Origin of the sequence: Klebsiella sp. KP20-425-1, from assembly GCF_025813515.1 — a bacterium.
Lineage (GTDB): Bacteria > Pseudomonadota > Gammaproteobacteria > Enterobacterales > Enterobacteriaceae > Klebsiella > Klebsiella pneumoniae.
Genome location: NZ_CP109614.1, coordinates 5,152,191 through 5,242,102 on the forward strand (window position 1 = coordinate 5,152,191; position 89,912 = coordinate 5,242,102).

At 53.8% G+C, this 89,912-nt stretch carries 83 protein-coding genes, 1 tRNA gene and 3 rRNA genes (1 of these 87 only partly in view); 43 read left to right on the forward strand and 44 right to left on the reverse strand.

Translation table 11 applies throughout. The features are described 5' to 3' along the window. A protein-coding gene (fdhE, locus tag OHJ17_RS25095; protein WP_004150358.1) for a formate dehydrogenase accessory protein FdhE crosses the window boundary here: on the forward strand, window positions 1-737 show its 3' portion. It extends 193 nt beyond the left edge of the window; 737 of the gene's 930 nt are visible here — the last part of the coding sequence; its start codon lies off the left edge, out of view; the stop codon is at window positions 735-737. Between the two features lie 173 nt (window positions 738-910). On the opposite strand, the gene OHJ17_RS25100 is transcribed toward fdhE, so the two are convergent. Continuing rightward, window positions 911-1,294: a type II toxin-antitoxin system VapC family toxin gene (locus tag OHJ17_RS25100; RefSeq protein WP_002882817.1), complete on the reverse strand. Its 384-nt coding sequence runs from the start codon at window positions 1,292-1,294 to the stop codon at window positions 911-913. Continuing rightward, window positions 1,294-1,536: a ribbon-helix-helix domain-containing protein gene (locus OHJ17_RS25105; RefSeq protein ID WP_004150355.1), complete on the reverse strand. Its 243-nt coding sequence runs from the start codon at window positions 1,534-1,536 to the stop codon at window positions 1,294-1,296. The genes OHJ17_RS25100 and OHJ17_RS25105 overlap by 1 nt, the downstream gene beginning before the upstream one ends. Before the next feature lie 204 nt (window positions 1,537-1,740). Here OHJ17_RS25105 and OHJ17_RS25110 point away from each other — a divergent pair, with 204 nt between their 5' ends. After that, window positions 1,741-2,658 (forward strand): alpha/beta hydrolase, encoded by a 918-nt coding sequence (locus OHJ17_RS25110; protein ID WP_021466676.1) that lies wholly within the window; start codon window positions 1,741-1,743, stop codon window positions 2,656-2,658. Window positions 2,659-2,671: 13 nt separating this feature from the next. Here OHJ17_RS25110 and fabY read toward each other — a convergent pair whose 3' ends face one another. The 5 genes from fabY to typA all read right to left on the reverse strand — a co-directional run bounded on the left by fabY (window position 2,672) and on the right by typA (window position 7,504). Beyond that, a complete protein-coding gene (gene fabY / locus OHJ17_RS25115) occupies window positions 2,672-3,613 on the reverse strand; it encodes a fatty acid biosynthesis protein FabY (protein WP_004178031.1) in 942 nt (313 codons plus the stop codon). Window positions 3,614-3,657: 44 nt separating this feature from the next. Next, window positions 3,658-4,095, reverse strand: a complete 438-nt coding sequence (gene dtd, locus OHJ17_RS25120) for a D-aminoacyl-tRNA deacylase (RefSeq protein WP_002882809.1) — start codon at window positions 4,093-4,095, stop codon at window positions 3,658-3,660. After that, window positions 4,092-4,952 (reverse strand): virulence factor BrkB family protein, encoded by an 861-nt coding sequence (locus tag OHJ17_RS25125; RefSeq protein ID WP_004146232.1) that lies wholly within the window; start codon window positions 4,950-4,952, stop codon window positions 4,092-4,094. Before OHJ17_RS25125 ends, dtd begins: the two co-directional genes overlap by 4 nt. Continuing rightward, window positions 4,946-5,545 carry a glucose-1-phosphatase gene (gene yihX / locus OHJ17_RS25130; protein ID WP_004151865.1) on the reverse strand — a complete coding sequence of 200 codons (600 nt, stop codon included), beginning with the start codon at window positions 5,543-5,545 and terminating at the stop codon, window positions 4,946-4,948. Before yihX ends, OHJ17_RS25125 begins: the two co-directional genes overlap by 7 nt. Window positions 5,546-5,680: 135 nt before the next feature. Further along, a complete protein-coding gene (typA, locus tag OHJ17_RS25135; RefSeq protein WP_002882755.1) occupies window positions 5,681-7,504 on the reverse strand; it encodes a ribosome-dependent GTPase TypA in 1,824 nt (607 codons plus the stop codon). Window positions 7,505-7,882: 378 nt separating this feature from the next. Here typA and glnA point away from each other — a divergent pair, with 378 nt between their 5' ends. From glnA to OHJ17_RS25155, 4 genes are all read left to right on the forward strand, one after another. Further along, window positions 7,883-9,292, forward strand: coding sequence for a glutamate--ammonia ligase (glnA, locus tag OHJ17_RS25140; RefSeq protein ID WP_002882753.1), 1,410 nt, complete (start codon window positions 7,883-7,885; stop codon window positions 9,290-9,292). Window positions 9,293-9,480: 188 nt separating this feature from the next. Beyond that, a complete protein-coding gene (gene glnL / locus OHJ17_RS25145; RefSeq protein ID WP_004146229.1) occupies window positions 9,481-10,530 on the forward strand; it encodes a nitrogen regulation protein NR(II) in 1,050 nt (349 codons plus the stop codon). An 8-nt stretch (window positions 10,531-10,538) separates the two neighbouring features. Then, complete coding sequence (gene glnG, locus OHJ17_RS25150; protein WP_002882749.1) at window positions 10,539-11,948, forward strand: nitrogen regulation protein NR(I); 1,410 nt, start codon at window positions 10,539-10,541, stop codon at window positions 11,946-11,948. A 110-nt stretch (window positions 11,949-12,058) separates the two neighbouring features. Then, the gene (locus OHJ17_RS25155) at window positions 12,059-12,169 is read left to right on the forward strand and encodes a YshB family small membrane protein (RefSeq protein ID WP_004152951.1); all 111 of its coding nucleotides are present in this window, start codon (window positions 12,059-12,061) and stop codon (window positions 12,167-12,169) included. A gap of 35 nt (window positions 12,170-12,204) precedes the next feature. Here the strand turns inward: OHJ17_RS25155 and hemN are convergent, their stop codons facing one another. Beyond that, window positions 12,205-13,578: an oxygen-independent coproporphyrinogen III oxidase gene (gene hemN / locus OHJ17_RS25160; protein WP_267302741.1), complete on the reverse strand. Its 1,374-nt coding sequence runs from the start codon at window positions 13,576-13,578 to the stop codon at window positions 12,205-12,207. Between the two features lie 188 nt (window positions 13,579-13,766). Then, the gene (gene yihI / locus OHJ17_RS25165; RefSeq protein WP_002882743.1) at window positions 13,767-14,273 is read right to left on the reverse strand and encodes a Der GTPase-activating protein YihI; all 507 of its coding nucleotides are present in this window, start codon (window positions 14,271-14,273) and stop codon (window positions 13,767-13,769) included. A gap of 583 nt (window positions 14,274-14,856) precedes the next feature. Here yihI and yihA point away from each other — a divergent pair. Beyond that, entirely contained in the window at window positions 14,857-15,489 is a 633-nt protein-coding gene (yihA, locus tag OHJ17_RS25170; protein ID WP_002882734.1) for a ribosome biogenesis GTP-binding protein YihA/YsxC, read from the forward strand. 347 nt (window positions 15,490-15,836) lie between these two features. Here the strand turns inward: yihA and polA are convergent, their stop codons facing one another. Beyond that, window positions 15,837-18,629: a DNA polymerase I gene (gene polA / locus OHJ17_RS25175; RefSeq protein WP_009484251.1), complete on the reverse strand. Its 2,793-nt coding sequence runs from the start codon at window positions 18,627-18,629 to the stop codon at window positions 15,837-15,839. A 396-nt stretch (window positions 18,630-19,025) separates the two neighbouring features. Between polA and OHJ17_RS25180 the strand changes: the two genes are divergently transcribed. Further along, window positions 19,026-19,925 carry an acyltransferase gene (locus tag OHJ17_RS25180; protein ID WP_004150336.1) on the forward strand — a complete coding sequence of 300 codons (900 nt, stop codon included), beginning with the start codon at window positions 19,026-19,028 and terminating at the stop codon, window positions 19,923-19,925. 48 nt (window positions 19,926-19,973) lie between these two features. Here OHJ17_RS25180 and dsbA read toward each other — a convergent pair whose 3' ends face one another. The 3 genes from dsbA to OHJ17_RS25195 all read right to left on the reverse strand — a co-directional run bounded on the left by dsbA (window position 19,974) and on the right by OHJ17_RS25195 (window position 21,956). Beyond that, window positions 19,974-20,597, reverse strand: coding sequence for a thiol:disulfide interchange protein DsbA (gene dsbA, locus OHJ17_RS25185; protein ID WP_004146224.1), 624 nt, complete (start codon window positions 20,595-20,597; stop codon window positions 19,974-19,976). 27 nt (window positions 20,598-20,624) lie between these two features. Next, window positions 20,625-21,611, reverse strand: coding sequence for a serine/threonine protein kinase (locus OHJ17_RS25190; RefSeq protein WP_002882726.1), 987 nt, complete (start codon window positions 21,609-21,611; stop codon window positions 20,625-20,627). A 75-nt stretch (window positions 21,612-21,686) separates the two neighbouring features. Next, window positions 21,687-21,956: a YihD family protein gene (locus tag OHJ17_RS25195; protein ID WP_002882612.1), complete on the reverse strand. Its 270-nt coding sequence runs from the start codon at window positions 21,954-21,956 to the stop codon at window positions 21,687-21,689. Window positions 21,957-22,027: 71 nt separating this feature from the next. Between OHJ17_RS25195 and mobA the strand changes: the two genes are divergently transcribed. Continuing rightward, complete coding sequence (gene mobA, locus OHJ17_RS25200) at window positions 22,028-22,609, forward strand: molybdenum cofactor guanylyltransferase MobA (RefSeq protein ID WP_032433723.1); 582 nt, start codon at window positions 22,028-22,030, stop codon at window positions 22,607-22,609. Beyond that, a complete protein-coding gene (gene mobB, locus OHJ17_RS25205) occupies window positions 22,606-23,112 on the forward strand; it encodes a molybdopterin-guanine dinucleotide biosynthesis protein MobB (RefSeq protein WP_002882596.1) in 507 nt (168 codons plus the stop codon). The genes mobA and mobB overlap by 4 nt, the downstream gene beginning before the upstream one ends. 366 nt (window positions 23,113-23,478) lie before the next feature. On the opposite strand, the gene rrf is transcribed toward mobB, so the two are convergent. The 4 genes from rrf to OHJ17_RS25225 all read right to left on the reverse strand — a co-directional run bounded on the left by rrf (window position 23,479) and on the right by OHJ17_RS25225 (window position 28,483). Continuing rightward, window positions 23,479-23,594, reverse strand: a 5S ribosomal RNA gene (gene rrf / locus OHJ17_RS25210). A gap of 96 nt (window positions 23,595-23,690) precedes the next feature. Then, window positions 23,691-26,592 (reverse strand): 23S ribosomal RNA (locus tag OHJ17_RS25215). A 190-nt stretch (window positions 26,593-26,782) separates the two neighbouring features. Continuing rightward, window positions 26,783-26,858: transfer RNA gene (locus OHJ17_RS25220), tRNA-Glu, on the reverse strand. Window positions 26,859-26,943: 85 nt separating this feature from the next. Further along, a 16S ribosomal RNA gene (locus tag OHJ17_RS25225) occupies window positions 26,944-28,483 on the reverse strand. The 16S, 23S and 5S rRNA genes sit together here with 1 tRNA gene alongside, the layout of an rRNA operon. 476 nt (window positions 28,484-28,959) lie before the next feature. Between OHJ17_RS25225 and OHJ17_RS25230 the strand changes: the two genes are divergently transcribed. Beyond that, window positions 28,960-29,661, forward strand: a complete 702-nt coding sequence (locus tag OHJ17_RS25230; protein ID WP_002882540.1) for a FadR/GntR family transcriptional regulator — start codon at window positions 28,960-28,962, stop codon at window positions 29,659-29,661. Window positions 29,662-29,673: 12 nt separating this feature from the next. Then, entirely contained in the window at window positions 29,674-31,071 is a 1,398-nt protein-coding gene (gene mdtD, locus OHJ17_RS25235; RefSeq protein ID WP_002882539.1) for a multidrug transporter subunit MdtD, read from the forward strand. Here mdtD and rbsR read toward each other — a convergent pair. From rbsR to kup, 7 genes are all read right to left on the reverse strand, one after another. Then, window positions 31,068-32,060, reverse strand: coding sequence for a ribose operon transcriptional repressor RbsR (rbsR, locus tag OHJ17_RS25240; protein WP_016831327.1), 993 nt, complete (start codon window positions 32,058-32,060; stop codon window positions 31,068-31,070). The genes mdtD and rbsR overlap by 4 nt on opposite strands. 3 nt (window positions 32,061-32,063) lie before the next feature. After that, window positions 32,064-32,996, reverse strand: coding sequence for a ribokinase (gene rbsK / locus OHJ17_RS25245; RefSeq protein ID WP_019725396.1), 933 nt, complete (start codon window positions 32,994-32,996; stop codon window positions 32,064-32,066). A gap of 100 nt (window positions 32,997-33,096) precedes the next feature. Then, complete coding sequence (rbsB, locus tag OHJ17_RS25250; RefSeq protein WP_002882536.1) at window positions 33,097-33,987, reverse strand: ribose ABC transporter substrate-binding protein RbsB; 891 nt, start codon at window positions 33,985-33,987, stop codon at window positions 33,097-33,099. Between the two features lie 27 nt (window positions 33,988-34,014). Continuing rightward, window positions 34,015-34,980: a ribose ABC transporter permease gene (rbsC, locus tag OHJ17_RS25255; RefSeq protein WP_002882531.1), complete on the reverse strand. Its 966-nt coding sequence runs from the start codon at window positions 34,978-34,980 to the stop codon at window positions 34,015-34,017. 5 nt (window positions 34,981-34,985) lie between these two features. Continuing rightward, window positions 34,986-36,491 carry a ribose ABC transporter ATP-binding protein RbsA gene (rbsA, locus tag OHJ17_RS25260; RefSeq protein ID WP_002882529.1) on the reverse strand — a complete coding sequence of 502 codons (1,506 nt, stop codon included), beginning with the start codon at window positions 36,489-36,491 and terminating at the stop codon, window positions 34,986-34,988. Between the two features lie 10 nt (window positions 36,492-36,501). Next, window positions 36,502-36,921, reverse strand: a complete 420-nt coding sequence (rbsD, locus tag OHJ17_RS25265; RefSeq protein WP_002882527.1) for a D-ribose pyranase — start codon at window positions 36,919-36,921, stop codon at window positions 36,502-36,504. A gap of 185 nt (window positions 36,922-37,106) precedes the next feature. Then, window positions 37,107-38,975: a low affinity potassium transporter Kup gene (gene kup, locus OHJ17_RS25270; protein WP_002882520.1), complete on the reverse strand. Its 1,869-nt coding sequence runs from the start codon at window positions 38,973-38,975 to the stop codon at window positions 37,107-37,109. A gap of 217 nt (window positions 38,976-39,192) precedes the next feature. Here kup and ravA point away from each other — a divergent pair, with 217 nt between their 5' ends. Continuing rightward, window positions 39,193-40,692, forward strand: a complete 1,500-nt coding sequence (ravA, locus tag OHJ17_RS25275) for an ATPase RavA (RefSeq protein ID WP_004151555.1) — start codon at window positions 39,193-39,195, stop codon at window positions 40,690-40,692. Continuing rightward, on the forward strand, window positions 40,689-42,137 hold the full coding sequence (gene viaA / locus OHJ17_RS25280) for an ATPase RavA stimulator ViaA (protein ID WP_002882517.1): 1,449 nt from the start codon (window positions 40,689-40,691) through the stop codon (window positions 42,135-42,137). The genes ravA and viaA overlap by 4 nt, the downstream gene beginning before the upstream one ends. A 3-nt stretch (window positions 42,138-42,140) precedes the next feature. Here viaA and asnA read toward each other — a convergent pair whose 3' ends face one another. Then, window positions 42,141-43,133, reverse strand: coding sequence for an aspartate--ammonia ligase (asnA, locus tag OHJ17_RS25285; protein ID WP_002882514.1), 993 nt, complete (start codon window positions 43,131-43,133; stop codon window positions 42,141-42,143). Window positions 43,134-43,284: 151 nt separating this feature from the next. Here asnA and asnC point away from each other — a divergent pair, with 151 nt between their 5' ends. The 23 genes from asnC (at window position 43,285) to OHJ17_RS25400 (ending at window position 67,906) form a co-directional block, all read left to right on the forward strand. Further along, window positions 43,285-43,743 carry a transcriptional regulator AsnC gene (gene asnC / locus OHJ17_RS25290; RefSeq protein ID WP_002882510.1) on the forward strand — a complete coding sequence of 153 codons (459 nt, stop codon included), beginning with the start codon at window positions 43,285-43,287 and terminating at the stop codon, window positions 43,741-43,743. 99 nt (window positions 43,744-43,842) lie between these two features. Then, the gene (mioC, locus tag OHJ17_RS25295) at window positions 43,843-44,283 is read left to right on the forward strand and encodes an FMN-binding protein MioC (RefSeq protein WP_004144988.1); all 441 of its coding nucleotides are present in this window, start codon (window positions 43,843-43,845) and stop codon (window positions 44,281-44,283) included. Between the two features lie 381 nt (window positions 44,284-44,664). Next, window positions 44,665-46,554: a tRNA uridine-5-carboxymethylaminomethyl(34) synthesis enzyme MnmG gene (gene mnmG / locus OHJ17_RS25300; RefSeq protein ID WP_004144989.1), complete on the forward strand. Its 1,890-nt coding sequence runs from the start codon at window positions 44,665-44,667 to the stop codon at window positions 46,552-46,554. A 115-nt stretch (window positions 46,555-46,669) separates the two neighbouring features. Then, entirely contained in the window at window positions 46,670-47,293 is a 624-nt protein-coding gene (gene rsmG, locus OHJ17_RS25305; RefSeq protein WP_004151554.1) for a 16S rRNA (guanine(527)-N(7))-methyltransferase RsmG, read from the forward strand. Window positions 47,294-47,909: 616 nt separating this feature from the next. Then, window positions 47,910-48,290 (forward strand): F0F1 ATP synthase subunit I, encoded by a 381-nt coding sequence (gene atpI, locus OHJ17_RS25310; RefSeq protein ID WP_004144991.1) that lies wholly within the window; start codon window positions 47,910-47,912, stop codon window positions 48,288-48,290. A gap of 7 nt (window positions 48,291-48,297) precedes the next feature. After that, window positions 48,298-49,113 carry a F0F1 ATP synthase subunit A gene (gene atpB / locus OHJ17_RS25315; RefSeq protein ID WP_004151552.1) on the forward strand — a complete coding sequence of 272 codons (816 nt, stop codon included), beginning with the start codon at window positions 48,298-48,300 and terminating at the stop codon, window positions 49,111-49,113. Between the two features lie 49 nt (window positions 49,114-49,162). Then, window positions 49,163-49,402 (forward strand): F0F1 ATP synthase subunit C, encoded by a 240-nt coding sequence (gene atpE, locus OHJ17_RS25320; RefSeq protein ID WP_000429386.1) that lies wholly within the window; start codon window positions 49,163-49,165, stop codon window positions 49,400-49,402. Window positions 49,403-49,452: 50 nt separating this feature from the next. Beyond that, window positions 49,453-49,923 (forward strand): F0F1 ATP synthase subunit B, encoded by a 471-nt coding sequence (gene atpF, locus OHJ17_RS25325; protein ID WP_004107293.1) that lies wholly within the window; start codon window positions 49,453-49,455, stop codon window positions 49,921-49,923. Between the two features lie 14 nt (window positions 49,924-49,937). Further along, window positions 49,938-50,471, forward strand: a complete 534-nt coding sequence (gene atpH / locus OHJ17_RS25330; protein ID WP_004144994.1) for a F0F1 ATP synthase subunit delta — start codon at window positions 49,938-49,940, stop codon at window positions 50,469-50,471. A 12-nt stretch (window positions 50,472-50,483) separates the two neighbouring features. Then, window positions 50,484-52,025 carry a F0F1 ATP synthase subunit alpha gene (gene atpA, locus OHJ17_RS25335; protein WP_114505222.1) on the forward strand — a complete coding sequence of 514 codons (1,542 nt, stop codon included), beginning with the start codon at window positions 50,484-50,486 and terminating at the stop codon, window positions 52,023-52,025. A gap of 50 nt (window positions 52,026-52,075) precedes the next feature. After that, on the forward strand, window positions 52,076-52,939 hold the full coding sequence (gene atpG, locus OHJ17_RS25340; RefSeq protein ID WP_004144996.1) for a F0F1 ATP synthase subunit gamma: 864 nt from the start codon (window positions 52,076-52,078) through the stop codon (window positions 52,937-52,939). 26 nt (window positions 52,940-52,965) lie between these two features. Then, on the forward strand, window positions 52,966-54,348 hold the full coding sequence (gene atpD, locus OHJ17_RS25345) for a F0F1 ATP synthase subunit beta (RefSeq protein WP_004144997.1): 1,383 nt from the start codon (window positions 52,966-52,968) through the stop codon (window positions 54,346-54,348). 20 nt (window positions 54,349-54,368) lie between these two features. Beyond that, the gene (locus OHJ17_RS25350) at window positions 54,369-54,788 is read left to right on the forward strand and encodes a F0F1 ATP synthase subunit epsilon (protein WP_001251971.1); all 420 of its coding nucleotides are present in this window, start codon (window positions 54,369-54,371) and stop codon (window positions 54,786-54,788) included. Window positions 54,789-55,484: 696 nt separating this feature from the next. Beyond that, the gene (glmU, locus tag OHJ17_RS25355; protein WP_004151550.1) at window positions 55,485-56,855 is read left to right on the forward strand and encodes a bifunctional UDP-N-acetylglucosamine diphosphorylase/glucosamine-1-phosphate N-acetyltransferase GlmU; all 1,371 of its coding nucleotides are present in this window, start codon (window positions 55,485-55,487) and stop codon (window positions 56,853-56,855) included. A gap of 183 nt (window positions 56,856-57,038) precedes the next feature. After that, entirely contained in the window at window positions 57,039-58,868 is a 1,830-nt protein-coding gene (gene glmS / locus OHJ17_RS25360) for a glutamine--fructose-6-phosphate transaminase (isomerizing) (protein WP_032413141.1), read from the forward strand. Between the two features lie 336 nt (window positions 58,869-59,204). Next, window positions 59,205-60,245 (forward strand): phosphate ABC transporter substrate-binding protein PstS, encoded by a 1,041-nt coding sequence (gene pstS, locus OHJ17_RS25365; RefSeq protein ID WP_004150308.1) that lies wholly within the window; start codon window positions 59,205-59,207, stop codon window positions 60,243-60,245. A 128-nt stretch (window positions 60,246-60,373) separates the two neighbouring features. Next, window positions 60,374-61,333: a phosphate ABC transporter permease PstC gene (gene pstC, locus OHJ17_RS25370; protein WP_004145004.1), complete on the forward strand. Its 960-nt coding sequence runs from the start codon at window positions 60,374-60,376 to the stop codon at window positions 61,331-61,333. Next, a complete protein-coding gene (gene pstA / locus OHJ17_RS25375; RefSeq protein ID WP_004151547.1) occupies window positions 61,333-62,223 on the forward strand; it encodes a phosphate ABC transporter permease PstA in 891 nt (296 codons plus the stop codon). The genes pstC and pstA overlap by 1 nt, the downstream gene beginning before the upstream one ends. Window positions 62,224-62,270: 47 nt before the next feature. After that, window positions 62,271-63,044 carry a phosphate ABC transporter ATP-binding protein PstB gene (gene pstB / locus OHJ17_RS25380; RefSeq protein WP_004145006.1) on the forward strand — a complete coding sequence of 258 codons (774 nt, stop codon included), beginning with the start codon at window positions 62,271-62,273 and terminating at the stop codon, window positions 63,042-63,044. Window positions 63,045-63,094: 50 nt separating this feature from the next. After that, window positions 63,095-63,820, forward strand: a complete 726-nt coding sequence (gene phoU / locus OHJ17_RS25385) for a phosphate signaling complex protein PhoU (protein ID WP_004145007.1) — start codon at window positions 63,095-63,097, stop codon at window positions 63,818-63,820. 477 nt (window positions 63,821-64,297) lie between these two features. Next, window positions 64,298-65,932: a carbohydrate porin gene (locus OHJ17_RS25390; RefSeq protein ID WP_004150305.1), complete on the forward strand. Its 1,635-nt coding sequence runs from the start codon at window positions 64,298-64,300 to the stop codon at window positions 65,930-65,932. Between the two features lie 38 nt (window positions 65,933-65,970). Next, complete coding sequence (locus tag OHJ17_RS25395; protein WP_004145104.1) at window positions 65,971-67,137, forward strand: alpha/beta hydrolase-fold protein; 1,167 nt, start codon at window positions 65,971-65,973, stop codon at window positions 67,135-67,137. 49 nt (window positions 67,138-67,186) lie between these two features. Beyond that, on the forward strand, window positions 67,187-67,906 hold the full coding sequence (locus OHJ17_RS25400) for a glucosamine-6-phosphate deaminase (RefSeq protein WP_004901614.1): 720 nt from the start codon (window positions 67,187-67,189) through the stop codon (window positions 67,904-67,906). A gap of 79 nt (window positions 67,907-67,985) precedes the next feature. Here OHJ17_RS25400 and yieH read toward each other — a convergent pair whose 3' ends face one another. After that, window positions 67,986-68,651: a 6-phosphogluconate phosphatase gene (yieH, locus tag OHJ17_RS25405; RefSeq protein WP_032433722.1), complete on the reverse strand. Its 666-nt coding sequence runs from the start codon at window positions 68,649-68,651 to the stop codon at window positions 67,986-67,988. 169 nt (window positions 68,652-68,820) lie between these two features. Here yieH and OHJ17_RS25410 point away from each other — a divergent pair, with 169 nt between their 5' ends. After that, window positions 68,821-70,158 (forward strand): NCS2 family permease, encoded by a 1,338-nt coding sequence (locus OHJ17_RS25410; RefSeq protein WP_004145100.1) that lies wholly within the window; start codon window positions 68,821-68,823, stop codon window positions 70,156-70,158. A gap of 45 nt (window positions 70,159-70,203) precedes the next feature. Here OHJ17_RS25410 and OHJ17_RS25415 read toward each other — a convergent pair whose 3' ends face one another. The 6 genes from OHJ17_RS25415 to OHJ17_RS25440 form a co-directional block, all read right to left on the reverse strand. Further along, window positions 70,204-70,770, reverse strand: coding sequence for an NADPH-dependent FMN reductase (locus tag OHJ17_RS25415; protein ID WP_004151543.1), 567 nt, complete (start codon window positions 70,768-70,770; stop codon window positions 70,204-70,206). Between the two features lie 36 nt (window positions 70,771-70,806). Continuing rightward, window positions 70,807-71,382 (reverse strand): 4'-phosphopantetheinyl transferase family protein, encoded by a 576-nt coding sequence (locus tag OHJ17_RS25420; protein ID WP_004145098.1) that lies wholly within the window; start codon window positions 71,380-71,382, stop codon window positions 70,807-70,809. 309 nt (window positions 71,383-71,691) lie between these two features. After that, window positions 71,692-72,651, reverse strand: coding sequence for an HTH-type transcriptional regulator YidZ (yidZ, locus tag OHJ17_RS25425; protein WP_004150300.1), 960 nt, complete (start codon window positions 72,649-72,651; stop codon window positions 71,692-71,694). Next, a complete protein-coding gene (locus tag OHJ17_RS25430; RefSeq protein WP_004151540.1) occupies window positions 72,626-73,804 on the reverse strand; it encodes an MFS transporter in 1,179 nt (392 codons plus the stop codon). Before OHJ17_RS25430 ends, yidZ begins: the two co-directional genes overlap by 26 nt. Before the next feature lie 99 nt (window positions 73,805-73,903). Further along, window positions 73,904-74,323 (reverse strand): GNAT family N-acetyltransferase, encoded by a 420-nt coding sequence (locus OHJ17_RS25435; RefSeq protein WP_004151539.1) that lies wholly within the window; start codon window positions 74,321-74,323, stop codon window positions 73,904-73,906. Between the two features lie 242 nt (window positions 74,324-74,565). Beyond that, window positions 74,566-74,973 carry a GNAT family N-acetyltransferase gene (locus OHJ17_RS25440; protein WP_032433721.1) on the reverse strand — a complete coding sequence of 136 codons (408 nt, stop codon included), beginning with the start codon at window positions 74,971-74,973 and terminating at the stop codon, window positions 74,566-74,568. 282 nt (window positions 74,974-75,255) lie between these two features. Between OHJ17_RS25440 and OHJ17_RS25445 the strand changes: the two genes are divergently transcribed. The 5 genes from OHJ17_RS25445 (at window position 75,256) to OHJ17_RS25465 (ending at window position 77,707) form a co-directional block, all read left to right on the forward strand. Further along, entirely contained in the window at window positions 75,256-75,411 is a 156-nt protein-coding gene (locus OHJ17_RS25445; RefSeq protein ID WP_228958348.1) for an ash family protein, read from the forward strand. 35 nt (window positions 75,412-75,446) lie between these two features. Beyond that, window positions 75,447-75,650: a hypothetical protein gene (locus OHJ17_RS25450; protein ID WP_015959185.1), complete on the forward strand. Its 204-nt coding sequence runs from the start codon at window positions 75,447-75,449 to the stop codon at window positions 75,648-75,650. A 302-nt stretch (window positions 75,651-75,952) separates the two neighbouring features. Beyond that, window positions 75,953-76,162 carry a hypothetical protein gene (locus tag OHJ17_RS25455; protein ID WP_123677152.1) on the forward strand — a complete coding sequence of 70 codons (210 nt, stop codon included), beginning with the start codon at window positions 75,953-75,955 and terminating at the stop codon, window positions 76,160-76,162. Further along, on the forward strand, window positions 76,159-77,097 hold the full coding sequence (locus OHJ17_RS25460; RefSeq protein WP_032433719.1) for a hypothetical protein: 939 nt from the start codon (window positions 76,159-76,161) through the stop codon (window positions 77,095-77,097). Before OHJ17_RS25455 ends, OHJ17_RS25460 begins: the two co-directional genes overlap by 4 nt. Before the next feature lies 1 nt (window position 77,098). Then, entirely contained in the window at window positions 77,099-77,707 is a 609-nt protein-coding gene (locus OHJ17_RS25465) for a hypothetical protein (protein ID WP_032433717.1), read from the forward strand. A 15-nt stretch (window positions 77,708-77,722) separates the two neighbouring features. On the opposite strand, the gene OHJ17_RS25470 is transcribed toward OHJ17_RS25465, so the two are convergent. From OHJ17_RS25470 to rpmH, 12 genes are all read right to left on the reverse strand, one after another. Further along, window positions 77,723-78,766 (reverse strand): helicase RepA family protein, encoded by a 1,044-nt coding sequence (locus OHJ17_RS25470; RefSeq protein WP_032433716.1) that lies wholly within the window; start codon window positions 78,764-78,766, stop codon window positions 77,723-77,725. Continuing rightward, the gene (locus tag OHJ17_RS25475; protein WP_223174965.1) at window positions 78,702-79,754 is read right to left on the reverse strand and encodes a primase-helicase zinc-binding domain-containing protein; all 1,053 of its coding nucleotides are present in this window, start codon (window positions 79,752-79,754) and stop codon (window positions 78,702-78,704) included. The genes OHJ17_RS25470 and OHJ17_RS25475 overlap by 65 nt, the downstream gene beginning before the upstream one ends. Beyond that, on the reverse strand, window positions 79,751-80,626 hold the full coding sequence (locus OHJ17_RS25480) for an integrase domain-containing protein (RefSeq protein WP_032433712.1): 876 nt from the start codon (window positions 80,624-80,626) through the stop codon (window positions 79,751-79,753). Before OHJ17_RS25480 ends, OHJ17_RS25475 begins: the two co-directional genes overlap by 4 nt. 875 nt (window positions 80,627-81,501) lie before the next feature. Then, a complete protein-coding gene (gene dcd, locus OHJ17_RS25485; protein ID WP_077255460.1) occupies window positions 81,502-82,134 on the reverse strand; it encodes a dCTP deaminase in 633 nt (210 codons plus the stop codon). Next, a complete protein-coding gene (locus OHJ17_RS25490; RefSeq protein ID WP_071557796.1) occupies window positions 82,131-83,225 on the reverse strand; it encodes a hypothetical protein in 1,095 nt (364 codons plus the stop codon). The genes dcd and OHJ17_RS25490 overlap by 4 nt, the downstream gene beginning before the upstream one ends. After that, window positions 83,225-83,530 (reverse strand): hypothetical protein, encoded by a 306-nt coding sequence (locus tag OHJ17_RS25495; RefSeq protein WP_032433711.1) that lies wholly within the window; start codon window positions 83,528-83,530, stop codon window positions 83,225-83,227. Before OHJ17_RS25495 ends, OHJ17_RS25490 begins: the two co-directional genes overlap by 1 nt. A 341-nt stretch (window positions 83,531-83,871) precedes the next feature. Further along, window positions 83,872-85,098: a tyrosine-type recombinase/integrase gene (locus OHJ17_RS25500; protein ID WP_071557795.1), complete on the reverse strand. Its 1,227-nt coding sequence runs from the start codon at window positions 85,096-85,098 to the stop codon at window positions 83,872-83,874. 320 nt (window positions 85,099-85,418) lie between these two features. Then, on the reverse strand, window positions 85,419-86,783 hold the full coding sequence (gene mnmE, locus OHJ17_RS25505) for a tRNA uridine-5-carboxymethylaminomethyl(34) synthesis GTPase MnmE (RefSeq protein ID WP_032433710.1): 1,365 nt from the start codon (window positions 86,781-86,783) through the stop codon (window positions 85,419-85,421). 122 nt (window positions 86,784-86,905) lie between these two features. After that, a complete protein-coding gene (yidC, locus tag OHJ17_RS25510) occupies window positions 86,906-88,552 on the reverse strand; it encodes a membrane protein insertase YidC (RefSeq protein ID WP_004150295.1) in 1,647 nt (548 codons plus the stop codon). Window positions 88,553-88,554: 2 nt separating this feature from the next. Then, complete coding sequence (yidD, locus tag OHJ17_RS25515) at window positions 88,555-88,812, reverse strand: membrane protein insertion efficiency factor YidD (protein WP_004151536.1); 258 nt, start codon at window positions 88,810-88,812, stop codon at window positions 88,555-88,557. Then, window positions 88,776-89,135, reverse strand: a complete 360-nt coding sequence (rnpA, locus tag OHJ17_RS25520; protein ID WP_004151535.1) for a ribonuclease P protein component — start codon at window positions 89,133-89,135, stop codon at window positions 88,776-88,778. Before rnpA ends, yidD begins: the two co-directional genes overlap by 37 nt. 15 nt (window positions 89,136-89,150) lie before the next feature. Continuing rightward, window positions 89,151-89,291, reverse strand: coding sequence for a 50S ribosomal protein L34 (gene rpmH / locus OHJ17_RS25525; RefSeq protein WP_000831330.1), 141 nt, complete (start codon window positions 89,289-89,291; stop codon window positions 89,151-89,153). Between the last annotated feature and the right edge of the window lie 621 nt (window positions 89,292-89,912).

Consider the following 89,912-nt stretch of genomic DNA (forward strand, 5'->3'; position numbering starts at 1 on the left):
AAGTAGTGCTGTACGACCATCCGCTGCAGATGGATCTCACCGCCCGCATTAAAGCGGCCAGCGAACAGGGCAAGCCGCCGCTGGATATCCACGTCCTGCCGCGCGACAAGCACTGGCACAAGCTGTTGCACTCGCTGATTGCCGAGCTGAAGCCGGAGATGAGCGGCCCGGCGCTGGCGGTCATTGAGAATCTGGAAAAAGCCTCTGAGCAGGAGCTGGAGCAGATGGCCAGCGCGCTGTTTGTTTCCGATTTCGCCTCCGTCAGTAGCGACAAAGCGCCGTTCATCTGGGCTGCGCTGTCGCTCTACTGGGCGCAGATGGCCAGTCTGATCCCAGGAAAAGCGCGCGCCGAATACGGCGAACAGCGCCAGTTCTGCCCGGTGTGCGGCTCGATGCCGGTCTCCAGCATCGTGCAAATCGGCACCACTCAGGGGCTGCGCTATCTGCACTGCAACCTGTGCGAAACTGAGTGGCACGTAGTACGCGTCAAGTGCAGCAACTGCGAGCAGAGCCGCGACCTGCACTACTGGTCGCTGGACAACGAGCAGGCGGCGGTGAAAGCCGAAAGCTGCGGCGACTGCGGAACCTACCTGAAGATTATGTATCAGGAGAAGGATCCGAAAGTCGAAGCCGTCGCCGACGATTTGGCCTCCCTGGTGCTCGACGCCCGCATGGAACAGGAGGGCTTCGCCAGAAGCTCAATTAACCCGTTCATGTTCCCCGGCGAAGGGGAGTAAGTTCTGCAGTATGATTTCGGGCGGCTCTTGTCGCCCGTTTTCCTTCTTGTGACACGAACGTGCGCAGGGATTATTCACACGCGTCACTGACCGTTATCAGAGGCCAACCTTTGGCTGGAGATATTCGTTTCAGACGAGTTTATCGCTCACTTGTCGTCCTCCTGCCACTCGAATTATTCAGGGTGGATTTCGTACGGCGTGACTACGCCAGGAATACCGGCAAAATCCTTCGTATTCCGCGTAATTAGTTCCAGACGATGGAGTTGCGCCGTCGCCAGAATGATGGCATCCGGCAGCTTAAGCTTATACTCCTGCCGCAGCGCAACGCTTCGCTCTGCAATATCCTGTGAGATGTTAATGATATTAAAGGTGCTCAGCGCCATTCGCGTGCGCTGCTCCTGGTGATATTTTTTAGCGCCAACCATCACCTCCATCCAGGTAATCAGACTGATCGCATTCTGCGGTGGCCAGGCCTCCAGCGCCTGTTTGGCTTCGCGACGCCCGCTAAATAAATCAATAAGAATATTGGTATCAAAAAGCGCAGATCCGGAGGTCATTACCACTCCTTGCGTAGCTGACGTTGATATTCCATGCCGTCTTCTTCGCAGTCTTGCCACAGACCCAGCGCACTGGAGATGGTATCTTTAGCTCGATCTTGTTTCTCCAGATATTGTTCAACCGCTTCACGTAACAGTTCCGCTCGCGGAATGTTACGCTGCACTTTGAGGTCATCGAGACGTTGAATGACATCGTCTGATAAATCGAGAAGAATTCTGCCCATATCCCTTTCAGCCATCATGCTCATATATACCTCAAGTATATCACCAGTGATGAAGTTATGAGCAATCTATAGCTTTTGGAATCGGAAACAAACAGGATTTTGTCAGGTAAACTCTTTTTTGCGAGCCGCTTTCCATAATGCACAGGCGACCTCAACAGGCCTGTCTTTTCGCCATAATCCAGGCTATAACACTGGATATTAAAACAGTATAAGGAACTTCATATGGCGCTGGAAAAAGGGATTGCTTCGCTGGTTGAGGCATTTATTGCGGCAGGTCGTCCGTCATCACGCGATCAGCATATTGATGATCGGAGGGCCGGCTATATCGCCAGTGCGGTACTCGCCGGGGAGACGGAAACGCGAGTGCGGGTGGAGGATATCACCCTGGAGGGTATGCACTTCCGCGTCGTTTCACCGCCCACAGCCGACGGCCTGCTACCCACGCTTATCTACTACCACGGCGGCTGTTTTGTCAGCGGCGGCTTTACCACCCACGATAACCAACTCCGTCAGTTAGCCATGTTCAGCGGTTGCCGGGTGATCGCTGTACAGTACCGCCTGGCGCCGGAGCATACCTTTCCGGCGGCGCACGATGATGCAGAACGAGGTGCCACGATTATTCACCAGCACGCAAAACAGCTTGGCGTGGATGCTTCGCGCATCACCCTGGCCGGCGACAGCGCCGGCGGGCATCTCGCCCTGGTCACGGCTCTGCGCCTGAAAGCGGCGGGAACATGGCAGCCTGCACAGCTTATCCTGATTTACCCGATGCTCGACGCTACCGCCAGCATGGCAAGCTACGCCAGCAACGGCGAGGATTACATCATTACCCGGGACACGCTGCTTAGCGGCTACGAAATGTATTTAGCGGCCACACCCGCTACCCATCCGGATGCCAGTCCGCTGTGGCGCGAAGATTTTCACGGTCTGCCACCGGTCCACATTCTGACGGCGGAGTTCGATCCTTTACGTGATGAGGGCGAAGTGCTGTACCGAAGGCTGACGGAGCAAGGGGTGGAGAGTTCCTGTCAGCGCTATCTGGGGGTGATCCACGGCTTCTTTCAGCTGGGAGGCGTCAGCCACGCAGCGCGTGATGCCATGCGGGATATCGCCTGGCGTGTGGCATCGCCAGGACGATAACTGCCCCAGGCGCTTACTCTTCCTCGTTGCCGCCCTCTTCGTACGAGCCAAAGGGCTTCGCCGGCAACACGATGTAGATCCCCTCGAAAACGGCGCCCTGTTTATCGTCGCCAAAAAGCTCCACCTGCATTTGCACGCGGGCTTTACGCCCGCGCGCCAGTCGGTCGAGATCGCCGCTCAGAGAACCGAGGTCGGCGATGGCGCTGGGGCGGCCGCTAATAGGCTGGCTGTAGCGGATATGCGCATCCGCCAGAATAATGGTGCCTCCCAGGTGCCGCTCGCGCAGCATCAGCCAGATAAGCCCCCATCCGGTTAAGGTAGCGAGCGAAAACAGGCTGCCGGCGAACAGCGTATGGTGCGGATTCTGGTTCCCCGCCTCCGGCATGGTGGTAATAAATTTCTGCCCGGTGTACTGCTGAATACGTACGCCCATTTTTTCACTCAGCGGAATATGCTGATACCACGCCTGCTGGAGCTGTGCGCACCAGTCGCCGCGGTGCAAAATATCGTCCAGCGACGCGACCGGTTTGATCATCAGAAAATGACGGATCGGCGTGGTGGTCGGGGTGGTGATCTCACCCTGATTGACAAATCCGAGCTTGGCGAAAAATTCCACCGCATCTTCGCGCGCGCTGCAGGTAACCCGCTTAACCCCTTCCTGACGCGCGACGGACTCCAGGGTCATCGCCATCAGCGTACCCAGCCCTTTATCCTGCACCGAGGGATGCACAGCCATAAAGCGGATGGAGGCTTCATTCTCCGCATTGATATATAGCCGGCCGACGGCAACCAGGTTGCCCTCTTCATCCACCACCATCTGATGATGCGCCATCGCATCCCAGGCGTCACGTTCCGATCCCTTAGGCTGATGCAGCGGCTTACGCAGCATCTCCCAGCGGAACTGGTAGTAGCTCTCTAACTCTTCTGCTGTTTGCGGTACACGAAGGTGATACATAGTCGTACTCTCTTTTGTTACCCGCAGCCTGCCCGGAAGCTGGGTCATACCTGCAACCAAAAGGTCACGGGACCATCATTGACCAAAGAAACCTGCATATCCGCAGCGAATCTTCCGGTCTGGGTGTGCATTTCCTGCTGGCGACAGCGGGCGACGAAATACTCATACAGCGCCTCAGCGCGGTCAGGGGCAGCGCCTTTCGAGAAGCTCGGTCGCATCCCCCGCTCGGTATCGGCCGCCAGCGTAAATTGCGAAACCACCAGCACGCTGCCGCCCGCCTGCTGGACATTCAGATTCATTTTCCCTTCCGCATCGCTGAAGATGCGGTAGCCCAGCACGCGTTCACAAAGGCGATTCGCCTTTTGTTCATCATCGTCTTTCTCGACGCCCAGCAGCACCAGAAGCCCCGGGCCAATTTCGCCCGTCACCTCGTCCGCCACGGTAACGCTTGCACGGGATACGCGTTGAATTAATGCAATCATGGTTGTTCTGTTTCTTCTGTTTTAAGTTTGCGGTATTCACCGAGAGTGACAGTAATTTCAGCGCCAAGCAAGACGATACACCAGGTCCAGTACACCCAGACGAACAAAATCGGCACCACCGAAATCACGCCATAAATTAGCTGATAGGACGGAAAGGTGGTGATATAGAGGGCAAACGCCTTTTTACCTGCCTCAAACAGCAGCGCCGCCACCAGCGCCCCGATCACCGCGTCGCGGTTACGTACCTGGGTAGTCGGTACAATACTATAGAGCAGCCAGAACGCTGCCCAGGAGAGGATCAGCGGAAATAGGCGGAGCAGATTATCAATTACGCCGTCCAGGTCGCTTGCCCAGCGCAGCGACAGCAGATAGGAACTGATCGCCAGGCTGGCGCCCGCCAGCAGCGGGCCGAGGGTCAGGATCATCCAGTAAACGGCAAAGGAATAAACTTTGGGGCGGCTGCGCGTGCTGCGCCAGATGGTGTTTAGCGCGCTGTCGATCGAGTACATCAGCAGCAGCGAGGTGACGATCAGGCCAAAGGCGCCTACGGCGGTCATGCGGCTGGAGTTGGCCACGAACTGCTCGATATATCCCTGGATTACATCCCCGGTCGCCGGAATAAAATTGGCGAAGATAAAATGACGGATCTGCACGCTGACTTCGGAGAACATAGGAAAGGCCGCAAACAGCGCGAACACGACGGCAATCAGCGGCACCAGGGACAGTAATGACACATAGGCGAGGTTCCCCGCCAGAGTGGTCATATGGTCTTCATCAATGCGCCGCCACAGCAGCTTTAGCCACGCCAGCAGCGGCCGGGTATGGTGGAGTAATTTTTGATGAACGGTTTTTAGCATAGCTGTTTCGCGAAATAGTCAGGGATGGTCTCCTTACCAGTCACCAGGATACTGGTGATCCCCAACCGGTTGGCCCCTGCTATATTATCGACGTTATCATCAAAAAAGACCGTATCTGCGGCGGAAAACCCCTCTTCTTCCAGTACTCGCAGATAAATTTGCGCTTCAGGCTTACGCAATCCCATCTCCTGCGACAGATAAATGCGATCGGCGGCCGCGCGCACTTCCGGGTATTCATCGGGCCAGAACGTGGTGTGCAGACGATTGGTATTGGAGAGCACCACCACCCGATGCCCCTGGGCACGAAGTTTATGCATGATGGTAATCACCTCCGGGCGCAGCGCGACAAACACCGCCTGCCAGCCGTGAGCAAACTGTTCATAGCTGAGGGGCATATTCATTTCATGGCACATGGCGGCGGCAAAGTCTTCATCGCTGAGCTCGCCGCGCTCATGCTGATGGAAAGCCTCACCCATGGTGAAATGCTGCTTCAGCGTCGCCAGCGGGATGCGGGTTAAATCGCTCCAGGCTCCCAATACCCGGTTGAAGTCAATGTCGACAATCACATTACCTAAATCAAAGATATAGAGCATTTTTGTCTCCTTCCGCGCCGTGGAAAATTAACTTTAGCGGGAAAGGCTGGATTTGACTATTGGCGTGTGATGCAGGAATGAAAAAAAGAAACCCCGCCGGAGAGGCGGGGTTTAGCGAACAACAAGAAGAAAAAATTACTCTTCTTTTGCACCGCGCATCGCGCGTTTACGGTCGTTCTCGGTCAGGTGACGTTTACGGATACGGATAGAGGTCGGAGTAACTTCTACCAGTTCGTCGTCATCGATGAACTCCAGAGCCTGCTCCAGGGTCATCTTAACCGGCGGAACCAGAACCGTGGCTTCGTCAGTACCAGACGCACGCATGTTGGTCAGTTTCTTACCGGTCAGGCAGTTTACCGTCAGGTCGTTGGAACGGCTGTGAATACCGATGATCTGGCCTTCGTAAACTTCAGCGCCGTGGCCGAGGAACAGCTTACCGCGATCCTGCAGACCGAACAGCGCGAACGCTACCGCTTTACCCTGACCGTTGGAGATCAGTACGCCGTTGTTACGCTGGCCCACTTCGCCCGGACGAACGTCGTCGTAGTGGCTGAAGGTGGAGTACAGCAGACCGGTACCGGAGGTCATGGTCATGAACTCTGAACGGAAGCCGATCAGACCGCGGCTTGGGATCACGTAGTCGAGACGTACGCGGCCTTTACCGTCCGGATTCATGTTTTTCAGGTCGCCTTTACGCTCGCCCAGCGCCTGCATGACAGAACCCTGGTGCTGCTCTTCGACGTCCAGCGTCACGTTCTCGAACGGCTCTTGTTTACGGCCGTCGATTTCGCGGAAGATAACTTTCGGACGGGAAACCGCCATCTCGAAACCTTCACGACGCATGTTTTCAATCAGAACGGACAGGTGCAGTTCACCACGGCCGGAAACGCGGAACGCATCAGCGTCTTCGGTTTCTTCAACGCGCAGCGCCACGTTGTGCACCAGCTCTTTATTCAGACGGTCCAGGATCTGGCGAGAGGTAACGAACTTACCTTCTTTACCGCAGAACGGAGAGGTGTTGACGTTGAAGAACATGGAAACGGTCGGCTCATCAACGGACAGGGCCGGCAGCGCTTCGACATTCTGCGGGTCGCAGATGGTGTCGGAGATGTTCAGCTCGCCCAGACCGGTGATCGCGATAATGTCGCCAGCTTCAGCTACGTCGCTCTCAATTCGCTCCAGACCCAGGTGAGTCAGTACCTTACCGACTTTACCGTTACGGGTTTTGCCTTCGCTATCGATGATAGTGACCTGCTGGTTCGGCTTCACTTTACCGCGCTTGATGCGGCCGATGCCGATAACACCAACGTAGTTGTTGTAGTCCAGCTGGGAGATCTGCATCTGCAGCGGACCGTCAAGATCAACGTCCGGCGCCGGCACGCGATCGACAATCGCCTGGTACAGCGGGGTCATGTCGTCAGCCATGTCTTCGTGATCCAGACCCGCGATACCGTTCAGCGCGGACGCGTAAACGATCGGGAAGTCCAGCTGTTCGTCGGTCGCATCGAGGTTAACGAACAGGTCGAACACCTGATCGACAACCCAGTCCGGACGCGCGCCCGGGCGGTCAACTTTGTTGATGACCACGATCGGCTTCAGACCGTGGGCAAAAGCTTTTTTGGTCACGAAGCGCGTTTGCGGCATCGGGCCATCAAAGGCATCTACCACCAGCAGCACAGAGTCAACCATGGACATAACACGCTCAACTTCACCTCCGAAGTCGGCGTGCCCTGGGGTATCAACGATGTTGATACGGTAATCATTCCATTTGATTGCGGTGTTTTTCGCGAGGATGGTAATCCCACGCTCTTTCTCCAAATCGTTGGAGTCCATCACACGTTCTTGTGCTTCAGTACGTGCGTCGAACGTACCGGATTGCTGTAGCAGCTTGTCAACCAGGGTAGTTTTACCATGGTCAACGTGCGCGATGATGGCGATATTACGCAGATTTTCGATCACAACTTTGCCTCAGGCATTAGAAATAGCGCGTTATTGTACACGTATTAAGCGAAGGACTGAACAGGATCACAAACATCCTCCGCAAACAAGTATTGCAGAGTTTCTTTGTGACCGCTTTCACGGAGCGATAAAAGGGCACCGTAACAAAAATTGCACCAAAATGGTGCTCAGTGTTCACACTGAAGCACTATTTTGGTGCATTATCTCCATCATGGTGCAGTCCTTTTGCACTATGGTGCGCATGATACAGCGTTTTATGGGGCATTTAAAAGTTGGCACAGATTTCGCTTTATATTTTTTAAGGCAACAACGCCACTTTTAAGCAGTATGAAGTTTTCGTTACCACGACGACAATGACCAATCCGGGAGAGTTTAAGTATGTCCGCTGAACACGTTTTGACGATGCTGAACGAGCACGAAGTGAAGTTTGTCGATCTGCGCTTCACCGATACCAAAGGTAAAGAACAGCACGTCACGATTCCGTCTCATCAGGTAAATGCCGAATTCTTCGAAGAAGGCAAAATGTTTGATGGCTCCTCGATTGGTGGCTGGAAAGGTATCAACGAATCTGACATGGTCCTGATGCCGGACGCGTCCACCGCGGTCATTGACCCGTTCTACGAAGAACCGACCCTGATCATCCGCTGCGATATCCTCGAGCCAGGCACCCTGCAGGGCTATGACCGTGACCCGCGCTCCATCGCGAAACGCGCTGAAGAGTACCTGCGCGCCACCGGCATCGCTGATACCGTCCTGTTCGGGCCAGAACCAGAATTCTTCCTGTTCGACGACATCCGTTTTGGCGCCTCTATCTCCGGCTCCCATGTCGCGATCGATGACATTGAAGGTGCGTGGAACTCCTCCACCAAATACGAAGGCGGTAACAAAGGTCACCGTCCGGGCGTGAAAGGGGGTTACTTCCCGGTTCCGCCAGTAGACTCTTCTCAGGACATCCGTTCCACCATGTGTATGATCATGGAAGAGATGGGTCTGGTTGTTGAAGCCCATCACCATGAAGTAGCAACCGCAGGTCAGAACGAAGTGGCAACCCGCTTCAATACCATGACCAAAAAAGCGGATGAAATTCAGATTTACAAATACGTTGTTCACAACGTCGCTCACCGCTTTGGTAAAACCGCGACCTTTATGCCGAAACCGATGTTCGGCGACAACGGCTCCGGCATGCACTGCCATATGTCTCTGGCGAAAAACGGGACCAACCTGTTCTCCGGCGACAAATACGCCGGTCTGTCTGAGCAGGCGCTGTTCTACATCGGCGGCGTAATCAAACACGCTAAAGCCATCAACGCCCTGGCGAACCCGACCACCAACTCCTACAAGCGTCTGGTCCCGGGTTACGAAGCGCCGGTTATGCTGGCTTACTCTGCCCGTAACCGCTCTGCCTCTATCCGTATTCCGGTGGTGACCTCTCCGAAAGCGCGTCGTATCGAAGTGCGCTTCCCGGACCCGGCTGCCAACCCGTACCTGTGCTTTGCGGCGCTGCTGATGGCTGGCCTTGATGGTATCAAGAACAAAATCCATCCGGGCGAAGCAATGGATAAAAACCTGTATGACCTGCCGCCGGAAGAAGCGAAAGAGATCCCGCAGGTTGCCGGTTCTCTGGAAGAAGCCCTGCAGGCCCTGGATGCTGACCGCGAGTTCCTGACCGCTGGCGGCGTGTTCACCAATGACGCTATCGATGCCTACATCGCCCTGCGTATGGAAGAGAACGACCGCGTACGCATGACTCCGCATCCGGTTGAGTTCGAACTGTACTACAGCGTCTAATTTTGCTGTAAATCCAGGGTATGTCGTGTTGTGGCGCGAGATGCCCGGGATATTTTGTTGCCGTGGAAACTTTCAGCCCATCTCAGGATGGGCTTTTTTCTCCACCAACACGCTGATCTCGCGAGCTTTTTACCGATAAAAAGCTATACTGCACTAAATTGGTGCACTCATTTTCAGGAGACTGTCGAATGGCAACAGGCACACTGCCCGATGCTGGGCAGATCCTTAACTCCCTTATCAACAGTATTTTACTGGTCGATGATGACCTGGCGGTGCACTTTGCCAACCCTGCGGCGCAGCAGCTGCTGGCGCAGAGCTCGCGCAAACTGTTTGGCACCCCATTACCTGAGCTGTTGAGCTATTTTTCGTTGAATATCGGGCTGATGCAGGAGAGTCTGCAGGCGGGCCAGGGGTTTACCGATAACGAAGTGACGCTGGTTATCGATGGCCGTTCGCACATCCTGTCGTTGACCGCCCAGCGGCTGCCGGAAGGCTTTATTCTGCTGGAAATGGCGCCGATGGATAATCAGCGCCGCCTGAGCCAGGAGCAGCTGCAGCATGCGCAGCAGGTCGCCGCTCGCGACCTCGTCCGCGGCCTGGCGCATGAGATAAAAAACCCGTTAGGCGGCCTGCGCGGCGCGGCCCAGCTGCTCAGCAAAGCGCTGCCCGACCCGGCGCTAACGGAATATACCAAAGTGATCATTGAGCAGGCCGACCGGCTAAGAAATCTGGTCGACCGCCTGCTCGGACCACAGCATCCGGGCATGCACGTTACCGAAAGCATCCACAAAGTCGCCGAACGGGTAGTTAAACTGGTTTCCATGGAGTTGCCGGACAACGTGAAGTTGATCCGCGATTACGACCCCAGCCTACCAGAGCTACCCCACGACCCGGATCAAATTGAACAGGTGTTGCTGAACATCGTCCGTAATGCGCTGCAGGCGCTGGGGCCGGAAGGGGGCGAAATTATTCTTCGCACCCGCACCGCTTTCCAGCTGACGCTGCACGGGGTGCGTTATCGCCTCGCCGCCCGCATCGACGTTGAAGATAATGGCCCGGGTATTCCGCCCCATCTCCAGGATACGCTGTTCTATCCGATGGTCAGCGGCCGCGAAGGCGGTACCGGCCTGGGCTTATCTATCGCCCGTAGCCTTATCGATCAGCACTCCGGCAAAATTGAATTCACCAGCTGGCCGGGTCATACCGAATTTTCGGTATACCTGCCTATTCGGAAGTAGAGGTGTTTATGCAACGAGGGATAGCCTGGATCGTTGATGACGATAGCTCCATCCGCTGGGTGCTTGAACGCGCGCTCACCGGAGCCGGCTTGAGCTGCACAACGTTCGAAAGCGGCAATGAGGTGCTAGATGCCCTCACCACCAAAACCCCGGATGTACTGCTGTCAGATATCCGTATGCCCGGAATGGATGGTCTGGCGCTGCTCAAACAGATTAAGCAGCGCCATCCAATGCTTCCGGTCATCATAATGACCGCGCATTCCGATCTGGACGCCGCGGTCAGCGCTTATCAGCAGGGCGCGTTTGATTATTTGCCCAAACCTTTTGATATCGATGAAGCCGTCGCCCTCGTCGACCGGGCGATAAGCCACTATCAAGAGCAGCAGCAGCCGCGAAATGCGCCGATAAGTAGCCCAACCGCCGACATCATCGGCGAAGCGCCGGCAATGCAGGATGTCTTTCGCATTATTGGCCGCCTGTCGCGCTCATCCATCAGCGTGCTGATCAATGGCGAATCCGGTACCGGTAAAGAGCTTGTCGCACATGCCCTGCATCGCCATAGTCCACGCTCAAAAGCGCCGTTTATCGCGCTGAATATGGCGGCGATCCCCAAGGACCTGATTGAGTCCGAGCTGTTCGGCCATGAAAAAGGAGCCTTTACCGGCGCCAATACCGTCCGTCAGGGTCGCTTTGAACAGGCTGACGGCGGTACGCTGTTCCTGGATGAAATTGGCGATATGCCGCTTGATGTCCAGACTCGTCTGCTGCGCGTGCTGGCGGATGGTCAGTTTTATCGCGTGGGCGGTTACGCGCCGGTCAAGGTCGATGTGCGGATCATCGCCGCTACCCACCAGAACCTGGAACAGCGCGTGCAGGAGGGGAAATTTCGTGAAGATTTGTTCCACCGCCTGAACGTCATCCGGGTGCATTTACCGCCGCTGCGCGAGCGCCGGGAAGATATTCCACGCCTGGCCCGCCATTTTCTGCAGATAGCCGCCCGCGAGCTCGGCGTTGAAGCCAAACAGCTGCATCCGGAAACGGAGACAGCGCTGACCCGCCTGGCGTGGCCAGGCAACGTCCGTCAGCTGGAAAACACCTGTCGCTGGCTCACCGTCATGGCCGCCGGCCAGGAGGTGCTGACGCAGGATCTGCCGAGCGAACTGTTTGAGACCACGATTCCTGATAGCCCAACGCAGATGCAGCCTGACAGCTGGGCTACGCTGCTGGGTCAGTGGGCCGATCGGGCGTTGCGATCCGGTCATCAAAACCTGCTCTCAGAAGCGCAACCCGAAATGGAGCGCACGCTGCTAACGACCGCCCTGCGCCATACTCAGGGGCACAAGCAGGAGGCTGCGCGCCTGCTGGGATGGGGACGTAATACCCTGACGCGTAAGCTAAAAGAGTTGGGTATGGAGTAGGGTTCAACAGCATGATGAAAAATAGCCGATCGGCGCAAAGTGCTGCTATTTTGTACTTTACTGTTCCGATGAGTTGAGTATGATCGTGCCCGGCATTAGGGGAGAGCATCATGTTTGAATCACTGGTGAGTATGATATCGAGCGGCGCCGCTGCGAGTCACACGCCACAAACGGCAGTCGCTGCCGTGCTGTGCGCTGCGCTGGTCGGGCTGTTCAGCTAATTGTTCCCCCTCTCCTGCGGGAGAGGGGGAAAATATTAAATAACCCGTGAGAACTGCTGCATCCGGGCCTTTTGCCGTCGGTAGGCATCAAAGCACATACAGATGTTGCGGATCAGCAGGCGGCCTTTCGCCGTCACCTGAATGACCTTATCATCCACAGCCACCAGCCCGTCATGCGCCAGCGGCGCCAGCAGCTTCAGATCCTCGGCGAAATAAGACGCAAAATCCACATCCCACTGCGCCTCGACCGCCGCGATATCCAGCTGGAAGTTACAGATCAACGCTTTAATCACGTCGCGACGCAGACAATCATCGCGAGTTAACGCGATCCCGCGCCACAGGGCGTTCCCTTGCTCTGCTACCTGCTGGTAGTACTGCTTGAGCTCTTTTTGGTTCTGGGCGTAGCTGTCGCCAATCATGCTGATCGCCGAAACGCCCATCCCCAGCAGATCGGTATCGCCCTGAGTGGTGTAGCCCTGGAAATTACGATGCAGTACGCCGTGACGTTGCGCGACCGCTAATTCATCATCGGGACGGGCGAAATGGTCCATGCCGATAAACTGATAGCCTGCCGTCGTCAGCGAGCCGATGGTTTCCTGCAGGATCTCCAGCTTCTGCTCAGCGGAGGGCAGATCGGCATCTTTAATCTTCCGCTGAGCGGCAAAGAGCGTGGGCAGATGCGCATAGTTAAACACGCTCAGGCGGTCAGGATTGAGCTCGGCGACCTTTTGCAGGGTAAAGGCGAAGCTCTCCGGCGTTTGCTTCGGCAGGCCATAAATGAGGTCGATATTGGTCGAGGTAAAACCAATCTCCCGCGCATGGTTGAGCAAATCAAAGATGAACGCTTCGTCCTGCTCACGGTTAACCAGACGCTGAACCTCTTTATTGAAGTCCTGTACGCCCATACTCAGGCGGTTGAAACCCTCAGCGCGTAAATGATCGAGGACATCCAGTTCGATCTCACGCGGATCGACCTCTATGGAGATCTCGGCTTCCGCGCTGAAATGGAAATGGCTGCGCAACAGATCCATCAGGCGACTGATTTGCGCCTTATTGAGATAAGTTGGCGTGCCGCCCCCCCAGTGCAGTTGCTTCACCTGGCGAGTGGCAAACAGCGGCGCGCGGTGGATGATCTCCTGTTCAAGGACATCGAGATATTGATCGGCCTTATGCTGCTGGCGGGTGACTATCTTATTGCAGCCGCAGAAATAACACAGCTTATGGCAAAACGGGATATGCACGTACAGCGACAGGGGACGCTGTGGGTAACGGGCCACAGCGGCATCGAATTCCGCCGCGCCAAATTGCGGTGAAAACTCCAGCGCGGTGGGATACGAGGTATAGCGCGGCCCGGAATAGTTATATTTCTGGATCAGGGCCAGATCCCAGTCGATTATCTGCTCAGACATGCTCACTCCTTCCGATGGTGCCGCCGACGGGTACGCCGTCCCGGCCCCACCGCACCGCGGGTCATGAGCCGGTTGCGCAGCCATTTCTGACGCCGCGACAACCGTCGTAGTTTAACGAATAACCACAGCAGATAACATATAACCAGAAGGATTATAAGGAGTACCGGGAATCCGATGGGATGCAAATGTTAGTTTCCACCCTTCAGCAGACGCATCATATCTTCCTGACGCTCTTCCTCTTCTTCATCTTCATCATCGTAAGAGAGGCCGAGCTGCTGCATCAGCTCATCAATGCGATCCAGTTTGGCGTCCACCCAGCTCTGCTCTTCAGCATTAAGGGTGCCGCCCTCTTCCAGACGTTCCAGCAGCGCGTCCAGGCGCTCATCATTCTCCAGCAACTCCAGCTCAGCCTGCGGTGAAAGCATAGGTTTCTCGCTCTTTGGTTTATGCTGCTTGGGGGCTGGAGCGCTGCTTTCGCTCACGCCCAGCGGGATCGGTTTTTTGCTACCCACGCGCGGATCTTGCGCCTGACGCTGTTTTTTACCCGCTGAAGCCGCATCGCCGCCGTTCGCGCGACTGCCTGCCGCGTGGCCACGATGTTTCTTCTGCCGTTTGCGATCGCGAGCTTCCTGATTTAACTCTTCACGCGACTTGCGGCCGGATTTGCCACGGGTGGCGGATGTCGGTTTTTTCATGATGTGTAATCTTCAGACAGTAGTATTCAGTATAGAATTGAGGCGGAATCTAGCAGAAAGCAAGCAAAGAAAAAAGGCGACAGATTACTCTGTCGCCTTTTTCCTCACTGACCACCCTTAACGGGCTCTTCTTTCCCTGTTCGCTAACGACTCACCCTGTCTTTCCCTTAGCGTCCAACGGTCCCTGTTTCTTCCTTTTCCCTGTAAAACGTCTCCAAGACGCGCGTCATCCTGACTATCCTGTGGTCTTCGCCTCCTGGCGCTTCCTGACTCCTCGTCCTGAGTCCTAATCCTTTCAGCATCCCCGCCGTTGTGTATTACTTTACCTTGTTGACAAAAATCGACAACCAGTCTGGCAGTTAAAAATCTATTTTCAGAATTCTCTATTTCTATAATTAATTAATTTTCAACACTTTAAATATGTTTTGTCTTATTTTCCTCAGGTATGTCCTATACAAAGAATAGTCAATGTCTCACAAACCATATGGTTTTTACTTACAGGAACGGCGTGCGGTAAAAACAGCCTTTTTCTGCTGTTCAGGTATAATCGCTGCCATAGCCTGTTTTAACGGAGACGACCGTCTTGACCAACTGGAATTATCAACTGACGCACTTTGTCACTAGCGCGCCAGATATCCGCCATCTTCCTGCCGATACCGGTATTGAAGTGGCGTTCGCCGGCCGCTCCAACGCGGGAAAATCCAGCGCGCTGAATACGCTGACTAATCAGAAGAACCTGGCGCGTACCTCCAAAACCCCGGGGCGTACGCAGCTGATTAACCTGTTCGAAGTCGCTGAGGGCAAGCGCCTTGTCGACCTGCCCGGCTATGGTTATGCGCAAGTACCCGAAGAGATGAAGATCAAGTGGCAGCGCGCGCTGGGGGAATACCTGGAAAAACGTCTGTGCCTGAAGGGTCTCGTGGTGCTGATGGACATACGTCATCCGCTTAAAGATCTCGATCAGCAGATGATCGAATGGGCGGTAGAGAGCGATATTCAGGTGCTGGTACTGCTCACCAAAGCCGATAAGCTCGCCAGCGGCGCGCGTAAAGCGCAAGTGAATATGGTGCGTGAAGCGGTACTGGCCTTCAATGGCGATGTCCAGGTTGAACCCTTCTCTTCGCTGAAAAAATCTGGCGTCGATAAGCTGCGACAGAAGCTGGATAGCTGGTTTAACGAAATCCCGCCGCAAGAAGCCGTCGAAGACGCCGAGTAACCCCCGCTTTTTCCGGATAACGGCGCGTAGCGCCCTATCCGGACGTTCATACTACGTTGTTTTCACAGCCTAAAACTTTTCTTTCGCGCAATAAAAAACGCCCCGGTCATAAATGACCGGGGCGGCTAAAATATTCAGCCAAATCCGATTACGTGAAGTAAAAGGTCTGAAAGATAGAACATCTTACCTCTGTACCCTACGCGAATAACTTTACTCTTCTTTCGCTCACGGATAAAGCATTTTTTGTAGTTTTTTTTCACTATTTACATAGCAAATTCAAATGATCCTCACAAAACTCTATAAGTTATGTTGCTTACTTACAGAAAATCGCGTTGCGCTTTGTATACTTAGTGCGCTTGATCCCAGTTTTCGCCGCTGCCCACTTCCACCAGCAACGGTACCGCCAGCGTAGTGCTGTTCTCCATCAGTTCGTGGATCTTTTTCGATACGGCATCGAGCTCATCCTTATGCACTTCAAAGACCAGTTCATCGTGAACCTGCATGATCATCCGCACGCGAGGTTTCTCGCTCCGCAGCCATTCATCAACGGCAATCATCGCCCGCTTGATAATATCCGCAGCCGTCCCCTGCATCGGGGCGTTAATCGCCGCACGCTCCGCGCCGGCACGACGAGCGCCATTGCTGGACTTGATATCCGGCAAATAGAGTCGACGGCCATCCAGCGTTTCAACATACCCTTGCTCCTTCGCCTGTGCGCGGGTGCGCTCCATATACTCCAGGACGCCCGGATAACGTTCGAAATAAAGATCCATGTACTTCTGCGCTTCTTTACGCGGGATGTTCAGCTGGCGGGCCAGGCCAAAGGCGCTCATGCCGTAGATCAGACCGAAGTTGATGGCTTTCGCACTGCGCCGCTGTTCGCTGCTGACGCTGTCCAGCGGTAAGCCAAATACTTCAGCCGCCGTCGCCCGGTGAATATCCTTCCCTTCCGCGAAGGCGGTCAGCAGGCCTTTATCCCGCGACAGGTGCGCCATAATGCGCAGCTCGATTTGCGAGTAGTCCGCCGAGACAATGACGTAATCTTCCGGCGCGATAAACGCCTGGCGAATACGGCGCCCTTCTTCGTTACGCACCGGAATGTTTTGCAGGTTTGGATCGGTAGACGACAAACGGCCGGTGGCGGTGACCGCCTGATGATAGGAGGTATGCACGCGGCCCGTTTTGGGGTTAATCATCAGCGGCAGCTTATCGGTATAGGTCGACTTCAGCTTCGCCAGCCCACGATACTCCAGAATCACTTTCGGCAACGGATAATCGAGCGCCAGCTCTTCCAGCACCTCTTCAGAGGTGGACGGCGCACCGCCCGGCGTCTTCTTCAGCGGCTTGATACCCTGTTTTTCAAACAGGATCGTTTGCAGCTGTTTGGTGGAGGAGAGATTAAACGCTTCCCCGGCGATCTCATGTGCCCGCTGCTCCAGCTCAACCAGGCGCTGGGCAATTTCCTGCGAGTGCGCATGCAGCACGGCGGGGTCGATTTTAACGCCGTTGCGCTCAACGCGAGACAGCACCGGCACCAGCGGCATTTCAATATGCTGGAAGATATTCAGCGGGCCTTCATGCTGCTGTAGCTTCGGCCACATCTTCAGATGCAGCTGGAGCGTAACGTCGGCATCTTCCGCCGCGTAGCGACCAGCCTCTTCCAGCGCAATCTGATTAAAGGTGAGCTGATTCTTACCCTTGCCAGCGATCTCTTCGAAGGTAATGGTTTTATGTTTCAGCCAGCGGTCGGAAAGACTGTCCATATCGTGGCGGCCCGCCACGCTGTCGAGAATGTAAGACTCGAGCATGGTATCGAACGCAATCCCGCGCAGCTCAATGTCGTAATTAGCCAAAATGCCGCGATCGTATTTGAGATTTTGCCCGACCTTGAGCACCTTCTCATCCTCCAGCAGCGGTTTAAGCAGCGTCAGCACGCGCTCGCGCGGGATCTGATCCGGCGCATCAAGGTAATCATGCGCTACCGGGACATAGGCGGCCACGCCCGGCTCAACAGCGAATGAAAGACCAACCATGTTGGCGGAGATGTTATCCAGGCTGTCGGTTTCCGTATCAAAGGCAAAGAGCGGCGCCTGCTTCAGCTTATCGATCCAGGTGAGCAGCGTAGCCTCATCAAGGATAGTGACATAATGCTCTGCTGAAAGTGCAGTAGCGGCTTCAACCTCTTCTTCCGCTTCTGCCGCTGCTGCAGGCACTGCAGGTTTCGCAGCCGGTTTGCCCCCCTTAGCCTGCAGCCATTTTCCGGCCTCAACGTCGGTAGTCCAGCGCTTAAACTCATACTGTCTGAACAGCGCCAGCAGATCGTCTGCCGCCGGCGGCTGCACCTGCAGCTCTTCGCAGGTGAGCTCCAGCTCGACGTCGGTTTTGATGGTCGCCAGCTGATAAGAGAGATAAGCCACGTCCTTGTTCTGCTCGAGCTTCGCCGCCATCGTTTTCGCGCCGCGGAAGCTCAGTTCAGCGATCTTCTCCGGTTCCGCATACAGCGTATCAAGGCCGCCGAGGCCTTGCAGCAGCGCCTGAGCGGTCTTTTCGCCCACGCCCGGCACGCCGGGAATGTTATCCGAGGAGTCGCCCATCAGCGCCAGGAAATCAATAATCAGCTCCGGCGGGACGCCGTACTTAGTAACCACCTCATCCGGTCCGAGGATAGTGTTGGTCATGGTATTGATCAGGGTGATGCCCGGCGTCACCAGCTGGGCCATGTCTTTATCGCCGGTGCTGATCAGGACTGGGCGACCTGCCCTTTCCGCTTCCCGCGCCAGGGTGCCAATCACATCGTCAGCTTCGACGCCCGGGACAGCCATCAGCGGCAGCCCCATCGCTTTCACCATCTTATGCAACGGCTCAATCTGCGCGCGCAGATCGTCCGGCATCGGCGGGCGGTGAGATTTGTAATGCTCGAACAATTCATCACGGAAGGTTTTCCCTTTCGCATCAAAGACCACGACGGCATGAGTCGGTTGATACTGCAGTATCAAACTGCGCAGCATATTCAGTACGCCGTACATAGCCCCGGTGGGCTCCCCTGCGCTGTTAGTCAGCGGCGGAAACGCATGATACGCCCGATAAAGATAGGAGGAGCCGTCAACGAGGATGAGAGGGTTTTCTGGGATCTGAACCATAATTTCCGTGCCTGTTTATCAGATTATGGATAAAGGATGCCACAGACGGGCATGAAATCCTGAATTTTTCCCGCAATTCGCGGAAAAGATTCAACGATCGTCGCGATCGCGCGACAACTTAGCTTGTGGATAACTTTGTGCATAGTTTTACAACGTCAGCTTATCCGCCCCTGAAAATAAATGAATAAATAGTATTATTTGCTATTTATCAACCACTTAAAAACAGATCAACGATCCTGGCATTAATTTGATGACCTAATCTTCCATGTGGATAGAAGATCCTTGTTTTTTTCTGTTCTGGTAAGACCCGTCATTTGCCGCGTTTTCTGGTAAAATCAGCCTCTTGCGCAGCTTAAAGGCGCTCTTTGTCAGCCTAACTTTCTGAATAAACTAACTATGTCGAGATTACTCGCTGCGATAACACTTCCGCTGAGTATCGCCTTAACCATCTTAGTCACCATTATCTGCTCTGTACCGATCATCGTCGCCGGGCTGATTAAACTGCTGGTCCCCATTCCAGCGGTATGGCGCTCTATATCCGTTTTTTGCAATTTTATGATGTACTGCTGGTGCGAAGGGCTGGCGCTGCTGTTGCATCTCAATCCCTGGCTAAAATGGGACGTCCAGGGTCTGGAAGGCCTGAACAAAAAGAACTGGTATCTGCTGATCAGCAACCACCACAGCTGGGCAGACATCGTGGTGCTGTGCGTGCTGTTCCGCAAGCATATTCCGATGAATAAGTACTTCCTTAAACAACAGCTGGCGTGGGTACCCTTCATTGGCCTCGCCTGCTGGGCGCTGGATATGCCTTTTATGCGCCGCTACTCGCGCAGCTATCTTATTCGTCACCCGGAGCGCCGCGGTAAAGATGTCGAAACCACCCGCCGTTCGTGTGAAAAATTTCGCGCGCATCCGACGACTATCGTCAATTTTGTGGAAGGCTCGCGTTTTACCGAAGAAAAAAAGCGCGAAACGCGCTCTCCTTACCACAACCTGTTACCGCCGAAAGCCGCTGGTATCGCCATGGCGCTCAACGTACTCGGTTCGCAGTTCGATAAACTGCTGAACGTCACGCTGTGCTACCCGGATAATCATACAAGACCATTTTACGATATGTTAAGCGGCCGCCTGACGCGCATTGTGGTCCGTATCAATCTGGTCCCTATTGGCGAAGAGCTGCACGGCGATTACGTTAACGATAAGAACTTTAAGCGCAGCTTCCAGCGCTGGCTGAATGGCCTATGGGAAGAGAAAGACCGTCAGTTGACTGACATCATGAGGGACAAAGAGCGGTAGCTATTGCAAAACAGATAAAGTAACGCCGGTCAGTGACCGGCGTTTTTTTTATTTCTTCTCTACCAGTTGCTTCACGGTATCCGCATACTGAGCGACGAAGACATCCATATTGCTGGTGTCCATCCCCTGCGGATTCAGCTGGTATTTACCATTAACATACATAGCCGGTACGCCCTGCAGCTGCAGATCGGCTGCCGCTTTCTCTTGCTGAGCGACCAGAGATTTCACCACGAAGCTATTCCATGCGGCATCGTAGTCTTCCCCTTTCACGCCAGCGTCGACAAACACTTTACGAATGTCAGCCACACTCTGCACAGTCTGGTTTTTCTGCACGGCTTCGAACATCGGCGCAGTAATTTTGTCTTCAACGCCCAGCGCGATGGCCACCGCCCATGCCTGCGTCAGATCCTTGCCCAGCGGACCCAGGAACTCAACGTGGTATTTGGTCATTTTAGTGCCTTCCGGCAGTTTCTGGCGCACATTGTCAGAGACATGCAGCACTTCTTCAAACTGGTAGCAGTGCGGGCAGTAGAACGAAAAGAACTCGAGCACCTGCGGCTCGCCAGCTATCGGCTTATCAAGGGTGATGTACTGCTTGCCGTCGGTGATCTGGGCAGCGGATGCACTAAAAGCCAGAATCATACCAGCCAGCGCCAGCCAAACTTTTTTCATGATTTACTCTCTCCTGGATATATCACATTAATACATTGGCGTTAACTGAAGCGGGGGTTCCTGTAGAACCTTCACCTGCTCAAGAAAAGTCGACGTCTGCCCCCGCCAGTAATCCTCCCCGGTTAACCAGGGGAAATTGACCGGGAAAGCGGGATCGTCCCAGCGTCTGAGCAACCACGCCAGATAATAAACCAGTCGCATAGCGCGTAAAGGTTCAATCAGCGCGATTTCATCGCTGTTAAAGGGGCTGAATTCCTCATAGGCCTCGACAATAGTCTCCAGCTGCATACGCTGTTCAGCCTTATCGCCGTTGAGCAGCATCCACAGATCCTGAATCGCCGGGCCGGTACGCGCATCGTCTAAGTCGACAAACAGTGGTCCGTCGCGCCAGAGGATATTACCGGCATGGCAGTCACCGTGCAGGCGCAACGTGTTCCCGCGGCCGTGCCATTGCTCCATGACGGCAGCAATGAGTTTATCGGTCGCCTTCAGGAAATCGGCCTTCAGGCCAGAGGGGATCAGCGTCGCCTGCTCAAACACCTGACGCGGTTCCAGCAGGTACTCCTGCACGCCAATTTCCGGGCGGGCAGTAAAGCGCTGTTTGCAGCCCGTCTGGTGCAGGCGCCCCAGATAGCGGCCAACCCATTCCATCTGATCAAGGTTATCCGCTTCGAACTGACGACCGCCAAGGCTTGGGAAAACGGCAAAGTAGAATCCCTGATGCTGATGAAGCGTGCTGTCATTAAATAAGAGCGGCGCAGCAACGGGCACTTCATCTTCTACAAGCTGAAGCGCAAACTGGTGTTCTTCAAGGATCTGTTCTGCGGACCAGCGCTCAGGACGATAGAACTTTACCACATAGCGATGGCGCTCTTCGTCCTGGAACTGATAAACGCGGTTCTCATAGCTGTTTAGCGGGGTGAGACCGGAGTCCACCCGCATACCCAGATCGAATAACCCATCGATAATGGTATCCGGGCGAAGCGTCTGAAAAGTAAAAGCCTTATCGTGCATCCTGACATCCGATAATCGTACGAATAGTTCAGGATATCATCTCATTGCACTTTACGCGGTAGCGCTTACAACCTTTTACTCTTTTATTACCCCGCGGGCGCGCAGCAGCGCGGTTTTAAAGTCCTCTTCATAATCCTTCTGAATACCCGGGATGACAGCATCTTTGGAAGAGTCGCGCATCTTCAGGTGATAGATCAGAATATCGTCGGAAAGATCGCTCAGTTCGCCATCATAGCCGGCCTCTTTCGCCAGCTTCTGCAAAAATTGCATCAGGTTCAGTTCAGGCTCTTTTTGCCAGGCTGGCTGGAGGAGTTCAATTACTTCATTCAGACGTTTACATTTCATGGTCATGCTCCTTACTCTTGATAGGGACAAGTTAACAGGGTCAATCCCACAATGAAAGAGGCGATATTCATATGCAAAGCGAGGCGATAACCGGCGTCGTGCTGGCGGGCGGCAGGGCCACGCGAATGGGCGGCATTGATAAAGGATTACAGGCGCTAAATGGTCGCCCTCTCTGGCGACACGTCGCGGAAGCATTAGCCCCGCAGGTAGATGAGTTAGTCATTAGCGCCAATCGTCATCTTGAACAGTGGCGTGCCAGCGGATTTCCGGTCTTTCGAGACATACGGGAGGGTTATCAGGGGCCGCTGGCCGGAATGCTTGCTGTGATGCAGCAGGTCGCGAGCCCATGGTTTGTTTTTTGCCCCTGCGACACGCCGTTCATTCCGTCCTTTTTGGTGGAGCGCTTTATCCAGCAGAGAGGGGACGCACCGGTCGTTTGGGCCCATGACGGCGAACGGGATCATCCTGCCGTTGCATTAGTTCATCGTCAAATCATTCCGGAACTGGAGGCTTATCTGGCACATGGAGAGCGCAGGGTGATGGTTTTTATGCGACAAATGGGTGGGCGCCCGGTGAATTTCAGCGATGTGAAAACTGCTTTCATTAATGTAAATACGCTCGAAGATTTGCAGCAGATGCAGGAGCCATCATGATCCCATTACTGGCGATCGCCGCATGGAGCGGTACCGGAAAAACAACATTATTAAAGCGTCTTATCCCTGAGCTTTGCGCTCTAGGATTACGCCCGGGACTGATAAAGCACACCCATCATGATATGGACGTGGATAAGCCGGGCAAAGATAGCTATGAACTGCGTAAGGCGGGCGCTGCGCAAACTATTGTCGCCAGCGAACAGCGGTGGGCATTGATGACCGAGACGCCAGAGAAGCCGGAATTAGATCTCACGTGGCTGGTCAGTCGAATGGATGCCAGCAAACTGGACCTGGTTTTAGTGGAGGGGTTCAAACATGAACCCGTGCCGAAGATCCTGCTTTTTCGGCAAAACAGCGGCCATCGTGTAGAAGAGCTGGTAATTGATGAGCATACCATCGCCGTGGCCAGCGATGTATCGATCGCGACCTCACTTCCGCTGCTGGATTTAAATGATGTACCACAGATCGCGACATTTATTGTGAGTTGGTTAGAGAGGCAATAGTCATTTATCGACGGTGATATAGGAGGGATTTTCCCGGAGGCGGTGCTGCGCACCTTGCCCGGCCACAGGGACGTAGCCCCGTGTCGGATCCGTAGCCCCGGCAAGCGCAGCGCCACCGGGGAGACATGCCGGCACGCTGGCCGGACGACAGAAACGCAAAAAGCCCATCCGGCAGGATGGGCTCTTCACTTGTTTGATGCCTGGCAGTTTATGGCGGGCGTCCTGCCCGCCACCCTCCGGGCCGTTGCTGCGCAACGTTCAAATCCGCTCCCGGCGGATTTGTCCTACTCTGGAGAGCGCTCACCGACAAACAACAGATAAAACAAAAAGCCCGGTCTTTCGACCGGGCTTTCTGCTTTATTTGATGCCTGGCAGTTCCCTACTCTCACATGGGGAGACCCCACACTACCATCGGCGCTACGGCGTTTCACTTCTGAGTTCGGCATGGGGTCAGGTGGGACCACCGCGCTAGTGCCGCCAGGCAAATTCTGTTTTATCAACACGTCTCACCGACGTATCGATTAATCTGTATCAGAGCTGAAAATTCTCTCAAATCGCCAAAACATCTTCGGCGTTGTAAGGTTAAGCCTCACGGTTCATTAGTACCGGTTAGCTCAACGCATCGCTGCGCTTACACACCCGGCCTATCAACGTCATCGTCTTCAACGTTCCTTCAGGAGACTTAAAGTCTCAGGGAGAACTCATCTCGGGGCAAGTTTCGTGCTTAGATGCTTTCAGCACTTATCTCTTCCGCATTTAGCTACCGGGCAGTGCCATTGGCATGACAACCCGAACACCAGTGATGCGTCCACTCCGGTCCTCTCGTACTAGGAGCAGCCCCCCTCAATTCTCCAGCGCCCACGGCAGATAGGGACCGAACTGTCTCACGACGTTCTAAACCCAGCTCGCGTACCACTTTAAATGGCGAACAGCCATACCCTTGGGACCTACTTCAGCCCCAGGATGTGATGAGCCGACATCGAGGTGCCAAACACCGCCGTCGATATGAACTCTTGGGCGGTATCAGCCTGTTATCCCCGGAGTACCTTTTATCCGTTGAGCGATGGCCCTTCCATTCAGAACCACCGGATCACTATGACCTGCTTTCGCACCTGCTCGCGCCGTCACGCTCGCAGTCAAGCTAGCTTATGCCATTGCACTAACCTCCTGATGTCCGACCAGGATTAGCTAACCTTCGTGCTCCTCCGTTACGCTTTGGGAGGAGACCGCCCCAGTCAAACTACCCACCAGACACTGTCCGCAACCCCGGTAAGGGGCCAACGTTAGAACATCAAACATTAAAGGGTGGTATTTCAAGGTTGGCTCCACGCAGACTGGCGTCCACGCTTCAAAGCCTCCCACCTATCCTACACATCAAGGCTCAATGTTCAGTGTCAAGCTATAGTAAAGGTTCACGGGGTCTTTCCGTCTTGCCGCGGGTACACTGCATCTTCACAGCGAGTTCAATTTCACTGAGTCTCGGGTGGAGACAGCCTGGCCATCATTACGCCATTCGTGCAGGTCGGAACTTACCCGACAAGGAATTTCGCTACCTTAGGACCGTTATAGTTACGGCCGCCGTTTACCGGGGCTTCGATCAAGAGCTTCTCCTTACGGATAACCCCATCAATTAACCTTCCGGCACCGGGCAGGCGTCACACCGTATACGTCCACTTTCGTGTTTGCACAGTGCTGTGTTTTTAATAAACAGTTGCAGCCAGCTGGTATCTTCGACTGGTCTCAGCTCCATCCGCAGGGACTTCACCTACACACCAGCGTGCCTTCTCCCGAAGTTACGGCACCATTTTGCCTAGTTCCTTCACCCGAGTTCTCTCAAGCGCCTTGGTATTCTCTACCTGACCACCTGTGTCGGTTTGGGGTACGATTTGATGTTACCTGATGCTTAGAGGCTTTTCCTGGAAGCAGGGCATTTGTTACTTCAGCACCGTAGTGCCTCGTCATCACACCTCAGCCTTGATTATCCGGATTTGCCTGGATAACCAGCCTACATGCTTAAACCGGGACAACCGTCGCCCGGCTAACATAGCCTTCTCCGTCCCCCCTTCGCAGTAACACCAAGTACAGGAATATTAACCTGTTTCCCATCGACTACGCCTTTCGGCCTCGCCTTAGGGGTCGACTCACCCTGCCCCGATTAACGTTGGACAGGAACCCTTGGTCTTCCGGCGAGCGGGCTTTTCACCCGCTTTATCGTTACTTATGTCAGCATTCGCACTTCTGATACCTCCAGCAACCCTCACAGGTCACCTTCGCAGGCTTACAGAACGCTCCCCTACCCAACAACACATAGTGTCGCTGCCGCAGCTTCGGTGCATGGTTTAGCCCCGTTACATCTTCCGCGCAGGCCGACTCGACCAGTGAGCTATTACGCTTTCTTTAAATGATGGCTGCTTCTAAGCCAACATCCTGGCTGTCTGTGCCTTCCCACATCGTTTCCCACTTAACCATGACTTTGGGACCTTAGCTGGCGGTCTGGGTTGTTTCCCTCTTCACGACGGACGTTAGCACCCGCCGTGTGTCTCCCGTGATAACATTCTTCGGTATTCGTAGTTTGCATCGGGTTGGTAAGTCGGGATGACCCCCTAGCCGAAACAGTGCTCTACCCCCGAAGATGAATTCACGAGGCGCTACCTAAATAGCTTTCGGGGAGAACCAGCTATCTCCCGGTTTGATTGGCCTTTCACCCCCAGCCACAAGTCATCCGCTAATTTTTCAACATTAGTCGGTTCGGTCCTCCAGTTAGTGTTACCCAACCTTCAACCTGCCCATGGCTAGATCACCGGGTTTCGGGTCTATACCCTGCAACTTAACGCCCAGTTAAGACTCGGTTTCCCTGCGGCTCCCCTATACGGTTAACCTTGCTACAGAATATAAGTCGCTGACCCATTATACAAAAGGTACGCAGTCACACCCGAAGGTGCTCCCACTGCTTGTACGTACACGGTTTCAGGTTCTTTTTCACTCCCCTCGCCGGGGTTCTTTTCGCCTTTCCCTCACGGTACTGGTTCACTATCGGTCAGTCAGGAGTATTTAGCCTTGGAGGATGGTCCCCCCATATTCAGACAGGATACCACGTGTCCCGCCCTACTCTTCGAGTTCACAGCCTGTGCATTTTGGTGTACGGGACTATCACCCTGTACCGTCGGACTTTCCAGACCGTTCCACTAACACACAAGCTGATTCAGACTCTGGGCTGCTCCCCGTTCGCTCGCCGCTACTGGGGGAATCTCGGTTGATTTCTTTTCCTCGGGGTACTTAGATGTTTCAGTTCCCCCGGTTCGCCTCGTTAACCTATGTATTCAGTTAACGATAGTGCAACGAATTGCACTGGGTTTCCCCATTCGGACATCGCCGGCTGTAACGGTTCATATCACCTTACCGACGCTTTTCGCAGATTAGCACGTCCTTCATCGCCTCTGACTGCCAGGGCATCCACCGTGTACGCTTAGTCGCTTAACCTCACAACCCGAAGATGTTTCGTAAAACATCATCGTGTCGCGAAAATTTGAGAGACTCGAACACACATTAACTGTGTGTCGTTTCAATTTTCAGCTTGATCCAGATTTTTAAAGAGCAAATATCTCAAACGTCACCCGAAGATGAGTTTTGAGATAGTTCGGCACGCGTCTTTCACTCACGAACCAGCAAGTGGCGTCCCCTAGGGGATTCGAACCCCTGTTACCGCCGTGAAAGGGCGGTGTCCTGGGCCTCTAGACGAAGGGGACACTGAAGTCTCAATCGCAAGACGCCTTGCTTCTTTACGTTCATCAGACAATCTGTGTGGGCACTACAAAGGCAGGTTCTTTAAGGTAAGGAGGTGATCCAACCGCAGGTTCCCCTACGGTTACCTTGTTACGACTTCACCCCAGTCATGAATCACAAAGTGGTAAGCGCCCTCCCGAAGGTTAAGCTACCTACTTCTTTTGCAACCCACTCCCATGGTGTGACGGGCGGTGTGTACAAGGCCCGGGAACGTATTCACCGTAGCATTCTGATCTACGATTACTAGCGATTCCGACTTCATGGAGTCGAGTTGCAGACTCCAATCCGGACTACGACATACTTTATGAGGTCCGCTTGCTCTCGCGAGGTCGCTTCTCTTTGTATATGCCATTGTAGCACGTGTGTAGCCCTGGTCGTAAGGGCCATGATGACTTGACGTCATCCCCACCTTCCTCCAGTTTATCACTGGCAGTCTCCTTTGAGTTCCCGGCCGAACCGCTGGCAACAAAGGATAAGGGTTGCGCTCGTTGCGGGACTTAACCCAACATTTCACAACACGAGCTGACGACAGCCATGCAGCACCTGTCTCACAGTTCCCGAAGGCACCAATCCATCTCTGGAAAGTTCTGTGGATGTCAAGACCAGGTAAGGTTCTTCGCGTTGCATCGAATTAAACCACATGCTCCACCGCTTGTGCGGGCCCCCGTCAATTCATTTGAGTTTTAACCTTGCGGCCGTACTCCCCAGGCGGTCGATTTAACGCGTTAGCTCCGGAAGCCACGCCTCAAGGGCACAACCTCCAAATCGACATCGTTTACGGCGTGGACTACCAGGGTATCTAATCCTGTTTGCTCCCCACGCTTTCGCACCTGAGCGTCAGTCTTTGTCCAGGGGGCCGCCTTCGCCACCGGTATTCCTCCAGATCTCTACGCATTTCACCGCTACACCTGGAATTCTACCCCCCTCTACAAGACTCTAGCCTGCCAGTTTCGAATGCAGTTCCCAGGTTGAGCCCGGGGATTTCACATCCGACTTGACAGACCGCCTGCGTGCGCTTTACGCCCAGTAATTCCGATTAACGCTTGCACCCTCCGTATTACCGCGGCTGCTGGCACGGAGTTAGCCGGTGCTTCTTCTGCGGGTAACGTCAATCGCCAAGGTTATTAACCTTAACGCCTTCCTCCCCGCTGAAAGTGCTTTACAACCCGAAGGCCTTCTTCACACACGCGGCATGGCTGCATCAGGCTTGCGCCCATTGTGCAATATTCCCCACTGCTGCCTCCCGTAGGAGTCTGGACCGTGTCTCAGTTCCAGTGTGGCTGGTCATCCTCTCAGACCAGCTAGGGATCGTCGCCTAGGTGAGCCGTTACCCCACCTACTAGCTAATCCCATCTGGGCACATCTGATGGCATGAGGCCCGAAGGTCCCCCACTTTGGTCTTGCGACATTATGCGGTATTAGCTACCGTTTCCAGTAGTTATCCCCCTCCATCAGGCAGTTTCCCAGACATTACTCACCCGTCCGCCGCTCGTCACCCGAGAGCAAGCTCTCTGTGCTACCGCTCGACTTGCATGTGTTAGGCCTGCCGCCAGCGTTCAATCTGAGCCATGATCAAACTCTTCAATTTAAGTTTGATGCTCAAAGAATTAAACTTCGTAATGAATTACGTGTTCACTCTTGAGACTTGGTATTCATTTTTCGTCCGAGGACGTTAAGAATCCATGTCACTTTGAGTGCCCACACAGATTGTCTGATAAATTGTTAAAGAGCAGTGCCGCTTCGTTTTCGCTGCGGCGCGGGGTGTGCATATTACGCTTTCCCGCTGCAGAGTCAAGCATTTATTTTTGCTTTTCTCTGCGAGGTTCTCACCGGAACCCCGCTGACCCGGCGGCTTGTTTGCCGTTGTTCCGTGTCAGTGGAGGCGCATTATAGGGAGTAATTCTGAGGTGACAAGGGGAAATGCAAAAAAAGTTTTCAACCGTCTCTTTTTTCAACAATGCGGCGAGGAATGTCGCAAAAAACCGCCGTTTTGCCGTTTTAACCGACGAAACGGGGCGCCTGGTGGCATACTGTTAGAGTAGAGGAAAGAAAGGAACGGCATTTATGTCTTTAAGCGCACAGCAACTGGCGGCACAAAAGAACATCTCCTGGGTACTGGCCGAAAAGCTCGCCCAAAAAATACTGACTGGCGAATATCAGCCGGAAAGCATTCTTCCCGGCGAAATGGAGTTGGGGGAGCAGTTCGGCGTAAGCCGTACCGCCGTCCGCGAAGCGGTGAAGACGCTTACTGCAAAAGGCATGCTGCTGCCCCGCCCTCGCATTGGCACCCGGGTGATGCCGCGCAGCAGCTGGAATTTCCTTGATAAGGAACTGCTCTCCTGGTGGCTAACAGAAGATAACTTCGAAGAGGTGGTAAGCCACTTTCTCGTCATGCGCAGCAGCCTGGAGCCACAGGCCTGCTTTCTCGCCGCCGCCAACGGCACCGCCGGGCAAAAAGCGCAGCTCAATACATTAATGGAAGAGATGATTGCTCTGAAACGCCATTTTCAGCGCGAACGCTGGATAGAAGTCGATATGGCCTGGCATGAACATATCTATGAAATGAGCGGTAATCCTTTCCTCAGCTCTTTCGCCTCGCTGTTTCATTCGGTCTACCACACCTACTTCACGTCGATTACGCAAAATGAAGTGGTGAAGCTCGATCTCCACCAGGCGATTGTCGATGCCATTCTTAACAGTGATGCGCCGGGGGCGTTGCTCGCCTGCCAGGCATTGTTGAACGCCCCACACCACGTAAATCAATAACAAGGATTTGGCATGAGCGGAAAAAAAGGGCGCAGCATGGCTGGCCTGCCGTGGATCGCGGCGATGGCCTTCTTTATGCAGGCGCTGGATGCCACCATTCTTAACACCGCCCTCCCGGCTATCGCCCACAGTCTTAATCGTTCTCCCTTAGCGATGCAGTCGGCCATTATCAGCTATACGCTGACGGTGGCGATGCTGATCCCGGTCAGCGGCTGGCTGGCAGATCGCTTCGGCACGCGCCGGGTCTTTATCATCGCCGTTAGCCTGTTCACCCTCGGTTCCCTCGCCTGCGCCCTCTCCAGTTCCTTAACGGAACTGGTCATTTTTCGCGTAATTCAGGGGATCGGTGGGGCGATGATGATGCCGGTGGCGAGGCTGGCCCTGCTGCGTGCCTACCCCCGCAGCGAACTGTTGCCGGTCCTGAACTTTGTCACCATGCCGGGATTGGTGGGGCCGATTCTGGGCCCGGTACTCGGCGGGGTATTTGTTACCTGGGCCAGCTGGCATTGGATTTTCCTGATAAACATTCCGATCGGCGTAATTGGCATTCTGTACGCCCGTAAATACATGCCAAATTTCACAACGCCGCGCCGACGCTTCGATATAGGCGGTTTTCTGTTATTTGGCTTAAGTCTGGTGTTATTTTCCAGCGGTATTGAACTGTTTGGGGAAAAAATCGTGGCGACATGGCAGGCGCTGGCCGTGATTGCCGTCAGTCTGTTACTGCTCGTGGCCTATGTGCGTCACGCGCGTCGCCATCCGACGCCGCTTATCTCGCTCTCTTTATTTAAGACCCATACGTTCTCGGTCGGCATTGCCGGCAACCTCGCCACGCGGTTGGGTACCGGCTGCGTACCGTTTCTGATGCCGCTGATGCTACAGGTTGGTTTCGGCTATCCGGCCATTATCGCCGGCTGTATGATCGCCCCCACCGCTATCGGCTCGATTATTGCGAAATCCACCGTTACCCAGGTGCTGCGCTGGTTTGGCTATCGTAAGACCCTGGTGGGGATCACCGTGTTTATTGGCCTTATGATCGCCCAGTTCTCGCTGCAGTCGCCAGAGATGCCGCTGTGGATGCTTCTTCTGCCGCTGTTCGTGCTGGGGATGGCGATGTCCACGCAGTTTACCGCCATGAATACCATTACCCTGGCCGATCTGACCGATGATAATGCCAGCAGCGGCAACAGCCTGCTGGCCGTCACCCAGCAGCTTTCAATTAGTCTCGGGGTGGCCATCAGCGCTGCGGTGCTACGCTTCTATGAAGGTTTTGATAATGCAAGCACGGTACAGCAGTTTCACTACACCTTTATAACCATGGGCGTGATAACCATTATATCGGCGCTGATGTTTATGCTGTTAAGAGCGAAGGATGGCCGCAACCTGATTAGCGAGCGGCATAAACGCTAAGCGGAACCGCGAACCACCAGCTCCGGCGTTAACTGAACGCGCTGCTGTTTTTGCTGCGGATCGGCCATGCGATGGATCAGTACGTCGATGGCCAGTTCCCCCAGCTCATCCTTTGGCTGGTGAATGGTGGTCAATGGCGGCGTCATATAACGTGCCAGCTCAATATCATCGTAGCCCACCAGCGCCATATCCTGCGGAATCTGCAGCCCGGCCTGGTATAACGCCTGATAAGCGCCAACCGCCATCGCATCGTTACCGACAAACACCGCCTGCGGACGCTGCGGCAACGCCAGCAGCTGCTGCATCGCGCTAAACCCGCCGCCAAACTCAAAATCACTGGTCACCACGTATCCTTCGGCAACCGGCAGGCCGCAGCGCGCCATCGCGGCATGATAGCCTTCAAGACGCAGGCGCGCCGGGGTTTTATCCAGCGGGCCGGCAATACAGGCAATGCGTAAATGCCCCTGGTCAATCAGATACTGAGTCGCCATATCGCCGCCGAGCAGCGAGTTATCCTGAATCAGATCGCTATCGCCATCAAAGGGGGCCCAGTCCATCATAACCGTCGGTACCGACGGATAGCGCTGCATGATTTCCGGGGAGGGCTGATGAGTCTCCGTGCACAGCAGGAGTAATCCATCGACGCGTTTTTGCATTAGCGTCTCCAGATTACGATTCATTCGCTGCTCATCACCTTCGGTATTGCAGAGCACGAGGCTATAACCCCGCTCAAAGCAGCTACGCTCCACGCCCCGCACCAGCTCCGAATAAAACGGATTGGTACTGGCGGTGATCAGCATGCCGATGGTACGGGTTTGATTGAGCTTGAGGCTACGCGCCAGCGCAGAGGGGGCGTAGTTGAGGCTTTTGATCGCAGCGTCAACTTTGGCGGTAATCGCCTCGCTGACAAAGCGGTCCTTATTGATGACGTGTGACACCGTCGATGTGGAAACGCCCGCGATGCGGGCCACATCTTTCATCGTAGCCAAGCATTACCCCTGTTGCGCTAAAAATTCATCGATCTCTGTGCGCCAAGGCACGGACGGCTGAGCGCCTTTGCGGGTTACGGCGATCGCCGCTGCGGCATGCGCAAAGCGAATCGCCTCCGGCAGGGCGGTCCCTTCCAGCAGCGCGGTCACCAGCGCGCCGTTAAAGGTATCACCGGCCGCGATAGTATCAATGGCCTGTACGCGAAACCCTGAGATCCGGCGGCTTTCGCCTTCGGCACTGAGCCAGACGCCGCGGCTGCCGAGGGTGATCATCACCGTACCAATGCCTTTGGCATGCAGCACGTCGGCGGCTTTTGCCGCATCTTCGTCACTCTCAACGCGAATACCGGTCAGCTTTTCCGCTTCGGTTTCGTTAGGGGTAATAATATCCACCAGCGCCAGCAGTTCATCCGGTAGTTCACGCGCTGGCGCGGGGTTCAGCACCACGGTGGTGTGATGGTGATGGGCGATTTTCGCCGCCGCTATGACGCTCTCCAGCGGCGACTCCAGCTGCATCAACAACGCCTGTGCGCTGGCGATACGCTCTTTTTCCGCCTCAACCTGGGAGACGGAAAGCGCCGCATTGGCGCCGGCATGAATACCGATGACATTCTCACCTTCGGCGTTAACGAAAATTAACGCCACCCCGGTCGCTTCCCCGGCAACCGCGCGCACGGGCGCCACGTCGATTTTATCGCTCGCCAGCTGACGACGGATGCGTTCACCGATATCGTCATCGCCGGTGCAGGCGATAAACGCGATATCCGCTCCGCTGCGCCCGGCGGCCACCGCCTGGTTGGCCCCTTTTCCACCGAACGCCACCTGATAATGGTGGCCGGTGACGGTTTCGCCCGGCGTCGGGAAAGCGTCAAGGTTAAGAATGTGATCGGCATTGATACTGCCAAGGACGACAAGTTTGCCTGCAGTTTTCATCATTTCTGTTCCCGGGAAAGCGCGCCACCGGGATCCGGTGGCGCATGCCCTGCTTTTCTTTTTTTATATTGTCCCTCGGACCGTTGCCAGTCCGAATCGCATATTACTGCTTAACGACCAGCTTCAGCTCAACCGGGTAGTTAGCTTCCACTTTTTCGCCCTTCAGTACCTTATCAGCAGTCTCAACGCCTTTCGCGCCGATCTGCTCCGGCAACTGTGCGACGGTCGCCGCCAGTTTGCCACTGTTTACTGCTTTTTCGCCATCCGGAGTGCCGTCAAATCCAACCACCATCACATCGGACTTGCCTGCGGTCTGCAGCGCGCGCAGGGCGCCCAGCGCCATTTCATCATTTTGCGCGAACACTGCCTGGACGTCAGGATGTGCGGTCAGCAGGTTCTGCATCACGTTCAGGCCTTTGGTGCGGTCGAAATCGGCCGGCTGGCTGGCCAGGACGTTGAATTTGTGCGCCGCCACGGCCTGTTTAAAGCCTTCGCCACGCTCGCGCGCCGCAGAAGTTCCGGCAATGCCCTGCAGCTCAATGACTTTTGCACTTTCACCCACTTTTTTCGCGATGTAATCGCCAGCCATTTTCCCACCCTGCACGTTGTCAGAGGCGATATGGCTCACAACATCGCCTTTTGTCGCCTGACGGTCGAGAGTGATGACCGGGATTTTCGCCTGGTTCGCCATCTTCACGGCGTTGCCGACGGCATCAGAGTCGGTGGGGTTGATCAGCAGCAGCTTGGTGCCGCGCACCGTTAAATCCTGGACGTTCGCCAGCTCTTTCGCCGGGTTGTTCTGGGAATCCAGCACCACCAGGTTGTAGCCCAGCTTGTCAGCTTCTTTTTGCGCGCCGTCTTTCAGCGACACGAAGAACGGGTTGTTGAGGGTAGAGATAACCAGAGCGATGGTGTCTTTGGCCATCGCGTTCGCGCTAACGGTCGCACTTAGCGCAACAGCAGAGACCAGGGTCGCCAGTTTTTTCATATTCATAGTTAAGATGTCCTGTAGAGTTCTCAGTTACTGCTTTTTGTTATCTACCAGTACCGCCAGCAAAATCACCACCGCTTTAACGATCATCTGGTAATAGGAAGAAACGCCTAAAAGATTAAGACCATTATTCAGGAAGCCAAGGATCAGCGCACCAATCAGCGTGCCGACAATGCGTCCTTTGCCACCAGCGAGGCTGGTGCCGCCGAGCACCACCGCCGCAATGGCGTCCAGCTCATAGCCCGTCCCCGCCGTCGGCTGCGCGGAGGAGAGACGCGCCACTTCGATGATCCCGGCCAGAGAAGCCAGCATTCCGCACAAGGCGTAAACGATAATTTTAACTTTATTGACGCTAATCCCGGACAGACGCGTCGCCGCTTCATTACCACCCAGGGCATAAATATAACGGCCCAGGCGAGTATGGTGCAGCATGTACCAGGCCGCCAGGAAGACAATCGCCATGATCCATACCGGCGTCGGGATCCCCAGCGGACGCCCGATGCCAAACCAGCCAAACAGATCGGCATTATCGCTAAAGCCGGTATTGATCGGGCTGCCGTTGGTGTACACCATGGTTACGCCGCGCAGCAGCAGCATCATCACCAGGGTGGCGATGAAGGCCTGCACGCGGCCTCTCGCTACAATCACCCCGGTGACTGCGCCGATCGCCGCACCTAATGCGAGGGCAGCCGCGACCGCCACCAGCGCATTAACCTCAATGCCAACGATCGACGCTGCCACCGCACCGGTGAGCGCCAGCAGGGAGCCGACGGACAGATCGATCCCCGAGGTCAGTATGACCAGCGTCATCCCTACCGCCATAATGGCGTTAACGGAGGTTTGCTGCAGAATATTGAACAGGTTATTGACGGTAAAAAAGTTGGGGCTCATGGTCGATACCACCGCGATCAGCACCAGCAGGGCAATCAGCGATTTTTGCTCCATCAGCCACGCTTTTGTGAAATAGCGGCGACCAGAAACAGCCTGGGTTGTCATCTTTCTTACTCCTGATTCACACGGTTAAGCTTGCCCACAGCGGCAGCCATCAATACTTCCTGGGTGGCCTGCTCGCGTGTGAATTCACCGCCGAGATGCCCTTCGTGCATCACTATGATGCGATCGCTCATGCCCAACACTTCCGGCATCTCGGAGGAGACCAGAATGATGCTCAGGCCGTCGGCTTTGAACTGGTTGATGAGCTGGTAGATCTCTTTCTTCGCCCCGACGTCGACGCCGCGGGTCGGTTCATCGAGGATCAGCACCTTCGGCCGGGTCATCAGCCCGCGGGCGATGGCGACCTTTTGCTGGTTGCCGCCGGAGAGCAGGCCGATCGCCTGCTCCATGGACGGCGTTTTCACGTTAAACAGGCGGATGAAATCACTCACCGCCTGCTGTTCATCTTTATGCTTAAGACTACCGCCCGCCCGGCTGAAATAGCGCAGCGCCGTCAGGGACATGTTTTCTTTTACCGACATCCCGAGAACCAGACCATCGCGCTTACGGTCTTCGGAGATATAGACAATGCCGTTCGCCAGACCATCCTGCGGCGAACGGGTCACCACTTCGCGGCCATCGAGCGTCACGGAACCGCTGCTGCGCGGCAGCGCGCCGTACAGCACTTTCATCAGTTCGGTCCGCCCGGCGCCCATCAGCCCGGCAACGCCGAGGATCTCCCCCTGGCGCAGGGTAAAGGTCACGTTATCCACCCCCGGGCCGCAGAGGTTGTCGACCTTCAGGCGCACCGCGCCGGGCGCCTTATCGAGGTGTGGATATTGGTCTTCCAGCTTACGGCCGACCATCATCTCGATAAGTCGGTCCTCATCCAGCGACGAGACCTCGCGCTCGGCGATAAACTGCCCGTCACGAAAGACCGTCACGTCGTCGCAAATCTCGAAGATCTCTTTCATACGGTGGGAGATATAGACGATACCGCGCCCCTGCGACTTCAGTTCGCGGATGACGCGGAACAGCGATTCGGTTTCGGTATCGGTCAGCGCATCGGTCGGTTCATCCATAATGATGACTTTCGATTCGAAGCTCAGCACTTTGGCGATCTCCACCATTTGCTGATCGCCAATCGATAGATCGCCCACCAGTTTCTGGCTGGTAAAGCGGAGATTCAGCTTTGCCAACAGCTTGTCGGCTTCGGCATACATCTGCTTCCAGTCGATTTTGCCAAAACGGTTAACGAACTCGCGGCCAAGGAAGATGTTCTCGGCGATCGTCAACTGAGGGATCAGGTTCAGTTCCTGATGGATAATGCCGATCCCGGCTTCCTGGGAGGATTTTGGGCCGTTAAAGGTCGTCTCTTTGCCTAACCACAGCAAAGAGCCGGCATCACGGGTGTAGATCCCGGTCAACACCTTCATCATAGTGGACTTGCCGGCGCCATTTTCCCCTACCAGCGCCATCACCCGGCCGGCATAGACATTCAGCGCCGCGCCGGAGAGCGCCTTGACGCCAGGGAACGCTTTGTCGATCCCTTTCAGTTGCAATAAGGCTTCCATGACGGCGACCTCAGAACGTGACGCCGGCACAGAGAATGATATTCGCAAACGGGGAACACTCCCCGCTGCGAATTACCGCCTGACTGTCTGCGGTTTGTTTTTTGAACTGCTCATGGCTGGTGTAACGAATTTCAATGGTATTTCCCTGGTGCTGCTGCAGCTGCTCGAGGTGAGTGAGCAACGTCGCGTGGAGCTGCGGATTATGGGTTTTAATCTCTTCCGCGATGACAGCCGCTTCAACCTGCATTTCCGTCGTCACCACTTCCAGCACCTGCATAAATGAAGGTACGCCCTGAGTCAGCGCCATATCAATGCGCGTGCTGCTGCGGGGAACCGGTAATCCGGCATCGCAGACCACCAGCGTATCGGTGTGGCCCAGGCGGGAAATGACCGCGGAAATATCAGCGTTAAGTACGGTGCCTTTTTTCATTTTTTCTCTTTTGCTCCACTAGCGAAACGTTTCGCTAAAATAATTATTATCAATGCGTGAGCAGAAAACCATCACCAGAAGAGAGAAATGTGATCGCCATCGAAACGTTTCGCGAGACAGCAACAGGACATAACAACCGGAGTGAGAAACAAAAAGCCCTTCGCAATGGAAGGGCTTTTTTGACATCAGATTTCGACCTGGGTACCGAGCTCGATAACCCGGTTTGGCGGGATCTCAAACTGATCCGGCGCCCGCAGGGCGTTACGCTGCAGCAGCAGATAAAGCTTGCCGCGCAGGCGCAGATACCATGGCCGTTTGCCGATAATCAGCGACTCATGCGACATAAAGAACGAGGTCTCCATCATCCGGCAGCTGAGTCCTTCCAGGCCACAGCGGTGGAACACCTCTTCAACGTTAGGCGTTTCCCGCCAGCCGTAGCTGGCCACCACCCGCCAGAAAGACGGTGACAGCTGCTCAATCTGCACCCGGCGAACGTTATGCACGTAAGGCGCATCTTCGGTACGCAGGGTCAGGAGGATCACTCGCTCATGCAGCACCTTGTTGTGCTTCAGGTTATGCAGCAGGGCAAACGGGATCACGTTCAGGGCGCGGGACATATACACCGCAGTACCCGGCACACGCACTGGCGGTGACTTCTCCAGCGAAGAGATCATCGCTTCCAGCGAGTTGCCATGCTCGTGCATCCGGCGCAGCAGGCGGAAACGCTCGCTCTTCCAGGTCGTCATCACCGTAAACATCACCATCCCCAGGGACAACGGTAGCCAGCCGCCGGAGACAATCTTATCGAGGTTCGCCGAGAACAGCGGAATATCAATGCACAGGAAGGCCACCAGCATCAGACCGACAAACAGCTTGTTCCAGTGCCAGTTTTTGCGTGCCACGGTCGCCGACAGAATGGAGGTCAGCACCATGGTGCCCGTTACGGCGATACCATACGCCGCCGCCAGGTTAGACGAATGCTCAAAGCTGACGATAACGATGACCACAGAAACGTACAGCAGCCAGTTAATGAACGGAATGTAAATCTGCCCGGACTCCATTTCCGAGGTATGGATAATGCGCATCGGCGACAGATAGCCCAGACGCACTGCCTGACGGGTCAGGGAGAAGACCCCGGAAATCACTGCCTGGGAGGCGATAACCGTCGCCAGCGTGGCGATAATCAGCATCGGGATCAGCGCCCACTCAGGCGCCAGCAGGAAGAACGGGTTTTTAATCGCTTCCGGGTGCTTCAGCAGCAGCGCGCCCTGGCCAAAATAGTTCAGCACCAACGAGGGCAGCACGACGGAGAACCAGGCGACGCGGATCGGCAGTTTGCCGAAGTGGCCCATATCGGCGTACAGCGCTTCCACCCCGGTAATCGACAGCACCACCGCGCCAAGCGCAATAAAGGAAACGGTCTTGTATTGCAGGAAGAAGTGCACAGCCCAGTAGGGGTTCAGCGCCTGCAGAACTTCCGGATTAGCGTAAATGCTTCGCGCGCCCAACACCGCCAGCAACAGGAACCAGATCAGCATAATCGGCGCAAACAGCTTGCCGACCATGCCAGTCCCGTGCTTCTGGATCACAAACAGCAGGGTGAGCACGATAATGGAGATAGGGACAATCCAGGTATCGAGCTGCGGGGCGATAATTTCTAACCCCTCTATCGCCGACATTACCGAAATCGCCGGGGTAATCACCACTTCGCCATAGAAGAAACTGCCGCCGATAAGGCCGAGGATCACCAGCACGGAGGTCATTCTGGCCGAAGTATTACGTCCGGCCAGCGACATCAGCGTTAAGATCCCGCCTTCCCCGGCGTTATCCGCCCGCATCACGAAGGTGATGTATTTAATCGATACGGTAAAGATTAACAGCCAGAAAATCAGCGACAAAAAGCCAAAAACGGCATCGCGCTCTACGCCAAAGCCAAACTGACCTGACAGGCATTCGCGCAGGGTATACAGTGGACTGGTACCGATATCGCCGTACACCACGCCGATGGCCGCCAGCGTTAACGCCGGCAACGATTGTTTATTATCAGTGCTCATAGACTAGTCTTTTCGTTTATAAAACAAATGTGTGCCTAGTCCCTTGGCCCACAAAAAGCGCACAGTATGCACGATTATTTGTGAAATCGTACCCCTAACAGACACCATATTAACCTGGCTCAAAAAAAATAAATCGATTCTTCAGGCTATTACCGCCCCGGCTCTAACATCTATACTCGTCCCAATAACGATACATGACAAAGCACGCAACTCAATTATGGCTCAAACACATTTACTGGCTGAAAGAATTTCCCGGCTCAGCGCGGCACTCGAAAAAGGACTCTTTGAACGCAGCCACGCGATACGCCTCTGCCTGCTGGCGGCGCTCAGCGGCGAGAGCGTTTTTTTGCTTGGTCCACCGGGGATCGCCAAAAGCCTGATTGCCCGCCGCCTCAAATTCGCCTTCCAGCAGGCGCGCGCTTTTGAATACCTGATGACCCGCTTCTCCACCCCGGAAGAGGTTTTTGGGCCACTGTCCATTCAGGCGCTGAAAGATGAAGGCCGTTACGAACGTTTAACCGCCGGCTACCTGCCGGAAGCGGAAATCGTGTTTCTCGATGAAATATGGAAAGCAGGTCCGGCTATCCTCAACACCCTACTGACGGCGATTAACGAACGTCACTTCCGCAATGGCGCGCATGAAGAGAAAATCCCAATGCGCCTGCTGGTGGCCGCGTCGAACGAACTCCCGGAAGCCGACAGCAGCCTGGAAGCGCTGTATGACCGAATGCTGATCCGTCTATGGCTTGATAAAGTGCAGGATAAAGGTAATTTCCGTTCGATGCTGGTCAGCCAGCAGGATGAAAACAGCAATCCAGTGCCCAGCGCGCTGCAGGTGAGCGACGAGGAATTTACCCAATGGCAGCAGCAGATCGGCAATATTAAACTGCCGGACGCGGTGTTTGAGCTGATATTCCAGCTCCGCCAGCAGCTGGACGCCCTGCCAAATGCCCCCTACGTCTCGGATCGCCGCTGGAAAAAGGCTATTCGCCTACTGCAGGCCAGCGCCTTCTTCAGCGGCCGCGACAGCATCGCGCCGATTGACCTAATCCTGCTGAAAGATTGTCTGTGGCACAACGTCGAAAGTATGAACCTTATGTCGCAGCAGCTGGAAACGCTCATGACCTGTCACGCCTGGCAACAGCAGGCGATGCTGACGCGGTTGGGGGCGATTGTGCAGCGACGCATTCAGATCCAACAACAGCAAAGCGACAAAACGGCGCTGAAGGTCACCCGCCTTGGCGGGATGTTTAGCCGCAAACCGCACTATGAACTGCCGGCGGAGATCCAGGGGACCACCCTGACGCTGCTGCTGCAGCAGCCGCTCAAACTTCACGATATGGAAGTGATCCACATTACTTTTGAACGCGAGGCGTTAGCCAACTGGCTGGAAAAGGGCGGCGAGATCCGCGGTAAGCTCAACGGGATCGGCTTTGCTCAACTACTCAATATGGATGTCGACACCAGCCAGCATCTGGTCGTCCGCGATGTGAGCCTGCAGGGCTCACGCCTCGCGCTGCCCGGCAGCGCAGCGCAGGAGAATATGCCGGCGGAAATTCGCCAGCAGCTGGAAGCGCTGGATGATGAGTGGCACCAGCAACACAACCGCTTCAGCGAGCAGCAAAAGTGCCTGTTTATCCCGGTCGAATGGCTGGGAAGAATCGAAGCCAGCCTGCAGGACGTCGGCGCGCAGATTAAACAGGCGAAGCAGCCATGACGCTCGATATGCTGAATGTCATGCTGGCAGTCAGCGAAGAGGGAATGATCGAGGAGATGCTGCTGGCGCTGTTGGCCTCTCCTCAGCTGGCGGTGTTCTTTGAAAAATTTCCCCGCCTGAAAAACATCATCGCGGCGGATATTCCGCGCTGGCGGGAAGCCGTTCGCGCCCGCTTAAAAGAAGTTAACATCCCGCCGGATCTGGACGCCGAAGTGCAAACCTATCAGCAGGCTCAGCTGCTCTCTACCTCGCAGTTTATCGTCCAGCTCCCGCAAATTCTCGGCAAACTGCACCAGCTCCAGTCCCCTTTTGCCGCCCAGGCGCAGAAGCTGGTGGATGACAATGCCACCTTTACCCCGGCGCTGCATACGCTGTTTTTACAGCGCTGGCGCCTGAGCCTGGTGGTGCAAGCCACCAGCCTTAACCAGCAGCTGCTGGACGAGGAGCGCGACCAGTTGCTCAGTGAGGTCCAGGAACGAATGACGCTCAGCGGTCAGCTCGATCCGGTGCTGGCGGAAAATGATACCGCCGCCGGACGCCTGTGGGATATGAGCGCCGGCGAACTCAAACGAGGCGACTACCAGCTGATCGTGCGCTATGGCGATTTTCTTAACCAGCAACCGGAGCTGCTGCAGCTGGCGGAACAGCTGGGGCGTTCAAGGGAAGCGAAATCCGTGCCGAAGAAAGATGCGCCGATGGAAACCTTCCGCAGCCTGGTACGCGAGCCGGCAACGGTGCCTGAACAGGTCGACGGCCTCCAGCAGAGCGACGACATTCTACGCCTGCTGCCGCCGGAGCTGGCGACGCTTGGCATCACGGAGCTGGAGTTTGAATTTTATCGCAAGCTGGTGGAGAAACAGCTGCTCACCTACCGGCTACACGGCGATGCCTGGCGCGAGAAAATTACCGAACGCCCGGTAACGCGGCAGGATTTTGATGAGCAACCGCGCGGGCCGTTCATTGTCTGCGTCGATACGTCAGGATCGATGGGCGGTTTTAACGAACAGTGCGCTAAGGCCTTTTGTCTGGCCCTGATGCGCATCGCGCTGGCCGATAACCGTCGCTGCTTCATTATGCTGTTTTCCAGCGAAGTGGTGCATTACGAGTTGACCAGCGAGAGCGGACTGGAGCAGGCGATCCGTTTCCTGAGCCAGCGTTTTCGCGGCGGCACCGATCTGGCCAGCTGTTTTCGCGCCATTATTGAACGTTTGCAAAACCCGCAGTGGGTGGATGCGGATGCCGTGGTGATCTCCGACTTTATTGCCCAACGGTTGCCGGATGAGGTGATTGCTCAAGTGGGGGAGTTACAGCGTAAGCATCAGCACCGTTTTCACGCGGTGGCGATGTCGGTTCACGGCAAACCCGGCATCATGCGCATCTTCGATCATATCTGGCGCTTTGACACCGGGCTGCGTAGCCGCCTGCTGCGACGCTGGCGGCGCTAATCGTTACAGCAGCGCGGAAACGCTTTCGCGAACCTGCGCTGGCCATACGCCGCACTGCACCTGACCAATATGGTCAAGCTGCAGCAACAGCATCGTCAAACGAGACTGGCCAATGCCGCCGCCGATAGTCTGCGGCATCTCGCCGCGCAGCAGCGCCTGGTGCCACTCCAGTTTCAGGCGATCTTCATCGCCGGTCAGCGCCAGCTGGCGCTTTAGCGCCTCGGCGTCAACGCGGATCCCCATCGAGGAGATCTCGAACGCATCCTCCAGCACCGGGTTCCACACCAGGATATCGCCGTTCAGGCCGGCAAAACCTTCAGAAACCTCAGTACTCCAGTCATCATAATCCGGCGCACGCACGTCGTGGCGCTTGCCATCAGCTAGTTTGCCGCCGATACCAATTAAGAAGACGGCGCCCAGCTCTTTGGCAATAGCCCGCTCACGACCTTTGGCATCAAGCTCCGGATAGCGGCTCAGCAGCTCCTGGCTGTGAACAAAATGGATCTGTTCCGGCAGGAATGGCGTCAGGCCAAACTCCTGGCTGACCGCCAGCTCGGTGGCTTTGATCCCGGCGTAGATCGCCTCGACGGTTGCCTTCAGGGTGCCGACGTGACGCTCTTCATCCCCCATCACGCGCTCCCAGTCCCACTGGTCAACATAGACGGAATGGATAGGCGTCAGACGGTCTTCATCGGGGCGAAGGGCTTTCATGTGCGTGTACAGCCCTTCGCCCGCGCTGAAGTCGTGTTGTCCCAGGGTTTGACGCTTCCACTTCGCCAGCGAATGAACCACTTCGAACTGGGCGTCGGGCAGTGTTTTCACTTTTACCTGAACCGCTTTCTCGCAGCCGGACAAGTTATCCTGCGTCCCATCGCCCACGCGGCTTAAGATTGGCGCCTGGACTTCAATCAGGCCAAGCTTCTCTTCCAGCTGACGGGAAAAGTGGGATTTAACGAAACTGATCTGGCGTTGTTTTGCGATATATGCGGTTTTCATTTTTATGACTCCTGCGTCCTGTTGCCATTGATTAAGCAACAAAACAGGGCGGCAATACAATAATCAATCAATAAAAAGGCGCATCAACTTTTAATTCATTAAAATATGGCGCTAAAATAGTAAGAACCCTCAAACTTCATAAGAAAAAGATATGGAAAATTATCAGATCGACAATCTGGACCGCGGCATTCTTGATGCGCTGATGGCCAACGCCCGTACCGCCTATGCCGAACTGGCCAAACAGTTCAGCGTCAGCCCGGGCACCATTCACGTGCGCGTCGAAAAGATGAAGCAGGCGGGTATCATTACCGGCGCGCGCATTGACGTCAGCCCCAAGCAGCTGGGCTACGACGTCGGTTGCTTCATCGGCATTATTTTAAAAAGCGCCAAAGACTATCCCTCCGCCCTCGCCCGCCTGGAAAGTCTGGAGGAGGTCACCGAGGCTTACTACACCACCGGCCACTACAGCATCTTTATTAAGGTGATGTGTAAATCCATCGATGCTCTGCAGCAGGTACTTATCAACAAGATCCAAACAATCGATGAAATTCAGTCCACTGAAACTCTGATCGTGCTGCAGAACCCGATCATGCGCACCATCAAGCCCTGATCGCTTTTTTTAATCCCACATTTTTCCACAGGTAGATCCCAGCTCGCTCACAGCGTACAATACGCCACTCTGAACAGTTGAGCGGGCGATCGGCGATCTATGGCAGACATTACACTTATCAGCGGCAGCACCCTGGGCAGTGCGGAATATGTAGCAGAGCATCTGGCGGAAAAGCTGGAAGAAGCCGGCTATAGCACTGAAATCCAGCACGGTCCGCTGGTGGACGATCTGCAGGCGCAAGGGATCTGGTTAATTATCTCTTCCACCCATGGCGCCGGCGACATTCCCGACAACCTGGTTCCCTTCTATGACGCGCTGCAGGAGAAGCAGGCCGATCTTTCCGCCGTGCGCTTTGGCGCTATAGGGATCGGCAGCCGCGAATACGACACCTTTTGCGGCGCGATCGATAAATTAGAAGCGGCGCTGAAGGCCTGCGGGGCAAAACAGATAGGTGAGACGCTGAAGATCAACGTCCTTGAACACGAAATTCCGGAGGATCCAGCGGAAATCTGGCTGGGATCCTGGAAAAATTTGCTCTGATAATTGTAAAGATCGTCCGATCTTCTGTGGATAACCATGCTTAAAAGCTTGGATCAACCGGTAGTTATCCAAAGAATAACCGTAGTATGGTTTTTGAGCTGTGCATAACCCTTCATTCTGATCCCAGCTTATACGGACCAGGATCACCGATCATTCACAGATAGTGATCCTTCTTAAGCTTTTGATCTTACTTCGCGGATCCGACTTATCCACAAAGAGAGTCGATCCTAATAAGAGATCACAATAGAACAGATCTCTATATAAAGATCTTCTTTTTAATACTCAGGATCCCGGAGTCTTTCTCGAAAGACGAAAGTTGAGTAGAATCCACGGCCCGGGCTTCAATCCATTTTCATACCGCTTTATGCGAGGCAGACCACCATGTTTTATCAGGATCCTTTTGACGTCATTATCATTGGCGGGGGTCATGCAGGCACTGAGGCCGCAATGGCCGCAGCGCGTATGGGTCAACAAACCCTGCTTTTGACACACAATATCGACACGCTGGGGCAAATGAGCTGCAACCCGGCGATTGGCGGCATTGGGAAAGGACACCTGGTAAAAGAAGTGGATGCGCTCGGCGGTTTGATGGCCAAAGCGATCGATCAGGCTGGCATTCAGTTTAGGATACTAAACGCCAGCAAAGGACCGGCAGTGCGCGCCACCCGCGCCCAGGCTGACCGCGTGCTTTATCGTCAGGCAGTACGTACCGCGCTGGAGAACCAGCCGAACCTGATGATCTTCCAGCAGGCGGTTGAAGATCTGATTGTCGAAAACGATCGCGTCGTGGGCGCCGTCACCCAGATGGGCCTCAAATTCCGCGCTAAAGCGGTAGTGCTGACCGTCGGGACCTTCCTTGACGGCAAAATTCATATTGGTCTGGACAACTACAGCGGCGGCCGCGCCGGCGATCCGCCGTCTATCCCGCTGTCTCGTCGTCTGCGTGAATTGCCTCTGCGCGTAAGTCGTCTGAAAACCGGTACTCCGCCGCGTATTGACGCGCGCACCATCGATTTCAGCGTGCTGGCGCAGCAGCATGGCGATAACCCGATGCCGGTCTTCTCGTTCATGGGATCCGCGGATCAGCATCCGCGCCAGGTACCGTGCTATATCACCCACACTAACGAGAAAACCCACGATGTGATCCGCAATAACCTCGATCGCAGTCCTATGTACGCCGGAGTGATCGAAGGGATCGGACCTCGCTATTGCCCGTCGATCGAAGACAAAGTCATGCGCTTTGCCGATCGCAACCAGCATCAGATCTTCCTCGAGCCGGAAGGACTGACCTCAAACGAAATTTATCCGAACGGTATATCCACCAGCCTGCCCTTTGATGTGCAAATGCAAATCGTCCGCTCGATGCAGGGGATGGAGAATGCGCGGATCGTCCGTCCAGGCTACGCTATTGAGTACGATTTCTTCGACCCGCGCGATCTGAAGCCAACGCTTGAGAGCAAATTTATTCAGGGTCTGTTCTTCGCCGGCCAAATCAACGGTACCACCGGTTATGAAGAGGCGGCGGCTCAGGGGCTGCTGGCCGGACTTAACGCCGCCCGCTTCTCTGCGGAAAAAGAGGGCTGGGCGCCGCGTCGCGATCAGGCTTACCTCGGCGTGCTGGTAGATGACCTCTGCACCCTGGGTACCAAAGAACCGTACCGCATGTTTACTTCCCGCGCTGAATATCGTCTGATGCTGCGCGAAGACAACGCCGATTTGCGTTTGACCGAACAGGGGCGCGAGCTGGGTCTGGTGGATGACGAACGCTGGGCGCGCTACAACGAGAAGCTGGAAAGCATCGAACGTGAACGCCAGCGTCTGAAATCCACCTGGGTGAATCCGCAGGCAGAGAGCGCCAACGAAGTGAACGCTCACCTGACCGCGCCGTTGTCGCGTGAAGCCAGCGGCGAAGATCTGCTGCGTCGTCCGGAAATGACCTACGAACAGCTGGTTCAACTCTCGCCATTCACCCCGGGACTGGAAGATCGTCAGGCGGCTGAACAGGTAGAGATCCAGGTGAAGTATGAGGGCTATATCGCGCGCCAGCAGGATGAGATTGAGAAACAACAGCGCAATGAGAATACCTTGCTGCCAGCGACCCTCGACTACCGCCAGGTCACTGGGCTGTCTAACGAGGTGATTGCCAAACTGAACGACCATAAACCGTCGTCGATAGGGCAGGCGTCACGTATCTCCGGGATCACCCCGGCGGCGATCTCTATTTTGCTGGTTTGGCTGAAAAAGCAGGGGATGCTGCGCCGCAGCGCCTGATTGCGGCTGCCTGCCGCGCTGATTTCCCAGTTGCATAATCAGCGTTCGCCTTTATCATTCATAGCCCGGTAAGCGTTAGCGCCTCCGGGCTCATTATTTTTTGAAGGTACTTACCGTGCTCAACAAACTTTCTCGTCTGCTGGATGAAGCGGGTATTTCGCTCACCGATCACCAGAAAAATCAGCTGGTGGCTTACGTCGGACTGCTCGATAAGTGGAACAAAGCCTATAACCTGACCTCCGTTCGCGATCCGAATGAGATGCTGGTGCGTCATATTCTCGACAGCATCATCGTGGCGCCTTATCTGCAGGGCTCGCGCTTTATCGATGTTGGTACGGGCCCGGGGTTGCCGGGGATCCCGTTGGCCATCGTATGTCCGGAGTCACATTTCACCCTGCTGGACAGCCTTGGCAAGCGCGTGCGCTTCCTGCGTCAGGTGCAGCACGAGCTGAAGCTGGATAACGTCACCCCGGTGCAGAGCCGCGTGGAAGCCTTCCCGGCCGAGCCGCCGTTTGATGGCGTGATAAGCCGCGCTTTCGCATCGCTTAATGATATGGTGAGCTGGTGCCATCATCTGCCGGCAGCGAATGGTCACTTCTATGCGCTCAAAGGGTTAGCGCAAAAAGAAGAAATGGAAAGTCTGCCGGAGGGGTATGACATTGTCGAGGTGATTGAGCTGCATGTTCCTCGGTTGGAAGGGGAGCGGCACCTGGTGGTGATTAAGCCAAAATCGAGTTAATTTTTATCAAAAAATGTGGAAAAAATGTGGCCCGCGCATGTTACAAAAATAAAGGACGTCCCCCGATATTAACGGGCTGCATTTAACCTTGTTTTTACTATGGCTTTTCTTGCAGTTAACTTAGCGTAAGTGATTCACTGACAAAATAGTCAACTTTGAAAATATCAGGGTGCTAAAAATCGACAATGATGAACAGCATAGTGATGTTAAATTTTTATTATAAATGTCAATAAAAGGTTTTTATTGTATGTGAGGTTGTTTTAGATAATGTCCTCACTTTTTATCTTGAATATCAAAAGCATGAAAAATAGTGTTTTATGTCCTTGATTCATTAAAGGGCGCTTGAAATGTTTATTATGTGATCTGATGCACGCTTTAATTGCCGTGTTTCCTCGTTATTTGCAGTTTTGTATGACCGCTCACAGAACGCTGAAATGCACGGAAAGTTGTCCGTTGGAAAATAATTAAACATTTATTCACTATTTTGCTACTTATTGTTTGAAATCACGGGGCGTCACCGTATAATTTGTCCGCTTTTTGATGCTTGACTCTTCGTCTTAAAGGACGTTTTATACGACACGCGACATACCTCAAAGGGAGCAGGAGTAAAAACGTGATGTCAGTGTCGCTCTTGAGTCGAAACGTTGCTCGCAAGCTTCTGTTTATTCAGTTACTGGCAGTAATGGCAAGTGGACTGCTGTTCAGCCTCAAAGACCCCTTCTGGGGCATTTCCGCTGTATGCGGCGGTTTGGCAGTGGTCTTGCCAAATCTGATGTTTATAATTTTTGCCTGGCGTCATCAGGCGCATACACCAGCAAAAGGCCGTGTGGCCTGGACCTTCGCCTTCGGTGAAGCCTTCAAGGTGTTGCTGACCTTCGCCCTTCTGGCGGTGGCGCTGGCCGTTTTAAAAGTGGTATTTTTGCCACTGATCGTGACGTGGGTTTTGGTGCTGGTGGTACAAGTTCTGGCGCCAGCTGTAATTAACAACAAAGGGTAAAGGCATCATGGCTTCAGAAAATATGACGCCGCAGGATTACATAGGACACCATCTGAACAACCTTCAGTTGGACCTGCGTACATTCTCGCTGGTGGATCCGCACAACCACACAGCCACCTTCTGGACGCTCAACATTGACTCCATGTTCTTCTCGGTGGTTCTCGGTCTGCTGTTCCTTGCCATGTTCCGTAGCGTTGCTAAGAAAGCGACCAGCGGCGTACCAGGGAAATTCCAAACCTTCATCGAAATGATCATCGGCTTCGTCCATGGCAGCGTCAAAGACATGTACCATGGCAAGAGCAAGGTTATCGCGCCGCTGGCGCTGACCGTGTTCGTCTGGGTCTTCCTGATGAACCTGATGGACCTGCTGCCAATCGACCTGCTTCCTTATATCGGCGAACACATTTTCGGCCTGCCAGCACTGCGCGTGGTTCCGTCTGCCGACGTGAACATCACCCTGTCGATGGCGCTTGGCGTGTTCATCCTGATTATTTTCTACAGCATCAAAATGAAAGGCGTTGGTGGGTTCGTTAAAGAACTGACCATGCAGCCGTTCAATCACTGGGCGTTCATTCCTGTCAACTTAATCCTTGAAGGGGTAAGCCTGCTGTCCAAACCGGTCTCTCTCGGTCTGCGACTGTTCGGCAACATGTATGCCGGTGAGCTGATTTTCATTCTGATTGCTGGTCTGTTGCCGTGGTGGTCACAGTGGGTTCTGAATGTGCCTTGGGCCATTTTCCACATCCTGATTATTACGCTGCAAGCCTTCATCTTCATGGTTCTGACGATTGTCTATCTGTCGATGGCATCTGAAGAGCATTGATTTTTTACCAACACTACTACGTTTTAACTGAAACAAACTGGAGACTGTCATGGAAAACCTGAATATGGATCTGCTGTACATGGCTGCCGCTGTGATGATGGGTCTGGCGGCAATCGGTGCTGCGATCGGTATCGGCATCCTCGGAGGTAAATTCCTGGAAGGCGCAGCGCGTCAGCCGGATCTGATCCCTCTGCTGCGTACTCAGTTCTTTATCGTTATGGGTCTGGTGGATGCTATCCCGATGATCGCTGTAGGTCTGGGTCTGTACGTGATGTTCGCCGTCGCGTAGTAAGTTGTTAGAAACCTAAGCCACAGAGTTAATTAAAGAGGTATTGTGCTGTGAACATGAACGCAACAATCCTCGGCCAGGCCATCGCGTTTGTTATCTTCGTATGGTTCTGCATGAAATACGTATGGCCGCCTTTAATGGCTGCCATCGAAAAACGCCAGAAAGAGATTTCTGACGGTTTAGCTTCTGCAGAACGCGCTAAGAAAGATTTGGACCTTGCACAGGCCAACGCGACCGACCAGCTGAAAAAAGCGAAAGCGGAAGCCCAGGTAATCATTGAGCAGGCGAACAAGCGCCGCTCTCAGATTCTGGACGAAGCTAAAGCTGAAGCAGAACAGGAACGCACCAAAATCGTTGCACAAGCGCAGGCTGAAATTGATGCTGAGCGTAAACGTGCACGCGAGGAGCTGCGTAAGCAGGTCGCTATCCTGGCTGTTGCTGGCGCCGAGAAGATCATCGAACGTTCCGTGGATGAAGCTGCTAACAGCGACATCGTGGATAAACTTGTCGCTGAACTGTAAGGAGGGAGGGGCTGATGTCTGAATTTGTAACGGTAGCTCGCCCCTACGCCAAAGCAGCTTTTGACTTTGCCGTCGAACACAACAGTGTTGAACGCTGGCAGGATATGCTGGCGTTTGCCGCCGAAGTGACCAAAAACGACCAAATGGCAGAGCTTCTCTCCGGTGCTTTGGCGCCGGAAACGCTCTCAGAAGCGTTTATCGCTATCTGCGGCGAGCAACTCGACGAAAATGGCCAGAACCTGATTAAGGTGATGGCGGAAAATAATCGTCTGAAGGTGCTCCCGGACGTTCTTGAGCAATTCATTCACCTGCGCGCGGCCAGTGAGGCCATCGCAGAGGTAGAAGTAATATCTGCCAACCAACTGAGTGATGAACAGCTTGCCAGGATCGTCAGCGCGATGGAAAAACGTCTGTCACGCAAAGTTAAGCTGAATTGCAAAATCGATAAGTCTGTTATGGCAGGTATTATCATCCGTGCGGGTGATATGGTCATTGATGGCAGCGTACGCGGCCGTCTTGAGCGCCTTGCAGACGTCTTGCAGTCTTAAGGGGACTGGAGCATGCAACTGAATTCCACCGAAATCAGCGAACTGATCAAGCAGCGCATTGCTCAGTTCAATGTTGTGAGTGAAGCTCATAACGAAGGTACTATTGTTTCTGTAAGTGACGGTGTTATCCGCATCCACGGCCTTGCCGAATGTATGCAGGGCGAGATGATCTCCCTGCCGGGTAACCGTTACGCTATCGCACTGAACCTGGAGCGCGACTCCGTAGGTGCGGTGGTAATGGGTCCGTACGCTGACCTCGCCGAAGGCATGAAGGTGAAATGTACTGGCCGTATCCTGGAAGTTCCGGTAGGCCGTGGCCTGCTGGGCCGCGTGGTTAACACCCTGGGCGCGCCAATTGATGGTAAAGGTCCGCTGGAAAACGACGGTTTCTCCGCCGTTGAAGCGATCGCGCCGGGCGTAATCGAACGTCAGTCCGTCGATCAGCCGGTACAGACCGGTTACAAATCCGTTGACGCCATGATCCCAATCGGTCGTGGTCAGCGTGAACTGATCATCGGCGACCGTCAGACCGGTAAAACTGCGCTGGCTATCGATGCCATCATCAACCAGCGTGATTCCGGCATCAAGTGCGTCTATGTCGCTATCGGTCAGAAAGCGTCCACCATCTCTAACGTGGTGCGTAAACTGGAAGAGCACGGCGCGCTGGCTAACACCATCGTAGTGGTAGCGACTGCATCTGAATCTGCTGCACTGCAATACCTGGCGCCATACGCTGGTTGCGCAATGGGCGAATACTTCCGCGACCGCGGTGAAGATGCGCTGATCGTTTACGATGATCTGTCTAAACAGGCTGTTGCTTATCGCCAGATCTCCCTGCTGCTCCGTCGTCCGCCTGGACGTGAAGCGTTCCCGGGCGACGTATTCTACCTCCACTCTCGTCTGCTGGAGCGTGCTGCGCGTGTTAACGCCGAATATGTTGAAGCCTTCACCAAAGGTGAAGTGAAAGGGAAAACCGGTTCTCTGACCGCGCTGCCTATTATCGAAACGCAGGCGGGTGACGTTTCCGCATTCGTTCCGACCAACGTAATCTCTATTACCGATGGTCAGATCTTCCTGGAAACCAACCTGTTTAACGCCGGTATTCGTCCTGCGGTTAACCCGGGTATCTCCGTATCCCGTGTTGGTGGTGCAGCGCAGACCAAGATCATGAAGAAACTGTCCGGTGGTATCCGTACCGCGCTGGCGCAGTATCGTGAACTGGCGGCGTTCTCCCAGTTTGCATCCGACCTTGACGATGCAACCCGCAAACAGCTGGACCACGGTCAGAAAGTGACCGAGCTGCTGAAACAGAAACAGTATGCGCCTCTGTCCGTCGCGCAGCAGTCTCTGGTTCTGTTCGCAGCAGAACGTGGTTACCTGGCTGATGTAGAACTGGCGAAAATCGGTAGCTTCGAAGCCGCTCTGCTGGCTTACGTCGACCGTGATCACGCTCCGCTGATGCAAGAGATTAACCAGTCCGGTGGCTATAACGACGAAATCGAAGGCAAGCTGAAAGGCATCCTCGATTCCTTCAAAGCAACCCAGTCCTGGTAACGTCTGGCGGTCTGTCTTAGGGCAGGCCGCAAGGCATTGAGGAGAAGCTCATGGCCGGCGCAAAAGAGATACGTAGTAAGATCGCAAGCGTCCAGAACACGCAAAAGATCACTAAAGCGATGGAGATGGTCGCCGCTTCCAAAATGCGTAAATCGCAGGAGCGCATGGCGGCCAGCCGTCCTTACGCAGATACTATGCGCAAAGTGATTGGTCACCTTGCGAACGGTAATCTGGAATATAAGCACCCTTACCTGGAAGAACGCGACGTTAAGCGCGTGGGCTACCTGGTGGTGTCGACCGACCGTGGTCTGTGCGGCGGCTTGAACATTAACCTGTTCAAGAAACTGCTGGCGGAAATGAAAGCATGGTCCGATAAAGGCGTTCAGTGCGACCTCGCAATGATCGGCTCTAAGGGCGTTTCTTTCTTTAACTCCGTGGGCGGCAACGTGGTTGCACAGGTGACCGGTATGGGGGATAACCCATCCCTGTCCGAACTGATCGGCCCGGTAAAAGTGATGTTGCAGGCCTATGATGAAGGCCGTCTGGACAAGCTGTACGTTGTCAGCAACAAATTTATTAACACCATGTCTCAGGTTCCGACGATCACTCAGCTGCTGCCGTTACCGGCATCAGAAGATGCTGATCTGAAACGTAAATCCTGGGATTACCTGTATGAGCCCGATCCGAAAGCGCTGCTGGATACCCTCCTGCGCCGCTACGTCGAATCTCAGGTTTATCAGGGCGTGGTTGAAAACCTGGCCAGCGAGCAGGCCGCCCGTATGGTGGCGATGAAAGCCGCGACCGATAATGGCGGCAGCCTGATTAAAGAGCTGCAGTTGGTATACAACAAAGCTCGTCAGGCCAGCATTACTCAGGAACTCACCGAGATCGTCTCGGGGGCCGCCGCGGTTTAACCAGGTTATTTCGTAGAGGATTTAAGATGGCTACTGGAAAGATTGTCCAGGTAATCGGCGCCGTGGTCGACGTCGAGTTCCCTCAGGATGCCGTACCACGCGTGTACGAAGCCCTTGAGGTACAGAATGGTAATGAAGTTCTGGTGCTGGAAGTTCAGCAGCAGCTGGGCGGCGGTATCGTACGTACCATCGCCATGGGTTCTTCTGATGGTCTGCGCCGCGGTCTGGATGTAAAAGACCTCGAGCACCCGATCGAAGTCCCGGTAGGTAAAGCAACGCTGGGTCGTATCATGAACGTACTGGGTCAACCGGTTGACATGAAAGGCGACATCGGCGAAGAAGAGCGTTGGGCTATCCACCGCGCGGCACCGTCCTATGAAGAGCTGTCCAGCTCTCAGGAACTGCTGGAAACCGGCATCAAAGTTATCGACCTGATGTGTCCGTTCGCCAAGGGCGGTAAAGTTGGTCTGTTCGGCGGTGCGGGTGTAGGTAAAACTGTAAACATGATGGAGCTGATCCGTAACATCGCGATCGAGCACTCCGGTTACTCTGTGTTTGCGGGCGTAGGTGAGCGTACTCGTGAGGGTAACGACTTCTACCACGAAATGACCGACTCCAACGTTATCGATAAAGTATCCCTGGTGTACGGCCAGATGAACGAGCCGCCGGGAAACCGTCTGCGCGTTGCGCTGACCGGCCTGACCATGGCTGAGAAATTCCGTGACGAAGGTCGTGACGTACTGCTGTTCGTCGATAACATCTATCGTTACACCCTGGCCGGTACTGAAGTATCCGCGCTGCTGGGTCGTATGCCTTCAGCGGTAGGTTATCAGCCGACCCTGGCGGAAGAGATGGGCGTTCTGCAGGAACGTATCACCTCCACCAAAACCGGTTCTATCACCTCCGTACAGGCGGTATACGTACCGGCGGATGACTTAACTGACCCATCCCCAGCCACTACCTTTGCTCACTTAGATGCAACCGTAGTACTGAGCCGTCAGATCGCATCCCTGGGTATCTACCCGGCCGTTGACCCGCTGGATTCCACCAGCCGTCAGCTGGATCCGCTGGTTGTTGGTCAGGAACACTACGACACCGCGCGTGGCGTTCAGTCCATCCTGCAGCGTTATCAGGAACTGAAAGACATTATCGCCATCCTCGGTATGGACGAACTGTCTGAAGAAGACAAACTGGTGGTAGCTCGCGCGCGTAAGATCCAGCGCTTCCTGTCCCAGCCGTTCTTCGTGGCAGAAGTCTTTACCGGTTCTCCGGGCAAATACGTGGCGCTGAAAGACACCATCCGTGGCTTTAAAGGCATCATGGAAGGCGAATACGATCACCTGCCAGAGCAGGCGTTCTACATGGTCGGTTCCATCGACGAAGCCGTGGAAAAAGCCAAAAAACTTTAACGCCTTAATCGGAGGGTGATATGGCAATGACTTACCACCTGGACGTCGTCAGCGCAGAGCAACAAATGTTCTCTGGTCTGGTCGAAAAAATCCAGGTAACGGGTAGCGAAGGTGAACTGGGTATTTACCCGGGCCACGCGCCGCTGCTCACCGCCATTAAGCCTGGTATGATTCGCATCGTTAAACAGCACGGTCATGAAGAGTTTATCTATCTGTCCGGCGGCATTCTTGAAGTGCAGCCTGGCAGCGTGACCGTCCTGGCGGATACCGCAATTCGCGGTCAGGACCTCGACGAAGCGCGAGCGCTGGAAGCGAAACGCAAAGCGGAAGAGCACATTAAGAGCTCTCACGGCGATGTGGATTACGCTCAGGCGTCTGCGGAACTGGCCAAAGCGATCGCTAAACTGCGCGTTATCGAGTTGACCAAAAAAGCGATGTAACACCGGCTTGAACGTAAAAAGCCAGTCTGGGTTCCAGGCTGGCTTTTTTTATTGCCCGCTGCTGACGAGCGGATGAAGTGAAAACAGTATTCACCCTTAATTGTTATTGATTAGTTAAATGATGAGGCGTAAACTCTTTTTATGTGATGTATATCACAAAAAAAAGCGTTATAAACTGCACCTGCGTCAGGAAATCATCATGAAACTGTTCCATAAAATCATCGCTAAATTTAGCGTCCTGAGCTTCTAAGCTCCGCGCTATCTCGCCCGCTGACACGGCGTATCGCCCATCAAAACGACAACACTGGCGATGAGAAACCGGGAAAAGAAGGTCACCTGATAGGTGGCCTTTCGTTTTTTATGGATAGCATCAATCACTTTACCGCCCTCCCCCGCCAGCGACTGGCGAATATTTATCCAGGTTCTTCCCGCTGTGGGGGCTGATAAACGCCTGCCGCTGCGGCTTTATTCAGGTGGCGAAAAAACAGCAAAAGCAGTGAGATAGTTAATGATTCTCCACCCCGCCCTCCTTTTTCAGCGTTAAACTGATTTGCAGTGGTTAAAAATAGCGTCATAAAATGGGGTAAAACAGTGAGCCTGGACGTTTTCTCCACGTCTCGTTTTATGATGAAAAATATGTAGAAATTTCAACGTGAAAGGCTTTTACTTTTCGTTCTAACTACCGTCAGGATGAGTATGTCAAATAGTGCGATGAGCGTGGTTATCCTTGCTGCAGGCAAAGGGACCCGCATGTATTCCGATCTTCCTAAGGTGCTGCATACCCTGGCCGGGAAGCCAATGGTGCAGCATGTCATTGATGCCGCTAACGATTTAGGCGCATGTGCGGTACACCTGGTATACGGCCACGGCGGCGATCTGCTGCGTCAGACTCTGCATGAAGACAACCTGAACTGGGTGCTGCAGGCCGAGCAGCTCGGAACCGGGCACGCTATGCAGCAGGCGGCGCCATTCTTCAATGATGATGAAGACATCCTGATGCTCTATGGCGACGTGCCGCTGATCTCCGTTGAGACGCTACAGCGCCTGCGCGCCGCGAAACCACAGGGTGGGATTGGTCTGTTAACGGTGAAGCTGGATGACCCAACCGGCTATGGCCGCATTACCCGTGAAAATGGCCAGGTGACGGGCATCGTTGAGCACAAAGATGCCAGCGAGGCCCAGCGCCAGATCCAGGAAATCAACACCGGGATCCTGATCGCCGGCGGAGCGGATCTAAAGCGCTGGCTGGCGAAACTCACCAATAACAACGCTCAGGGCGAATACTACATCACCGATATCATCGCCATGGCGCACCAGGAAGGACACCAGATCGTCGCAGTGCATCCGCAGCGCCTGAGCGAAGTCGAAGGCGTCAACAACCGCCTGCAGCTTGCGCGCCTGGAGCGCGTCTACCAGGCGGAGCAGGCGGAAAAGCTGCTGCTGGCGGGCGTGATGCTGCGCGATCCGGCGCGTTTCGATCTGCGCGGTACGCTGCAGCACGGGCGCGATGTAGAGATCGATACTAACGTTATTCTGGAAGGCAACGTGGTGCTGGGCGATCGAGTGAAAATCGGCGCCGGCTGCGTGATCAAAAACAGCACCATCGGCGATGACTGCGAAATTAGCCCCTACAGCGTGGTGGAAGATGCCCAGCTGCAGGCGGCCTGCACCATCGGTCCATTTGCCCGTCTGCGCCCGGGCGCCGAACTGCTGGCAGGCGCCCACGTTGGTAACTTCGTGGAAATGAAAAAAGCGCGTCTCGGGAAAGGCTCCAAGGCGGGTCATCTGACCTATCTGGGCGATGCGGAGATTGGCGATAACGTCAATATCGGCGCGGGCACCATCACCTGCAACTACGATGGTGCGAACAAGCATAAAACGATTATTGGCGATGATGTCTTTGTCGGCTCGGATACCCAGCTGGTGGCCCCGGTCACGGTAGGCAATGGCGTTACTATCGCCGCCGGCACCACCGTTACGCGCAATATCGCCGATAACGAGCTGGTGTTGAGCCGCGTACCGCAGGTCCACAAACAGGGCTGGCAGCGTCCGGTGAAGAAGAAATAATTTGGATTATCGCCGGGGAAATTTTCCCGGCGAACCAGGATGAGAGGGTCAACATAGATCCCCGTCCGCAGGCAGTACCATAACAATAACCCCACTCTCTACAAGGCTCGGGGCGCCCGGAAAACGGGCAAATACAGGTCAGCGACAACGCATGGCATATCGCCATTATCAGGAAATTTAACTATGTGTGGAATTGTTGGCGCAGTCGCGCAGCGTGATATTGCTGAAATCCTTCTCGAAGGTTTACGTCGTCTGGAATACCGTGGCTATGACTCTGCCGGTCTGGCAGTGGTCGACAGCGAAGGTCATATGACCCGCGTGCGTCGCCTGGGTAAAGTTCAGATGCTGGCTCAGGCGGTAGAAGAGCAACCGTTACACGGTGGTACCGGGATCGCCCATACTCGTTGGGCGACGCACGGCGAACCGTCTGAGAGCAATGCGCATCCGCATGTTTCTGAACACATTGTGGTGGTCCATAACGGGATCATCGAAAACCATGAGCCGCTGCGCGCCCTGCTGCAGTCTCGCGGCTATGTCTTCGTCACTGAGACCGATACCGAAGTTATTGCCCATCTGGTGCACTGGGAGCTGGAACAAGGCGGTACCTTGCGTGAAGCCGTCCTGCGCGCTATCCCGCAGCTGCGCGGCGCTTACGGTACGGTGATCATGGATACCCGTGACCCGGGAACTCTGCTGGCGGCCCGCTCCGGTAGCCCGCTGGTAATTGGCCTGGGGATGGGTGAAAACTTTATCGCTTCCGACCAGCTGGCATTGCTGCCGGTTACCCGCCGCTTCATCTTCCTCGAAGAAGGCGATATCGCGGAAGTGACTCGCCGTTCGGTGGTGATTTTTGATAAGTCCGCTGCGCAAGTGAAGCGCCAGGAGATCGAATCCAATCTGCAGTATGACGCTGGCGATAAAGGTATCTACCGCCACTATATGCAGAAAGAGATTTTCGAGCAGCCGAACGCGATTAAGAACACCCTGACCGGGCGCATCAGCCATAGCGAAGTGGATCTCAGCGAGCTGGGGCCGAACGCCAATGAAATGCTGGCTCAGGTTGAACATATTCAGATTGTTGCCTGCGGGACTTCCTATAACTCCGGGATGGTCTCCCGTTACTGGTTCGAAGCATTAGCCGGCGTCCCATGCGATGTAGAAATCGCCTCCGAATTCCGCTATCGCAAGTCCGCAGTGCGTCGCAATAGCCTGATGATCACCCTCTCCCAGTCGGGTGAAACCGCCGATACCCTGGCGGCGCTGCGTCTGTCGAAAGAGCTGGGCTATCTCGGCTCGCTGGCCATCTGCAACGTGCCGGGCTCGTCGCTGGTGCGCGAGTCCGATCTGGCGCTGATGACCAAAGCCGGAACGGAAATCGGCGTGGCCTCGACCAAAGCCTTTACCACTCAGCTAACCGTGCTGTTGATGCTGGTGGCGAAACTGGCGCGACTGAAAGGTCAGGATGCGTCTATCGAGCATGATATCGTGCACGGCCTTCAGGCTCTGCCGAACCGTATCGAGCAGATGCTCTCCCAGGACAAGCGTATTGAGCAGCTGGCAGAGCGCTTCTCTGATAAGCACCATGCGCTGTTCCTTGGCCGTGGCGATCAGTATCCGATCGCTATGGAAGGGGCGCTGAAGCTGAAAGAGATCTCCTACATTCACGCGGAAGCCTATGCGGCGGGCGAGCTTAAGCACGGCCCACTGGCGCTGATTGATGCGGAAATGCCGGTGATCGTGGTGGCGCCGAACAACGAACTGCTGGAAAAACTGAAATCCAACATCGAAGAGGTTCGTGCCCGCGGCGGTGAACTATACGTCTTCGCCGACGGTGAAGCCGGCTTCAACGGTAGCGATAACATGCACATCATTGAGATGCCGCATGTGGAAGAGACCATCGCCCCTATCTTCTATACGGTTCCGCTGCAGCTGTTGGCTTATCACGTCGCGCTGATCAAAGGCACTGACGTTGACCAGCCGCGTAACCTGGCGAAATCGGTAACGGTTGAGTAAAGCATCCTATCCTGCAAAGGGCTGCCGACGGCGGCCCTTTTTATTTGCACCTGCTGTTTTCCATCGATTACGTGCGCAATATTTTGGCTGGCGGTAGATGACAAACGATCGTTTTACGGTCCGATTTCGCCGTCATAAAAAGAAAATTATTTTGTCATTGCACGGTCATGATTAAAGATAACCATCTGAGTTATAAGCGTATTATTTGGCGTAAAATCCACTCTCCCGGCCTGTCATAAAACTGTCATAATTCGTACATTTTACTGTCACCTCTTTGACCTATTTTGCTCACCATAGCCTCGAAACAATGATTTACGAATCCCAGCAGGAGACATTATGAACGTTATGCGTACCACCGTCGCAACAGTTGTCGCCGCGACCTTATCGATGAGCGCTTTCTCTGCCTTCGCAGCAGCAAGCCTGACTGGCGCAGGCGCAACTTTCCCTGCGCCGGTGTATGCCAAATGGGCTGATACCTATCAGAAAGAAACCGGCAATAAAGTGAACTACCAGGGTATTGGTTCCTCTGGTGGCGTTAAGCAGATTATTGCCAACACCGTTGATTTCGGTGCTTCTGATGCTCCGCTGGCTGATGACAAACTGACCCAGGAAGGTCTGTTCCAGTTCCCCACTGTGATTGGCGGCGTGGTACTGGCGGTTAACCTGCCTGGCGTGAAATCCGGCGAGCTGGTGCTGGATGGCAAAACCCTCGGTGATATCTACCTGGGTAAAATTAAAAAATGGGATGACGAAGCGATCGCTAAGCTCAACCCGGGCCTGAAGCTGCCGTCGCAGAACATCGCCGTGGTCCGCCGCGCCGATGGTTCAGGTACCTCATTCGTTTTCACCAGCTACCTGTCCAAAGTGAATGAAGAGTGGAAATCGAAAATCGGCGCCGGCTCTACCGTAAACTGGCCAACCGGTCTGGGCGGTAAAGGCAACGATGGTATCGCCGCCTTTGTTCAGCGTCTGCCGGGCTCGATTGGTTACGTCGAATACGCTTACGCTAAGCAAAACAACCTGGCCTACACCAAACTGGTCTCTGCCGACGGCAAGCCGGTTAGCCCGACTGAAGACAACTTCGCTAACGCCGCAAAAGGCGTTGACTGGAGCAAGTCTTTCGCTCAGGACCTGACCAACCAGAAAGGCGAAAATGCATGGCCGATCACCTCAACCACCTTCATCCTGGTGCATAAGGCGACGAACAAGCCGGAACAGACCGCTGAAGTGCTGAAGTTCTTCGACTGGGCGTATAAAAACGGCGGGAAAGAAGCGAATGCGCTGGATTACGCGACGCTGCCGGAAAGCGTGGTAGAGCAGGTTCGCGCGGCATGGAAAACCAACGTCAAAGACAGCAGCGGTAAAGCGCTGTACTAACAGTAGATTTTTGACGAAGATGGCGGGGGCGTTCAGGCGCTGCCCGCCCTACGGTTCAGACTGTAGGCCCGGGAGCCAACGCCACCGGGCATTTATTCGAACAAGTTTTAATACGTAAAGAGTAATCTATGGCTGCAACCAAGCCTGCATTTACCCCTCCGGGGAAAAAGGGTGACATGATTTTCAGTGCGCTGGTAAAACTGGCTGCGCTGATTGTGCTATTGATGCTGGGCGGCATCATCGTTTCCCTGATCATCTCTTCCTGGCCGAGCATTCAAAAGTTTGGCTTTGCCTTTTTGTGGACCAAAGAGTGGGATGCGCCTAACGAGATCTTCGGCGCGCTGGTCCCGATTTACGGAACCCTGGTCACCTCTTTTATCGCGCTGCTGATCGCCGTTCCGGTGAGCTTCGGCATCGCGCTGTTTCTGACAGAATTGTCCCCCGCCTGGCTCAAGCGTCCGCTGGGCATTGCGATTGAGCTGCTGGCGGCAATCCCGAGCATCGTGTACGGCATGTGGGGCCTGTTTATTTTCGCCCCGCTGTTTGCGACTTACTTCCAGGAGCCGGTCGGCAACGTTCTGTCGACCATCCCGTTCGTCGGCGCGCTGTTTGCCGGCCCGGCGTTTGGTATCGGTATTCTCGCCGCTGGCGTCATTCTGGCCATCATGATCATCCCTTACATCGCCGCGGTCATGCGCGATGTTTTCGAACAGACCCCGGTGATGATGAAAGAGTCGGCCTATGGCATCGGCTGCACCACCTGGGAAGTTATCTGGCGCATCGTTTTACCGTTCACTAAAAACGGGGTGATCGGCGGGGTGATGCTCGGTCTGGGCCGCGCGCTGGGTGAAACCATGGCGGTCACCTTTATCATCGGCAACACCTACCAGCTCGACAGCATCTCGTTGTATATGCCGGGGAACAGTATTACCTCCGCGCTGGCTAATGAGTTCGCCGAAGCGGAAACCGGCCTGCACGTGGCGGCGCTGATGGAGCTGGGCCTGATCCTGTTCGTTATCACCTTTATCGTTCTGGCCGCATCGAAGTTTATGATTATGCGCCTCGCGAAGAATGAGGGGGCACGCTAATGGCGACCATTGAATTGCAAACTACCGCCGAACTGGCGGAGTCCCGTCGCAAGATGCAGGCCAAACGCCGCATGAAGAACCGTATCGCTCTGGCGCTGTCGATGGCGACCATGGCGTTTGGTTTGTTCTGGCTTATCTGGATCCTGATGGCGACGATAACCCGCGGTTTCGACGGCATGAGTCTGGCGCTGTTCACCGAAATGACGCCGCCGCCGAATACGGCGGGCGGTGGACTGGCTAACGCCCTCGCCGGCAGCGGCCTGCTGATCCTGTGGGCAACCGTATTTGGTACGCCGCTGGGTATCCTCGCCGGAATTTATCTGGCGGAGTATGGCCGCAAGTCGGTGCTGGCGGAAATCATCCGCTTTATCAACGACATTCTGCTTTCCGCGCCGTCTATCGTGGTGGGTCTGTTCGTCTACACCATTGTGGTGGCGCAGATGCAGCACTTCTCGGGCTGGGCGGGCGTTATCGCGCTGGCGCTGCTGCAGGTGCCTATCGTTATTCGTACCACCGAAAACATGCTGAAGCTGGTGCCGGATAGCCTGCGTGAAGCGGCCTATGCGCTGGGGACGCCGAAGTGGAAGATGATCTCGGCGATCACCCTGAAAGCCTCCGTCTCAGGGATTATGACCGGGATCCTGCTGGCTATCGCCCGTATCGCCGGGGAAACGGCGCCGCTGCTGTTCACCGCGCTGTCCAACCAGTTCTGGAGCACCGACATGATGCAGCCGATTGCTAACCTGCCGGTGACCATTTTCAAATTTGCCATGAGTCCGTTTGCGGAGTGGCAGCAACTGGCATGGGCCGGGGTATTGATTATCACCCTGTGCGTCTTGCTGCTGAACATCCTGGCGCGCGTTATCTTCGCCAAGAAGAAACACGGTTAATTTTTTGCAGCGCAACAACTGCTGCGCTGAATGAGGAAGAGATTGAGATGAGTATGGTGAATACAGCTCCGGGTAAGATTTCAGTTCGTAACCTGAACTTCTACTACGGCAAATTCCATGCCCTGAAGAACATCAACCTGGATATCACCAAAAACCAGGTGACGGCGTTTATCGGTCCGTCAGGCTGTGGTAAATCCACCCTGCTGCGCACGTTCAACAAGATGTTTGAACTATATCCGGAGCAGCGCGCGGAAGGTGAGATCCTGCTGGATGGCGACAACATTCTGACTAACACCCAGGATATCGCCCTGCTGCGCGCTAAGGTTGGCATGGTGTTCCAGAAACCAACGCCGTTCCCGATGTCCATATACGACAATATCGCCTTCGGCGTGCGCCTGTTTGAAAAGCTGTCCCGTGCCGATATGGACGAGCGCGTGCAGTGGGCGCTGACCAAAGCCGCATTATGGAACGAAACCAAAGATAAACTGCACCAGAGCGGGTATTCTCTCTCCGGTGGTCAGCAGCAGCGTCTGTGCATTGCCCGCGGTATCGCGATCCGCCCGGAAGTGCTGCTGCTTGATGAGCCGTGCTCCGCGCTGGACCCGATCTCCACCGGGCGTATCGAAGAGCTGATCACCGAGCTGAAACAGGACTACACCGTCGTTATCGTGACTCACAACATGCAGCAGGCTGCGCGTTGCTCCGACCATACGGCATTTATGTATCTTGGCGAGCTGATTGAGTTCAGCAACACGGATGACCTGTTCACTAAGCCCGCGAAGAAACAAACTGAAGATTATATTACTGGCCGCTACGGTTGATTTGCCCTTGTGCTTTCAGGCTCTCACCAGTTGGGCAATCAGGAGACACCATGGACAACCTAAATCTTAACAAACATATTTCCGGCCAGTTCAACGCTGAACTGGAGTATATCCGCACCCAGGTGATGACCATGGGTGGGCTGGTGGAACAGCAGCTCTCTGATGCCATCACCGCCATGCATAACCAGGACAGCGATCTGGCGAAACGCGTCATCGACGGCGACAAGCAGGTCAACATGATGGAAGTGGCTATCGATGAAGCGTGCGTGCGCATCATCGCCAAGCGCCAGCCGACCGCCAGCGACCTGCGCCTGGTGATGGCGATCATCAAGACTATCGCTGAGCTGGAACGCATTGGCGACGTGGCGGATAAAATCTGCCGCACCGCGCTGGAGAAGTTTTCCCAGCAGCACCAGCCGCTGCTGGTGAGCCTCGAATCGCTGGGCCGCCACACGGTGCAGATGCTGCATGACGTACTGGATGCGTTTGCGCGTATGGATCTCGACGAAGCGGTACGTATCTATCGCGAAGATAAGAAAGTCGACCAGGAGTATGAAGGCATCGTGCGTCAGCTGATGACCTACATGATGGAAGACTCGCGCACTATCCCCAGCGTCCTGACCGCGCTGTTCTGCGCGCGCTCCATCGAGCGTATCGGCGACCGCTGCCAGAATATCTGCGAATATATTTTCTACTTCGTCAAAGGTCAGGATTTCCGTCACGTTGGCGGCGATGAGCTGGATAAACTGCTCGCTGGCAAAGATCCGAAAGAGTAATAATCATTCTGTCTAATTCTGGTAAATGGATTTATCAGAATTAGATATGTTTTACCCCGCGGCAGCGAGATTGCTGAGATTATCGTCACAATTAACAATCTGCCCGTTTGAGTTATTCATTTTATCGCGTAACAATCAGCTGCCACTCACTGAGTTTTAACGCTCAGGATGGTTTAAACGGATTGTGACTGCGACAGCAGGCAAAACCTGATATTGCTCCTGGGGGCGATATCAGGTTTTTTGTTTTATGCGGGCCAATAATGGCTGAATGAGGGTTGCTACCGCGATGCGCGGGCAAAACCTGAAGAGGATTATCTGCCAAGGCAGATGGTCTTCTTCAGGTTTTTTTGTTTTTGTCTAACCGCAAAAATAACAGCCGCCGCGACGTCAAACGGTATGGATACGGCTATTAGCACCGGCACGGAATAGGGTTGTTGTCGTGTTTTATTTACGCCAATGATTATATAAGGGAATATTATGATGAGAAAAAACAGGATCGCTTCGGCGATAGTCTTGCTGGCGCCACTTTGTTATTCAACTAATCTGCTAGCGAGCCAGCTGACGGTGGAACAACGGCTTGAGCTGCTGGAAAAAGCGCTCAAAGACACGCAAAAAGAGCTCAAAAAATATCAGGACCAGGAAAGAAAAAGAGACCAGATTTGGGCCTCATGGTCTCCACCTGCGGAAGGTCAGAAGCGCAAGACCGGGGGGGCGACCGCTGGGCCGAAAACGGCGGTTAAACCGGATGCGGTGCTGGTTAAAAATCAACAACCTGTCACCGATGGCGCGCCAGCCTACAGCGCGATGACGCTGAAAGACTTTAGCAAGTTCGTGAAAGATGAAATTGGCTTTAGCTATAACGGCTACTTCCGTTCCGGCTGGGGGACCGCCTCGCACGGCTCGCCAAAATCATGGGCGATCGGTTCGCTTGGCCGCCTGGGCAATGAATATTCCGGCTGGTTCGATCTGCAGCTGAAGCAGCGGGTGTTTCAGGAAGGCGATAAACGCGTCGACGCCATCGTGATGCTCGACGGGAACGTCGGCCAGCAGTATTCCACTGGCTGGTTTGGTGACAATGCCGGCGGCGAAAACTACATTCAATTCTCGGATATGTATGTTAACACCAAAGGGTTCCTGCCGTTTGCGCCGGAAGCCGATTTCTGGGTCGGCAAACACGGGGCGCCAAAAATTGAAATCCAGATGCTGGACTGGAAAACGCAGAGAACCGATGCGGCGGCCGGCGTAGGGCTGGAAAACTGGCAGGTGGGCGCCGGGAAATTCGATATCGCGTTGATTCGCGAAGATGTCGATGATTATGACCGTTCTTTAAGCAATAAGCAGCAAATTAACACTAACACCCTGGACGTTCGCTACAAAGAGATTCCGCTGTGGGATAAAGCCAGCCTGATGGTTAGCGGACGCTATGTCGCCGCCAACCAAAGTTCATCGGAGAAATATAAAGAGGGCAATGAAGGTTATTATCCGTGGAAAGATACCTGGATGGCTGGTACCTCGTTAACGCAGAAATTTGCTAACGGCGGCTTTAACGAATTCTCTTTCTTACTGGCCAATAACTCTATTGCCAGCAGCTTCTCACGCTATGCCGGATCCAGCCCCTATACCACCTTTAATGGCCGCTATTATGGCGATCATACCAATGGCACCGCCGTGCGCTTAACCTCGCAGGGGGAAACCTATTTACGCGATGACGTTATTATGGCGAATGCCATCGTCTACTCTTTTGGTAACGACGTCTATAGCTACGAAACCGGGGCCCACTCCGATTTTGAATCTATCCGTACGGTTCTGCGACCGGCTTATATCTGGGATAAATATAACCAGACCGGCGTCGAGCTGGGGTACTTCAAACAGCAAAACAAAGATGTTACCGGCAAGAAATATAACGAGTCCGGCTACAAGACCACGCTGTTCCATACCTTCAAAGTCAATACCAGTATGCTGACCTCGCGCCCGGAAATTCGTTTCTATGCCACCTATATTAAAGCGAAGGATATTGACCTGGATAAGGCCGCGAATAATACCACCAGCATTTTTGAAGACGGGAAGAACGATCAGTTTGCCGTGGGGGCGCAGGCGGAAATCTGGTGGTAAGACGATAACTGAACGGACACAACGAAAGAGGAACAACGATGAAACGACATGCAATTTATTTCGCCCTGGCGCTGGCGGGCGCGGCGTTTACCCTCCAGGCGGCGCCATTACCCGCGATGCCGGACCCAAGCCTGCCGGTGAGCCACTTTATCACCCAGGTTAACGCGGATAAGAGTATCACTTACCGCTTGTTTGCCCCTGATGCCCGGCGGGTCTCGATAGTGACTGGCGCCACGCCGGACTCCTTTGTCTCGCACGACATGACCAAAGCAGCGGACGGAGTCTGGACATGGAAAAGCGAGCCGATGAAGCCCAATCTCTATGAATACTATTTCGATGTGGATGGCTTCCGCTCGGTAGATACCGGCAGCCGCTATCAGAAGCCGCAGCGCCAGGTGAACACCAGTTTGATTCTGGTGCCGGGCAGTATTCTTGACGATCGGGAGGTTGCGCATGGCGATCTGCGCACCCTCACCTATCACTCGAAGGCTCTGAACGCCGAACGTCGTCTCTATGTCTGGACGCCGCCGGGCTATAGCGGAACCGGCGATCCGCTGCCGGTGCTCTATTTCTATCATGGCTTTGGCGACAGCGGCCTGTCGGCCATCGATCAGGGGCGGATCCCGCAAATCATGGATAACCTGCTGGCGGAGGGCAAGATTAAGCCGATGCTGGTGGTGGTCCCGGATACCGAAACCGATATCCCGGAAGCGGTCGCGGAAAACTTCCCGCCGCAGGAGCGGCGCAAAACCTTCTATCCACTTAATGCGCAGGCGGCGGATAAAGAGCTCATGCAGGATATTATTCCGCTGATCGATGCCCGATTTAACGTGCGTAAAGATGCCGACGGTCGGGCGCTGGCGGGCCTCTCGCAGGGCGGTTATCAGGCGCTGGTTTCCGGAATGAATCATCTGGAGAGCTTTGGCTGGCTCGCCACCTTTAGCGGCGTTACGACTACCACGGTGCCGAATGCCGGCGTGGAAGCGCAGCTGAAGCAGCCTGACGCGATCAATAAGCAGCTGCGTAACTTTACCGTGGTCGTCGGGGAAAAAGATTCTGTGACCGGTAAAGACATTGCTGGTCTGAAAAGCGAGCTGGAAAAACAGCAGATTAAATTTGATTACCACCAGTATCCCGGCCTGAACCATGAAATGGACGTCTGGCGCCCGGCCTACGCCGAGTTTGTGCAAAAACTGTTTAAATAACCTTTAGGGGGCCTTCAGCCCCCGTTTTGTGCTTGTGAAGGACGACAAGATGAAAATGATTGTGACCGAAGATTATGAAGAGATGAGCCTGGTCGCCAGCCATCATGTTCTGGGCTATATCACGGCGCCGCGGCGGGTGAATCTGGCGGTGACGGCGGGGAGCACGCCAAAGCGGATGTATGAGCATTTGACCGCCGCCGTGAAAGGCAAAGCATTCTATGATCGGGTGCACTATTACAACTTCGATGAGATCCCTTTTCGCGGCCAGTCGCGAGAAGGCGTCACGATATCTAATTTGCGCCAGCTGTTTTTTACCCCGGCGCAGATCAAAGAAGAGAACATTCACAAGCTGACGCTGGACAACGCCGCTCAGCACGATCGCCAGCTGGAAGAGGCTGGCGGTCTGGATCTGATGGTGCTGGGGCTGGGGGCCGACGGCCATTTTTGCGGCAACCTGCCGAATACCACCCGCTTTCATGATCAGACGGTCGAAGTGCCGATTCATGGGGAAATGATTGCTCTTATCGCTAACAGCGAGATGGGCGGGGATATCTCGGCAGTACCAGACAGCTATGTCACCATGGGGCCGAGAAGCGTGATGGCGGCGAAAAATTTATTGCTAATTGTCAGCGGTGCGGCAAAAGCGCACGCGTTAAAGCAAGTGGTGGAAGGTCCGGTCAGCGTGCAGGTGCCGGCTTCAGTGCTCAAATTGCACCCTTCACTGGTGATTATTGCCGATAAAGCGGCGGCGGCGGAGTTGCAGCAATAAAAAGCCGCTAGTTCTATTCCCCGCTTACGCAGACGCATAGCGGGGGTTCATCGATGCCAACGTGCCGCTCACCAGGCCCTTAACGCGTGATATCCCAGCCGCGCGCCTGCCACAATGCCGGCAGCTCTGCCAGATCGGTAAAGGTCGTCACTTTGGGATGATCGATCGGTTGGTTGTGCGGATCGGCGCAGAAATAAAACACTTCCATGCCGGCGGCAATCCCCGACTGAGCGCCGGCGCTGGAGTCATCCACCAGAATACAGTTTTCGGCTTTTACCTGCATGGCCTCTGCCGCATGAAACATCAGCGCCGGGTCGGGCTTCCAGCGCTGAATATCGTAGCCGCTGTACAAGCGGTCAGTGAAATGGCGCAGCAGGCCGGTGCGTCCGAGCGAGTGCTGCATCTTACTGACTGGGCCATTGGAAACCACGCACATCGGGACGCTTACCGCATCCAGCAGCGCCTGGGCTCCGGGAATCACCTCCAGCTCGCTATTGAACAGGCGAGCGACCTCCGCCCGGTAAATCGGCTCCAGGGTGGCCTTTTGCAGATTAACGCCATACTCAGCGTTGATGGTGTCGATAATTTCGTACAGCTTCACACCTTTGAAGCGCTTAAAAATCTCGGCGAGGTCCAGCGTAATGCCGAATTCCTGAAACATGTGAACGTAGGCGCGGGAGCAAATCACCTCGCTGTCGACCAGCGTGCCGTCACAGTCAAAAAATACTGCTTCTGGTTGAGTCATAGCCTTTCCATATTAACAAGTTTAACGTTTTCGTAATGCTCAATGCCGCGACGCAATCGTTGCCGTATAAGCAAAATAAATGAAAAAAATTACCATACAACCGCGCCTGGTGCCGTAATTTGGTATAGGATAGCCTCGAATTTTCCCTCCTTACGTTCGGAAACCGATAATGAGTCAACAACAAACCAGCCAGTCTTCTGGCCAGGGTCTGCTGGAGCGCGTATTTAAGCTGCGCGAGCACGGCACCACGGTGCGCACCGAAGCCATCGCCGGTTTCACCACGTTCCTGACGATGGTGTATATCGTTTTTGTTAACCCACAAATTCTTGGCGTAGCGGGCATGGATACCAGCGCCGTGTTTGTGACCACCTGTCTGATTGCCGCTTTCGGCAGTATCCTGATGGGTCTGTTCGCGAACCTGCCGGTCGCCCTGGCGCCGGCGATGGGCCTGAACGCCTTTTTCGCCTTTGTGGTGGTGCAGGCGATGGGGCTGCCGTGGCAGGTGGGCATGGGCGCCATCTTCTGGGGCGCCGTGGGCCTGCTGCTGCTGACCATCTTCCGCGTACGTTACTGGATGATCGCCAATATTCCGCTTAGCCTGCGTGTAGGTATCACCAGCGGTATCGGCCTGTTTATCGGCATGATGGGCCTGAAAAACGCCGGGGTGATTGTCGCCAATCCGGAAACGCTGGTCAGCATTGGTCATTTGACTTCCCACAGCGTACTGCTGGGCGTGCTGGGCTTCTTTATCATCGCGATTCTGGCGTCGCGCAACATTCACGCCGCGGTACTGGTCTCTATCGTTGTGACCACCCTGCTGGGCTGGATGCTGGGCGACGTGCATTACACCGGGATCGTCTCGGCGCCGCCGAGCGTGGCTTCGGTGATTGGTCAGGTCGATCTGGCGGGCTCCCTGAACCTGGGCCTGGCCGGCGTGATCTTCTCCTTTATGCTGGTCAACCTGTTTGACTCCTCCGGGACGCTGATTGGCGTGACGGATAAAGCGGGTCTCGCGGATGCCAACGGTAAATTCCCGCGCATGAAGCAAGCGCTGTTTGTCGATAGCGTCTCGTCGGTGGCGGGCTCCTTCATCGGTACCTCGTCGGTGACGGCCTATATCGAATCTTCTTCCGGCGTTTCCGTGGGCGGGCGTACCGGCCTGACCGCCGTTGTCGTTGGTATCCTGTTCCTGCTGGTTATTTTCCTCTCTCCGCTGGCGGGGATGGTTCCTGGCTATGCCGCCGCGGGCGCGCTGATATACGTTGGCGTGCTGATGACCTCCAGCCTCGCGCGCGTGAAGTGGAGCGACCTGACCGAGGCGGTGCCTGCGTTCATCACCGCAGTGATGATGCCGTTTAGCTTCTCGATCACCGAAGGTATCGCCCTGGGCTTTATCTCTTACTGCGTGATGAAGATCGGTACCGGCCGGCTGCGCGAGCTCAGCCCGTGTGTGATTATCGTTTCGCTGCTGTTCGTGCTGAAAATTGTCTTTATCGATGCACATTAATCCGCACGCATGATGAAAAAGCCCGGCATCGCTGCCGGGCTTTTTTTATGCTTTAACCCGCCGAATATAGTCGCCGAAAGCGGTCAGTTGGCCGCGCAGATGGTCGAGGGTGCTTTGATCGACCACTTCACCCGCCTGCGGATCCACTTTGTTCTGGATGACGCCGCCCATAAATTCCGGTTTATTCATTACCATCGCATCAAGGAAGACCAGAATCTGCCGCAGATGATACTGGCAGCGCGCACCGCCGATGGCGCCCATTGAGCTGGTCTGAATCAGTACCGGTTTGCCGGACAGCGGCTGCTCGGGCAGGCGTGACAGCCAGTCGATGGCGTTTTTCAGGCCGCCAGGCACGGAATAGTTATATTCTGGAGTGACTATCACTACCCCATCCGCCTCGCGGATCTGTTGCGCAATCTCCTGCACGCGCTGCGGAAAACCTTCTTCCTCCTGCATATCAGCATCGTACAGCGGGATATCACCGATCGACGGCAGCGCGGAGATATCCATGCCCGCTGGCGCGATGCCGGGCAGGGTGCGCGCGACCATTCCATTAAACGACCCTTTACGCAGGCTGCCGAGTAACGTAACCACTTTCAAGGTATCTGACATGATTGCTCCTTTGGATCATGATGCCGGCAAGACCGGTCAATTGAGGGATAAGGTTTTTTCCATGGGTAAGCTGGTAAAGCGCATCAGGCGGGCTGACGGTTCGCGTGCGCGCTGCTGCGCATCCGCCAGGCTGCGCCAGTCACCTCCCTTAGCATCATATTCCCAGACCTTCAGCGAGCCGATGTTCGGGGTAGCGGCAATGGACCATACCAGCAGCGATTCGGCGTCACATACCGCTTCGATTGGCTGACTGCCGGCGGTGCGCAGGCGGCCAGAGCCGGGCAGCAGCTGCAGCTGCGTTGATGCTTCGCCGGTCAGCTTTAGCACGCTGCGGCGCAGCGCTACCAGCTGGCTGCGCGCTTCGTCCGGATCATGCTGTATGTTAATCCACAGATTCTCATTGTTGCTGAAATTGTGCCGGTCGGCGTCGTGGCTGCGGACAGTGCGCTGCAGTTCCATGTCGAGGCCACAATCCCCCTCGGTGGTGAGGGCAACACCAACGATATTGCCAGTATAAGCGATCGAAAAGCGGGGGAGTTGGCGATCGCTAAAAACCGGTCGGCCATTGGCTTCGTTGATGATTTCAGGCAGCTCGCTGATGCCGTAAAGCATAAACAGCAGCTCGGCAAGCAGCGAGCGCGACGCGCAAAAGCGAGCCTGGCGATATGTCGGGAGAAGACGTGCGGATTGATGACAGGCCGCTGACAAACGTGTCGATAGCGGCTCCCCGGTACTGAGTATCCCTCTTGCAAAATGCGTTGCCATACGTCGCTCCGTGAGTAATGGTCTGGATAAAACTGCGGGCGCTATTATCGCCTGGTATTAACAGGTTTTAATGCCGAAATCCCCCATTGAAAAGGGAATTTGTTTGAATTTTACAAATTCTTGCGCAAATAAGGTGCTATGGGCACGAAACAAGGCTTAAAGCGTACCGGAATAGAGCGCTTTCAGCGTATCTCTAAGCCAGACAAGCTTCGGGTTGTAGCTGTTGCGCTTATGCCATAGCAGGGTGAAGGGAACGCGCAGCTTTTCCAGATGCTGCGCCTCCAGGGGGAGCGGCCGGGAGACGAGCGGCAGCTGGTGCTGCTGATTATAGTGCTGACAGTAGCGCGGCGCGGTGGCCAGCATGGTGTGCTGCGGCTGAGCGGCCATAAAAAGTGATTGCTCAAACCCCGGCACGGTCAGCGCCACGTTACGCTTATACCCCAGCTCCTGCAGCACGTCGTCCAGGGCCCAGGTATCGCGTTGTTCCCAGCAGATAGTGATATGCGGATAGCGTAAGAATGCCGCCAGATCCCACTCTTCCCTGAGCGCCGGATGATCGGCGCGCAGCCAGACCTGCGGCAGGTCGGTGAACAGCACCTCAAAATCGATATACCACGGCAGCAGGCTCAGCAGCTCACGCGACTGCGGATGGCTTTCGCGTCCGCAGAAGCCGATATCCACCTCACCGCGGATGATGGCGTCCAGGGAGTCGTAGTCCCAGTTGCGCAAACGAATCAATGCCTGCGGATAGCGCTGATAGATGCGCTGAGAGAGGGTGTTAAACAGGATCATCAGCAGCGGCGCTTCCGCCGCCAGTTCGAATTTGAGGCCGCTGGGCATGGTATGGTGCGGTTTATCGAGGATTTGGTTGCCCATCTGCATCCAGTCCGCCAGATCCTGCTCCATGCTGCTGACCAGCGGCGTGGGCGCCAGGCCCAGCGGGGTTTTCACAAACAGCGGATCGTCAAACCAGGCGCGCAGTTTGGCCAGCGACTTGCTCACCGCTGACGGCGAAACGTTCATCCGCTTCGCCGTACGGGTAACGCTGAGCTCCTGGGTCAGGAGCTGCAGGCAGAGGAGTAAATTAAGATCAAGACTCGACAGCGGCTTCTTCATCGTATTGCGCAACCCGCGGCGGGGTGACGACCAGTAACAAAACAAGGCTCACTATGCTACAGGCAATGAGTATCCCGATCAGCATATTCATTGCGCTGAGTCCGATGATGGCGGCGAGCCAAATCCACAGCGATGAACCGCACACCTGCGCGATGCCGAGGACCGAGCTGGCGACGCCCGCGCGCAGCGTGAACGGCCCCAGCGCCTGGCTCATCGCGACGCCGAACCCAACGGAGAAGCCGGCGCAAATCATGCCCAGCCCGATCAGGGTGACGGCCTGGCGAGTGGCGAGGCTCAGCGTCACGCCTGCCGCCAGAAACAGCACCTGTGAGGTCAGCATTAAGGTGCGGGGATTAAACAGCGACAGGGCGAACGGCGTTGAGAAGGAGACCGCCATGCTGATCATCGCCATCAGAGCCATCGCCATTGAGTAAGTTCCCCGGTCGAACCCCATCTCTTCCATCATTAGTACCGGCGAGACGTTAACGTAGGTCAGGATCACCGTCACGCTGAGGGTGGTAATGAGTAAGCGGCTGAGGAAAAAGCGGTTCAACAGCGATTCGCCAGCGTCATGCTGCGGTGACGCTGCCTGCGGAGGCGCCGTCGGCCGCGTTTCACGCAGGATAAAGACCGACAGCACAGCGACCATGACGCCCATGCCGGTCATCGTGTAGAACAGGCTCTGCCACGGATATTTCAGCATAATCAGGTGGCCAAGCACCGGCGCCAGGACGGGGATAATGCAGGTGATGCCGTTGAGCAACGACAGCACCTTGGCGCGGCGACGGTCGTCCAGCGTATCGCGCAGGATAGCGAAAGCCACCACGTAGCAGCTGCCGGCGCCGATCCCCTGGATAAAGCGTCCGATGAGGAAGTGGCTGCTGGTATGCGCCTGGGCGCAGAGCAGGGAGGCGATAACAAAGATCGCTGCACCTACAATAGCGACAGGCTTACGCCCCGAGCGGTCGGCGATGCGGCCAGCAAACAGCATCGCGGAGGCCATACCGGCCAGATAGACCGAGAAGGCGATATGTAATTGCGCCTCGCTGGCCCCCAGGTCCTGAGCAATACGCGGCAGGCCGACCAGATACATATCGATGCCGGAGGGGTAGAGCAGAACCAGGGCAAAGCTGCAGAGAAGAAAGCGTGTCATGGGATCCTCGCGATGTGAATGGCGTTCAGCATAGTGAGGAACGCGCCGTAAGACGAGTTGCCATTTGGACAACGCTCTTTTCCTGGCAGGAAATGCGAGCTAACGACTGCGGGTTCGCCAGACGCGGGCCATCCCCTCGCTCTCCGGGCGAACGCTTTCGAAGCCGAACTTCGCGTACAGTTCCGGCACATCCGCCACCAGCGTAACGTAGGCGCCATCAAAGGCGTTAGCGTCCAGCCAGGCGACCAGCTTCTCCATCACCAGCCGGCCAAGGCCTTTTCCCTGGTGAGCCGGATCGACGGCGACGTCGACAATATCGAAATTAATCGCGCCGTCGCCGACGATGCGTCCCATCGCGATCGGCGTCTCCTGCCAGAGGATATGTACGCCATAACAGCTATGCGGCAGTCCGGCTCTGGCGCCTTCCAGGGGGCGCGGCGACATGCCGGCGGCTACCCGCAGGTGGCAAAACGCTTCGGCGGAGGGCACCTTCTCGATCACGGTATATTCAACGGTCATGTTTTAGTCTCGCGGCAGAGGGGGAGATAAAAGTAGAGAACGTTGCGCCGCAAAGGGCAAGAAAAAACCCGTATTAACGCGGCGTTAATGCGGGTGAGTGAACGTTTACGGACTAAACCGATACAGAAGCTGGAAAATCGTGCTAACTCGTTAATCTATTAGCAATACGTTGCCTTGAAAACATGGCTATGGGCACATTCAAGGACACAAAAGCGGGATGTTTGCTGATCCAGATGACAACATTACCCCCAGACTCTCGCCATTCCTTCGCTTTCCGGGCGGACTAACTCAAAACCGAACTTCGCGTAGAGTTCCGGTACATCAGCCACCAGAGAGACATAAGCGCCTTTATAAGCGTTGCTGTCCAGCCAGCGAATAATGTTTTCCATAATGATTCGGCCAAGTCCACGCCCCTGATGGGCGGGGTCGACGGCTATATCGACTATCTCGAAGTTTAATGCACCATCGCCAACGATACGCCCCATGCCGACAGGCACTCCTTGCCAGAGAATGTGTACGCCATAACAGCTTCTCGGCAAACCCACCCTGGCAGCCTCAAGCGGCCGTGCTGACAACCCCGATATACTTCGTAAACGACAAAAAGCTTCGGCAGAGGAAACAGATTCAACAACGGTATATTCGGTAGTCATGACCATCACCATTAGCAAACAATCAACATAGTTAGCAGGCTGACTCTGTAGTGGCAATAGCTTTTGCCAATGAATCTCGCCTTCTTAATAACTGAATATAAGATTTTATGCGGCACGCATAAGCCCTCTGTTATGAGGCGATAAGCATAGTTTTGCGTACTGACTTGCGCTATAGTCCCCACGTTGCGGCAAAACCGCAACCGGAATTGGCGTTCCGAATTATCACGAGTGTCGGTAGCGATGTTTGCAGTGCTACTGGCGCGGCCTGCGCTCGCCCCTTCAATGGTGGCTCAGGCAGGGGCTTCGAAAGAAGCGCCGGGTCGTGATAACCGGTACGCCAACCCTGTCTGGGTCACCACCAGTGAGCCTGGCGTCTCCGGTGGTGGCGTTAACCTGCTTATCACGAAGCGGAGCGCTGCGTATGTGTCCTGTCCCTGAATTTCCCATTGCACCAGCCTCCGCCGGAGGTATCTATGAAAATCACCGTAGAACAACCCTCAGCCAGAGAACTGGTCGATCGCTCGCGAGTCCTGGTGCATGTGATGCTCGAGCATCCTGACGATATCGGCCCGAATTATGCGTTGCTTCTCATCCTTGCCGACCAGCTACAACTGTTAAGGGATGCTTTTGAAGAGGATGAGATCAGACGGCTTAGGGATGAGAAATTACCTCAATAATTTTTACAGCGACCACAGCATCAGGGACAGATGTTGTGGTGTGTTTTGGTACAATTCGGAATCCAGCGATACATTCGTTATCTGAATCCTTCAAGTTCCCCCATTTATTGTCTACTAAGTAAAAAGAAAGTGGGGGATGCGTTGTGCAATCTAAGGCTACTATAATCTATTGATTTTATTAGGCTATATTATAAATCTGGTTCTCAAATTTGCTCTGGCTAGTAAGTGTTGTATGTTTTAATTGAAAACTAATAAATAGTATTTTACTATCAATTGGTTAATAACTGTTTATATAAAGGATTATGATGAAACAAGAGCATGTACTAATACAGTTTTCTACGAAAAGGCCTTTTTCTAATAAACCTGAAATGCCAGAAGGTGCAGTTTATAATAAAGCAAAGGGTTATTGGATTAGAAATGGAGAACCTTTAGTGTCATATAATTCAGAATATGGAACTAGGGCTACCAAGAAGTGTGATGTTGAAACTGGAGAGGATCAAAAAGGAGAATGAAAAATTATGTATTGATTCTATCAAGTATGTATGATTTTTCCACGGATTTGGTTGTTCAGCGACTGGAAAATAATGGCGATAATTTTATTAGGCTAAACAAAGAGCAATTAAGTGATTATGAGATTTTTTTAGATCCCATAAATACAATCCTAAGGGTGAAAGGTGAATATGTTGATGTAGAAACATCTAATGTAAAATCAGTTTGGTTTCGACAACCAGTTTTTCTAAGAAATACTCCAGGGCGTAGCATTGATATAAATGAGCAGCTTTCATTATCACAATGGAATGCTTTTCTTAGGGGATTAATGGTTTTTGATAAGGCGTATTGGATGAATTGGCCGCAAGCAACATATGCTGCTGAATCTAAGCCATATCAGCTAATGATTGCAAAAAAGATAGGGTTTTGTGTACCTCAAACGATTATTAGTAATTCTCTTGGTTTTGAGAAACTCCCTTCAACGAAGTTTATTATAAAGTCGATGGATACCGTTTTACTTAAAGAAAATGATGATTGCTATTTTACATACACATCGAAAGCTAATCCTGCGGACTTTACTTTAGACAAAACCAAACAAGCACCGATAACGTTTCAAGAATATATTGAGGATAAGTTAGATATTAGAGTTACTATTGTTGGCTCCAAAGTATATGCCGTTGCAATAAAATCTAATGGTAATGCTATCTCTGATGATTGGAGAACCTTAAAAAAAGAAGATCTTGAATATGTCGACATTGAACTTCCTGTTAGAATTAAAAAACTTTGCATAGAGTATGTTAAGTTACTTGGGTTGAATTATGGTGCTATTGATTTTATCAAAACAAAAGACGAATATATATTTATTGAAATAAATCCAACTGGCGAGTGGGGATGGCTTTCTAATGATAAAAGAGAAATTGATTACGATATTGCAAAGAAATTATCTGAGGCTAATTAAAATGTTTTCTAGAATTATTGAGGAAGTTTTCCCATTTCTTTATTTTTACTATATTGCCAACAAAAAAACAGTTAGTGTGTATGATATCACCTTTTCAAACTTTGAGTTTTACTCAGGGTTATCGGATGAAAAAATAGTCGAGAGACTTGAAAGCGAGCATAATAGAGCCAAGGAGATAGATGATAAGACTTTTAAATTTACATTGGCATTAAGTATATCATTAAGTATTATAAGTGCCGGTGCCAGTGGGGTTGTTAAATTTCTTCCTGAAAGTCAATTAAGTCCATATATATCGTTTGTGTTTTTTCTTTCTTCTTTTTATATGCTGTGTGGAGGTCTTATCTCATTAGGTTCATTAAAAACTCTACCAAAATTTGGGTATGGAACGTATTTTGAGATCAACAAAAATAGAGAATCTTTAATTAAGGCTATTATTGGTCAGGAAAAGGTTAATATAATACGGCATATAAGGAATGAGCTTTCTTATATGAGTTTGCGAAATGGGTTTTTACTAATCCTCTTTGCTCTTATTTTGTGTTTATTTATATTGGCTACCAGTTTTTTTGTGAGTCACTTACGATTTGAACCGTTGACATCTTACTGTCTATGAATAGTTATTAAAATTCTAGTGATTGAGTTTAATTTCCTCACCATTTACAAATATCAATCCTTCGCGAATTAGCTTCTCCAGCCAGCGCGAAAATTTCTTCTCGACGTTAATTCCCTTAGCCCGTAGATCTTCGCGCAAGAGCGCGCGGGTACAAGGCTTATTCTGGCTGATGCGTTGGTTAATACAGCGCCATAACGCCGTATGGTTGCGGGTGATATGAGGAACGCCGGGTGGTATGCCACTACTCAGTAAGTCATCGTCTGGTTGCCGGGGCTCGTCGTTCAGTACCAGCGAGGTCACTGGTTCGCCATCACTATCGGTATAGATAACGACTTCCTCAAGATCGTAGGCGGTGACCTCCGGCATCTCCGCATCTTTCATCTTTGTACAACTCAGGGTGATAGCGTTGCGACGTCCCTCACGCCTGACGTTAAACTCGGCATCCAGAGCAGCCTGAAAAGCACTTGAACCGCGAGCGCCTCGCTCCTGATCCTTACCCGAGTGATGAACGATCATCATCGCTGCGCGCGTATGATACCGAATGGCGTCGCAACCTTGGATAAATGCGCCCATATCCCGCGCGGTGTTTTCATCTGAGTTACCAAAACAGCGGGCCAGCGTATCGAGGATAATCAGCCGTACCGGCATTCCGGTCATGTTCTGAATGTCCTTTGCCGCCAGGATCACCTGCTCGATGCTTCCCGGAGCGGCTGGAAAGATCGGGCAGTCGACGCGAAACAGGTTATCGAGCGCCATTTCGTCATTAACGCTGAGTTCCCAGGCGCGGATCCGTCGTGATACACCGGTTCCTCCTTCTCCGGCGATAAACAGCACAGCCCCTTGATTGACTCGCCTTCCGCCCCATGACGTACCGCTGGCAATATGGCACGCCAGCGATACCGCCAGAAAGGATTTAAAAGAGCCGCCGGGGCCGTAAATACTGCACAGCGCCCCGGCGGGAATGAGTCCTTTAACCAGATAATCCTGACTCGTGTTAAACCCTTCTGAGCCCCTGCGCAGCGGAAGGGAGGTGGTGAGAGTACGGTCTGATGCTGTCATGGCTTACGACCTGAGATTTGCAGGAAGCTGCTGGTTGAACCACAATCCGGGAAATGGATTCACCGTAGTGACGGTAAAATTCATCCCAGTCGCTCAATGTGGTGTCTGCAGGGAGAACCACACAGCCCTTCACAACCTCGGCAGCGGCGGTTGCATTCAGCAACCCGGTATTTTTTTCCTGACTGCAATCATTATCGCCAGCCAGGATAAGGTGGCATTCAGGCCACTGCGCCCGGAAAGAGATGGCCACATTTTTCAGGTTGTGCGCCGACAGGGCAGCAACGACTGGAAAATGATGAAAGCATGAGACCGCAAGTGCGGTTGCATATCCTTCGGTAATGATGATGCCTTCCGGTGGTTTGCTGTCCGGTGCCCAGGGTTCCGGTCTACCGTTGCGGCTCGCCTGATGTACCGGGCAAAAACAATCCTTCAGATGGCTACCGGGCAGCAGGTACTTTTTCCCTCCAGGATGAATGAACTGCGCACCTGTCAGCTGCGCGCCTGTATTTCGAATTGGCAATACCAGCGTACCCGCCCCGAAATGCACGCCGCAGATTGTCCGGCTACTACGTTCAGTCAGAAGCCACTGGGCTCGTCGCCAGCCTCGCGTTGTCAGATACGGCGCTTCTCCGGATTCACAATGGCGAAGTAGTGTCTTAATACGCGATTCCATATTCAAAGCCTGTGATTTTTCCCTGGCTGGCGGAACCAGCGGTACAGGATCCATGTCCTGCACCATTCCGGCGGCCGCAACCAGTGCGCAACCGAAGAAGCGGGAAACCAGATCCAGTCCGTCACCTGCGCCGCACTGATTGCAGAACCATGTGCCGCGCCCCTCCAGATCATCCATCCTGAAGCGATCCTTACCCCCACAACAGGGACACGGGCCATGCCGATGATTTGGTGGAATGAAAATGCCAAGTTTTTCAAATATTTTCGGCCAGTTATTGCGTGCCCGATCGGAGACGGCAGAAACGTAATAGCTCATGATTGCCTCCCATACACTTGCTGGATGTAGCGCCCTCGACCATCGCCATGACCAAGATCCATCGCAACCATCGCCCTGGCTTCCTTTATACTCAGCCCCAGTCCCTGGTAGTGCGCCATCGCCTCCTGCGCCCATGAATAGCGCAGACTGTGTGGTGCATAGGGGCCAGTCAGCCCTGCGCGAACTGCGCTGGCACGCCAGTAATTCATTGCGGCGCGCAGATCGGGTTTATTGAGCAAACGTCCCCCGCGTTGTGTCATCAGGGGGATAGCTTGGTTCAGGATGCTGCGTAGCCTTTCAGGTTCGAGCACCACCGTCTGACGGGAACGTGATCCTTTGGTGCCAAAAACCACCTGCAATCGATTTTCTCCACGCTCTAACGCAGCGGCCCATGTCTTCAGAGACTGACAACACTGCACCGCTTCCTGTGAACGCAAACCCATTGCTCTGGCAAGCTCCAGCGTCAGAGCCAGCCCTTCATCCTTTTCATGAAAAGCAGACAGCGCCGACAACCAGCGTTCTGAGGTTAATGGCAGATGCGTTCCTGCCCGGCTGGCGTTACCCAGCCCGAGCGCTTTATTGCTGATGCGCTCCGATTGGGCAAATTTTTGACGTCCAGACTGAGCAAGGATGGTGCGCAGGGCAGCCATCTCGTTTTGTAGCGTGCGTGGCGTAATTCCTGCTTCCCGTCGTGCCATCACGTAGCTTTCAATATGTGACGATTTCAGATGCTGGAGATCCTGAATCTGGATATTCAGCTTGTGCAGATGCTGGCTTAAACGCCCGGCGATACGGAGGCGATCATGGACTGTTTTAAAACTGCCGCCAGCCAGCAGGGCGAGTTTTTCCATGCGTTTTGTAAGTTTCGACATAGCTGCTCTCCACTCAATTCTCCGACGCGCGGTTGGGCACAGCGTGCTGTGCTGAACGATACCGGTGCGCCGGAGAATGCGCGGATGAGGTATGACGGGGTACGGTGATGCACGAATGCAGCCGCCTGCTCAGGCAGGTATATCCCCACAGGTAAAATAACCTGTCCTCCGGTATCGGTTCGGTAGTGCTGGTTTCTCCTTCTGGTAAGTGAATTTCTGACATCTGTTTGAGTGTCAGCCTGTTTGTTGCAGTGGAATTGCAGGCAGTAGCTGGGTTGAAGCTGATCTGCGCGCTGGCGTCACTTTCACTCGCTTACGCTCTTAAAAGTGACGCCGCGTTTTGCACATTCAGCAGGAAGTACGGACGCAAAGCCTTCGGCAATGCCGTCCGACTTCTCTACAGCGTTCTGTCTGTCGCTACGCTTGCAACAGGGTAGCGATAAACGGTGTGGTCACCTGTATCGAGACAGGAGGTCAGTTTCAGACCACGCTTCGTTCCCTGGTTGACCGGGGGGCTGACCGCCAAAGGCGCTTCTTACAGGTCGCAGTTCGTCTTAGAACAGGAAGCTTTTAGGGGTACTGCTATGAGTTGGGGATAGGGTAGAGCGTGGGGAGGGAGAAAGCTGGGGGAAATTGTTTGTAGGATTTGAATAATTTGTTCTTACGCTGTATTGATAGACAAAAAATGAGATTTGGTGGTAAATAAGTAGAAGCTTTATAGTAAGAAAACTATATACGAAAAAATTCAAAGTTGGGGTTTTATGTAAAATACGCGACTTTATTATATTTTTGGATAATATTTATTAACCATCACTACTTAAAAGCCACAGTGTGATGGTTTTTTTGATATAAAAAGAGGTTATCTGTTGATGTTTTTATTTTTTAGCGATTTCATTTTCTCGAATTTGTTCAAGTATAGTTAATTCATTATCACTTTCTGCTGCTGAGACAGTCGGTCTAACATTACCGAAATATTTTCTTTGAGATTCATTGCTTATATATTCACCACCAGTTTCGTTTTGGAATATACGAATCTGGCATATGCGAGAACCGACAATAAGTTCAACAGGGGTATTGCCATGATTAAATAACTCTAAAGATATACAGCCTCTATATCCTGGTTGTATCATGGTATTTAATGAAAGGCCAAGCCTTGTATAACTACTTCGTGATAATACATCAGCATAGCAATTTGGGGGTAAGCTAACATATTCTAATGTTGTTGCTAAAACTACTTGGTGTGGATAAACAATGAACCTATCTCCAAGATCTCGTCTTGTTTCTTGAAAAAATGTTCTGATTGGTTGATGAATTTCATGGTTTTTAGAAGGAAATAATTCTATTGAAGGTTTCCTGGTCATGATGGATACTAAAAAATCGTAGCCAAGTCTAAGATCTATAGTGAAGTTACCAATTTGGTTTATATTTAGAAGAGGTTCAATGAACAATGATTCAGGTTCTGCTGATTCATAATATTGCATCAATTCAGCTTTGCTTAGGAGATTCACTGCGCACTCCATTTCTCAAGTATCATTACGTTTCGAATTGATTTTTCAACCAAATCATTTATGGTTTTTTCTATGGATTCTTTTGATAATCCCTTCCATATGCCTGTCGGATTTTCCCATTCGGTACATAAATACTGCCAGCTACTATTAATAAATGCATGCATTTCATTGTGGTTATTAATTACAAAGGGACGTACATTATCAAAAGTAGTTTTTACATCAAGTAAATTTAAAGGTAATGTTAAGCTGGGGGAAATAATCTTCCCTTGTTTATGTAAGGCTGAAATTACCGCATTAAACATATCAACAACTGGGTTTTTAACATTGTTTAAAAAATCGTTTACAATTTTAATTCGGTTTTCTGTTGATGGATGAGTGTCACTTGCAGGATGAGAACCTGCTAATTTGTATAAGAACTCCACCCCACTTTTTCCAACGAATTGTGCACTGAAAAGATCTGCAAAGAATTCTTTACAATGATTCAGCCAAATAAAATCAGGTAATGTAGCCCATTCAACAATTCCCTGGGGTCCCTTCGGGATCGGGAGTGTACCTTGATTAACTGAACGATAGTTGAGAATAGCCAGTTCAGAAATACCTTTACTAAAATCAACAAAATGACCTAGTTCGTGATATAAAGGTGTAGAGCATAGCGGTCGTCTTCTGTACATTTCAGGTAATGAAATCTGAATTAATTCGGCTTCGAAACTAATACCTAAAGTCTGTTCAAGTAAATCATATGATTGTTTGCTTACAGATCTGAAATAAAATCCATGCATATCTGGCGATAGGGCTGTAGTAATAAGTGTTTCTTCACTTATCCACTTTTTACAGGCGTCATTTAAGCAATAAACAATCTCATAGGGTATTTTTTTTGTGGTGCTACCAGTGAAAAAGTTAACTGCATTAGTGATGAAAAAAGTACATTCTGTAATTATTTCATCAGCAATTGTCCCATGTTTTTCATATAACTTATCTACTGCTTCTTGAAGAACAGAAAGATACTTATGCATATCTTTAGAAAAGTAGGGAGATTCTGATATCTCCCTTAGTTTATTCCGAACTAATATAAGCTGTGTGAATGCTAGCATTAAATGTGCTCTAATACATTTCGGGCCATTGTTGGTTCTAACATATCTTCGCTAGTTACTCTGGTTAGCACCTGGGCGAGAGCCTGAGTATGTTGTATTTCAACTGCTAGCGAGATGGATTCTCTATGATTAGGAATCTGTAGCTGATCACCTCTATCTACAGTCAAAGTTGAAGCTTCTCTAATTACTTCATAAACCCTTGATTTTAGCTGCTGTGAAACTTCTTGCTGAGAAGCTATAAGTTGAAGCACCGTTTTTATGAGCTTCAAAGAATCAGAAGTTTGCTGAGGAACCGCATAGAGCATAACTCCCCCTTTCCTTATCTGTAACCGCCTTCTCTAGTTGTAACGATGTTACTGCGTAGGCGGGTTTTAGTTTGTTTTAATATATATAGTATCTAAAGTTGTTTTATGACACTATATATGGTGTTTTCGTTATGAGTTAAAGACACAAAAGCTCTGTTTTAACAGAGCTTTTGTGTCTTTAACTTGACCTTTTTCTATACGGAGTGTATGTCAAGCTTAATCCATAATCAAGTTGCTGCGGTGCTTTATTGAGGGATACAGGATAGAGATCATGTAAAGTCCTAACAATAGTAGTCACTTGTTTGGGATTGCATTTAAACTTTATTCCGTTTTGGAATTAATCAAAAAACTGTTTTAGTTTCATAAGCCTTCCCAAACTTCCCGATAACCACCTTCCGCCCCTCCTCAATCTGCGCATCAACAAAGTCCGCCCAGGACTGAAGCATCTCCCGGCGCTGATTCAGGTATTCCGCACGATTGTAGACACCGCGAACGCCGCCGATCTTATGCGCCAGGCATTTCTCCACCCAGTCTGAGTTGTAGCCTTGCTCATGGAGCAATGTGCTGGCAGTACGCCGGAAGTCATGAATAACAAAATCCCTGACGTTCAGATCCAACGTACGCACCGCGCAGTTAAGCGTTGTTTTGGAGATCGGGCGTCGGTGGTCGTTTCGGCTGGGGAAGACGTAAGGGGAATCTCCGGCCAGAAATTTTAGCTCTTCGAACATCGCCAGCGCCTGCTTTGACAGCGGAACAATATGCGGGTTATCCATCTTCATTCTTTCGCCGGGTATATGCCATTCCAGCGCATTGAAGTTAACTTCACTCCATGTCGCTTCAATCATCTCCGATTTACGCACCATGCAGATGATCAGCAGGTGCAAAGCCAGCTTGTGGCGTCGGTTCATATTAGAGGTGTAGATCCCCCGTAGCAGGATGCCGATCTCTTCTGCGGTTAGCGCCACATCGCGGCTTGTTGCTTGTGCGATATAACGGGCCTCGATAGCGGCTGCCGGGTTGTTGAATATGATTCCCCTGGAAATCGCATAGGCCAGCATGCGTTTAAGCACGTTTCGCGTCAGTAGCGCGACGTGATCGGAACCTCGTTGCTTGATGCGGTCGAGCACGACCTGAATGTGGGCAGTTGTGAGTTCTTCGAGTTCCAGCTTCCCGAGGATGGGAATGATGTCCTTCTCGATAACGCGAGTGATGTTGCGCGGATCGCGGTTACTTTTTTCAACGATATCGGTCAGCCAGCGTTTGGCGAATGTTTTGACTGTCGTTGGGTCTTTCTGTTTAAGCTTTTCTTCCTGCTTTTTCTGCGCGGGATTGATGCCATGGGCCACCATTGAGCGGCACTTTTCACGCCAAAGCCGCGCTTCTGCAAGTGAGAAAGCAGGGTATTCGCCCAGCGTGATCTTTTGCGATTTGTTGTCAAAGCGGTAGCGGAAACGCCAGATTTTTCGTCCGGTGGGAAGAACTTCAATCACCAGTCCGTCATGATCGGCAAGTTGCCAGGGGCGGTTTCTGGGGGCAAGTGTGCGTAGTTTGGTATCTGAAAGTGCCATATCTCACCTCTACAGTGTGTCCATGAGCATCCTTTCTAATAGATTGTTTAATATTGGATTATTAACGCCTTCTTTTTCACTGTGTCCATGAGAAGGCAGATTTGAACGTTTTTTATACCGTTTTTTGTGTCCATTTGATGTGATTTTTAGCTCAAAAAATAAACAATGACACGTGAGGGATTTAAAGATGGGCACAATTCAGGACACAAAAATCGCGGATGACCCCGCACGACTATGGACGAGTATGGAAAGTAAAAACCCGCATTAACAGGCAGTTAATGCGGGTTAGTGAACGTTCACGGACGAAGATGGACTAAAATTTACTTACCGATGCAGAAGCTAGAGAAGATGCGGCCCAGCAGATCGTCGGAAGTGAACTCCCCGGTGATCTCGCTCAGCGCCTGCTGCGCGAGGCGCAGCTCTTCCGCCAGCAGCTCGCCGGCCCAGGCGCCCAGCAGCTGGGCTTTGCCTTGCTGCAGATGGTTCGCCGCCTCTTCCAGGGCCTGCAGGTGACGGCGGCGGGCGAGGAAGCCGCCTTCCATATTGGTATCGAAGCCCATGCTCTGCTTGAGGTGGTTACGTAGCACCTCCACGCCTTCGCCGGTACGTGCCGACAGGCGAATAAGTGAGTGGCCATTTACTTCGCTGATACCGAGCGCTTCGCCGGTGACATCGGCTTTATTGCGCACCACGGTAATCGGCAATTTAGCGGGCAGGCGCTCGATAAAGTCTGGCCAGATCTCCGCCGGGTCAACGGCGCCGGTGGTGGTGCCATCGACCATAAACAGCACCCGATCGGCCTGGGCAATCTCCTGCCAGGCGCGCTCGATGCCGATACGTTCCACTTCGTCATTAGCATCGCGCAGGCCTGCGGTATCGATGATATGCAGCGGCATGCCGTCGATATGGATATGCTCGCGTAGCACGTCGCGGGTGGTACCGGCGATATCGGTGACGATCGCCGCTTCGCGGCCCGCCAGGGCGTTCAGCAGGCTTGATTTACCGGCATTTGGCCGCCCGGCGATCACCACTTTCATCCCTTCGCGCAGCAGGCTGCCCTGACGAGCTTCCGCGCGGACGGCGTCGAGATCGGCCATCACCTCGTTCAGCTGGGCTTCAATTTTGCCGTCGGAAAGGAAATCGATTTCTTCATCCGGGAAGTCAATGGCCGCTTCCACGTAGATGCGCAGGTGAGTGAGCGCTTCCACAAGATGATTCACCCGCGCGGAGAACACCCCCTGCAGCGAATTCAGCGCCGAGCGCGCCGCCTGCTCTGAACTGGCGTCGATAAGGTCGGCGATGGCCTCTGCCTGCGCCAGATCGAGCTTGTCGTTGAGGAACGCGCGCTCGGAAAACTCACCCGGCCTGGCGATGCGCAGGCCCGGCAGGGTCAGAATACGTTTAAGCAGCAGGTCGAGAATGACCGGGCCGCCGTGGCCCTGCAGCTCAAGCACATCTTCCCCGGTAAAGGAGTTCGGCCCGGGGAACCACAGCGCAATCCCCTGATCCAGCGGGGTACCGTCAACGTCGTTGAACGGCAGGTAGTCGGCATAGCGCGGCTTCGGCAGCTTGCCCAGTACCGCCTGCGCGACGTCGCGCGCCTTAAGGCCGGAGATACGCAGGATGCCCACACCCCCGCGTCCCGGAGGGGTTGCCTGGGCGACGATAGTGTCGTTATGGCTCATGGTGACTCTCTATGTAGATGTAAAAAAGGCGGTCCATTGACCGCCTTCTCTGGCATTAACGTTACCGTAACTACTCTAAATTATCCAAGTCGCAGATGCGTTGGCTTGAAGAATGAAGAGTATCAGGATTTCTTCTTCTCGCGGCTATGCAGGCCACGTTTCTCCAGACCACGGTAAATTAGCTGCTGCTGAATAATGGTGACCAGGTTGCTGACGATGTAGTACACCACCAGGCCAGACGGGAACCACAGGAAGAACACCGTGAAGATGACCGGCATAAAGGTCATGATCTTCTGCTGCATCGGGTCGGTCACGGTGGTCGGCGACATCTTCTGGATGAAGAACATGGTCGCGCCCATGATGATCGGCAGGATGTAGTACGGGTCCTGAGCAGACAGGTCGTGGATCCACAGGATAAACGGCGCATGACGCAGTTCAACCGAGGCGCTCAGCATGTAGTACAGCGCAAGGAAGATCGGCATCTGAATAATCAGCGGGAAGCAGCCGCCCAGCGGGTTTACTTTTTCCGCTTTATACAGCGCCATCATCTCCTGGCTTTGACGTTGTTTATCGTCGCCCAGACGCTCACGCATGGCCTGAATCTTCGGCTGCAGCATGCGCATCTTCGCCATGGAGGTGTACTGCGCTTTGGTCAGCGGGTACATGATGCCACGAACGATAAAGGTGATAACGATGATCGAGAAGCCCCAGTTGCCGAGGAAGCTGTGGATGAATTTCAGCAGCTTGAACAGCGGTTGGGAGATGAACCACAGCCAGCCGTAGTCGACGGTCAGATCCAGGTGCGGCGCAACGGCAGCCATTTTGTCCTGAATAGCCGGGCCGACCCACAGCGTGCTCTGCAGTTTGTCGGTCTGGCCTGGCTGCACCAGTACCGGCTGCGATTTGTAGCCAATAGCGACAACGCCGTTGCCGAGGTTGGCGGTGTAGAAGTTATTCGTCCCGTTATTCCGCGGCACCCATGCGGTGGTGAAGTACTGCTGCAGCATGGCAACCCAACCGTTTTTGGTGCTGACGTTCAGGTTTTCGTTATCCAGAATGGTATCGAATTTATATTTTTCGTATTTCGAATCCGCAGTGGAGAACGCGGCGCCACGGAAAGTATGCATCGTGGACAGGCCACCGGTCTGCGTATCGCGACTGGTCGGCAGCGCAGCGGTCTGCTTCAGCTGACCGAAGGTTGAGACTTCCAGAGGCTTCTCGCTGGCATTCTGCACGCTGTAACCCACGTTCACCGCATAGCCACCGCGCTTCAGGGTGAAGGTTTTGGTGAAGACGTTGCCGGCTTTGTCAGTGTAGGTCAGCGGGATAACGAGCTCATCCTGGCCATCGGCCAGCACAAACGCCTCTTTATCGACGTTGTACAGCGGACGCGGGCCGTTTGCCGGGTTATCCGGACCGTCACGGCCGGTTAAGCCGCTCTGCGCCTGGTAGACAAACTGCGGCGTGGTTTCCAGTAACTGGAACGGTTCGGTCGATTTCAGCGTTTTTGGATACGCCAGAAGCAGCGCCTGCTCAATATCGCCACCGTTGGTGTTGATAGTCAGCTCAAGCACGTCGGTTTTAACCGTAATCAGTTTCCCCTGGCCACTGGCCGGTACGCCCTGGTCGGCGGCGCTACCCGCTGCTGTGGTCGTAGTCTGCGTGGTCTGCTGCTGGGGCTGCGGATTTTTGTCCTGCTCCCAGGCTTGCCAGATCATGAAAGACACGAACAACAAAGCGATGATAAGAAGATTGCGTTGCGAATCCATCGTTAGTGTTCTCTGGTATCAAATGGTCCAGGCGGGACGGGATCGTCACCACCAGGGTGTAAAGGGTGGCATTTTAATACGCGTTTCATCGTCAACCAACTGCCTTTTATCACTCCAAACCTGCGTAAGGCCTCAATTCCGTATTGAGAACAGGTTGGGGTGAAACGACAATGCGGCCCGAGTAGCGGACTAATCAGGCGCTGATAAACTCGAATCAGGCCGATCAGGACCCGCGAGCCAGGCGACAATGGCGGCGCCATAATTTTTCCAACGCTTCCGAGAGAGCACGGTTATCGAGGTCGGCAACCCCTCTTTTCGCCACCACCACGAAATCCATTGGCGGGAGTTCATGTTGACGCAAACGAAAACTTTCACGCGTCAGACGTTTAATCCGATTGCGTTCATGTGCGCGTTTCACGTTTTTCTTGGCGACGGTGAGACCGATGCGGGGATGCCCCAGCGAATTCAGGCGGCCGAGGATGGTGATTTGCGGCGTGCCAGCCCGTTGTGGCTGCTGGAAGACGAAAGTGAAATGACTGGGAGTTAACAAGCGTAACTCCCTGGGAAATGCGAGCTTAACCACGCAGGGTTAGCTTTATTACTTGGAAACGGTCAGACGAGCGCGGCCTTTAGCACGACGACGTGCCAGAACCTGACGACCATTTTTAGTAGCCATACGAGCACGGAAGCCGTGAGAACGGTTGCGCTTCAGTACAGACGGTTGAAAAGTGCGTTTCATGGCGATTTCTACCTAAACTTGAATAAATTCACTGACTTTTGCGTAGACCCGAACGAACTTCGAACGACTTACGCCTCAGCGTGGGTGATTAAAGAGGCCGGATTGTAATAATTGTACACTCCGGAGTCAATTCTCTTTCCTTATTTCTCGCACCTCGTCGCACAAAAAATAAGCTGAGACGCGTGACGAAAACGGGCATTACGCGCCGGGTGGGGGATTATACGGCCTGGCCAGTAAAGCGCAAGGATCCACAAGGATCTTTATTAGATCGTTTCCGCCCAAAAGCGGCATAGCTCATCAATTTTTCCAATATGCGGCGGAAATCGTGCTTCACTCCCCGCAGGATCGATTACACTTACCCGGTTTCGATCCTTCCTGTGGATAAATCGGGAAGAATCTGTTGAGAAACACAAGATCTCTTTCTCAGTTTAGGCTATGATCCCCGGTCCCGATCGCGATCCCCGGATCCGCAGCGGGTAATAACCGCAGATAGCGGTTCGCACGTCACCCCTTTTGTGCAGGGGCTTTTCGGCTAATGCAGGGTCTTGTCGACGTGTGCCAACAATCACGATTGTTTCAGTTTTTCTTTGATATCGATTTTATGTTCGAGTGGAGTCCGCC

Coding starts and splice junctions, on each gene's coding strand:
- OHJ17_RS25100 (WP_002882817.1), bottom strand. CDS start 1,294: ATGACCTCCGGATCTGCGCTTTTTGATACCAATATTCTTATTGATTTA.
- OHJ17_RS25105 (WP_004150355.1), bottom strand. CDS start 1,536: ATGATGGCTGAAAGGGATATGGGCAGAATTCTTCTCGATTTATCAGAC.
- OHJ17_RS25110 (WP_021466676.1), top strand. CDS start 1,741: ATGGCGCTGGAAAAAGGGATTGCTTCGCTGGTTGAGGCATTTATTGCG.
- fabY (WP_004178031.1), bottom strand. CDS start 3,613: ATGTATCACCTTCGTGTACCGCAAACAGCAGAAGAGTTAGAGAGCTAC.
- dtd (WP_002882809.1), bottom strand. CDS start 4,095: ATGATTGCATTAATTCAACGCGTATCCCGTGCAAGCGTTACCGTGGCG.
- OHJ17_RS25125 (WP_004146232.1), bottom strand. CDS start 4,952: ATGCTAAAAACCGTTCATCAAAAATTACTCCACCATACCCGGCCGCTG.
- yihX (WP_004151865.1), bottom strand. CDS start 5,545: ATGCTCTATATCTTTGATTTAGGTAATGTGATTGTCGACATTGACTTC.
- glnA (WP_002882753.1), top strand. CDS start 7,883: ATGTCCGCTGAACACGTTTTGACGATGCTGAACGAGCACGAAGTGAAG.
- glnL (WP_004146229.1), top strand. CDS start 9,481: ATGGCAACAGGCACACTGCCCGATGCTGGGCAGATCCTTAACTCCCTT.
- glnG (WP_002882749.1), top strand. CDS start 10,539: ATGCAACGAGGGATAGCCTGGATCGTTGATGACGATAGCTCCATCCGC.
- OHJ17_RS25155 (WP_004152951.1), top strand. CDS start 12,059: ATGTTTGAATCACTGGTGAGTATGATATCGAGCGGCGCCGCTGCGAGT.
- hemN (WP_267302741.1), bottom strand. CDS start 13,578: ATGTCTGAGCAGATAATCGACTGGGATCTGGCCCTGATCCAGAAATAT.
- yihI (WP_002882743.1), bottom strand. CDS start 14,273: ATGAAAAAACCGACATCCGCCACCCGTGGCAAATCCGGCCGCAAGTCG.
- polA (WP_009484251.1), bottom strand. CDS start 18,629: ATGGTTCAGATCCCAGAAAACCCTCTCATCCTCGTTGACGGCTCCTCC.
- OHJ17_RS25180 (WP_004150336.1), top strand. CDS start 19,026: ATGTCGAGATTACTCGCTGCGATAACACTTCCGCTGAGTATCGCCTTA.
- dsbA (WP_004146224.1), bottom strand. CDS start 20,597: ATGAAAAAAGTTTGGCTGGCGCTGGCTGGTATGATTCTGGCTTTTAGT.
- OHJ17_RS25190 (WP_002882726.1), bottom strand. CDS start 21,611: ATGCACGATAAGGCTTTTACTTTTCAGACGCTTCGCCCGGATACCATT.
- OHJ17_RS25195 (WP_002882612.1), bottom strand. CDS start 21,956: ATGAAATGTAAACGTCTGAATGAAGTAATTGAACTCCTCCAGCCAGCC.
- mobA (WP_032433723.1), top strand. CDS start 22,028: ATGCAAAGCGAGGCGATAACCGGCGTCGTGCTGGCGGGCGGCAGGGCC.
- mobB (WP_002882596.1), top strand. CDS start 22,606: ATGATCCCATTACTGGCGATCGCCGCATGGAGCGGTACCGGAAAAACA.
- OHJ17_RS25230 (WP_002882540.1), top strand. CDS start 28,960: ATGTCTTTAAGCGCACAGCAACTGGCGGCACAAAAGAACATCTCCTGG.
- mdtD (WP_002882539.1), top strand. CDS start 29,674: ATGAGCGGAAAAAAAGGGCGCAGCATGGCTGGCCTGCCGTGGATCGCG.
- rbsK (WP_019725396.1), bottom strand. CDS start 32,996: ATGATGAAAACTGCAGGCAAACTTGTCGTCCTTGGCAGTATCAATGCC.
- rbsB (WP_002882536.1), bottom strand. CDS start 33,987: ATGAATATGAAAAAACTGGCGACCCTGGTCTCTGCTGTTGCGCTAAGT.
- rbsC (WP_002882531.1), bottom strand. CDS start 34,980: ATGACAACCCAGGCTGTTTCTGGTCGCCGCTATTTCACAAAAGCGTGG.
- rbsA (WP_002882529.1), bottom strand. CDS start 36,491: ATGGAAGCCTTATTGCAACTGAAAGGGATCGACAAAGCGTTCCCTGGC.
- rbsD (WP_002882527.1), bottom strand. CDS start 36,921: ATGAAAAAAGGCACCGTACTTAACGCTGATATTTCCGCGGTCATTTCC.
- kup (WP_002882520.1), bottom strand. CDS start 38,975: ATGAGCACTGATAATAAACAATCGTTGCCGGCGTTAACGCTGGCGGCC.
- ravA (WP_004151555.1), top strand. CDS start 39,193: ATGGCTCAAACACATTTACTGGCTGAAAGAATTTCCCGGCTCAGCGCG.
- viaA (WP_002882517.1), top strand. CDS start 40,689: ATGACGCTCGATATGCTGAATGTCATGCTGGCAGTCAGCGAAGAGGGA.
- asnA (WP_002882514.1), bottom strand. CDS start 43,133: ATGAAAACCGCATATATCGCAAAACAACGCCAGATCAGTTTCGTTAAA.
- asnC (WP_002882510.1), top strand. CDS start 43,285: ATGGAAAATTATCAGATCGACAATCTGGACCGCGGCATTCTTGATGCG.
- mioC (WP_004144988.1), top strand. CDS start 43,843: ATGGCAGACATTACACTTATCAGCGGCAGCACCCTGGGCAGTGCGGAA.
- mnmG (WP_004144989.1), top strand. CDS start 44,665: ATGTTTTATCAGGATCCTTTTGACGTCATTATCATTGGCGGGGGTCAT.
- atpI (WP_004144991.1), top strand. CDS start 47,910: ATGTCAGTGTCGCTCTTGAGTCGAAACGTTGCTCGCAAGCTTCTGTTT.
- atpB (WP_004151552.1), top strand. CDS start 48,298: ATGGCTTCAGAAAATATGACGCCGCAGGATTACATAGGACACCATCTG.
- atpE (WP_000429386.1), top strand. CDS start 49,163: ATGGAAAACCTGAATATGGATCTGCTGTACATGGCTGCCGCTGTGATG.
- atpH (WP_004144994.1), top strand. CDS start 49,938: ATGTCTGAATTTGTAACGGTAGCTCGCCCCTACGCCAAAGCAGCTTTT.
- atpA (WP_114505222.1), top strand. CDS start 50,484: ATGCAACTGAATTCCACCGAAATCAGCGAACTGATCAAGCAGCGCATT.
- atpG (WP_004144996.1), top strand. CDS start 52,076: ATGGCCGGCGCAAAAGAGATACGTAGTAAGATCGCAAGCGTCCAGAAC.
- atpD (WP_004144997.1), top strand. CDS start 52,966: ATGGCTACTGGAAAGATTGTCCAGGTAATCGGCGCCGTGGTCGACGTC.
- OHJ17_RS25350 (WP_001251971.1), top strand. CDS start 54,369: ATGGCAATGACTTACCACCTGGACGTCGTCAGCGCAGAGCAACAAATG.
- glmU (WP_004151550.1), top strand. CDS start 55,485: ATGTCAAATAGTGCGATGAGCGTGGTTATCCTTGCTGCAGGCAAAGGG.
- glmS (WP_032413141.1), top strand. CDS start 57,039: ATGTGTGGAATTGTTGGCGCAGTCGCGCAGCGTGATATTGCTGAAATC.
- pstS (WP_004150308.1), top strand. CDS start 59,205: ATGAACGTTATGCGTACCACCGTCGCAACAGTTGTCGCCGCGACCTTA.
- pstC (WP_004145004.1), top strand. CDS start 60,374: ATGGCTGCAACCAAGCCTGCATTTACCCCTCCGGGGAAAAAGGGTGAC.
- pstA (WP_004151547.1), top strand. CDS start 61,333: ATGGCGACCATTGAATTGCAAACTACCGCCGAACTGGCGGAGTCCCGT.
- pstB (WP_004145006.1), top strand. CDS start 62,271: ATGAGTATGGTGAATACAGCTCCGGGTAAGATTTCAGTTCGTAACCTG.
- phoU (WP_004145007.1), top strand. CDS start 63,095: ATGGACAACCTAAATCTTAACAAACATATTTCCGGCCAGTTCAACGCT.
- OHJ17_RS25390 (WP_004150305.1), top strand. CDS start 64,298: ATGATGAGAAAAAACAGGATCGCTTCGGCGATAGTCTTGCTGGCGCCA.
- OHJ17_RS25395 (WP_004145104.1), top strand. CDS start 65,971: ATGAAACGACATGCAATTTATTTCGCCCTGGCGCTGGCGGGCGCGGCG.
- OHJ17_RS25400 (WP_004901614.1), top strand. CDS start 67,187: ATGAAAATGATTGTGACCGAAGATTATGAAGAGATGAGCCTGGTCGCC.
- yieH (WP_032433722.1), bottom strand. CDS start 68,651: ATGACTCAACCAGAAGCAGTATTTTTTGACTGTGACGGCACGCTGGTC.
- OHJ17_RS25410 (WP_004145100.1), top strand. CDS start 68,821: ATGAGTCAACAACAAACCAGCCAGTCTTCTGGCCAGGGTCTGCTGGAG.
- OHJ17_RS25415 (WP_004151543.1), bottom strand. CDS start 70,770: ATGTCAGATACCTTGAAAGTGGTTACGTTACTCGGCAGCCTGCGTAAA.
- OHJ17_RS25420 (WP_004145098.1), bottom strand. CDS start 71,382: ATGCTTTACGGCATCAGCGAGCTGCCTGAAATCATCAACGAAGCCAAT.
- yidZ (WP_004150300.1), bottom strand. CDS start 72,651: ATGAAGAAGCCGCTGTCGAGTCTTGATCTTAATTTACTCCTCTGCCTG.
- OHJ17_RS25430 (WP_004151540.1), bottom strand. CDS start 73,804: ATGACACGCTTTCTTCTCTGCAGCTTTGCCCTGGTTCTGCTCTACCCC.
- OHJ17_RS25435 (WP_004151539.1), bottom strand. CDS start 74,323: ATGACCGTTGAATATACCGTGATCGAGAAGGTGCCCTCCGCCGAAGCG.
- OHJ17_RS25440 (WP_032433721.1), bottom strand. CDS start 74,973: ATGACTACCGAATATACCGTTGTTGAATCTGTTTCCTCTGCCGAAGCT.
- OHJ17_RS25445 (WP_228958348.1), top strand. CDS start 75,256: ATGGTGGCTCAGGCAGGGGCTTCGAAAGAAGCGCCGGGTCGTGATAAC.
- OHJ17_RS25450 (WP_015959185.1), top strand. CDS start 75,447: ATGAAAATCACCGTAGAACAACCCTCAGCCAGAGAACTGGTCGATCGC.
- OHJ17_RS25455 (WP_123677152.1), top strand. CDS start 75,953: ATGATGAAACAAGAGCATGTACTAATACAGTTTTCTACGAAAAGGCCT.
- OHJ17_RS25460 (WP_032433719.1), top strand. CDS start 76,159: ATGAAAAATTATGTATTGATTCTATCAAGTATGTATGATTTTTCCACG.
- OHJ17_RS25465 (WP_032433717.1), top strand. CDS start 77,099: ATGTTTTCTAGAATTATTGAGGAAGTTTTCCCATTTCTTTATTTTTAC.
- OHJ17_RS25470 (WP_032433716.1), bottom strand. CDS start 78,766: ATGACAGCATCAGACCGTACTCTCACCACCTCCCTTCCGCTGCGCAGG.
- OHJ17_RS25475 (WP_223174965.1), bottom strand. CDS start 79,754: ATGAGCTATTACGTTTCTGCCGTCTCCGATCGGGCACGCAATAACTGG.
- OHJ17_RS25480 (WP_032433712.1), bottom strand. CDS start 80,626: ATGTCGAAACTTACAAAACGCATGGAAAAACTCGCCCTGCTGGCTGGC.
- OHJ17_RS25490 (WP_071557796.1), bottom strand. CDS start 83,225: ATGCTAGCATTCACACAGCTTATATTAGTTCGGAATAAACTAAGGGAG.
- OHJ17_RS25495 (WP_032433711.1), bottom strand. CDS start 83,530: ATGCTCTATGCGGTTCCTCAGCAAACTTCTGATTCTTTGAAGCTCATA.
- OHJ17_RS25500 (WP_071557795.1), bottom strand. CDS start 85,098: ATGGCACTTTCAGATACCAAACTACGCACACTTGCCCCCAGAAACCGC.
- mnmE (WP_032433710.1), bottom strand. CDS start 86,783: ATGAGCCATAACGACACTATCGTCGCCCAGGCAACCCCTCCGGGACGC.
- yidC (WP_004150295.1), bottom strand. CDS start 88,552: ATGGATTCGCAACGCAATCTTCTTATCATCGCTTTGTTGTTCGTGTCT.
- yidD (WP_004151536.1), bottom strand. CDS start 88,812: ATGGCGCCGCCATTGTCGCCTGGCTCGCGGGTCCTGATCGGCCTGATT.
- rpmH (WP_000831330.1), bottom strand. CDS start 89,291: ATGAAACGCACTTTTCAACCGTCTGTACTGAAGCGCAACCGTTCTCAC.